110 protein-coding genes, 10 pseudogenes and 1 riboswitch (1 of these 121 running past the window's edge) are annotated in these 115,343 nt (G+C 41.8%); of the genes and pseudogenes, 64 read left to right on the top strand and 56 right to left on the bottom strand.

Annotation, left to right across the window (positions count from 1 at the left end):
- Positions 1-2,750: the start of a hypothetical protein gene (locus MAS10914_RS0100720; protein WP_017313996.1), read on the bottom strand. The gene continues 3,448 nt to the left of window position 1, outside the view; only the first 2,750 of its 6,198 coding nucleotides appear in the window; the start codon lies at positions 2,748-2,750; the stop codon falls past the left edge of the window.
- A 291-nt stretch (positions 2,751-3,041) separates the two neighbouring features.
- Between MAS10914_RS0100720 and MAS10914_RS0100715 the strand changes: the two genes are divergently transcribed.
- Positions 3,042-3,851, top strand: coding sequence for a baseplate J/gp47 family protein (locus MAS10914_RS0100715; RefSeq protein WP_084786291.1), 810 nt, complete (start codon positions 3,042-3,044; stop codon positions 3,849-3,851).
- Between the two features lie 106 nt (positions 3,852-3,957).
- Positions 3,958-4,668: a hypothetical protein gene (locus MAS10914_RS0100710; protein ID WP_017313994.1), complete on the top strand. Its 711-nt coding sequence runs from the start codon at positions 3,958-3,960 to the stop codon at positions 4,666-4,668.
- Between the two features lie 32 nt (positions 4,669-4,700).
- Here MAS10914_RS0100710 and MAS10914_RS0100705 read toward each other — a convergent pair whose 3' ends face one another.
- Positions 4,701-6,359 (bottom strand): Hsp70 family protein, encoded by a 1,659-nt coding sequence (locus tag MAS10914_RS0100705; RefSeq protein WP_017313993.1) that lies wholly within the window; start codon positions 6,357-6,359, stop codon positions 4,701-4,703.
- Positions 6,360-6,912: 553 nt separating this feature from the next.
- Between MAS10914_RS0100705 and MAS10914_RS0100695 the strand changes: the two genes are divergently transcribed.
- The 3 genes from MAS10914_RS0100695 to MAS10914_RS29170 are packed head-to-tail and all read left to right on the top strand — an operon-like array spanning position 6,913 to position 9,570.
- On the top strand, positions 6,913-7,839 hold the full coding sequence (locus MAS10914_RS0100695) for a hypothetical protein (protein WP_156818051.1): 927 nt from the start codon (positions 6,913-6,915) through the stop codon (positions 7,837-7,839).
- 52 nt (positions 7,840-7,891) lie between these two features.
- Positions 7,892-8,872 (top strand): hypothetical protein, encoded by a 981-nt coding sequence (locus MAS10914_RS33780; protein WP_156818050.1) that lies wholly within the window; start codon positions 7,892-7,894, stop codon positions 8,870-8,872.
- Between the two features lie 8 nt (positions 8,873-8,880).
- Positions 8,881-9,570 carry a patatin-like phospholipase family protein gene (locus MAS10914_RS29170; protein WP_017313989.1) on the top strand — a complete coding sequence of 230 codons (690 nt, stop codon included), beginning with the start codon at positions 8,881-8,883 and terminating at the stop codon, positions 9,568-9,570.
- 42 nt (positions 9,571-9,612) lie between these two features.
- On the opposite strand, the gene MAS10914_RS0100680 is transcribed toward MAS10914_RS29170, so the two are convergent.
- The 3 genes and pseudogenes from MAS10914_RS0100680 to MAS10914_RS0100670 form a co-directional block, all read right to left on the bottom strand.
- Positions 9,613-10,329 carry a tyrosine-type recombinase/integrase gene (locus MAS10914_RS0100680; RefSeq protein WP_017313963.1) on the bottom strand — a complete coding sequence of 239 codons (717 nt, stop codon included), beginning with the start codon at positions 10,327-10,329 and terminating at the stop codon, positions 9,613-9,615.
- Positions 10,326-10,715, bottom strand: a pseudogene (locus tag MAS10914_RS32400) (Tn3 family transposase); the annotation flags it as partial. The gene MAS10914_RS0100680 and the pseudogene MAS10914_RS32400, both read right to left, overlap by 4 nt.
- A complete protein-coding gene (locus MAS10914_RS0100670) occupies positions 10,640-11,380 on the bottom strand; it encodes a DUF4158 domain-containing protein (protein ID WP_017313965.1) in 741 nt (246 codons plus the stop codon). The pseudogene MAS10914_RS32400 and the gene MAS10914_RS0100670, both read right to left, overlap by 76 nt.
- A gap of 1,088 nt (positions 11,381-12,468) precedes the next feature.
- On the opposite strand from MAS10914_RS0100670, the gene MAS10914_RS0100665 reads away from it, so the two are divergent.
- Positions 12,469-13,785, top strand: a complete 1,317-nt coding sequence (locus tag MAS10914_RS0100665; RefSeq protein WP_017313988.1) for a hypothetical protein — start codon at positions 12,469-12,471, stop codon at positions 13,783-13,785.
- A gap of 170 nt (positions 13,786-13,955) precedes the next feature.
- Here the strand turns inward: MAS10914_RS0100665 and MAS10914_RS0100660 are convergent, their stop codons facing one another.
- Positions 13,956-15,110 carry a hypothetical protein gene (locus MAS10914_RS0100660; protein WP_017313987.1) on the bottom strand — a complete coding sequence of 385 codons (1,155 nt, stop codon included), beginning with the start codon at positions 15,108-15,110 and terminating at the stop codon, positions 13,956-13,958.
- Positions 15,111-15,385: 275 nt separating this feature from the next.
- A riboswitch (cyclic di-AMP (ydaO/yuaA leader) is annotated at positions 15,386-15,537 on the bottom strand.
- A 168-nt stretch (positions 15,538-15,705) separates the two neighbouring features.
- Here MAS10914_RS0100660 and MAS10914_RS0100655 point away from each other — a divergent pair.
- Positions 15,706-16,959, top strand: a complete 1,254-nt coding sequence (locus tag MAS10914_RS0100655) for a hypothetical protein (RefSeq protein ID WP_017313986.1) — start codon at positions 15,706-15,708, stop codon at positions 16,957-16,959.
- Between the two features lie 439 nt (positions 16,960-17,398).
- The gene (locus tag MAS10914_RS29165) at positions 17,399-20,602 is read left to right on the top strand and encodes a plasmid replication protein, CyRepA1 family (RefSeq protein WP_017313985.1); all 3,204 of its coding nucleotides are present in this window, start codon (positions 17,399-17,401) and stop codon (positions 20,600-20,602) included.
- Here the strand turns inward: MAS10914_RS29165 and MAS10914_RS34805 are convergent.
- Positions 20,520-20,864 carry a hypothetical protein gene (locus tag MAS10914_RS34805; protein ID WP_198014943.1) on the bottom strand — a complete coding sequence of 115 codons (345 nt, stop codon included), beginning with the start codon at positions 20,862-20,864 and terminating at the stop codon, positions 20,520-20,522. The genes MAS10914_RS29165 and MAS10914_RS34805 overlap by 83 nt on opposite strands.
- A gap of 38 nt (positions 20,865-20,902) precedes the next feature.
- Between MAS10914_RS34805 and tnpC the strand changes: the two genes are divergently transcribed.
- A complete protein-coding gene (gene tnpC / locus MAS10914_RS0100645; protein ID WP_017313984.1) occupies positions 20,903-23,638 on the top strand; it encodes an IS66 family transposase in 2,736 nt (911 codons plus the stop codon).
- 243 nt (positions 23,639-23,881) lie between these two features.
- On the opposite strand, the gene MAS10914_RS0100640 is transcribed toward tnpC, so the two are convergent.
- From MAS10914_RS0100640 to MAS10914_RS0100630, 3 genes are all read right to left on the bottom strand, one after another.
- Positions 23,882-24,925 carry a hypothetical protein gene (locus MAS10914_RS0100640; RefSeq protein ID WP_017313983.1) on the bottom strand — a complete coding sequence of 348 codons (1,044 nt, stop codon included), beginning with the start codon at positions 24,923-24,925 and terminating at the stop codon, positions 23,882-23,884.
- A 78-nt stretch (positions 24,926-25,003) separates the two neighbouring features.
- Positions 25,004-26,494, bottom strand: a complete 1,491-nt coding sequence (locus tag MAS10914_RS0100635; protein WP_017313982.1) for a DEAD/DEAH box helicase — start codon at positions 26,492-26,494, stop codon at positions 25,004-25,006.
- A gap of 132 nt (positions 26,495-26,626) precedes the next feature.
- Positions 26,627-26,995 (bottom strand): winged helix-turn-helix transcriptional regulator, encoded by a 369-nt coding sequence (locus MAS10914_RS0100630; protein ID WP_017313981.1) that lies wholly within the window; start codon positions 26,993-26,995, stop codon positions 26,627-26,629.
- 124 nt (positions 26,996-27,119) lie between these two features.
- On the opposite strand from MAS10914_RS0100630, the gene MAS10914_RS0100625 reads away from it, so the two are divergent.
- The 5 genes and pseudogenes from MAS10914_RS0100625 (at position 27,120) to MAS10914_RS0100610 (ending at position 30,895) form a co-directional block, all read left to right on the top strand.
- On the top strand, positions 27,120-28,088 hold the full coding sequence (locus MAS10914_RS0100625; RefSeq protein ID WP_017313980.1) for a zinc-dependent alcohol dehydrogenase family protein: 969 nt from the start codon (positions 27,120-27,122) through the stop codon (positions 28,086-28,088).
- Positions 28,045-28,344: a hypothetical protein gene (locus MAS10914_RS0100620; protein WP_156818049.1), complete on the top strand. Its 300-nt coding sequence runs from the start codon at positions 28,045-28,047 to the stop codon at positions 28,342-28,344. The genes MAS10914_RS0100625 and MAS10914_RS0100620 overlap by 44 nt, the downstream gene beginning before the upstream one ends.
- Before the next feature lie 296 nt (positions 28,345-28,640).
- The gene (locus MAS10914_RS0100615; protein ID WP_017313978.1) at positions 28,641-29,519 is read left to right on the top strand and encodes a DUF4351 domain-containing protein; all 879 of its coding nucleotides are present in this window, start codon (positions 28,641-28,643) and stop codon (positions 29,517-29,519) included.
- Between the two features lie 118 nt (positions 29,520-29,637).
- A pseudogene (locus MAS10914_RS32390) lies at positions 29,638-29,865 on the top strand (DUF4351 domain-containing protein); the annotation flags it as partial.
- Between the two features lie 55 nt (positions 29,866-29,920).
- On the top strand, positions 29,921-30,895 hold the full coding sequence (locus MAS10914_RS0100610; protein ID WP_026082246.1) for a tyrosine-type recombinase/integrase: 975 nt from the start codon (positions 29,921-29,923) through the stop codon (positions 30,893-30,895).
- A 16-nt stretch (positions 30,896-30,911) separates the two neighbouring features.
- On the opposite strand, the gene MAS10914_RS35205 is transcribed toward MAS10914_RS0100610, so the two are convergent.
- On the bottom strand, positions 30,912-31,103 hold the full coding sequence (locus MAS10914_RS35205) for a hypothetical protein (RefSeq protein ID WP_232224070.1): 192 nt from the start codon (positions 31,101-31,103) through the stop codon (positions 30,912-30,914).
- Between the two features lie 54 nt (positions 31,104-31,157).
- A complete protein-coding gene (locus MAS10914_RS36070; protein WP_269635037.1) occupies positions 31,158-31,286 on the bottom strand; it encodes a hypothetical protein in 129 nt (42 codons plus the stop codon).
- A gap of 132 nt (positions 31,287-31,418) precedes the next feature.
- Between MAS10914_RS36070 and MAS10914_RS0100600 the strand changes: the two genes are divergently transcribed.
- Together MAS10914_RS0100600 and MAS10914_RS0100595 are read left to right on the top strand one after the other, a co-directional pair.
- Positions 31,419-33,071, top strand: a complete 1,653-nt coding sequence (locus tag MAS10914_RS0100600; protein ID WP_017313974.1) for an IS1182 family transposase — start codon at positions 31,419-31,421, stop codon at positions 33,069-33,071.
- 96 nt (positions 33,072-33,167) lie between these two features.
- On the top strand, positions 33,168-33,608 hold the full coding sequence (locus MAS10914_RS0100595) for a hypothetical protein (RefSeq protein WP_017313973.1): 441 nt from the start codon (positions 33,168-33,170) through the stop codon (positions 33,606-33,608).
- A 97-nt stretch (positions 33,609-33,705) separates the two neighbouring features.
- Here the strand turns inward: MAS10914_RS0100595 and MAS10914_RS31895 are convergent, their stop codons facing one another.
- The 3 genes from MAS10914_RS31895 to MAS10914_RS36065 all read right to left on the bottom strand — a co-directional run bounded on the left by MAS10914_RS31895 (position 33,706) and on the right by MAS10914_RS36065 (position 35,785).
- Positions 33,706-34,170, bottom strand: coding sequence for a hypothetical protein (locus tag MAS10914_RS31895; RefSeq protein WP_017313972.1), 465 nt, complete (start codon positions 34,168-34,170; stop codon positions 33,706-33,708).
- Complete coding sequence (locus MAS10914_RS0100585; protein ID WP_017313971.1) at positions 34,157-35,443, bottom strand: ParM/StbA family protein; 1,287 nt, start codon at positions 35,441-35,443, stop codon at positions 34,157-34,159. The genes MAS10914_RS31895 and MAS10914_RS0100585 overlap by 14 nt, the downstream gene beginning before the upstream one ends.
- A gap of 207 nt (positions 35,444-35,650) precedes the next feature.
- Positions 35,651-35,785 carry a hypothetical protein gene (locus MAS10914_RS36065; protein ID WP_269635036.1) on the bottom strand — a complete coding sequence of 45 codons (135 nt, stop codon included), beginning with the start codon at positions 35,783-35,785 and terminating at the stop codon, positions 35,651-35,653.
- 120 nt (positions 35,786-35,905) lie between these two features.
- On the opposite strand from MAS10914_RS36065, the gene mobV reads away from it, so the two are divergent.
- Positions 35,906-37,855 carry a MobV family relaxase gene (gene mobV, locus MAS10914_RS0100580; protein WP_017313970.1) on the top strand — a complete coding sequence of 650 codons (1,950 nt, stop codon included), beginning with the start codon at positions 35,906-35,908 and terminating at the stop codon, positions 37,853-37,855.
- A 135-nt stretch (positions 37,856-37,990) separates the two neighbouring features.
- Here mobV and MAS10914_RS33770 read toward each other — a convergent pair whose 3' ends face one another.
- From MAS10914_RS33770 to MAS10914_RS29150, 4 genes are all read right to left on the bottom strand, one after another.
- Positions 37,991-38,350: a hypothetical protein gene (locus MAS10914_RS33770; protein ID WP_017313969.1), complete on the bottom strand. Its 360-nt coding sequence runs from the start codon at positions 38,348-38,350 to the stop codon at positions 37,991-37,993.
- Between the two features lie 11 nt (positions 38,351-38,361).
- Entirely contained in the window at positions 38,362-39,852 is a 1,491-nt protein-coding gene (locus MAS10914_RS29155; RefSeq protein WP_017313968.1) for a caspase family protein, read from the bottom strand.
- Between the two features lie 17 nt (positions 39,853-39,869).
- Complete coding sequence (locus MAS10914_RS0100565) at positions 39,870-40,247, bottom strand: hypothetical protein (RefSeq protein WP_017313967.1); 378 nt, start codon at positions 40,245-40,247, stop codon at positions 39,870-39,872.
- A gap of 157 nt (positions 40,248-40,404) precedes the next feature.
- Complete coding sequence (locus MAS10914_RS29150) at positions 40,405-41,769, bottom strand: DEAD/DEAH box helicase (protein ID WP_017313966.1); 1,365 nt, start codon at positions 41,767-41,769, stop codon at positions 40,405-40,407.
- Positions 41,770-42,105: 336 nt separating this feature from the next.
- Here MAS10914_RS29150 and MAS10914_RS0100555 point away from each other — a divergent pair, with 336 nt between their 5' ends.
- The 5 genes and pseudogenes from MAS10914_RS0100555 (at position 42,106) to MAS10914_RS0100535 (ending at position 45,494) form a co-directional block, all read left to right on the top strand.
- A complete protein-coding gene (locus MAS10914_RS0100555; protein WP_017313965.1) occupies positions 42,106-42,846 on the top strand; it encodes a DUF4158 domain-containing protein in 741 nt (246 codons plus the stop codon).
- Positions 42,771-43,160 (top strand): annotated as a pseudogene (locus tag MAS10914_RS32385) (Tn3 family transposase); the annotation flags it as partial. The gene MAS10914_RS0100555 and the pseudogene MAS10914_RS32385, both read left to right, overlap by 76 nt.
- The gene (locus MAS10914_RS0100545) at positions 43,157-43,873 is read left to right on the top strand and encodes a tyrosine-type recombinase/integrase (RefSeq protein WP_017313963.1); all 717 of its coding nucleotides are present in this window, start codon (positions 43,157-43,159) and stop codon (positions 43,871-43,873) included. The pseudogene MAS10914_RS32385 and the gene MAS10914_RS0100545, both read left to right, overlap by 4 nt.
- A gap of 86 nt (positions 43,874-43,959) precedes the next feature.
- Positions 43,960-44,826, top strand: coding sequence for a hypothetical protein (locus MAS10914_RS34800; RefSeq protein WP_017313962.1), 867 nt, complete (start codon positions 43,960-43,962; stop codon positions 44,824-44,826).
- Between the two features lie 38 nt (positions 44,827-44,864).
- The gene (locus MAS10914_RS0100535) at positions 44,865-45,494 is read left to right on the top strand and encodes a hypothetical protein (protein WP_017313961.1); all 630 of its coding nucleotides are present in this window, start codon (positions 44,865-44,867) and stop codon (positions 45,492-45,494) included.
- Here the strand turns inward: MAS10914_RS0100535 and MAS10914_RS29145 are convergent.
- Positions 45,422-46,063: a response regulator gene (locus MAS10914_RS29145; protein WP_017313960.1), complete on the bottom strand. Its 642-nt coding sequence runs from the start codon at positions 46,061-46,063 to the stop codon at positions 45,422-45,424. The two genes, MAS10914_RS0100535 and MAS10914_RS29145, sit on opposite strands and share 73 nt — an antisense overlap.
- Before the next feature lie 429 nt (positions 46,064-46,492).
- On the opposite strand from MAS10914_RS29145, the gene MAS10914_RS29140 reads away from it, so the two are divergent.
- Positions 46,493-47,230 (top strand): response regulator, encoded by a 738-nt coding sequence (locus MAS10914_RS29140; RefSeq protein WP_017313959.1) that lies wholly within the window; start codon positions 46,493-46,495, stop codon positions 47,228-47,230.
- On the opposite strand, the gene MAS10914_RS0100520 is transcribed toward MAS10914_RS29140, so the two are convergent.
- From MAS10914_RS0100520 to MAS10914_RS0100505, 4 genes are all read right to left on the bottom strand, one after another.
- The gene (locus MAS10914_RS0100520; protein WP_017313958.1) at positions 47,216-47,860 is read right to left on the bottom strand and encodes a DUF6753 family protein; all 645 of its coding nucleotides are present in this window, start codon (positions 47,858-47,860) and stop codon (positions 47,216-47,218) included. The genes MAS10914_RS29140 and MAS10914_RS0100520 overlap by 15 nt on opposite strands.
- Before the next feature lie 23 nt (positions 47,861-47,883).
- A complete protein-coding gene (locus MAS10914_RS0100515; RefSeq protein WP_017313957.1) occupies positions 47,884-48,687 on the bottom strand; it encodes a P-loop NTPase family protein in 804 nt (267 codons plus the stop codon).
- Complete coding sequence (locus MAS10914_RS0100510; RefSeq protein ID WP_017313956.1) at positions 48,662-49,423, bottom strand: nucleotide-binding protein; 762 nt, start codon at positions 49,421-49,423, stop codon at positions 48,662-48,664. The genes MAS10914_RS0100515 and MAS10914_RS0100510 overlap by 26 nt, the downstream gene beginning before the upstream one ends.
- Positions 49,424-50,550: 1,127 nt before the next feature.
- Positions 50,551-50,925, bottom strand: coding sequence for a transcriptional regulator (locus tag MAS10914_RS0100505; RefSeq protein WP_017313955.1), 375 nt, complete (start codon positions 50,923-50,925; stop codon positions 50,551-50,553).
- A gap of 202 nt (positions 50,926-51,127) precedes the next feature.
- On the opposite strand from MAS10914_RS0100505, the gene MAS10914_RS0100500 reads away from it, so the two are divergent.
- The 4 genes from MAS10914_RS0100500 to MAS10914_RS35200 all read left to right on the top strand — a co-directional run bounded on the left by MAS10914_RS0100500 (position 51,128) and on the right by MAS10914_RS35200 (position 55,159).
- Positions 51,128-52,039, top strand: coding sequence for a hypothetical protein (locus MAS10914_RS0100500; protein WP_017313954.1), 912 nt, complete (start codon positions 51,128-51,130; stop codon positions 52,037-52,039).
- A complete protein-coding gene (gene dnaB / locus MAS10914_RS0100495; protein WP_017313953.1) occupies positions 52,036-53,379 on the top strand; it encodes a replicative DNA helicase in 1,344 nt (447 codons plus the stop codon). Before MAS10914_RS0100500 ends, dnaB begins: the two co-directional genes overlap by 4 nt.
- Positions 53,376-54,449 (top strand): hypothetical protein, encoded by a 1,074-nt coding sequence (locus MAS10914_RS29135; protein WP_232224068.1) that lies wholly within the window; start codon positions 53,376-53,378, stop codon positions 54,447-54,449. The genes dnaB and MAS10914_RS29135 overlap by 4 nt, the downstream gene beginning before the upstream one ends.
- 512 nt (positions 54,450-54,961) lie before the next feature.
- Positions 54,962-55,159, top strand: coding sequence for a hypothetical protein (locus tag MAS10914_RS35200; protein WP_026082241.1), 198 nt, complete (start codon positions 54,962-54,964; stop codon positions 55,157-55,159).
- Here MAS10914_RS35200 and MAS10914_RS0100480 read toward each other — a convergent pair.
- Positions 55,145-55,669: an IS630 family transposase gene (locus MAS10914_RS0100480; RefSeq protein ID WP_026082240.1), complete on the bottom strand. Its 525-nt coding sequence runs from the start codon at positions 55,667-55,669 to the stop codon at positions 55,145-55,147. The two genes, MAS10914_RS35200 and MAS10914_RS0100480, sit on opposite strands and share 15 nt — an antisense overlap.
- Before the next feature lie 47 nt (positions 55,670-55,716).
- Entirely contained in the window at positions 55,717-56,217 is a 501-nt protein-coding gene (locus tag MAS10914_RS0100475) for a helix-turn-helix domain-containing protein (protein WP_017313950.1), read from the bottom strand.
- A 47-nt stretch (positions 56,218-56,264) separates the two neighbouring features.
- On the opposite strand from MAS10914_RS0100475, the gene MAS10914_RS35195 reads away from it, so the two are divergent.
- Positions 56,265-57,119 (top strand): hypothetical protein, encoded by an 855-nt coding sequence (locus MAS10914_RS35195; RefSeq protein WP_026082239.1) that lies wholly within the window; start codon positions 56,265-56,267, stop codon positions 57,117-57,119.
- Between the two features lie 48 nt (positions 57,120-57,167).
- Complete coding sequence (locus MAS10914_RS35190; protein WP_026082238.1) at positions 57,168-57,956, top strand: hypothetical protein; 789 nt, start codon at positions 57,168-57,170, stop codon at positions 57,954-57,956.
- Between the two features lie 63 nt (positions 57,957-58,019).
- On the opposite strand, the gene MAS10914_RS33325 is transcribed toward MAS10914_RS35190, so the two are convergent.
- A protein-coding gene (locus tag MAS10914_RS33325; protein WP_198014941.1) for an IS630 family transposase occupies positions 58,020-58,897 on the bottom strand; the annotation gives its coding sequence in 2 pieces (ribosomal slippage) (positions 58,020-58,565 and positions 58,568-58,897; 876 coding nt in all).
- Positions 58,898-58,976: 79 nt separating this feature from the next.
- On the opposite strand from MAS10914_RS33325, the gene MAS10914_RS0100450 reads away from it, so the two are divergent.
- Entirely contained in the window at positions 58,977-59,408 is a 432-nt protein-coding gene (locus MAS10914_RS0100450; protein ID WP_017313948.1) for a DUF7680 family protein, read from the top strand.
- 25 nt (positions 59,409-59,433) lie between these two features.
- On the opposite strand, the gene MAS10914_RS0100445 is transcribed toward MAS10914_RS0100450, so the two are convergent.
- From MAS10914_RS0100445 to MAS10914_RS0100425, 5 genes are all read right to left on the bottom strand, one after another.
- Positions 59,434-59,694 (bottom strand): hypothetical protein, encoded by a 261-nt coding sequence (locus MAS10914_RS0100445; RefSeq protein ID WP_017313947.1) that lies wholly within the window; start codon positions 59,692-59,694, stop codon positions 59,434-59,436.
- A 2-nt stretch (positions 59,695-59,696) separates the two neighbouring features.
- On the bottom strand, positions 59,697-61,151 hold the full coding sequence (locus MAS10914_RS0100440; protein WP_017313946.1) for a ThiF family adenylyltransferase: 1,455 nt from the start codon (positions 61,149-61,151) through the stop codon (positions 59,697-59,699).
- Complete coding sequence (locus MAS10914_RS0100435; RefSeq protein WP_017313945.1) at positions 61,148-61,531, bottom strand: E2/UBC family protein; 384 nt, start codon at positions 61,529-61,531, stop codon at positions 61,148-61,150. Before MAS10914_RS0100435 ends, MAS10914_RS0100440 begins: the two co-directional genes overlap by 4 nt.
- A 9-nt stretch (positions 61,532-61,540) precedes the next feature.
- Positions 61,541-61,819 carry a multiubiquitin domain-containing protein gene (locus MAS10914_RS0100430; protein ID WP_017313944.1) on the bottom strand — a complete coding sequence of 93 codons (279 nt, stop codon included), beginning with the start codon at positions 61,817-61,819 and terminating at the stop codon, positions 61,541-61,543.
- Between the two features lie 99 nt (positions 61,820-61,918).
- Entirely contained in the window at positions 61,919-62,107 is a 189-nt protein-coding gene (locus MAS10914_RS0100425; RefSeq protein ID WP_017313943.1) for a hypothetical protein, read from the bottom strand.
- A gap of 155 nt (positions 62,108-62,262) precedes the next feature.
- Here MAS10914_RS0100425 and MAS10914_RS0100420 point away from each other — a divergent pair, with 155 nt between their 5' ends.
- The 3 genes from MAS10914_RS0100420 (at position 62,263) to MAS10914_RS0100410 (ending at position 64,936) form a co-directional block, all read left to right on the top strand.
- Positions 62,263-63,474 (top strand): ImmA/IrrE family metallo-endopeptidase, encoded by a 1,212-nt coding sequence (locus MAS10914_RS0100420; protein WP_017313942.1) that lies wholly within the window; start codon positions 62,263-62,265, stop codon positions 63,472-63,474.
- Positions 63,475-63,507: 33 nt separating this feature from the next.
- The gene (locus MAS10914_RS31360; protein WP_017313941.1) at positions 63,508-64,047 is read left to right on the top strand and encodes a hypothetical protein; all 540 of its coding nucleotides are present in this window, start codon (positions 63,508-63,510) and stop codon (positions 64,045-64,047) included.
- A 73-nt stretch (positions 64,048-64,120) separates the two neighbouring features.
- Positions 64,121-64,936 carry a DUF1156 domain-containing protein gene (locus tag MAS10914_RS0100410; RefSeq protein ID WP_017313940.1) on the top strand — a complete coding sequence of 272 codons (816 nt, stop codon included), beginning with the start codon at positions 64,121-64,123 and terminating at the stop codon, positions 64,934-64,936.
- A gap of 232 nt (positions 64,937-65,168) precedes the next feature.
- On the opposite strand, the gene MAS10914_RS0100405 is transcribed toward MAS10914_RS0100410, so the two are convergent.
- Complete coding sequence (locus tag MAS10914_RS0100405; RefSeq protein ID WP_017313939.1) at positions 65,169-66,074, bottom strand: tyrosine-type recombinase/integrase; 906 nt, start codon at positions 66,072-66,074, stop codon at positions 65,169-65,171.
- An 86-nt stretch (positions 66,075-66,160) separates the two neighbouring features.
- Here MAS10914_RS0100405 and MAS10914_RS0100400 point away from each other — a divergent pair, with 86 nt between their 5' ends.
- The 6 genes and pseudogenes from MAS10914_RS0100400 to MAS10914_RS36500 all read left to right on the top strand — a co-directional run bounded on the left by MAS10914_RS0100400 (position 66,161) and on the right by MAS10914_RS36500 (position 72,193).
- Positions 66,161-66,628 carry a double zinc ribbon domain-containing protein gene (locus tag MAS10914_RS0100400; RefSeq protein WP_017313938.1) on the top strand — a complete coding sequence of 156 codons (468 nt, stop codon included), beginning with the start codon at positions 66,161-66,163 and terminating at the stop codon, positions 66,626-66,628.
- Between the two features lie 22 nt (positions 66,629-66,650).
- Positions 66,651-69,227, top strand: a complete 2,577-nt coding sequence (locus MAS10914_RS31355) for a Tn3 family transposase (protein ID WP_232224067.1) — start codon at positions 66,651-66,653, stop codon at positions 69,225-69,227.
- Entirely contained in the window at positions 69,205-69,432 is a 228-nt protein-coding gene (locus tag MAS10914_RS35185) for a Tn3 family transposase (RefSeq protein ID WP_332248782.1), read from the top strand. Before MAS10914_RS31355 ends, MAS10914_RS35185 begins: the two co-directional genes overlap by 23 nt.
- Complete coding sequence (locus MAS10914_RS35180) at positions 69,363-69,659, top strand: Tn3 family transposase (RefSeq protein WP_017313937.1); 297 nt, start codon at positions 69,363-69,365, stop codon at positions 69,657-69,659. Before MAS10914_RS35185 ends, MAS10914_RS35180 begins: the two co-directional genes overlap by 70 nt.
- A 76-nt stretch (positions 69,660-69,735) precedes the next feature.
- A complete protein-coding gene (locus MAS10914_RS29115) occupies positions 69,736-70,986 on the top strand; it encodes an IS701 family transposase (protein WP_017313936.1) in 1,251 nt (416 codons plus the stop codon).
- Between the two features lie 91 nt (positions 70,987-71,077).
- Positions 71,078-72,193: pseudogene (locus MAS10914_RS36500) on the top strand (clostripain-related cysteine peptidase).
- A gap of 97 nt (positions 72,194-72,290) precedes the next feature.
- Here MAS10914_RS36500 and MAS10914_RS31890 read toward each other — a convergent pair.
- From MAS10914_RS31890 to MAS10914_RS29095, 9 genes are all read right to left on the bottom strand, one after another.
- Positions 72,291-74,174: a CHAT domain-containing protein gene (locus tag MAS10914_RS31890; RefSeq protein ID WP_017313933.1), complete on the bottom strand. Its 1,884-nt coding sequence runs from the start codon at positions 74,172-74,174 to the stop codon at positions 72,291-72,293.
- A 42-nt stretch (positions 74,175-74,216) separates the two neighbouring features.
- Positions 74,217-74,855 (bottom strand): Uma2 family endonuclease, encoded by a 639-nt coding sequence (locus MAS10914_RS0100375; RefSeq protein ID WP_017313932.1) that lies wholly within the window; start codon positions 74,853-74,855, stop codon positions 74,217-74,219.
- Positions 74,846-75,997 carry a hypothetical protein gene (locus tag MAS10914_RS0100370; RefSeq protein ID WP_232224065.1) on the bottom strand — a complete coding sequence of 384 codons (1,152 nt, stop codon included), beginning with the start codon at positions 75,995-75,997 and terminating at the stop codon, positions 74,846-74,848. Before MAS10914_RS0100370 ends, MAS10914_RS0100375 begins: the two co-directional genes overlap by 10 nt.
- The gene (locus MAS10914_RS0100365; RefSeq protein WP_017313930.1) at positions 75,961-76,872 is read right to left on the bottom strand and encodes an AAA family ATPase; all 912 of its coding nucleotides are present in this window, start codon (positions 76,870-76,872) and stop codon (positions 75,961-75,963) included. Before MAS10914_RS0100365 ends, MAS10914_RS0100370 begins: the two co-directional genes overlap by 37 nt.
- Positions 76,860-77,942 (bottom strand): hypothetical protein, encoded by a 1,083-nt coding sequence (locus MAS10914_RS0100360; protein WP_017313929.1) that lies wholly within the window; start codon positions 77,940-77,942, stop codon positions 76,860-76,862. Before MAS10914_RS0100360 ends, MAS10914_RS0100365 begins: the two co-directional genes overlap by 13 nt.
- An 80-nt stretch (positions 77,943-78,022) precedes the next feature.
- Positions 78,023-79,279, bottom strand: coding sequence for a hypothetical protein (locus tag MAS10914_RS0100355; RefSeq protein WP_017313928.1), 1,257 nt, complete (start codon positions 79,277-79,279; stop codon positions 78,023-78,025).
- Positions 79,280-79,362: 83 nt separating this feature from the next.
- Positions 79,363-79,989 (bottom strand): WD40 repeat domain-containing protein, encoded by a 627-nt coding sequence (locus tag MAS10914_RS0100350; RefSeq protein WP_017313927.1) that lies wholly within the window; start codon positions 79,987-79,989, stop codon positions 79,363-79,365.
- Positions 79,986-80,651 (bottom strand): hypothetical protein, encoded by a 666-nt coding sequence (locus MAS10914_RS29100; protein WP_017313926.1) that lies wholly within the window; start codon positions 80,649-80,651, stop codon positions 79,986-79,988. The genes MAS10914_RS0100350 and MAS10914_RS29100 overlap by 4 nt, the downstream gene beginning before the upstream one ends.
- An 89-nt stretch (positions 80,652-80,740) precedes the next feature.
- Positions 80,741-83,161 (bottom strand): NACHT C-terminal helical domain 2-containing protein, encoded by a 2,421-nt coding sequence (locus MAS10914_RS29095; protein ID WP_017313925.1) that lies wholly within the window; start codon positions 83,159-83,161, stop codon positions 80,741-80,743.
- Positions 83,162-83,209: 48 nt separating this feature from the next.
- Here MAS10914_RS29095 and MAS10914_RS0100335 point away from each other — a divergent pair, with 48 nt between their 5' ends.
- Positions 83,210-83,503 carry a hypothetical protein gene (locus MAS10914_RS0100335; RefSeq protein ID WP_026082235.1) on the top strand — a complete coding sequence of 98 codons (294 nt, stop codon included), beginning with the start codon at positions 83,210-83,212 and terminating at the stop codon, positions 83,501-83,503.
- Positions 83,504-83,524: 21 nt separating this feature from the next.
- Here MAS10914_RS0100335 and MAS10914_RS33760 read toward each other — a convergent pair whose 3' ends face one another.
- Positions 83,525-83,671 carry a hypothetical protein gene (locus tag MAS10914_RS33760; RefSeq protein WP_156818045.1) on the bottom strand — a complete coding sequence of 49 codons (147 nt, stop codon included), beginning with the start codon at positions 83,669-83,671 and terminating at the stop codon, positions 83,525-83,527.
- A gap of 18 nt (positions 83,672-83,689) precedes the next feature.
- Positions 83,690-84,823 carry a tyrosine-type recombinase/integrase gene (locus MAS10914_RS0100330; RefSeq protein ID WP_017313923.1) on the bottom strand — a complete coding sequence of 378 codons (1,134 nt, stop codon included), beginning with the start codon at positions 84,821-84,823 and terminating at the stop codon, positions 83,690-83,692.
- Positions 84,824-85,331: 508 nt separating this feature from the next.
- Here MAS10914_RS0100330 and MAS10914_RS0100325 point away from each other — a divergent pair.
- Positions 85,332-86,330: a ParB/RepB/Spo0J family partition protein gene (locus tag MAS10914_RS0100325; protein WP_017313922.1), complete on the top strand. Its 999-nt coding sequence runs from the start codon at positions 85,332-85,334 to the stop codon at positions 86,328-86,330.
- A 316-nt stretch (positions 86,331-86,646) separates the two neighbouring features.
- Here the strand turns inward: MAS10914_RS0100325 and MAS10914_RS0100320 are convergent, their stop codons facing one another.
- On the bottom strand, positions 86,647-87,096 hold the full coding sequence (locus MAS10914_RS0100320) for a hypothetical protein (protein WP_017313921.1): 450 nt from the start codon (positions 87,094-87,096) through the stop codon (positions 86,647-86,649).
- 137 nt (positions 87,097-87,233) lie between these two features.
- Here MAS10914_RS0100320 and MAS10914_RS0100315 point away from each other — a divergent pair, with 137 nt between their 5' ends.
- The 14 genes and pseudogenes from MAS10914_RS0100315 to MAS10914_RS0100250 all read left to right on the top strand — a co-directional run bounded on the left by MAS10914_RS0100315 (position 87,234) and on the right by MAS10914_RS0100250 (position 97,594).
- Positions 87,234-88,214 carry an SDR family NAD(P)-dependent oxidoreductase gene (locus MAS10914_RS0100315; protein WP_017313920.1) on the top strand — a complete coding sequence of 327 codons (981 nt, stop codon included), beginning with the start codon at positions 87,234-87,236 and terminating at the stop codon, positions 88,212-88,214.
- A 170-nt stretch (positions 88,215-88,384) separates the two neighbouring features.
- A complete protein-coding gene (locus tag MAS10914_RS0100310) occupies positions 88,385-88,570 on the top strand; it encodes a hypothetical protein (RefSeq protein ID WP_017313919.1) in 186 nt (61 codons plus the stop codon).
- Positions 88,571-88,623: 53 nt separating this feature from the next.
- A complete protein-coding gene (locus MAS10914_RS0100305; protein ID WP_017313918.1) occupies positions 88,624-89,220 on the top strand; it encodes a siphovirus Gp157 family protein in 597 nt (198 codons plus the stop codon).
- Positions 89,221-89,547: 327 nt separating this feature from the next.
- Positions 89,548-89,778 carry an antitoxin AF2212-like protein gene (locus MAS10914_RS0100300; RefSeq protein WP_017313917.1) on the top strand — a complete coding sequence of 77 codons (231 nt, stop codon included), beginning with the start codon at positions 89,548-89,550 and terminating at the stop codon, positions 89,776-89,778.
- Positions 89,768-90,193 (top strand): type II toxin-antitoxin system VapC family toxin, encoded by a 426-nt coding sequence (locus MAS10914_RS0100295; RefSeq protein ID WP_017313916.1) that lies wholly within the window; start codon positions 89,768-89,770, stop codon positions 90,191-90,193. The genes MAS10914_RS0100300 and MAS10914_RS0100295 overlap by 11 nt, the downstream gene beginning before the upstream one ends.
- Positions 90,194-90,315: 122 nt before the next feature.
- The gene (locus MAS10914_RS33755) at positions 90,316-90,456 is read left to right on the top strand and encodes a hypothetical protein (RefSeq protein ID WP_156818044.1); all 141 of its coding nucleotides are present in this window, start codon (positions 90,316-90,318) and stop codon (positions 90,454-90,456) included.
- 418 nt (positions 90,457-90,874) lie between these two features.
- A pseudogene (locus tag MAS10914_RS31345) lies at positions 90,875-91,810 on the top strand (ATP-binding protein); the annotation flags it as partial.
- 2 nt (positions 91,811-91,812) lie between these two features.
- Positions 91,813-92,379 carry a DUF192 domain-containing protein gene (locus MAS10914_RS0100285; protein ID WP_017313914.1) on the top strand — a complete coding sequence of 189 codons (567 nt, stop codon included), beginning with the start codon at positions 91,813-91,815 and terminating at the stop codon, positions 92,377-92,379.
- Positions 92,380-92,631: 252 nt separating this feature from the next.
- A complete protein-coding gene (locus MAS10914_RS0100280) occupies positions 92,632-93,249 on the top strand; it encodes a hypothetical protein (protein WP_017313913.1) in 618 nt (205 codons plus the stop codon).
- A 69-nt stretch (positions 93,250-93,318) separates the two neighbouring features.
- On the top strand, positions 93,319-93,660 hold the full coding sequence (locus tag MAS10914_RS0100275) for a hypothetical protein (protein WP_017313912.1): 342 nt from the start codon (positions 93,319-93,321) through the stop codon (positions 93,658-93,660).
- A gap of 44 nt (positions 93,661-93,704) precedes the next feature.
- Positions 93,705-94,412 (top strand): hypothetical protein, encoded by a 708-nt coding sequence (locus MAS10914_RS36335; protein WP_017313911.1) that lies wholly within the window; start codon positions 93,705-93,707, stop codon positions 94,410-94,412.
- Positions 94,413-94,426: 14 nt separating this feature from the next.
- A complete protein-coding gene (locus MAS10914_RS29080; RefSeq protein ID WP_017313910.1) occupies positions 94,427-95,716 on the top strand; it encodes a hypothetical protein in 1,290 nt (429 codons plus the stop codon).
- Between the two features lie 19 nt (positions 95,717-95,735).
- Positions 95,736-96,194, top strand: coding sequence for a hypothetical protein (locus MAS10914_RS29075; RefSeq protein ID WP_017313909.1), 459 nt, complete (start codon positions 95,736-95,738; stop codon positions 96,192-96,194).
- 209 nt (positions 96,195-96,403) lie between these two features.
- Positions 96,404-97,594 carry a tyrosine-type recombinase/integrase gene (locus MAS10914_RS0100250; RefSeq protein ID WP_017313907.1) on the top strand — a complete coding sequence of 397 codons (1,191 nt, stop codon included), beginning with the start codon at positions 96,404-96,406 and terminating at the stop codon, positions 97,592-97,594.
- 72 nt (positions 97,595-97,666) lie between these two features.
- Here MAS10914_RS0100250 and MAS10914_RS35165 read toward each other — a convergent pair whose 3' ends face one another.
- The gene (locus MAS10914_RS35165) at positions 97,667-97,828 is read right to left on the bottom strand and encodes a hypothetical protein (RefSeq protein WP_017313906.1); all 162 of its coding nucleotides are present in this window, start codon (positions 97,826-97,828) and stop codon (positions 97,667-97,669) included.
- A 254-nt stretch (positions 97,829-98,082) separates the two neighbouring features.
- Between MAS10914_RS35165 and MAS10914_RS0100240 the strand changes: the two genes are divergently transcribed.
- Entirely contained in the window at positions 98,083-98,700 is a 618-nt protein-coding gene (locus MAS10914_RS0100240) for a protelomerase family protein (RefSeq protein WP_084786284.1), read from the top strand.
- 461 nt (positions 98,701-99,161) lie between these two features.
- Here MAS10914_RS0100240 and MAS10914_RS0100235 read toward each other — a convergent pair whose 3' ends face one another.
- From MAS10914_RS0100235 to MAS10914_RS29070, 4 genes and pseudogenes are all read right to left on the bottom strand, one after another.
- Positions 99,162-100,757 (bottom strand): alkaline phosphatase D family protein, encoded by a 1,596-nt coding sequence (locus MAS10914_RS0100235; protein ID WP_017313904.1) that lies wholly within the window; start codon positions 100,755-100,757, stop codon positions 99,162-99,164.
- Between the two features lie 1,925 nt (positions 100,758-102,682).
- Positions 102,683-103,993: a type III glutamate--ammonia ligase gene (glnT, locus tag MAS10914_RS0100225; RefSeq protein ID WP_017313902.1), complete on the bottom strand. Its 1,311-nt coding sequence runs from the start codon at positions 103,991-103,993 to the stop codon at positions 102,683-102,685.
- 298 nt (positions 103,994-104,291) lie between these two features.
- Complete coding sequence (locus MAS10914_RS0100220) at positions 104,292-105,257, bottom strand: fatty acid desaturase family protein (protein WP_017313901.1); 966 nt, start codon at positions 105,255-105,257, stop codon at positions 104,292-104,294.
- A gap of 215 nt (positions 105,258-105,472) precedes the next feature.
- Positions 105,473-105,751: pseudogene (locus MAS10914_RS29070) on the bottom strand (transposase); the annotation flags it as partial.
- Here MAS10914_RS29070 and MAS10914_RS0100210 point away from each other — a divergent pair.
- The 6 genes and pseudogenes from MAS10914_RS0100210 to MAS10914_RS0100185 all read left to right on the top strand — a co-directional run.
- Positions 105,743-106,096 (top strand): annotated as a pseudogene (locus MAS10914_RS0100210) (IS4 family transposase); the annotation flags it as partial. The pseudogenes MAS10914_RS29070 and MAS10914_RS0100210 overlap by 9 nt on opposite strands.
- Positions 106,097-106,235: 139 nt before the next feature.
- Positions 106,236-106,421 (top strand): ribbon-helix-helix protein, CopG family, encoded by a 186-nt coding sequence (locus MAS10914_RS0100205; protein ID WP_017313898.1) that lies wholly within the window; start codon positions 106,236-106,238, stop codon positions 106,419-106,421.
- On the top strand, positions 106,421-106,609 hold the full coding sequence (locus MAS10914_RS0100200) for a DUF6888 family protein (protein WP_017313897.1): 189 nt from the start codon (positions 106,421-106,423) through the stop codon (positions 106,607-106,609). Before MAS10914_RS0100205 ends, MAS10914_RS0100200 begins: the two co-directional genes overlap by 1 nt.
- The gene (locus MAS10914_RS0100195) at positions 106,606-106,806 is read left to right on the top strand and encodes a DUF6887 family protein (protein ID WP_017313896.1); all 201 of its coding nucleotides are present in this window, start codon (positions 106,606-106,608) and stop codon (positions 106,804-106,806) included. The genes MAS10914_RS0100200 and MAS10914_RS0100195 overlap by 4 nt, the downstream gene beginning before the upstream one ends.
- Complete coding sequence (locus MAS10914_RS29065; RefSeq protein ID WP_017313895.1) at positions 106,803-107,093, top strand: site-specific integrase; 291 nt, start codon at positions 106,803-106,805, stop codon at positions 107,091-107,093. Before MAS10914_RS0100195 ends, MAS10914_RS29065 begins: the two co-directional genes overlap by 4 nt.
- 109 nt (positions 107,094-107,202) lie before the next feature.
- Entirely contained in the window at positions 107,203-107,550 is a 348-nt protein-coding gene (locus MAS10914_RS0100185; RefSeq protein WP_017313894.1) for a hypothetical protein, read from the top strand.
- A 40-nt stretch (positions 107,551-107,590) separates the two neighbouring features.
- Here MAS10914_RS0100185 and MAS10914_RS0100180 read toward each other — a convergent pair whose 3' ends face one another.
- On the bottom strand, positions 107,591-109,426 hold the full coding sequence (locus tag MAS10914_RS0100180) for a Tn3 family transposase (protein WP_156818043.1): 1,836 nt from the start codon (positions 109,424-109,426) through the stop codon (positions 107,591-107,593).
- Between the two features lie 134 nt (positions 109,427-109,560).
- On the opposite strand from MAS10914_RS0100180, the gene MAS10914_RS0100175 reads away from it, so the two are divergent.
- A complete protein-coding gene (locus MAS10914_RS0100175) occupies positions 109,561-110,187 on the top strand; it encodes a recombinase family protein (protein ID WP_017313892.1) in 627 nt (208 codons plus the stop codon).
- Positions 110,188-110,198: 11 nt separating this feature from the next.
- On the opposite strand, the gene MAS10914_RS34785 is transcribed toward MAS10914_RS0100175, so the two are convergent.
- From MAS10914_RS34785 to MAS10914_RS36055, 4 genes and pseudogenes are all read right to left on the bottom strand, one after another.
- Positions 110,199-110,339 carry a hypothetical protein gene (locus MAS10914_RS34785; protein ID WP_017313891.1) on the bottom strand — a complete coding sequence of 47 codons (141 nt, stop codon included), beginning with the start codon at positions 110,337-110,339 and terminating at the stop codon, positions 110,199-110,201.
- A 151-nt stretch (positions 110,340-110,490) separates the two neighbouring features.
- Positions 110,491-111,603 (bottom strand): annotated as a pseudogene (locus MAS10914_RS33320) (ISKra4 family transposase).
- Positions 111,600-111,926, bottom strand: a pseudogene (locus tag MAS10914_RS36060) (IS1096 element passenger TnpR family protein); the annotation flags it as partial. The pseudogenes MAS10914_RS33320 and MAS10914_RS36060, both read right to left, overlap by 4 nt.
- A 98-nt stretch (positions 111,927-112,024) precedes the next feature.
- Positions 112,025-112,351: a plasmid pRiA4b ORF-3 family protein gene (locus MAS10914_RS36055; protein ID WP_017313886.1), complete on the bottom strand. Its 327-nt coding sequence runs from the start codon at positions 112,349-112,351 to the stop codon at positions 112,025-112,027.
- 117 nt (positions 112,352-112,468) lie between these two features.
- Here MAS10914_RS36055 and MAS10914_RS0100145 point away from each other — a divergent pair.
- A pseudogene (locus MAS10914_RS0100145) lies at positions 112,469-113,606 on the top strand (ISNCY family transposase); the annotation flags it as partial.
- A 147-nt stretch (positions 113,607-113,753) separates the two neighbouring features.
- Here MAS10914_RS0100145 and MAS10914_RS0100140 read toward each other — a convergent pair.
- Positions 113,754-114,632 (bottom strand): IS982 family transposase, encoded by an 879-nt coding sequence (locus MAS10914_RS0100140; protein ID WP_026082230.1) that lies wholly within the window; start codon positions 114,630-114,632, stop codon positions 113,754-113,756.
- Positions 114,633-115,343: the final 711 nt, after the last annotated feature.

Here is a 115,343-nt window from a genome sequence, read left to right as displayed (position 1 = left end):
CCTAACTCTTGCAGCGAGTTTTCTTGTTCCTTAGATACAGTTCCTAGTGCCCTAAACTTAGGTTTACCGTTTTCATTTTCATCATTAATTTGGGCGTAAACTCGATACCGATGAGGCTTATCTATCGAGCGTTTTTCAGATGGAACTTCTGAGATTTTGAGGCTAATTTTCTGTGCGTTCCAAACAAGGGGATGTTCATATTTAAGGAGGTTGGTAACATCTATTTTTTTACCATTTCCAATATCAATACTTGCTGATAGTCCCTTTTCTGTCTTCTTGCGTTGGGTATAACGTGTGGCGTTATTAAACTCTTTATCAAATTCTCTCTTGACCAAACTGGCTTGCAAGCGTTGTTCGTGGGTAAATTCTACTCCCTTGAAAAGGTTTGAAAACTGAGCTAGTTCGCGTGATTCTAATTGGGCTTTCTCAAAATATTGGTTAGTTTTACTAATGAGAATTTCAACAGGTGAGTTACCTGTCGGTTCGATAGTACTGTCGAAGTAAACATCTTTTTTCTTATCACGAATGTAGTTAATTTCTCGATGCAGAATTCGACTGTTGTTGCGGATAACATCCATTTCTGGTTTTTTAGCACTTTTAAATAAGTCAACTGCAATTTGGTTTTGGAACGCGGCTTCGGCAACCATTTCCCGATATATCCGGGCGTTGATGTCCATTGCAAAGAGTGCATTTTCTTGGGTGAGGGGTTCTTGCCGTAACGTTTGGACAAATTCTTCCATATAGCCGCGATACTTGTCGGGAATGTCGCGGCTGGTGTCACCGTGCGCTTGTGCGCTATTTTCTTGGTCAAATAACTTTTCGTAGTGTTTGGCTACCTGAATAACGTACTCTATTTGGTCTTTCTCGCTACCAAAGGTTTTGAGGATAGTAATTTCCGACTCCAGCGCCTCAATTGAGGTAAGGTGGTTGTTGATTACACCAACACTAATACCATCACTCATATGGATGGCGATTTCCTCAAATTCGGGTTGAGTGCCATTTTCCCGATAAAACGATTGTTTTTTGAGTTTGACAGTTGGGTCGTAGGCGTTTTCAGGTACGTTACGCCAGATAGCTTCAGCCGTCAGGTTTGGGTATTTGCTGGCGTGGTCGAAGCCGATACAGTCGCCATCGTAGTCGCGGGCTTGTCTTTCCTGTTCGGACTCTTGGGGTAATATTTCTAGTTGATATCCCTTATTATTTAGGTTTTTAATATACTCATTAAACCTGTGAGTAAATTCAATTTTTTCTCTTGTTTCCAGCTGACCAATATTTTGGTCAACGTAGTTTTTAATACCCTCTAGTTGAATATTTTTTTCTTGGAGTTCGGGAAGGATGGATTTGATTTGACTGTTGAGGCGGTTGTAAATGCGCTCGGAGGTTTCATCCGAAACGGCGATAACACCTGCTAAAGGCTTGCCGTCGGGTCCAATGATGTCATTAACTATTTTGTTGGTTGAGGTACACAGACCATTGGAGTTGAGGAAGGGGGAGCGGAAGTTAAGTACTTCTTCGCCGTCTTGATAATGGGGAATGCAGACTTCACCATCTCGGAGGTCTTTGGATGGGATGACCATTGCCCGCGAGAAGGTGAGGCTTTTCCCAATCGAGATATCTTGCCATTCGCCTTGGACAAATCGGGCGAGTTCTCTTTGAATTTTTTCAGTTTCTAGGAGTTGTCCCCACCTTTCGAGATCAGTTTTAATGAGTTTGTAAATACTTGTATCAGTAGCAATCCGTTCTTGTAGTTTTTCAAATTCCTTAGCGACTTCTGAATCAACGGCTGCTTCTTCTTCTAATTCAGCGGCTTGTTGTTCGAGGAAGGCTTTGCGTTTTTCGTATTTCTCGCAATAGAGCTGGGCTATCTTGCGGGGGTCATCCAGCGCTTCTTTGAGTTTTGCTGCTTCGAGTTCTACTGTTTCGGCAAAATCCTTTAACCCATTGGGAAAGGAAGCAATCATTTGAGAGATAGCAGTTTTACCTAACTCAGATTGAGATTTTTCCCCTAACCAAATGTTTTGGTGATACAGCCCTGGTTTAATTTGGGGTTTGGTCGGACCATAGGGGTTATCCTTATCTGTTCCCTTAAAAGCAGACAGGGGGATGATTAAATCAACTTTTGGTTGGTTAGGGTCTTGATAATTAAGGATTTGGTCGAGGTTAGCTGGACGTAAAGTACCCTTTCCAAACCTGAACTTATCATCATCTCCATCTTTATCTGTCCACCCAAAGCGGTGTTGGATAACACAGTATTGGTCACCTTCTTGGTGTCCGGTTAACTGTCGGTATAATTCTGTGGATATTTGTCCGTAACAGTCCCCGGTGAGGCGATAAGCTTGTTCATTGTTGATGATTCCGCCATTTTCTCCTGTGGCGTCATCTACAATGAGAACATTTAATTCTGCGTTGATAGCATTTTTGCACGAGCCAAGGAATATTGACCCATATGCACCTCTATCCTTGTTGTCAGGGCATAACTTGCTTATGATTTCCAGGTATTCTTCTGGTCCATATAGCAGTCGGCTTTTTGATGATAGTAATAGCTTATGTCCTTCGGGATGATTTTTTAATTGGTCGGCGGTAGCTTTCTCGTCCATATGTCCGAACGAGAAATTCACTCCTGGGAGAAAGTGTTCTAGCAGACTGTTTTTCAGTTCCTCTTTAAGCAAGGAATCTGGATTGTCAGGATTGTTATCTGTATGAATCCACTGATTTAAGCGAGTGTCAAAATGTCTTGCCTCTATAACCATTTGTCTACTGGAGCTAGCTTTCCCACTCGATTTTATTTTTTCTAAACTGAATTTACATCCAACTATGAATTGTAAGTTATCATAAATGATTTATTTAGCATGATATCTTTTGTTGGAAAACCTATAATAATTCAACTAAATATAGCAATCCTAAATCATTCGTGAAAATGAATCATACATAAACATTTTCGGAAAATCGAAGATTTGATGGTGAGTGCATAAAATGGACACCTACTTTGTGAAGTATATCTTGAGCTAAAAGCTCATTTTTTCATTTAAGTCACAGTTGTCATTAATGGCATTCAGTTTGAGACAACTGCTGATTTGGGGATTCCCACCTATACTGACTATGGAACTGTAGCAATAATATCTCTTACTCCAGGAGCACGCGGGAATGTTTCACAGCTTACTCCAGTGTCATTTCCTAGTGTGAGGAGGTTGGGTGCGATCGCTCTTACCGAACCAACCAGAAACGGACAAGACGCGGAAACAGAAGCTGAGTTTCAGCAACGTATTTATGGATTGCTTCGTCGCCGCGAAACCCTTATTAGCGAGGATGATTTTGAAGCAGCAGTAGTTGATTTTTTAGGAGTTGGTTCTACAGCGCTGGCAATTGGAAGATTAAAACCAGATAAAACTACTTATCAAAATGGGTATGTAGGAGTATTTGGACTCAATGCAGACGGTAGCGCTTTAAGTACTGGACAACTCTCTGCACTGAGTGATGAGCTTAACCGTAAAGCTGCAATGGCAACTATCACTGTCTGGACAATTGAAACTTTTAGGGTAAATGTTGATGTGGTTGTTGGCATTCAATCAGGTGTGTTGCCTGATGCTATCGCTTTATCTATTCAACAAAATGTTAGAGACTTTCTTTTTCCTGGCAAGTTACCAGCAGGTGAGAGTGTTTATCCTAAAGCTCTAGAAGCACGAATACAAGCGATTCCTGGGGTTGTTTTAGGGGTTATTGATGTTAAGCTGAATGGTTTTGCTATGCCTCAACCTATGCCGCATCTTTGGACGGTAGGCACTTTAGGAACGTTGAAAGTTACAGTTAATCTTAATGGTGGAAAGGGGCTATCTGTCAGCTTTGACTATTAAGACTGCTGCAATTACATCAGTCTTTTAGAGGAATTGAAAAAGGAAGAGCGATCACTTGCTAACTGACAGAAATTAGAGTCATGGTCTAATAATAATAGGCGAAAATATGAAAACAGAAATTTCACAAATAAAACCAACCTGGCAAAGCTTGAGAAAAGCTATTTTAGATTTAACAAAATTAAATGAATTAGGTGAAAAGATTTCAGAAAATACCATTCTGGAGAAGTTTCAAGTTTTAAAGCAGTATCTTGATTATCTACTAGAGCCACTTTTTGAAGAACTAGACATATTAGATTATTGTTTGTTGTATCAGATATATAATGTAACTTCAAAGTCTGAAACAATAGCCGAAAATGGACAAAGAACTTACTGGGCTTCACTTTGGTATAGCTTCTTGCAATATCAAAGTTGTCATTTCTGTCCTTTTTATCCAGAAGAAACTTTCAAGCAAGTTCCTTCTGGCGTCCCTTATCCAAGCAAAGAAGTATTAGACAAAAGAACAACGAAGCTGAAGAAAACTTTTTCAAGTCGATTAAGAAAACTCAATGCACACAGTCTTATAGACATAAGAGTTAGGTGGTTGAAGCTTCAAGAAGAGTTAGAATATTCTCTGCAAGGGAAAGCGGTATACCTTGATGAACATTGGCTCATATCAATTAGAGCTACAAAAAAAGGGCATGAAAAATTAAAATATTTAGGATACAATCTCAATCTTGCTTACTCTTACGAAGTTGGCAAGCGAGTTGAGTTTGTTCCACCAGAAAAATATGTAGAAGGGTTAAGAGATGCTGAAGTTTCTGTTAGGGGAACTAACTAGCAACTTACATTATTATCCCAAATATTGAACAGCTACCTTATGAAAAAAGTTGCTATCTTTGCTCTCTTAATCAAAGCCTCCTCCAAAATATCTCCAACCATTTGAACTATCTGTTTAAAGAAATCACCTTCCTCTTCTGTCATTTTTGTTGTAATATCGTTAGTCAAATCTTCTTTCTTGCTGCGACATTGTTGAATAATCACTTCATCAGATAAAATCAAAGACCGCACCCTAAGAGGCACATCTTCTTTGAGCAACCAGTTAATACCTCTTTGTCTAAAATCTTCAAGCAATTTGTTTAAAATCACTTCAAGTCCATCTGCTAAGTTTTGAATAACGTTGCGAATATTCCGATTGAATATTGCACCAAGGAGAAAGAGCCACCAGTGAGTAAATGCAATAGTGATTGTAGCTATCCATCCACTAACAAGAAATATATTTCCAATCAATTTGGTTACTGATGATACCAAAGTACTAAACCTCTGTCCTCCAATCACATCCTCTAAAGAAATAGCTGGAGTTTGGAAATTGGGACCACTATTTACACTCAAGATCAAACGATCTTCCTCTATTTTGTATTCTCTACAAATAGGCTGTGTTTTACTTCTTAACTCTTCTAAAATCTCATTCCTATTAAGCCAATCTGTACATTTTTTTCGGATCTCGCTCTTCACCTCTTCATCTTTAAGACGTTGTTCTATGTAGTAAGTTGCATTGAGTTCGGCATCCTCAAAAGTCCTAATTTCTCCCTTTTGCCAAAATTTCAAAACTTTAACAGTTTCTTTTATAATTTCATTTGATAAAGTCTCTGCTATCGAGTTAATTAATTGAGGAATGTGATTTAGAACAATAATTTTGACTTCTCCCTGCTCAATAAAAGCTTTAACCTCTTTTATAAACTCTTGAGAACGCAAATCCCATCTGCCAATTCTTGCTAAACCGTCGGCAATACAATGTTCTGGCTCAGAATCAAAGTATAGGATTGGTTTCTCATTAATACTTGATTCGGCATCAATTTCAGATATATCTATAGCATCAAATACTTTTTTGCAAGTTTGACGAGTAAACTCCATCCTTGATGCGCCACCAGTCATCAACAAAACACTAACTTTAGTTCCTTTTTCTTCAAGTTCTGTTTTTACTTCTCTAAGTTTATCTTCAAAATATTTTTGCCAACCTTTATCGTCTAAGGTACTTTGACGTTTCTGCAATATTTCTTGATGAAGAGAGTCATAAGACACAAGAGGATGAAAGTAAAGATTTTCACCAATCTCTTCAATACAACGATCTACTTTTTGTTGCTGATTTTCTTTAAAGTACTCTTCTGAAAAACATCTCTCTTTAGCCCGACGACAAGCAAGCTTACATTTTTGTTCCAGAGATGGATCTCGCTTGAATGCTTCTTGTATATCTTGCTTATTGTTAGCTTGATCAACTGATAAAGCAAATATAGCTTCGTCAATTAAAGATCCTCCTAACTGATTTGCACCAAAATCATGAAGGTTCTTGAAATCTGTAACGAGTGTAAAATCTGTTGTTGATGAACCAATATCAATAATTAATACTGGTGATGATAAAGCTGTACCTACATATTTATTATCTCTAAATTTTGCAGACTCTTTAGCATTTATCAAAGCAGCACGTGATTCCGGTATAACTTTAAGAATAGGTATATCATCTATTTGAAGCATGTTTTGATACAAGTCACGCTCTTTCTGAACCTCTAGCGGATTTTCTGCTCCTTCCCAACCTGATGGGCATCCAACAACAAAAAGGCTATATTCTCCGCCTCGAACATCAGGTTTTTCTAGTAGTAATCGATAAATTTCTTTTATGTAAGGTTTGAATATCTTCTCTAGCTCTGGATAGTTTAAACTTGTTGGCTTTTTCTTAAAGTTAAGATGTAATTCCCTAATATTTCTGGAAAGAATAGCTCTCTCCCCAATTGCAACTTCACCGTCTGGTTCAAAACCAATCGCTGTAATTTGCTTCTTCTTGCCGTGAACTTTGGGATGCGTCTGGTTTTGAATTATTTATGACAAATGTAACTCAAGAACTGATAAAACGTGCTGTACCAAAAATTATTGATCCGGCAATTGATTGCATCAAAAATTTTCTTCAAACATTCTTGGATGATGTCTTAATTCGCTATATTTCTAGTACTGACAATGATATAAAAAAATAAATGATAGCATTCAAACGCTGGTAAACAATTCATCAGAACTTGAGAAGTGTCGGGAAGAATTGCAGAAGGCAGTTGACACAATAAAACAAAAACTTCAACAGCAGATAAAGAAAAATTTGAATTCTATGGGTTCTGAAGCTAAGAAAAAGGTTAAAGAATCTTTTGATAGCTTTTTAAAAAATGAAATAATATCCCAACCTCCAGAATTACTTATGCATCTCTTCAAAACTGGCTATGTTGAAAGTACTGGGGAACTCAAGTACAAGACTCCTCGTGAGGCAGAGGACGTTTTCAATGAGGTATATGAATTTGTAAAAGATGACATGCAAAAAAGACTACATAAGCTTAGTCGCGAGATTCAGTTGAAGTTTCAAAAAGAAAATGATAATTTGTGGAAATTGTTAAACAAGAAGACTCAACCTATTCTTAAGAATGCCCAAGAAAAATTAAAGGAAACTTTTGGAGAAGAACTACAATTACCACTACCAGAAATCAAAAATCCAATTGATAATTTGGTGAAACCTTTTCCTTCTGAATACATAAAACAGGAAAAGAGAATAAAACTTGAAGAACAATCAGTCAAACAGCGGACTTGGTGGCATTGGCTTTTTCTAGTTCCAGTTGAAGTCAAGAAAATAATAGAAATTAAAGAGGAGCACTGGAGTATCAATAAAGAAGACTTATTAGCTCAGATTAGCGAGGAAATCAAGGCTAACCTGACCAAGATTGAGCAGGACATGAATGGATTTATTGATGAGGATTTTCAGGAAAAAGTGAATGATTACTTTAAAGAACTTAATACTTTTTTGGAGAGATACAAAAGAAGTTTAGAACAGGCTCGCCGAGATCAACAATTAGAAGAAGGGCAAAAGAATGATTTACTAGGAAAACTGAAGTCTTTGCAAACAGAGGCAAAAAAACATATAGACTCTGCTGAAACATATCAGAGATATACAAATGATTTACTAAAGCTAAGTGATAGCTGATTCTTTTGATGTCACAAATCTTAGTACGAAAAAGCATAAGGTTAGTAAGTTTATGCAGTTAACAAAAGAGCTAGAGCAGCTACAGCGTCGAATTCCTGTGGTTGGAGATAGAGCCTTAATCGACCTAGTTAAAGGAATTCAAGTTAACAAAGGTCTAATTAGTTATAGAAAGAATCAAGGGTTTTTCGGTAAGCTGTTAGATAAACTGGGTGGTAACAACGAAAAGCGACAGGAATTACTTAATGATAACTTGGTAGCTGGTCAAGACACCTTCCGTCAGTGGGTACTGGAATTGAGCGATTCCCTTCGCATTAGTCAAGTCGCACTGAGAGTGACTCGGCAGGAATTACTGGAGACGGGAAATACTATTCGTATCTCTAGAGGAGAACATGGGGAATTAATCGAAACCCTTAAACATTTAGAGCAACGCATCAACCAACATGAGGGGCGAATTGACGACCATGAAAAACGGTTGTTCTATCTGGAAGTGAAGGGCAAGCTCACAGAGATTGTCAAGGCTTGGACAAATAGAAGTACCTATACTCAGCTACCTTGGGCAGTGCAAGTTCCCCTGTTAGTATGGGAAGTGTTCAGCAATTCAGTGACAATGTATGAACTGAAATCTGACGCTAGAGACTTCAGAAAGGAACTGGTTGAGGAAATTCTGACGTCAGAGCAAAGTAAACAACTGCCGGAAAATTTCTTTGCTCTTTCCAAGCTGCTAGAGCTATCACTTTCACCAGCAGAAATAACCAATGATAACCGTGAACTCGCCGTTTGGTTATTGGAGGTAAGTTCTGTTCCAGAACCGTTTTGGGAGAAAACCCCTTACTTATTTGTTATTGGTAAAACGCTAGAACTGTCTATGCTACCAGATAAACCGGAGAACCCGGCTGAAAAGGCGATCGCAACTTACCGCAGAGACATTGGTTTGATATCTCCCGCAACTGATAAACGGAAATTTGTGGAAGCAGTTGTCGAAGAAACAGCTGATTACTGTTTAGAAATCATTAAAAAAACGGAGATTTCGTAGAAGGGATTATGACAATTGAGTTTTCTAAATTTGGACTTGTACTAGCTGGTGGTGGTGCTAAGGGAGCCTATCAAGCTGGTGCAATTGAGTATCTCTCTAAAGAACTTCAGTTTGTACCTCATATCATTGCTGGTACAAGTATCGGTGCCCTCAACGGTGCTGTTTTAACATCTCATCAACCATTCGAGCAGGGAGTTCAACGTCTTTTAAAACTTTGGGAGCAACTTGGTCAAGAGGAGATCCTGATCTGGAATCGTCAAACAATTTTACAGACTGCGATTTCTGTAGCGCAAACGTTTGCTCCCAACTTAGGAGACTTACCGAGTAATTTTCTGTCAGCAATAGAACTACTTTCAGACAACTCTGCCATCTTCGATCCAGTTCCTATTGAGAAGTTTTTGAAACAAGCGGTAGACCTAGCTGGAATCCGATGTGGTATTGAGTTATGGGTGACTATTTTTCCTTCCCTGACAATACCAGGTTTGAAATACGATTGGCGGATAGCGTTAATTGACTTTGTTCGTGGTCGTCTCGGTACAAAAGCAGAATGGCGTTGCGTACAGGAGATTACGGATAACGATGCCCTCTACAATTTACTTTTAGCCAGTGCAGCTATTCCTGTGGCATTTCCTCGCCGAATAGTCGATGGACAATCTTGGGTAGATGGAGGACTCGGCGATAATGTCCCTTTGGGGTAGTGTTACGGAAGCTGTCACCAGGGGCAAAGTAGTACAGCAGTATTAAACTGGAAACTTCCCCATCACCTCGTCATATTCTTTTTGAGCTTCCCCTATTGACAACCGTGAGTACACTTCCAGCGACTGACGAGAAGAATGTCCTGAGTAAGGTTGGATCAGTGCATCATCAATTCCTTGTTTTTTCAGCCATGTCAGCAGAAAATGGCGCAGCCTGTGAGGTGAGATAGCCCTATTTAGTCCTGCCGCCAGCACATACTTTTCTAGGATTTTTCTCACCCCTCGGTCACTATACTTGCGCTTCCACGACGACTCAAACAGGTAAGTCGCCTGTTTGCGCTGCATCGAATCTACGTGCATCGCCAAAACTTCCTTAAAACCTACAGGAAACGGAACAATTCGGTCTTTTCCCCCTTTCCCCTGGTTAATGCGAATCTGGCAGCGGACAAAATCTATATCTTCAAGGTGAATATTGATTAATTCACTAACTCTTACTCCTGTATAAAGTAGAGTTTTTATCATTACCATATCTTGCATATTACGAGTGTGCCAAACGGCTTCATAGTACCGCTGAATTTCTTCTTCAGTTGGCACATCAGGTAATAAGTCCGTTGATGTTTTAGGGGATTGAATCTCTAACTCAGTTCGCAAGTAGCGAAAAACGCTTTTTAAATAGGTGTAATCGGGATGTTCGCCACGCAGATATTTAGCTAACTCATGTGCTTTCTTTTTAGCTGGAGTCCGTTTAACATTCACATTCACGCAATTACCTCCACGGGAAACTCAATCAGTAATCGTTCATCTAGGTCTAACCTCCAAGTGCCATAGGGATTAACATGGTTATAAATGAGAGGTGTTAACGCCCGAAAGTCTTCTGTTTTCATTCGGGACATCCAAGTAGGTTCAGATAAAACCTGTTGAATCATCAAAGTATTGATATAAACCAAGCATATTTGTAATAAGTGAAGACACAATACCGACAATTCCTGTTCTTCAAGGCGGTTAGTGGCAACCTCTCCACCCTTGCCATAGAAAATAAAACTGTTAGCACTGTTCCAGTTTTCAACAACATTTAACCCCTCATTGATTTCACGGCGTAATGCCTCTGATTGCAGATATTGGCATAGAAAGATAGTTTTGATGGCTTTGATAATAAACTTTCTAAACCTACTCGACCAGGGTCTGCTTTGAGGTCACTAAAGGCAATACCAGTGTTGTCCCGTTGCAAAGTTGGAGCTTCCTTATATTCACTGCTATCAACAGCGTCTAAGAGAACATCTATTTGAGTCTTAGTTTCCCTTGAGAACTTTTGGAGCGTGCTAGAAAAGAAGTTCTTCTCGTATGTATGCAAAGCCGACCGGATGAGGCGATTAATTCGTAGGTTTGTGGGAGGTTCAATACGTTGAGAGCGAAACCGTTGAATAACTACGGCTTCTAGATGTTCAACATCCTGCTCGTGTCCTAATACCAGCTCCACCAGCCAGTTAGCCATTTCCTTCGCATCACAGACAGTGGCTTTACGGAAGCCCAAGAAGGAGCGGATTTCAGCACGGTGATATTTAATGCTGCGTCCCTGCCAATCATAGGCATGATATTCTTCACTCGGTACACCGACTTGTTTAGATAGATGGACAACAACAGGTTTTGGGATGTCACGAATGTGTTGAGGGAACCTGACTTCTAAGTGAAAGAATTTCAACAAAATTGCGAAACCCAGTCGGTTCGCACCAGTTTTGTTACCTAACAAGGCTTCTTCATCGGGAAGCAGTGTCCAATACTCAATTAACTCGTTTACTTCCCAATGTCGTTTCATTGTTTATTTTAAGATGTATCCTGATTACATTACCACTTCTTCAGCGCAAAAAGTTCCGGTTTTGACTATAGTCGGAACTTTACTACGGACAATGGTACAGTTTCAGGATTTTTTCCGTGGTAATCCAGACTGTAAACAGGTAAAGTGCCAACTCCCATAGAAAATTCGGTACTTTTTGGGCAAGTACAGAAGAAGAGTGAAAGCTGGATTTTTCACGCGCTGGCACGCTTCGCGTGCCCCAGAAACTTGAAAAGTTTAAAACCTAGTCCTGGAAAGACTTTAGAGCTACTTTGCCCCTGGTGACAGCTTCCGTAACACTACCCCATTTTCCGTCACCTCTATTTAGTTTATCTCCTAATATTACATATACATAGTTTGTGAACACTTATTGGGGCGGTCACAACCGCTATCGCTGAACAGCAAAAATAACTAATAAACGAATACGGGCGGGGATTTTTTTCTTGACAAGTGCCTAATGCGTTAGGTCAAAGGTTTCCCTGCGAGGGTGTGGGTAGAGACTGTGAGGGCGTGTAGGCGTAAATAGAAGGTTCGTGCAACCAGGGGCAACCTGTGGCTATAAACCTTATACAGCAACAGTTACAGAGATTGATACGAGATTTAACCGCGCTGATGAATAGATTTGTTGCACAAATATTTTTTCTAACGCATAGACAGTAAAATAACTTTGCCTAAAACGGAGCTTGGAGTACCTAAAAGTGTATGTTTTAAAGTATTATCGCTCCGTCTCGAAACTGAAAAACATTGCCTAAAAGAAAGCAAACTAGGCAAAGTAGTGATTGGTAATTATTATCAATAAACCCTTCAAAAGGGGTTGACAAATGTGACGTCATACTAAAATGCCCCTAGTTGCACGAACCTTCTATTTACGCCGTGTAGCGGTTTCCTGCTGCTTCCTCCAGCAGCGGTAGGGGTAGCGATCACCTGTAACGTCCATTCTTGACATATGTGCTACAATTATAACTTGCTACGTATGTATTTATCACATTTGTGAGCTTTCCTAGCATTGAGCAAAGTCATCACCATCAAATATTTATCTTTCAATCTTAGAGAAAATTTTTCTAATTATTATGTATAAATTTATATCAAATATCAGCAAGCAAGATTTCCAACTTCTTTACTCTAGAGGTTTCATTAGTGAGAAACGTAATATTTTGGCAAAACTTGGCTCTCTAGAGCTAGTTTTTGAAAAGTTTATTGAAAGCGAAAGCAAAACAGAAGCTATTAAAAATGCAGAGTTGATAGAACTTTTTGATAGCTGTAGTGATAAAAATAAAAATATTGAAGAATTGACGGAAACGCTTAAAAAAATTGCTCCTGGAAACGGAAGAATTGGGTTTCATCAAGTAAATTTTCTTATAGATTACTTAAGAAAAAAAGTTTGGAAATATCTCCAAGACAAAGAGTATAGTCTCGACTTAATTTCTCATGACCATGCATTTGGTAGTGGAGGAGATTTTATTAAAACAATGCACGCTACTACTAGCGCATCTATTATTGTTACTCCTCTGGTAACTATCTGTAAGACTGGAACAACAAATGTGACTTCTCAGCATGGAAGTTCTCAAGCAATAACAGAACTTGGATATAACCACATTCAAGTTAACCCCTTTTATTTGAAAGAATTGCTTGTTAGGTATAATTTCGCCTTTGTTTCACTTGCCGATTTGGGATTTCCATATTCAGATAAGCTCATAGAAGCAAGAAAACAGCTATGGTATCAAAATTTAATAGAGATTAATCGTAAATACAAACCTACAAAAGAAAATTGGCAAGAAATTTTAAAAAGAACAGATATATCTCTAGATATAGATATTTTTAAAATAGTTGCTCCAAACGCACAGGTATTAAATCCAGTTCATCACTCTACAGGAGTGTGTCACTTAGGAATGATACCTTATGTCCTTGGCATATATCTACACTTGGGAAGTAAAGGTATAATTTATCATTGTTATGACGGAATTGATGAAATATCTAATGCATCTGTCAATCAAGAAAAAGACATCCCTAACAATCTCATAATCAAAATTGACTCAAAAAGTATCACAATTGCTGAGTTTTCACCAGAGGATATTGGTCTTGAAAGAGTCAACATAGAAGAGATTAAAGCAGAACAAGAAATCAAAGAAGAAATGAATATTTTTTGGGAAATTCTCTCTGGAGATAAACAATACTTTAAATCAAAAAGAGATTTTTTGGTAGCAAACGCGGGTTTGTTACTAGTAGCTGGGGAGAAAGTACCAAATCTTCATGAAGATATTGTGAGTCAACTCAAAACAGGAGTCAAGATAGCTGAATATTTAATTGATTCAGGCAAGTCATATGAAAATTTTCATCAGATATTGTTGGCTTTGCACAACAACCTTGATTGGTCATTAAGTAAATAATAAGGGCAACCTTAAGAAGGATTTTAAGGACTTGAAGAACAATATTAAGGAAACACTCTTCATTCTCCATCAATAAATTTGGGTACTTGTATTCAAGTTGTCATTAAAGTGATAAGTTTACAATGCAAACTAATAACTATTTCTTTTTTAGCTGACTCAGTTTCACTGTTTCACTTTAGTAACTCTATAAAAATAAATAACTCACCATAACTCATATATTTGCTACGGAAAAGTTTTTTCACATTATCTGGTAAATCATCCATAGCTACATCATTTTGTCTAAATACTCTACCATTAATTCGGATATTTATATCTGCTTTATTGGCAATATCTTGGAACAATTTGGCATTTTGGAGGTAATAGCCTTGGTCGCATAGAACATACTTGACTTTATCATAAGTACGTTGAACTCTACCGTATTGAATAACGTCTACTGTTACGTACAGACAATTTTCTAGAGATATAGTTTTGGCATCTTGCCATATCTCCTCAAACCTTTCATTAATAAATGCACCTACAGGAGAATCTATATGTAGTTTTAACTGCTTACTCATTGTCGTCAGTTTCCCAGAGCGAAAGAAGGTAACGAACAAATTTGGAGCACACATATAAATAGCTAGGGATGGGCTAGTATTGTACAATCTAACCTTTAATTTATCTTGATTTCCGTTCACTTCTAATTTTTGAATTATTTTCTGTATTTCTCGTAAATTTATATAAATTTTTTCTGCAATATTAATATCATTAAATTCCTCTGATAAACCTTGTAATTCTATGGAACGAGCTTCTACCAAATCTCTGTTTTCTGGATTAAGAAATAAAATTTCAATCTCATGATTATTGTTTTCAATATATTTGACAATGGCTTGAGTAAATTTTTCTTTGTAACTATTATCTCTCAATAATTCTGTCCAGGTTTCCAATATTCTAATAGAAGCTATAGGATGAGGAGAACATTTTGTGAAAGATTTTGTTTCCATGATTGTAGTAATAAAGTCAGACTTGTCAAATAAATCTAGCTCCACTCCTTGCTGTTCATCTAATTCTTTTAGACGACGAAAAACAATATCAAAAGCCACAAAAGCACAGACAGCACCTAGCAAGTTAAAACCCATATTTTGCCAAACATTAAACCAATCAATTCCCTGCTTAGATAATAATGGTGATATGATTAATATTATGGATGCTCCAGAAAGAGCAGAACCAACTTTTACAGATGGAGTGCGAAGTAAATTTTGAAATTTACGTATCCTTAAATAAAGCCTTTGCTGCCCTAGCTTTCTTTTTTGGACTTGTGATATACCTGTGAACGGATTCACTTTCATTTAGCTTCTCCTTTATTGACAAGTGAATCCCTACGCCAAAATTATTCTTATTGTTTAGCCTACAGTTACTCAGTTAACCCGAAAACAGTTGACTTCTAGATTTCGTGATAACCGATTGATTGGAATAATATATTCGGCTCAAACTCTAAGAGTAATAATTTGGGGTTCGGGATTTTTCGATTACTAAGTTACTAAGTCAGTACCACTAGAAATTTAGAACAAGCAAAAAACCAAAAACACTGAATAGAACACCATTCGATAAAAATGATATTCGTTCAGCCTCCTCTCAATGCCGACGAAGTTAGCTGACGGGCTAGGACTGAAAGGTGTCCATCCTGGAAAAATCACAGTATTAGCCCCACAATCATTTGGTTCCTCCGCTCCGTATTACCATATACGCCTAAAGGCAATAAGGCAAAACAGTATTAGGCAGATATGCTTTTTTGCTTTTTGAAAGTATTTATACTTTATTTAGATTATTTGAATATAGCAAACAACTTTTATTTTTACAAGTTTCACAATAAAATATTAATTTAGTAATCTATTTAATTATATAAATTATATAGATTTTAATAAGGAGCATCCCTCTAAAACCATGAAAAGAAACACCAAGACAGAGGAGACAGGCAACCAACAGAAAAAAACAGTCAGAAGTCTTTCCATTACCCAAAACGCTTGGGATGCCATCAAAGACAAAGCAGCAAGAGAAAAAATATCCGCTTCTGAGTTCCTTGAACGGATTGGACGTGATGCATCGGTGCTGGAAACTCCAATTCATTCCCGTCTCAAAGCATTCTTGGAAGCGCCTATTTCTATCTGGTGGTGTTGGTCAGAAGCTACAAGGCGCTATGCAGTTCAATTGGGGCTTGTGGAGAATCATAGGGAAGAAGGACTCAAGGACTACATAGTTGAGGAGCGACTCAAGCGACAAAAAGAAATTGTTGGAGATTGTCTTTGGCGTGCCATGCTCACGCTCGCTGTTATCAACTATGGTATTCCTGAACTTAGTATTAATAGCATGACACCTCTTCTGCGCTGGATGAGCTTCAAAATGCTGCTACACAGGGCAGAACAAGCAGAGAGCCATGCTCTACAAAAAACCGATAAGCCTACGTTTACTATTGCACAGGAGCAAATCGAAACTGATTTGGCTGAAATTCAAGCTGCGCTCGACCTCTTGCAACAATTCTCACCCTCGTATTACGAAGTCCTAGATATGGTGATGAAGGGCAGGATGAGTTTTGCCCAAATCGCGAAGTACAAACGCCTTAATACTCAAAGAAACGTAACCGAAGCAGAAGCACGACGGGAAGCAAAAGAGGCGGTCTACCAACTTCGGGCATACCTCCACAACAAAGTAACGAATATTGCTAAAGAACAGTACAAAAAAAGTTTCTGCAAATCTGAAAACGCTTTAGAAGCCAAAAAAAAGGAATATTATCAGTTATGTTCCCTGTCTTTTTTAAAAGAGAAAGACACGAAAGACCTTGAAGAGCGTTTTCTCCGTTCCTCGTTGGAAGAGCCGGAACTGGAATTCTGGATAAAGGAAATTGACCACTTAGCAGGACATTACTTAGGTAAATTTGAGTCTATCCACACCGATTCCAAACATAAAGACCTTCATTACGAGTTGAGGGAAGAAATTGAAAAGAAGCTGAAAGATGAGAACACAGAGGAGAAAGATAGTCTTCGTACTTTACTGACTCAAATGGACAAAAAATTGATGTTCTGTAAGTCGTTCAAGGATATACGGGAAACAGTAGAACAGTTTGTTTCTGATGTGTCACAAGGGAGCTTGCAACTTGACACTATCCCCCTTCCCAAAAGTTTCCTAGAGCGAAAGGAATAGCAACCTAAGTCGGCTGGTTTTTTTGTTTTAGCCTTGTTCTAAAACAAATTACCCTCAAAATTGGCTTTAAAGTCTTGTCATGTAAAGGTTTGAGCTTTAGAACAAAAGCATCCACATCCCCCGAGAAAAACACCCGTATCCCCGGACAATCCATTTTTGAAATCCTTACTACATAAGGGTTTTAGCGCCTTAAAACAGCCCTGATCATATAGATTATATAGATCAGGTCGCCAAACCCGTTTTTGCGGAGCTGGCATGATTTGGCAATGTTATATACATTTCGCCAATTCAAGATGAATTGCTGCATTTGCTCCGGCACAAACCAGAAAAACACTCTAAGACTTGATGTCAGAAGCTGCGAGAACACAAAACGGGTGGAAAAACCGAAGTATAACCAACACCCGCCTTTTGGGCTACCCCAGCATCAAGGAGGAAGGCAATGAACATCCTTCCTCCAACACACATCTCGACTCAGCACTGGGAAGAGTGGGTAACTCTTAGCGGCGTCCATCCTGAAATCACCGCATTGAACGTCATTTCCCTATCAGGCGCTAGAATTTACGATTACCTGCTCTACTCGCCATTCATTGAGCGCCGCAACAGCGGGAGAATCACCGACTCCTATTTAAAGCGCTATCGACCATTGGAGAATGGCGGCTGGTGGTGCGGTGGCGGAATTGACCCGATGACATGGGAAGAAATGCTCTGGGGTCAGTTCAAGCCGGACACCCCTCGCCCGTCATCGGAGAAAGGTAAAGAATTTAAGGGATTTGGTCAACCGCCGAAGCTAGTCAAATATGAACCCCCGCCAAAAACTGACCTGAGAGCATATTTCCTGCGTGTCCCTGATGAAATTTGGGATCATGTTGCCAAGCGCTACAAAATCAAGCGATATAATTCTCCCCTGGCGCTACGGCTTTTGGATAGACGTAAGCTTCGGAACTTTTGGGAATGGGTGTACTTGCACCCGGAAATTCCCATTATTATCACCGAGGGGGCGAAAAAAGCAGGGGCGTTGTTGAGTGCTGGCTATGTGGCGATCGCACTCCCTGGTATTTCTTCCGGTATCAGAAGCTCACAAGACCCAATAACAGGTCATACCCTCAATCGCCATCTTATCCCCGAATTAGAGAAATTCGCCGCCCCTGGGCGCGAAATTTACTTCTGTTTTGACAATGACCCAAAACCCACCACAAAGGCGAATGTAGATTTATCAATCCAGTGCACAGGCGGATTATTAGCACAAGCAGGATGCAATGTCAAGGTCATCACCTTAATCGGCGACCACAAGGGAGTTGATGATTTTATCGTCGCCAACGGCGAAAAAGCGTTTGAAAGCCTCTACAAGGCTGCTGTCAGCTTGGAGGTGTATACAGCCTCTCTGCTGTGGCAACTGACCTACAAGGCGACGCTGAGGCTAAATCAGCGCTATTTAGGAGATATCCCCTTCCCCTTGTCCGGTTTTGCTTGTATCAAGTCTCCCAAAGGAACGGGCAAAACTCAAGCGCTGGACAAGTTAATTACCGAAGCCCAGAGAGAAGGTAGAAAAATCCTGGTAATTACGCACCGCATCCAGCTGGGACGGGCGATTTGCGATCGCCTGGGGCTGGATTGGATTGAGGATGTCCACTCAAGCCAGACTAAGGGCTTATTAGGCTTTGGAGTTTGCATTGACTCGGTACATCCCGTATCTCAAGCTCATTTTAACCCCAAAAATTGGGCAGGAGCGATTGTAGTACTCGATGAAGTCGAGCAAGTTATATGGCACTTGCTCAACAGATCCACTTGCTACGAGAAGCGTGTATCAATTCTTGAGACCTTCCAGCAGCTAATGGGCTTTGTTGCATCTACCGGGGGATTGATTATTGCTCAAGATGCAGACTTAAGTGACCTAAGTATTGATTTTATCAGGGGGGTGATTAAGCGGGAATCTGAAATTGATTTACAGCCGTGGGTAGTTGTCAACGACTGGCAACCAGAAGAAGAGATTCGTTGGAACGTAACCATCTACAAATCAACAAATGCTGCACCTGTGCTCACTCAGATCAAGCGATCGCTCTCCACTTCACCCAAAGCGATTATGATTCACTGCGATGGTCAAAAGGCGAGAAGCAAATGGGGAACTAAGAATCTGGAATCCTGGGCAAGAGAAAACTTTCCCGACGAGACGATTCTCAGGATTGACTCAGAAAGTGTTGCTGACCCCACTCACCCAGCCTATGGTTGCGTTGAGAAAATTAATGAAATTGTCAAGCAGTATAGGATTATAATAGCTTCACCCAGTATTGGGACTGGAGTGTCAATTGATGTCAAAGAGCATTTCCAAAAGGTGTTTCTCATTTCTCAAGGGGTTTGCCCGGAATCGGAAACACGGCAAGCTTTGGCGCGCTTAAGAGAGCCAGTTCCTCGCTTCATTTGGGCGCGGGGATATGGCTTAGGTAAAATTGGCAACGGTAGCTCTAATTATAAGGCGTTGCTGACCTCAACTTTCAAAGTCGTCAAAGCTAACATCCGGCTACTCAAGGATTTTGATTTTGACATCGACGCCGCCACTGAACCTGTAGCAACCGCGACTTGGGCAAAGATGGCTTCCCGGATTAATGCTTCCAGCTTCAGATTCCGCGATAGTTTGCATCAGGGATTAGTTGCTGAGGGACACCGGGTGACTGTAGTTGATTCCGACGACGAAAAGGAGGACAAAGATAACTCAGACCAACTCAAAACTTGCTGCGACACCAATCAATCGGCAGAAAACCAAGCAGTAGAGATGGTAGAGCTTCCCACAGAACGCAAGTATTTGGAACTCAAGGAGAAACGAAACAAAACTCCGTCTGAGGTGTTGCAAGTACGAAAATACGAACTCAAGCAACGCTATGGGGTAGAGGTGACAGCAGACTTAAAACAAAAAGACGATTCTGAGTGGTATCCCAAAATCCGGCTGCATTACCTTTTGACCCATGATCCCGAGTTTGTTCAGCTGCGAGACCGCCGGCATTTCGAGGGACATATTAAGCGGGGGAATGGACGGGTGTGCCTCTGGGATATTAAAGGCTACTTGCCCAAAGTGGAAGCCCTCAAGGTGCTAAATATTGGTCAATGGTTTGACCCAAAACGGGAACTCACCAGCCATGATCCAGACCTCATCGCCTGGGCAGATTTGGTAAAACGATACGCCCGCGAACTCAACGATTTGGGGCTAGGAAGCTTTGACGAAACACTTTATCCTATCCAAGTGCTACAGATTGTGCTGTCTAACCTTGGCATGGAATTAGAGAAGTTGGAGCGGCGGCGGGTAGCAGGCGAGAAAAATCCTGTGCGTTTTTACCGCTACAAAGAACCGTGCGACGGCAGGGCGGAGATTTTTGCAGCTTGGGAACAACGAGATATTTTAGCGGTTTCCTCCAAGCTACAGCATTCTGCTAGTCCACACGATGTGACTGTGCCACCCCCCCAAATTTGTGACACCCCCGAATATATAGAGATAAATACAATTGGGGGTGTCACAGAAAATGAGCCTCCTGCGGAAAGTTCGGGGGATGATTTTTCAAGGGATACTAGTGTTACAGATTTAGACAACGATTCATCCCGAACAGTATCACCGCCTCCACAACCTCCTCAAGACAAGAATGAGAGCACTGCTTGAAGAAAGCGATTGCCCTTTGGGCAGTGCGCTCCGCGCAATCGCGCCCTCGTTCTGGACGGTCTAAAAACAGGTAATGCGTTCCACCTGGAATCGTCACGGTTTCAACACGCGGCGCATTCACACCATACAAGCTATTGAGCATCACTAAATGACTCACTTTCTCGTTGTTGCTCCCCGTGTACATACCCGCCCAATGTCCGCCCGTTGCCCAACCGACCAGCGCAACTTTCTGTCCCTGTTCGCGTTGCCGAATCCAGTCCACAACATTAAATCTTAACACTCTAACCAAGTGGTAAAAATATGACTCAATTTATCACTTCTCAAATTTTGGTTGCCTACGCTCATTGTCCTTACAAAGCATTTCTAATAATGTCTGCGAAGCAGTCGGGAGAATTACATGAGTATGAGCAAATTATTGAGCAAAAGAAGTATAAAATAAAAACTAAGTATATTGATATGCTTCAGAAAGAAATTCAAAATATACAACCATATGACCAAAAACACATTAATAATGGTATCGATTGTTTGATTAACGCTCAGTTAAAGGCTGGTATATTAATTGCTAACTGTAGCATTCTCAAAAAAGTATCGTATGAATCAGCCTTGGGTAAATTCAGTTATGAACCAATAATTTTTCTAGGAACACACCAGATTAATGAAATAGCTAAACTAGAACTATTCTTCATTGGATATGTGCTTGCACAAGTTCAAGGATGCCTACCGAAGACAGGTAAAATCATAACTGTAGATGGGAAGTCCCATAGTGTCAATTTGAGGAATTGCGATTTCAATCTCAATCCTATACTTGAGCCATTGCAAGAATGGACTACGGGCTTGTCGTCAGAACCACCACCCATGAATTTGAACAAGCATTGTTCAATATGCCAATTTAAGGTGCAATGTCGAACTAAAGCGGAACAAGATGAGCACCTCAGCCTGCTTGATGGTGTTACCCCCAAAGTTATTCAAAGATATGAGAAAAAGGGGATTTTTACTGTCAAGCAACTTTCCTATCTATTCAAACCACAGAAACGTAAAAAGCGAAACAAAAATCAATTTGATAACACTTATAAATTAGAGTTAAAAGCGTTAGCTATCAGAACAGGAAAAATATATCTTCAGGACTTACCAGCAATATGTCGGCAAACAACAGAATTATTTTTGGATATTGAAGGTGTTCCTGACCAAAACTTTTACTACTTGATTGGGTTATTAGTTTGTCAATCAAATACAACAAATTTCTACTCTTTTTGGGCTAATACTGTTGAGGAAGAAAAGCAGATATGGCAACAGATGTTAACAATAGCTAATCAATACTCTGATGCTCCCATTTATCATTATGGTAGTTATGAACCCCGTGCCTTGTCCAAACTAACAAAACGATATGGAGCCGATAGTTGCACTCTCATTCAACGGTTGGTCAATGTTAACGGTTATATTCACGGCAAGATCTATTTTCCAGTTTACTCAAATACGTTGAAGGAGATTGGTCATTTTATTGGAGCAACATGGACATCGTCTGTTGCATCTGGTCTTCAGAGCCTTGTATGGCGATATTCTTGGGAAGAAACGGGTGAAGTTCGATACAAAAATTGCTTACTCACCTACAATGCTGAAGACTGTCATGCTTTAAAGTTGCTAGTGGATGAACTTTCTAAAATAAAAACTTCGGCTGATACTTTATCTGAAGTAGAGTTTGCTGAGGAACATAAAAAACAAAAAACTCAAATATCTATTGAAGTTTCTAGCCAATTTGAGACCATGTTGAAATTTGCTCATATGAACTATGATAAAAATAAAATAAATTTTAGACAGGATACAAAGGAAATTAGTAATGAAGAAGAAAAGAAAAAGCGTGGTATAAAAAAGGGGTATGAAGGTCAGAGGAGAATTAATCCTAGAGCAACTAAAATACTCCAAGTTACTGCCGCAGAGAATTGTCCAATTTGCAACAATATTCCCCTGAAAATTACAGCAAAACTGTCTACAAGGCTTATCATTGATTTAGTCTTAACCAAGAATGGTGTTAGAAAAACAATTATAAAATATTTAGGTAACAAAGGTTATTGCCCGAAATGCTGCAAGTTTTATAATCCACCAACTATTGCTAGATATGGACATTCACAGCTTTACGGACATGGATTTAAGTCTTGGCTGATTTATCATCGAGTAGCTATGCGCTTACCATATGAAAGCATTAGCGAAATGATGCAAGAGCAGTTTGGTGAAAAAATACTTGCGGGCTCGATAGTAACCTTTATTAAGGATTTTGCACAGTATTATTCTGTAACAGAAAAATTTCTAATTCAGTCTTTATTAAAAAGTCCTATAATTCATGTAGATGAAACAACAATTAATATCAAGGGATTTAACTGGTATGGATGGGTTTTCACAAATGAAAAATATGTAGTCTTCAAACTTAGTGAGACTAGGGAAGCAACAATTGTACATGAGCTATTATCTGGATATACAGGTATCCTTGTGTCAGATTTTTATGCTGGCTATGATTCAGTGCAATGCAGACAACAAAAGTGTTGGGTTCATCTCATCCGGGATCTTAATGATGACCTTAGAGAAACACCATTTGACACTGAATATGAAACATTTGTGTTAGAGGTAAAAAACTTAATCATTCCAATTATGGAAACCATACAAAAATGTGGTTTAAAAAAGATAATGTTAAATAACTTTCAAAAAGAAGTTGAGCATTTTTACAAAAGAGTTATTACTGACAAGTATTATAGATCTCATCTAGTGATCAAATATCAAAAGCGATTTAACAGATATCGAGATAGTCTATTTAGATTTCTAGAAGAAGATGAAATTCCCTGGCATAACAATGTAGCTGAAAGAGCTATTAGACATCTTGCAATACAACGAGATATATCATCATCTCCTTTTCACGAGTCAGCTACTCGGAATTACTTAGTACTGCTCAGTATTCAGCAAACCTGCCGTTTTCAGGGACAATCATTTTTTAAGTTTCTATTTTCTGGAGAGACAGATATTGAAAAGTTCAAAACTCATAAGCGTTAGCTCTGATGTTTGCAAAAAAAAATCAACATTCTACAAATAGCAAAGCATTTTTAGTTTCAGAGAATGTCTATGCTGTAGAAAGTTTACACGACATAATAATGCTTATTAAATAAGCGTTGTAGATGTTATGTAATACATAAATGTTAACGGCAGCGCGAACATACTCAAAAAAGTAGAGGCACAGCTAGGACTCTACCTCTCGGCGATCACCCTATAATCCCCGTCATTCATGGCGGGGAGAGGTCAATTCCAACTTGCACTTCCAATAATTTTCGCATCTTTATCATCTAAATAAAACTCATAAACTGGCTGTCCCGATACTTCACAGCGCAACGGTTCAATGATTTTAGTAAAAGGATTCCATACCAGCGTGACCTCTCTTTTCGCTTTCTTCCTTTGCAACGTACAATTAATATGTACTGTGGGTAAATGTAGAATCATTGCACTGTAAAGATTCGCTTGAACTTTAAGAGCATAACGTTCTCTGATATCTGCAAGTTTCCTCTCCAACTCGCGGTTGGTTGCTTCTATCCGTGCTAACTCTTTTTCTTTGTCATCACCGCTCAAACCTTTGTATTCAATCTTGGCAGCAATCTCTGCGCTAATAGTGCCATAATAATTCTTCAGTCTTTCTTCATCCCTGGCTAAAGCTCGATATAACTTTGCTTGCCAATTTTCTAATTCTGCTTGTATTAACGACCCAGATGTTTTCTCAATAATGGCAGATAATTCGTCTGATGACATTTTCTGAGGTAGGGAATTATCATCCACAGGAATTTTATCTGATTCCCAAAATAAAGCATCGCCAATGTCTACAGGCGTCACTCCTGTTAATTCATTAATAATAAATGACACCATCCCAATTCTTTTCTCATCCGCCTCTGCTGTGTAAGCGACATTACACAAGATATAACGGGTCATTTCTGGTTTGGCATCAACAAAGCGAATCAAACCATTATGAGGCACAATGTTTTGTGTGATGAGTTTTTCAAATCCTGTCGTTTTGAGATAACCATCATATTTCACCCCCAAAGCAGTCACGCTTCCTAAATCAGCCAGAATTTCTGAGAATCTATTGAGGAGTTCTGAATTGTAGCTGACAAATTGACTGTTGGGAGTATCGATTGCCGTACTAAAAGTTGTTTCTTCTTCTATTTTTAAAGCTGTTGCTATTTCTTCTGGTAACAGCACATTTAGAGTTTTTTCATCTACTAATTCTGCTACTCCATCATAGGTAGAAATGATTGTTTCTAGAGTTCTGATAATTGGATCTTCGACCGTTTGCATACACTGCACGAATTGTCAAATATGAGTTATTATCCAGGAAATAGGGATTTGTCGGCTGACTAATAAAGACTTGATTTCTTAAGCTTCAAAATCTTCTCCAAATATCTGCTCATCCAGTTCTTGAGTTTCTCGATATTTATCTTTAGCTTTGAGCAAATCATCCGCCAGTTTCTCAAAAGCCGTATTTATCTCATCATTAGATTGATGCTTCAGCCAAATATCCATCACGACCTCGCTGAAATCAAATTCATCATCCACGTTCCCCAATATTGTTTCTATTTCCCCCACCACCAGTTCAAACATATTGATTTTATCGTGTAATATCCGCAGGATATATTCTTCAATACTGTCTTTCAGACAAAAGTTGAAAATAAAGACATCCTGTGTCTGTCCTATCCGGTGAATCCTCCCAATACGTTGTTCAATCTTCATCGGGTTCCAGGGTAAGTCATAGTTGACTATAGCGTTCGCAAATTGAATATTACGTCCTTCTCCCCCCGTCTCGGATGCCAGTAAAACTGGAACGCTATCCCGAAAAGCTTCAATTGATGCATCTTTCTGCTTTAATGACATATCCCCTAAAAATTCAGCAAATTCTATACCTGCTTCGGTAAACGTTTTAGCTAAATATGCAGATGTGGCTTTGTGGGTGGTAAATACTATGGTTTTTTGAGATGATTTTTTTAGTAACTCTACTAAAGAACGTGCTTTTTCTACTTGTTTAATTTGCGCCGCACGTCGAGTTAATGTTTTCAGTTCGTCACTAGGTAATCTTTTGGAGAGATTTTTTAGAGATTCAACCAAAGCATTAACGCTGGAACCTGCACGCATTAACAAACTAGTACGGGAAAACTTGTCGAGGTGTTCTGAGTTATCCCGTAAAAAGTTGCTTAAATCTCGATAGAGTTTCCGTTCGCTTTCAGTTGGAGTGACAGTGATGGTGGTGGCGAAGCGTTTGGGTAATTGCACATCAACTAAAGAACGAGTGTTGCGGATCATCACTTCCCGCATCAGACTTCGCAGTTTTTCTGGGTTTTTGGGAATTCGTCCGTTTTTACTGGAAACGTACTCTCGCTTGAAGTCTGCTTCGGTTTTGAGTAAACCCGGTTTTAACAGAGTCAGAAGATTAAATAGTTCCACCAAAGAGTTTTGCACTGGTGTGGCGGTGAGCATTAACATAAATCTTTTATTTAAGGCATTGACAAGTTTCCAGTTGAGTGTATTGCGGTTTTTCAGGTGATGCGCTTCGTCAACAATGACTAAATCCCAGTTGCGTGAAGTGACTAGGGGATAGTGTTTGGCTGATTTAGCGGTGTTGAGAGATGCTACGATTCTCTGATTAGCTGTCCAAAATTCTTCGGGGTTTTGTTGTCTGCTGTCATCATCAGTGGTGATAGAGGAAATGCCAAATTTTGAAGCTAATTCTCCTTGCCATTGGGAGACGAGGGAAGCTGGGGTAAGCACCAGTATCGATTGAACCATCCCTCTTGCTAAATATTCGCTGAGAATGAGTCCTGCTTCGATGGTTTTACCCAGTCCAACTTCATCTTTTTTAATAAAAGTTGGCATTTCGCCGAGCTCCTGTATTGTCGGCAATAAAGGGTAAAAACCCTTAATATATATAGGTTGTAGCAATTTTATACCAGAGCGCCAACTAGCACTTACCTCCACTGATACCAAAAACGAGGAAGAGGACGGTATTCAGTTGCTTTTGCGGAACTGCTCTAGCTCATCAAGTATGTCTAAGATTTTGACGAAGCGCTGACCAAAATCAGTCAGCATATATTCGACACGAGGCGGAATTTCTGGATAAGCAATTTTTTCAACAATTCCAAAATTAAGCAAATCAGATAACCGCTCATTAAGTACTTTCGTCGTTAATCCATCTACTGAACGAGTCATTGCGCCTGGACGATTAACGCCTGTGCGAATCAAGCGAAGAACTTCCAGCATCCACTTACAGCCTAGGGTGTGTTCGACAATATAGGCAACTGTCGGCTGAGATTCAACGTTGACTTTCTCAGGAGGAGCAAAATTTTTTTCTCGGCTATGAGCTTGCTGTTGAGTCATTTGTTACCAAACGGTTCCTACCCTACCAAATGGTGCTTACTTGTGGGTTACTAAAATACATCCCTATGCTGGATAGCAAAGCAAGAACACTTTAAGTTAATTCTAAAGGATAGGGAAATCAATTATGCAGTTGATGAAAGCTCTTGTGCTGACGAGATTTGGTGATGTTGATGGGTTTGAACTTCAAGAAGTCCCCAAACAAGAGCCAAAGCCGCATCAAGTGTTAGTTCAAATTCATGCAACGTCGGTCAATCCGGTTGATTATCAAACTCGTCGCGGTGATTACAAGCATTTGGTGAAACTACCTGCCATCCTCGGTGTAGATATCTCTGGTGTGGTTGAAGCTGTAGGAGAATCCGTCAAACAATTCAAAGTTGGAGACGCAGTGTACTACTCCCCGCAGCTTTTCGGCGACTTTGGCAGTTATGCAGAATATCACGTTGCAGATGAACAGATTGTCGCGAAAAAACCCACAAACCTATCGCATACTGAAGCTGCCTGTTTTCCGTTGGCTGCGGGAACAGCTTGGGACTGCTTAGTCACCAGAGGTCAGTTGCAAGTGGGTGAGTCGGTTTTGATTCATGCCGGGGCTGGTGGTGTGGGTTCATTTGCCATTCAGCTAGCAAAAGCAATGGGCGCTTATGTTTTCACAACCTGTAGTGCCAAGAACCACAATTTGGTCAAAAAGCTTGGTGCTGATTATGTGATTGATTACATTGGTGAAGATTATGTTGAGGTCATTCAACGCTTTACTAACGGCAAAGGTGTCGATTTGGTGCTAGATACAGTTGGTGGAGATACGATTGGGCGGAGTCTAAACGTTATCCGTCCGTATGGTCGGCTCGTCTCCATTGTAGATATTGCAACCCCTCAGTCATTACTCGAAGCCTGGGGTAAGAACCTCACTGTGCATTTTGTTTTTACACCCCAGTATCGTGCGAAATTAGATGCCCTCAAATATCTAATTGAGCGCAATCAGTTACGTCCTGTCATTGATTCTGTCATGCCTTTAAATCAAGTAGCACAAGCCCATCAGCGCTTAGAGCAAGGTGGCACGGCAGGTAAAGTTGTTCTTCAAGTTGTGGAAGGGTAAAGCTGCTTATCGGGTTGATGAAAATGCTAGTGATGACAATCAAGCAAGTCCAGACATCAAACTAACCGAGATTCAAACCAAACTGGTTGATTATCTCAAGGGGAAAGGTGCAAAGACTCCACGTCAAATTAAACAGAATGCAGGTAGTAAATTCAAGGGCGTATCGGAAGTACAAATACGCGAATCACTCAAGCTACTTGTGCAAAAAGAAAAAGCCATTTCTATAGGCGAAGATAGTTACAGATTAGTCGATTAGGTTGGACTGTTGGTTGGGTTGGAGAAATTGCACTTTTTGGGGAATATATGCACTCTTACCCAACACATCCAAAACCAACCTACATATCCAAAAGCATTGATATATAGAGACTACAGTATCCAACTTCTAATTAGTAGATAATCCAACAACAAATATTCGTTCTATCTCTCCACCATCAAGTTACTTGGAATTATCATCAATGGCTCAATAAATTGATAAATTAGTTATTTACTTATCATTTCCAATAGATTAATATTATTAACTATATTCAAGAACATTCCCAATATTCAATTTGAATGACGCGCTTTATACATGACAAATTCGCCAAGGACTATCTGGAAGAATTACTAAAAGATTACGGAGAAGTCAAGTCATCAGAAAAAGTTTCAGGAGAGATTAAAGAAATAGATGTTTTCTTCACTCCTTCTAAACAGCAAAGCTCCAATTTACAAGTACTGGGTTTGCTAGGAAGATTTGCTGAACATCCTGCGATAATAGAACCATTCCGTAATCCAGCTTCTACCGATGAAATATGCGACTGTATTCTAAAATTATTAGAAGTAAAGGCTCTCGTGCGACGAGAGGCTAAGGCAAATAAAACCAAACTTCAGGAGTCAGAAATTCCCAAATTGTGGGTTCTTACACCTACCGTATCTGAAACTAGATTGTCTAGCTTTGGAACTATTCAAAAAGAAGGTTGGTTGTCGGGAGTACATTTTCTGCCAGATGCCTTGCGGACAGCAATTGTGGCGATACACCAACTACCGCAAACACCGGAGACGTTATGGGTGAGGCTTTTGGGAAGGGGAAGTGTGCAGTCACAAGCGATTGTCGAGTTGCAAGCGTTACCATTAAATCATCCATACCAGAAAGCAACACTCGAATTAGTTTACAACTTGCGCGAAAACTTGAGAGTCAATCAAGAATTAGAAGAAGATGATAGGGAGTTAATTATGCGACTAGAACCACTTTATCAAAGAGACAGGGAACAAGCTGTACAGTCAGGAGAACAACGTTTAGTTCTACGCTTACTCAAGCGCCGTATTGGTGAGATTGATGCATCATTAATCGAGCGAATTAAAGGATTATCGATTGAACAATTAGAGAATTTAGGAGAAGCATTACTAGACTTTTCTAGTGTTGCTGATTTAGAAACTTGGTTAAACCAACAATAAGGATAAATCATCATCATTAAATTAATTTATAACCAAGTTGGGGATAACCTCTCCGACTTGGATCAACAGAATTTGATAATATTTAAAACTCCAATTTATGATTAGAGAAAGTTAATGGGTGCGACTACAACCACTTTATCAACAAGACCGGGAAAGAGCTAAACAAGAGGGAAGGAAAGAAGGAGAACAACGTCTAGTTCTACGTCAACTCAATCGCCGTATTGGTGAGATTGATGCATCATTAATTGAGCGAATTAAAGGATTATCGATTGAACAATTAGAGAATTTAGGAGAAGCATTACTAGACTTTTCTGGGATTGCTGATTTATCAGCTTGGTTAAATCAACATTTTAACAAGCACTTAACGCGCACAAGCCGCCTAAATCAACGGACACACGTCTATGTCTGGTATCATCACGCTCCGCTCTCTCACCTATGCCAGTGCAATTACACAGAGCGATAGTAAACAAATTCTCGAAGTGTTACTGACGCAAAAACGCTCCGAACACACCCGCAGGGCTTATTCTCATGACTTGCGAAATTTCTTTAGCCTCATTGCTCCCGGTCGTGAATTAACATCGGACCTCGCCCGCGAATTTTTATCACTGTCCAAAACGCAGGCGATCGCGGTGGTGGTCGCCTACCGCAACCATCTTTTCGAGCAAGGTTTAGCGCCAGCGACGATTAACCGCCGCCTGGCAGCGATTAAGTCTTTGGTGGAAATGGGGCAGATTTTTGGTATTTGCGATTACGACCTGGAAGTTATTAAAAATGAGAAAGTTAAACCCTATCGGGATACTAAGGGGATAGAGGTTCCGGAGGTTATTAAGTTATTTGAGGCAATCGATACTTCGACTCTTGCAGGGAAGCGCGATTATTCCATCATGCGGTTGCTTTGGAGTAATGCCCTGCGGCGCGGCGAGATTCCCAGTTTGGATGTGAAGCATTTTAAATATGCCAGATGTCAAATCTCGGTTAGCGGTAAGGGGCGCAATGGGGAACGGGAGTTGGTGACAATTTCTCAAAAAACTGCTTCTTCAATTTCTGATTGGTTGCAAGCATCTAATGCCTCTGATAAGCCCAACGAACCAATTTTTATTTCCCTTGACCCAGTAAGGTTTGGTAATAGGTTAACTGGGGAAGCAATACGTCTAATTGTTGTCAAATATTGCAAGTTGGCGGGGATTTCTAAGCAGATGAGTCCCCACCGGGTAAGGCATAGCGCTATTACCGAAGCGCTGAACCAAAATAATGGTAATATTCGAGCTACTCAAAAATTAAGCCGCCATTCCGACCCCCGAACTGTGATTATATATGACGATAACCGCGTCGATTTGCAAGGCGCTTTAACCAGGCAGCTTGATGATTTGATTTAACAATTTACTCTTATAGTCAAACAATGTGGCTGCCGATAGCACAAACAGCTAGCTCATCATTATAATGCCGCCTTGTACCACCTGGTATCTTCACCATCATCCATAGAGGTTCTTTTGGATAGGGAGATATACAACTCATATCTTCTGCCCAATCATCCATCCCGGTGTTTCCTCCGACCCAAACATATATTCGCCATCGGTTAAACATCGATTGCGTACTTTTTCTCTATCGGATGAATCCAAAAAGCCAAGTTCTGTTGCTCTATAAGCGTGCTTTCTCAATACAAAGCGGTTCAAAACTACCCGCCCCTCGATGATGCTGGTCGCTATCTGGCTCATCCCACCCTTTGTTCCAATATCCGGATACCGTTGGCGAAATATTACTTAACATAAAAACGGAGAGTTTACGGTGTATTACATGATAAAGAGAGCTACACTCCACCATGTAATACACGGTAACAAAAAATGAACTTAGCTGCCTCAATTATCAATAAACTAGAAGAAATACCTTTGGAGGCAGTATATGTGCTTACATCCGGAAAAAATTCCTCCTGTTCCCAATGAAACGGTACGTGTAGCCAAAGCCGCGTTTCCCAAAGGTAATTTATATATGCGATTGCGTGATGAACTTGGGGTATTTTATCAGGATGAAGATTTCGCATCGCTTTATCCACAACGCGGTCAACCTGCACTTGCACCTTGGCGTTTGGCAATGGTACTGGTGATGCAATATTTAGAAAATCTTTCAGACAGGCAAGCAGCCCAAGCAGTGCAAGGACGGATTGATTGGAAATATGCTTTGTCGTTGGAGTTAACAGATCCAGGTTTTGACTTTAGTATTTTAAGCGAATTCCGTGATCGATTGATCTCAGGTGGTATTGAGCAGCAAATACTAGACAAGATGCTGTTGAGATTTCAGGAACTCAAACTGCTGTCAGCAAGAGGAAAACAGCGCACTGACTCAACTCATATACTAGCGGTGGTCAGAGAGTTAACAAGACTGGAACATCTGGGAGAAACCCTGCGGTATACTTTAAATGCTGTGGCAGAAATAGCACCCACCTGGCTGAAGTCATTGGCTCCCCCCGAATGGTATGACCGCTATAGCAAACGCTTTGAAGATTCCCGACTACCCAGAACGGCTCCAGAACGAGAAGCTTTGGCTGTGACAATTGGGGCTGATGGCTTTGATTTACTTGATGCTATCTATTCTCAAACAGCACCCGTTGAATTGCGACAACTGCCAGCCGTAGAAGTTTTGCGTCAGGTCTGGTTACAGCAATACTATGCACCAACAGAGAAAATTCAGTTACGCAATGAAAAAGATGGCCCGCCTTCGGCACTACGAATTCGCTCACCCTACGACTTAGAAGCGCGTAATAGTACTAAGCGCACTACCAACTGGACAGGGTACAAAGTGCATCTAACAGAAAGTTGTGATGAAAATTTACCTCATATCATTACTCATGTAGAATCTACTCCTGCTACAAGTCAAGACCAAACGGTTGTTCCCTCAATTCATCAAGCTCTGGAGCAGAAAGACCTTTTACCTCAACAGCATTTGGTTGATCAAGGGTATACTTCTTCCCAATTGCTTTCTAGCTCACAGCGAGACTATAACATTGATTTGTTCGGGCCAGTAGCCCTCAACGTTGGATGGCAAGCAAAAGCAGGTCTTGGATTTGATTTATCTCATTTTAAAATAGATTGGGAGCATAAAGCCGTATATTGTCCTCAAGGTAAGCGTAGTTACCTTTGGAAAAAGAATAAAGACGTTTATGGAAAACCCGTAATTTACGTCGAGTTTCGGCAGCGTGATTGTTTAGCGTGTCCGGTTCGGTCTCAATGCACTCGTGCAAAAACAAACCCTCGTGGGTTAACCATACAGGTGCAATCCGATTACGAAGCTCTTCAAAAAGCCAGGGAACGACAAAAAACTGAACAGTTTCAAAAACAGTATGGGCTGCGCTCAGGTATTGAAGGAACTATCTCTCAAGGAATCCGAGCATTTGAAATGCGCGACTGCCGTTATATTGGGCTAGCTAAAACTCACTTACAGCATATCCTGACGGCAGCCGCTATCAATCTAGGTCGAGTTTTCGCTTGGTTGGAGGAGATACCACGGGCTAAAACTCGCTCCTCACACTTTGCGCTTCTGGCAGAACCAAACATTTAAATCCTACGAAATAATCTGTTGCTTTTTCCGTGTATTACTCGGTGAGAGACCTGGTTTTCAGGTTAAACTAAGACGGTGTCATACACGGAAGTTGGGATGCTAAAACGAGATATTCAGGGGAAATTTGCTCTCAAGAATGAAGATTATCGTCTAGTTCGTTCATTGAGATTAACTGATGAAACCTGGAAGGCTATTGGTATTGCTTCTGAATGCTTAGGCTTAACCAGGGCTGATTATTTAGAACACATTACTAGGCATAAGAATCTACCGAGTATTACACGGTTAGACTCAGAAAATTTCACTCAGACTCGACCAGAAAACGAACCTCCTCCGTGTAATACACGACAAGAGGATTTTCATCAAACATCTAATCCCGTTATTACAGAACAGTCTATTGCTCTGCCAATGGTTGCAGAACTTGAAATTTTACGTGACCGTGTTTTGTCTGAACTGAAGTTAGGTAAACAAGCACCTGGGTATAAAACTGCTCAAAAAGCTCTCAATCGTTTCATTGTTGAACTGACCCGTTCAGTTTAGATGTTTTGGGAATTCGCCAACGGTATCATATCCGCGCCTCCCAAACGGTCAACATTGGATCAAACTTAAATTCAGTGTTATTCATATCAATGCACCTCTACCCAAAAAGGCTGCCCATAAAGCCAGAGTCCACCTGCCCCGAAATCAGGCTAGAATCATATAATGTTGATTCCTCTTCTGACACTTCAACTGCAGGCGACGGCGTACTGCCATTACCCCCATTGCCATCAACAACGGTAGGATTCGACAATGGTTGAGGCACATACGCATACACGCTAGCATCCAAACCTAGCTCAATAGCCATAATGCCAAAATGGTTCTCCGCCATCCGCCGTGCTATTAAGTAGGCATCACGCACCTGCTTTTGAGTAAACTGCCCACAGTGGTGTTTGGCAAGTGGCAACAAACACATCACCAGCATTTCGCGCACTAGCTTTGGCATCTCTTCTTTTTCTAGCCCGTTGAGGTAATCCGCAACGAGAGCCAGTGGAGTGCCCTCATCAGGAGTAAAGCGAGGTAGGGACAAGCTTTTACGTACTCTGTTGGCTTTAGCTTTGGGCATTCTGCACCGCCTCTTTCACAGTATCCTTAAGCTGGTCCATCATTCCAAAAGCATCAAGCAGCCGAAATGACAGCAGTTGGTTGAAACGTTCGTCAAATCCAAAGCGAAATGTGCCTTCTATCTGGGTTTGAATATCACCCAACCACACCAAATCAGCGTGCTTAACCATACTATCTCGGTAAGTGTATCGTTGCGGGCGTTTCTCTACATCTCGCTTATCATCATAGATTTCACAATTAAAGTATTCCTCCAACTCTGGTTCCAGGAATACCGCCGTACCTCCACCCACAATCACCTCCGAGGGAAACTTTGGCATTTTAGAATCAAGCCACTTACGGAGAGTCAACCAATAGTTCGGTATAACATTATCAATTGCGGACGCAATATCCTTGACTTCCCTTGCTCGTAATTCGGGGTCACGCGCTGTTGCCAACGCTTTAATGACTTCTAATGCCTTCCATTCTGGATGTATCGTTTGTTTCTCTTTATAGATTTTGTATCGGGACTGGTACAACCCTTCAAAGATTGCTGCTGCCAGTTTGTCGCGCTCAATTCCAGATACTCTTGAACAAACATCATCCAAAAAGGTGCTAAATCCCAGTAGCGGACTATCAGAAATTTTGCGTATACCTTTTTCAAAATACAACAATGTGCAATTGCGGTGTCCAAGCATCAACAACGCCACAGAGTTTTCAGTAAACCAAGGCTTACCTTTCTGCTTGATCCGAATCGCCAACAATCCCGCACCTTCCGGTTGGCACAAAAAAGTACATAGGGCAATATCCCACGCCACTCCTCGGAATTTGAAGTTTTTGAGCATCAAAGAAAATTGCTCACGAAACCGCTGGTGGTCGTTGTATTCGTTCCAGGGCAGAAGCATCGCCAAGTGCAAGATAATCTTGGGGGATTCTGCCTTGCGTTTCTTGCCACCTACTTGATGCTTCTCCAGAATTATGCCAACAATTGCCAGTGCTTTGTATAGCGCATTCTCGTACTTTTTCTCCCTAATCCTATCTTGGGCTGCAAACTCAAGGGCGAAATTACCCACTACATAGATACTGCCCTTCCATTCCAACCAAGCGTCATCCTCTGGCTTTGGGTCACCCCTCCAAAGTTGCAGGTCTTTGTAGCGCTTGAAATCTTCCTTCGATACTTCCTCCAGCCCTGGTGGCAGCATCATGTATTGAAGCTTACCTCCCCCAAATTGATAAATGACTTTACTGCCTGACCCACCAAAATCAATTGATAAATTGAGAGTATAGGACGCTGCCATAGGCTGATTGACAAAAAATAATTGCTTCACAGCACCAATCTAACCGCGTATCCTATTAATCCGTCATCGCTGAAAACACCAGTATTTTCATCTAATCAAACCGACCCCTTTTAGGGCACGGCAAACACGCCTTATCTGTGACAGATCTGTGCCATACCATGGAGTCAGGCTTGAATACTTGAGTATCCGAATTGTGCCTTAACTGTGTCACTGCACAACCCAAAGAAACAGTCGCCCTTGCGACCCAAAGTCAATCCACGCAGGCGATTTCGCCACACATAACCCCTGGTTTGGCGCTCCCGGCATGACTACCGCAAAGGGGTTTTCGGGTAGGGCTACCATATTGGTGGTGTACTACACTTCTGTGCCCCTACGGGGTGGGCTACGCCCATCCCGTAGGGGCACAGAAGTTTCGTTCGCCCTGCGGGGCATTGTTGGGAGTTGTCGCGGAGCAGCTGCTATGTGTTACTTCCGCAAGCGATTTGGGAATACTTGATTCATCAGAGACAGTGGTGGAGCAACAGCTGGTGGGGAACAATGACAGCATTAGCAATCTTGCGCGTTGAAAAGCTCAAGACTTTTGGTAGCGTTGGTGGCAGTGAGGCACACACTGCCCGCCTGAAGGATACCCCAAATGCCAACCGCAATAAAGAAAATATTCGGCTTCTGGGAAACAGTAATGGCTCATCTTTGGAAGAAATAGTAAAAGCCAAAATAGCTTCATCCACTTTACACAAACCGCGTAAAGATGCAGTGCTGTGCAGCGAAATTTTTTTGAGTGCATCTCCGGAATATTTTCGTCCTCATTCACCATCACTCGCTGGTGAGTGGGATGAGCAGAGAATGTGGGACTTTGCCAATGCATCTCGCCAGTGGCTGCAAGAGAATTATGGCGATAAATGCGTTCGCGCCGAGTTGCACTTAGATGAAGCGACCCCCCACATCCATGCTTACATTGTCCCCATCAACGACAAAACCAAACAATTAAGCCATAAAGCGATGTTTGGGGGTGATGGGCGACAAGCCAGCATTAAATTGTCCAAGCTTCAAGATTCTTATGCAACTGCGCTGGCACCTTTGGGCATTGAACGCGGGGTAAAGGGCAGCAAAGCCACCCACACCAAAGTTAAGGAATATTACTCAGCTGTCAACCAGGAACCTTTGACGCTGGAATTAGACAGATTGGCACCAAAACAGGGGGAGACTGCACAGCAATTGTTTGAGCGCATAAAGGCAGACCCTACCATTCAAGCCATCAACCACCAGCTGGCAGACCGCCGTCGGATTATAGAGCAAGAAAAACGGGCATCTCAAAAGGCTCTAGCTTCTGAGAAATTGCGGCAACAGTTGGAACAAAGGGTCGCACAACTGGAAGCTCTTAATTACCAGTGGAAACAAGAAGCTGACCAATTAAGGGAGTTACCCCTAGAAGATGTGGCGTGGCATCTTGGCTTAAACCCAGACAAAAAAGACGGGAGGAAGTGGACTGGACTTGGACACATTATTGATATAGATGGGTCGAAATTCTACGACTTCTTCCCCAATGATCAGCGGGGCGGTGGTGGGGCTATTGATTTGGTGATGCACGTTTCGGGGTGTAATTTTCGGTCTTCTATTGCCTGGTTGCACGATCGCTTTGATGAAGAGGGGATGCTGCGAGCTACCAGAGCTTACGCACAAAACCAAGCTGCCAAAATAGTCCAAGAAGAACCCGTACCACAGTTTGTGCCACCAACCCCGGATGAGTCAAAGTGGCTAGTAGTACAGAATTATTTGACTAAAGCTAGGGGACTGCCTGAAAACTTTATCATTGCCCTTCACCAACGGGGATGGCTTTATGCTGATGACCAGCAAAACGCTGTTTTTACCATGCGAACGCTTGAGGAAACGGGTACTGAGTATCGGGGTCATGGGACTGGGGATACCCAATCCTCAATCATTACAGGCGCGTTTTTGCGAGGGACGCGAGGAGAAAACAATTCGTTTATGGGATACGCGCTTGGCACAAAACGAACGGAGGGATGGTTTTACTTCCGCTTGGGCGGTCAATCAACAGATGAAATACATTCATGTGTCCTCTCTCCATCTCCGATCGATGCGCTATCTGTTGCCGCACTATCTGTTGCCCTGCGGTCTGGAATGCCCCAGAAGCGGACAATGTTTTTGTCGGCAGATAGCCCCAGAAGCCTGCCGTTGGAATTTCTCTCTAAAGTTCCCAAAGTTATTGCTGCCTACGATAACGATGTCGCAGGACAGAAGACGGCAGAAGCCATAAAAGAATTGCTGCCACAAACAACCATAGTGCGACCACAAGCACTTGATTGGAATGCGGAACTATTGGAGTATTTACGTACTGAGAGGCTGGAACTTCTAGAAGAAGAAAAGAAAAAGAATCGAGGACTGCAACGCTAGTGAACTACTTACACCAAATAAATTGTGGTGCAAGCTTCTCTAATCACTGGAAACTGCCTCATATTTTGCTTTACGTCCCGTTTTTGGACTTACATTTCCTCATAGGTTGTTATGTCGCTAACAACACGAACAGACTTAACTACCTGGTTGGAACCAGCCTTTTACAGCCGCTTTCGCAACTTTGAGATACTTGTTTTCCAAGATAAACTCGTCAATCGCTGTTTCACCACTCGCCTGCAATGCACCAGTAACACGACGCTTGAAACTGGGGGTGGTTTTATCATTGACATAGGCAATTTTTTCAGCCTCAGTAGCAGCAGGATTAGTCTGTTCTAACTGTTTGAGAAGTTGTTGGATTTGGGCAGCAGCTTCAGCAAGAGTCTGTTTTTGCTCTGGTGCATATATATGCTGAATGGACTTCTGATCACCCTGAACAGTTTCTGCAAAATTTCCAACACTTGCACCACGGAAATCGAACTTAGGAACCTCCGACATAGCATTTCCTCCTATTGAATTTGATTATTACGTTGGTTCGATTGAACAATATGGGCTAAATTCCCAACACTTGCACCACGGAAATCATACGTTATACTCTTAGTAATTGATTGCTCAGTGTTACTTTCCTCTGCAATCTGAGCAGTAAGTTCAGCTTCAATAGAAGTTACGTCTTCGTTTCTTAAACCTAAAACTCTTTGAAAACCATTTAGTCTATTGCGAGTCATCTCACTTAAAGGCTGTTCTAGTTTTACTACCTCTATATACATTTGCTTATACTGCTCTATTTTCTCTTGATATTGCTGATCAAATTCTTCGTTAATTCTTGCCTCAATTCGAGAAACATCTTCATCTCTAAGCTTCCAAACTTGTCGTATAAAAAGCAGCCCATTCTTATCCTCATCAGTATGTGGATAGTTTCGCTGAGTAGTTTCAATAAAAATCTGCTCGTATTGTCTCAGCTTTTCTTCATACTGTTCTTTTATATGCAATTTGACTTGCTCTTTAATTGGCTCTACATCATCGTCTCTCAATCCCCAAGCTTGCTGAAAGTCATCTAACTCTTTAATCAATTTTTCATCAAGATGATAACTTGATTGAGCTTTTTCAAATAACTTTCTTTTATATTGGTGAAGTTTTTCTATATAATTTTGATAAGGCTTTAAAACCTCAGCTTCAATCTCAGCAGCTTCTTCTGGTAATATTTCTAAACTATCTCTTAGAACCTCCAACAGACGACGACTAACTGAGGAGATATTGCCACTACTTGCATAATACTCAACCTCCTTACGATACCTAATCCTTAAATCATCTATTGAAGCTCTGGCAAGCAGTATTTTGTAACCCTCTTCTCCAGCAAATATTTGTGGTTTCATTATAGGAGAATTTTGCTGAACCTTCTTTCTTGCATACTCATGAAGTTCATCAATTGAAATTTCGCTATTATTATCTCTATCTGCTGCACCTGTTTCTAATCCTTCAACCAAATAGTTCGTATAAATAGAAAGCTTCAATTCTGGTTTTTCGAGGGAATTCTGGCTTGAAGTACAGGATGTAAGAACAACCCATCCTGACTTGGACACATCAAGCCCTTTAGCAAAAGCACCACTATATGAGCAGTCTAAGATTATAACTTGCTTCTTAGAAAGGCTATCAACCATTAAGTCTTGTACAAAACTTGCTGGTACTGATGTAGATTTAAGCATCTCTTGTGAGGTCACGCGAGTGGCTAAGAAAAGCTTGTCATTTCTATCTTTAACTGCACGACCAGAAAAATATAGCAACACTAAGTCATCTCTTCGACGCTTTGAGAAAAGTGCTTCGATAGCTTTTTGCATTTCCAGTAAATCAGGATTCAGCAGTTGCTCTACTTCTGTAAAACCGCCTATATAAGGATTTTCTAAAACCTGCTTCATTACCTCAATATCTTTTAAGGCACTAGGTAATGGGTTAGACTCATACTCATATTCACTAACCCCAACTAAAAGCGCAAACTTTGACATATATATCTGTCAACCTACTATGATGAGATAAACTTCTGTGCTGCCTGAATAGCCGATTCTAGTTCTTCTCGGCTGCTAGCAGTAACTTTGAGTTTTTTACCGTTTGCCTCAACTTCTAGTTCAATTGGCTTGCCAACCAAGCGATCACTTAGGAATCTGAGTAGAGCCATAAAGTTAATCGGGTTAACCTGGGCAGTTAACATCCCAACTAGAAATCCACCTAAGGATTTGCTTCCTTCTGGAGTACTGGGATCAGGAACGCGCTCAAGCGCTTCAACCGCATCTATTTCTCTCATTTGACTTAAGAGTTTTTGGACTTCTTCGTCCCGTTCTTCTGGATCTGCTTCTGGATCGTTAAAGTTAATAGTTAATCCAATGTTGGAACCACCCGCCATGCCAGTTCTCCAAGACTAATAGCAATGAAAATTTGACACCAATGTTATTTCCTTAGTTATATCAGTCTAGAAATCCAGCCACAAACAGAATGTAAAGTTTGTTAAGTGAGCGACTATTGCCGACCAGAAATGTTGAAACGAGGTCATTCAAGCCGCTCTAAGTGCGAATTTCTCCATGTTGCCGAATGTGTTCAACTAACCGCTTGGTTTCACCGCCTGCTAATTCTAGTTCCCTGAGATTACCCACCAAAACAAACAATTCCCTAGCGCGGCTGACGGCTGTATTCAACAAATTGGGTTTACGGTTGAGGAACCAAAAACTATGTTCTTGGTGGCACTGATAAGGAGAAAAGATAATGGCTGCTTTTTCTCCTCCCTGGAAGGTGTGAACCGTGCCAATGTCATCCCAAGAAAAGCCTTTCCAACGGTTTTGCAGTCGATACCTCAACGCGTTCGCTTGCTGCAAAAATGGCGACATCACCCCAATTGTCTTTGAGTTGTCGGGAGAGCCAATAGAGTAGCCATCAGCGATTAGAGACACAATCACTGCTTCTACAGCAGCAATTTCTTCTGGATTGGTGTTATTGGAGTGAGTTCCCTCGACGTGGTAAGCCAGCAGGTGCGACTGTTGTGCAGAACTGTCAGAATTTGAAAGGATTTGCAGACCACCGGGATAATTGGGACTACAGAACTGGATAATGGGTGCGGCACAACGATAGTGATTCCTTAAGACAATGCCAGTGCCATAATCCCCTTCTGTGCCACTAGCACCAGCAGCACGATGATAAGCGGTAGCTGTGTATTTAGCAGTGGGGGCATACCGATAATAGTCTTCATTCCCCATGCCCTGTTCCAGAAAAGCGGTTTGAAGATACTGTTTGATGGTATCGTCGCACAGATTAATCACTGGTTCAATTTGTTTTGGATCGCCTGCTACGACTGCTTGTTTTGAGCGCACCAGTAAGGGAAATAATTGATGTACGAGAGTCGTTCCCGCCTCATCCACCAGCGCTAGCTTAACGCTATTGGGGTGGATGTTTGGCAGCATATTGCGTACAGATTGCAAACTAGAGCTAATGACGGGAAAGATTAAACTCAAGTCACGGTAGATGGTTTCAGAGTCAGTTTCTAGTTTGAGCAAAGCATCCCCAACTCCCGTCAAAGCGCTTCCATAAGTTTCTAGCGCCCTAATGACATCATCTTTGCGTCGGAGAGTTTCTTGCTGCAGAAACTCCCAAGCGTGTTGGAATAGTTGCACCTGTAGTGAGTGGTAGTCGCGGTAGAAGCAACTGTAGAAATCTCCGTCTGGATAGGTATTAACTTGCTTTTGGAGTTGCTGTTGATGAGCTTGTAGGGACTCTAGTTGCTGGTTTAAAGCTGTTAGTCGGTTTTGAGTTTCGGCTAATTTCTGCTTGAGAGTGCGCGCTCGCTGTACGGCTTCCAGATGTTGGGCAACATTTCTTCGGGATTCGGCTAAACTTGAGCGGTCAAGTGGAACTTGAAAGGGAAAATCTGTTGCCAAGGTGTTTAATACGGGGTAGTGTTACGGAAGCTGTCACCAGGGGCAAAGTAGCTCTAAAGTCTTTCCAGGACTAGGTTTTAAACTTTTCAAGTTTCTGGGGCACGCGAAGCGTGCCAGCGCGTGAAAAATCCAGCTTTCACTCTTCTTCTGTACTTGCCCAAAAAGTACCGAATTTTCTATGGGAGTTGGCACTTTACCTGTTTACAGTCTGGATTACCACGGAAAAAATCCTGAAACTGTACCATTGTCCGTAGTAAAGTTCCGACTATAGTCAAAACCGGAACTTTTTGCGCTGAAGAAGTGGTAATGTAATCAGGATACATCTTAAAATAAACAATGAAACGACATTGGGAAGTAAACGAGTTAATTGAGTATTGGACACTGCTTCCCGATGAAGAAGCCTTGTTAGGTAACAAAACTGGTGCGAACCGACTGGGTTTCGCAATTTTGTTGAAATTCTTTCACTTAGAAGTCAGGTTCCCTCAACACATTCGTGACATCCCAAAACCTGTTGTTGTCCATCTATCTAAACAAGTCGGTGTACCGAGTGAAGAATATCATGCCTATGATTGGCAGGGACGCAGCATTAAATATCACCGTGCTGAAATCCGCTCCTTCTTGGGCTTCCGTAAAGCCACTGTCTGTGATGCGAAGGAAATGGCTAACTGGCTGGTGGAGCTGGTATTAGGACACGAGCAGGATGTTGAACATCTAGAAGCCGTAGTTATTCAACGGTTTCGCTCTCAACGTATTGAACCTCCCACAAACCTACGAATTAATCGCCTCATCCGGTCGGCTTTGCATACATACGAGAAGAACTTCTTTTCTAGCACGCTCCAAAAGTTCTCAAGGGAAACTAAGACTCAAATAGATGTTCTCTTAGACGCTGTTGATAGCAGTGAATATAAGGAAGCTCCAACTTTGCAACGGGACAACACTGGTATTGCCTTTAGTGACCTCAAAGCAGACCCTGGTCGAGTAGGTTTAGAAAGTTTATTATCAAAGCCATCAAAACTATCTTTCTATGCCAATATCTGCAATCAGAGGCATTACGCCGTGAAATCAATGAGGGGTTAAATGTTGTTGAAAACTGGAACAGTGCTAACAGTTTTATTTTCTATGGCAAGGGTGGAGAGGTTGCCACTAACCGCCTTGAAGAACAGGAATTGTCGGTATTGTGTCTTCACTTATTACAAATATGCTTGGTTTATATCAATACTTTGATGATTCAACAGGTTTTATCTGAACCTACTTGGATGTCCCGAATGAAAACAGAAGACTTTCGGGCGTTAACACCTCTCATTTATAACCATGTTAATCCCTATGGCACTTGGAGGTTAGACCTAGATGAACGATTACTGATTGAGTTTCCCGTGGAGGTAATTGCGTGAATGTGAATGTTAAACGGACTCCAGCTAAAAAGAAAGCACATGAGTTAGCTAAATATCTGCGTGGCGAACATCCCGATTACACCTATTTAAAAAGCGTTTTTCGCTACTTGCGAACTGAGTTAGAGATTCAATCCCCTAAAACATCAACGGACTTATTACCTGATGTGCCAACTGAAGAAGAAATTCAGCGGTACTATGAAGCCGTTTGGCACACTCGTAATATGCAAGATATGGTAATGATAAAAACTCTACTTTATACAGGAGTAAGAGTTAGTGAATTAATCAATATTCACCTTGAAGATATAGATTTTGTCCGCTGCCAGATTCGCATTAACCAGGGGAAAGGGGGAAAAGACCGAATTGTTCCGTTTCCTGTAGGTTTTAAGGAAGTTTTGGCGATGCACGTAGATTCGATGCAGCGCAAACAGGCGACTTACCTGTTTGAGTCGTCGTGGAAGCGCAAGTATAGTGACCGAGGGGTGAGAAAAATCCTAGAAAAGTATGTGCTGGCGGCAGGACTAAATAGGGCTATCTCACCTCACAGGCTGCGCCATTTTCTGCTGACATGGCTGAAAAAACAAGGAATTGATGATGCACTGATCCAACCTTACTCAGGACATTCTTCTCGTCAGTCGCTGGAAGTGTACTCACGGTTGTCAATAGGGGAAGCTCAAAAAGAATATGACGAGGTGATGGGGAAGTTTCCAGTTTAATACTGCTGTACTACTTTGCCCCTGGTGACAGCTTCCGTAACACTACCCCAAATACTGGAGTATATTCTATCAATGACACCATAATTGTGTCAGGCTCTGGTCCTTGGCGCGGTGTTACCCAGCAACAAATTCTCGAAACCTTCAAAAACCATTATGTGCCCTTGCTAGATAAAGCGATCGCAGCTGGCAGTTCTTTTGTAGTAGGCAATGCTGCTGGTACTGACCAGTTAGTACAGCAATACCTGCAAGAGCATGGATATAAGCTGGAAGCTCAGGGTGACGGATACATACGCGCTTCATCGCTGGAACTAGTTACTTCTGTTGATAGCAGTAAAACCCAAGACGTTGCACCATCCCCAAGATTTCCAGCACAACCGACTTCCGTACCTCTAACCGCAGTACCCGCAGCCCTCACAACAACTCAAAATCCTTTTGTCGCATCTTCCCAAAATATTCCCCAAACAGGAGTGATGGCTGACACTGTGGGGAGTTATGAGCAAGCCACTATTGATAGTTTGAGAAATTGGTACAGTGCTGCAGACAAACTGGGCAAGTCAGAAGAGTATAAAAACCGGATTGCAGTAGTTGCCACTCAGTTTAAGTCTGGTCAGGGATTGTCAGAGAAAGCGTTGATTGCGATGAACAAAGATATGGAGGAATTACGCTCTATAAATCGGCTGACTCAAATTGCTCAAAGAATTAGTGATGTTCTGGGACAACCTGGGGAAGGTGGTTCTACCCAAGTCAAGGGCAAAACCTACGACATCTCTGTCAATCCCTCCCAAAAAGACTTAACAATTTCCCCTAAAAATGGAGATGTGCTTCTTGATATTAAATCAGGAAAAGTACAAAGTTACCAAATTTCTTATAAGATAATCAAAACTTTTGAAGACATTAATGCCAAAATCGATACAGCTTTATCTCAAGTCAAATTTGAATACATAGAAATCTAATTATATCAATATTATATCCTATCTAAAAATCAGAAATTATGGCTACAAATCCTTTAGTGACACTTACAGAAACTACCTCAAAAATCTCAGAAGATATATCTCCTGCCAAAGCTGCTTATATCCTCAGCCAAATTTTAGAGAAAGTTGGGTATGATGAGCAATCTTTTGAGAAGATTGCTGAGGAAGTTAGTCCTTCTGAACAAGAGGATGCTATCAGAACTTTATCAGAGATAATTGGTGGAGTGAATTCAGGAAAGTCTTATGAAGAGTCTATAGTAACAGCATTGTCTTTGGCAGAGGAGCGTGCAGAAGAAATTGATGATAAGGCTGCACCCTTACCATTGGTGGAGGATAAGGAAACATCGCCTTCAACGCATTCTTCTTCTATGGATGAAGTAGATAGTAATTCAGCATTTGCACGAGATGTGATTGAGGAAGTATCAACTCTTACTGAACAAGAAGAAACTTTAGTAAGCCTTCATCAGCAAAATACAGAGGATATACACCGATATGTAATTCCGCTAGTCTTAACTAGACTGATGAAAGAGGGGTCAGCATTAGAGAGTGGGGATAATGAAGATTTAAGGACTAGAGTCTATGAGTCAGAAAAGTTTACTGCCACACTAAAAGTTACTCCTGGGGAAATCTCTTCAAGATCATCTCCATAAACTCCGTCCACAAGAGAATCCAAAAGATGAATTGCAGCCGCAAGTGGAACTCGCAAATCGTGGACTAAGAGTCGTACAAAATTCTCCTGAGCTTTAAGGCGAGCATCTCGTTCAGCAATCCTACGATTCACTCTTAGCAATGCCCGAATCCTCGCTCCTAATTCGTTTGCTACAGGAGGCTTTGTCACCAAATCGTCCGCACCAGCTTCCAATCCCAACTCCAAGTTGGGGTGATCGTTATTGGCAACTAGCAAAATCGGAAAGTAAGGCGTCACAGTTGAACGGATGATACTAATCAAATCATGCCACTTTAACAGTGAATTGCTCACATCCAAAACCATTAAATCTGGGGGTGACTCCCTTACTATTTCCAACGCCTCTCGAACCAAAGCACTTTTAATCCAATATGATGCCTCCTTTTGAATGCAGTTAAGCAACTGAGATTCATCATCCCTGTCACTATCACTCACTAATAAAATTCTGTATTTATAATCTGATTCACCTAAAATTCCGTTGGATGCCTCCGCTATATAGCGGTTAGCGGTGGAAGGAAAATGACTAATATACATTAACTGTATCCATCACTTAATAGTAAAGGAAATCTTCGGTAGACAGATGCACATTATTTTTATTACAAGGCTTGAAGCTAGTAGCGCACCCCAAGGTACGAATTTAAACTCTTATAATAACGGCAGCTAGAAAATTTTTTTATAGCAATCTGGTCAAATAGGGCTATCTTTAAAGCCCTCACTATAATGCTGAAAGCATTCGCTAATGGGTGTTAAATCACTCCACTCTATCTCTCTCATTAATCAAAATTTATAATAAGCAGCGCTTATAAACATCAGTAATAACGCTGAATATAAATAAACTTAATAATTTTTATTACCTTATAATTGCTATGTCACAGTTCAAAACGCAAATACTAAAATATCTATAAATCAAGCACTTATTTTCTAAGTATACTTACGCAATAAAAAAGATAAAAAGGAGCAAAGATGAGTAGGATTAGGGTAGTAATTATTGAGGACCATGAGCTAATGAGGTTTGGGGTAGTTACAGCGCTTTCTGCAAACGAACACATTGAGGTGTGCGGGGAAGCAGACAATGGCTCTTTAGGTCTAAGTTTGATAAAAAAGCATAATCCTGATATAGCCTTAGTAGATATTAATCTTCCAGATATAGATGGTGCAGAACTTTGCAAAAGAATTAAGGACAATTTTCATACAAAAGTCATAATATTAACTGCTGATAACACACAGGATACAGTCACAAAAGCGTTTAGGTATGGAGCGGATTCGTACTGCGTCAAAAATTTACCAAGAAAAAAGTTAGCAGAAGCAGTATATGTCACTTATAGAGGGGAATCTTGGATTGACTCAACAATTGGCAAAATCGTGATTGAGAACATGAAAGATTCAACAAAATCTATTCGGAAAATCCAAAAAATTCATAATAAAAGAGAGTCCGCTTATGGAGCAAGTATACTCAGTCAGAGAGAGATAGATGTTTTGCGATTAATAGCTCAAGGAATGAGCAATGAAAAAATTTCTGGAAACCTATATATATCTATTGGAACAGTAAGAAGTCATGTGCATCGAATACTACAAAAACTAAACTGTGAAAGTCGTTCCCAAGCAGCAATCAAAGCAATCTCTGAAGGGCTAGTCGAAACACCTGTGTGGCAAGAAAATGATTACAACAACTACCAAGTTCAAAACTTATCTATCGCTTAACTGCTGCTGATATACAGAACGCTGGTTGTAAGGCACAACCCAAAGAACGCATCTACCCTTAAGGTGTTCTGTTTCCTTACGACATACATTTAATTCAAAATCCTTCCACTTCACAAGCTGACGGGCAAACTGTCCGTCTTTTGATTTTGCCCAAGTCAAAGCTTCTTTCTCTTCAAAGGTCAGGCGAACTGGCTCAACCAGACCACCTCCTTTCCAAGCTGGAATCATATTACCAACTAGGATACCCACACCAAAAACACCAGATAGAACTAAGGCAGCAGGTAGCATGGAACTAAGGACTGTCTTTGATTTTTGTTGTTCCACCTTCTTCAACAAAGCTGAAGCAGCTTTAGCAATAGCACTCTTCTGTTGAACAATAGCTACACTCGATGCCTTATCGAGCTTCTCATCTATTTCAATTGTCCATCCCTCCACTACAGTATCAAGTTTACCTGGAATATCCTCCATCAATACCTCGAACTTACCAAGGGAACTTAAAACCAAAAACAACGGGTCTTTGGGATTGATGCCAGAACGCCGAACTACATCAAGAACTTTCTGTTTAAAATGGTCAGAACGTCCTTTTAAAGCTGCATCTAAAGAACCTTCTATAGAAGTATTCCCACTCATAAAAGCCTTTAACTAACCAAAAACTAAAAATCAAAATCTAACTTTTGTTGAAGATTAACTGATGATACTTGTTGTGAAAAAGCTAATAATTCAGAAAGAATTTTATTACCCTTGATTTGCTGGTTAAACTCTTCCATCCAGTTAAAAATACGAGAGCGGTTCATTAAATCTATCTCTGGGTTCTGCAAGGCTTGACTATAGGGCAAATTCATAGATTCTACCAATTCATAAGCACCTCTCCATAACGCTCCTAAATACAATTCATCACCACCTCTATCTTGAATATACTTTTGGATATCAGAGCCATCATAGTAGGGGTACTCATCACCAAAGTGCAGGTTTTTGATTACTACATAATCTGCCCTATTGCCACAGTAGTTAAGAAGCTCTTGTAAGTATTCAACACAATCACGTCGATAAGAAACTGGATGCACAAAGGTGATGCGATAACCCAAACTAGCAATTGCATCCCACAGCAGCACTTCTTCTGCAAATTGTTTGAACTGCTTAAAATTCTGCCCTGGCAAGTCACTAAGAGCTACTATCACATCAGAAAAGCACTCTAGGTCGATAAGCAATTGGTCAGCACCACCCCGCGTTAATGGCAATTCCCCAACAGGTAACACTAGCTCATAGGCATACAACTTATTGCGGTTACCAGTGTAGTAAGCTCGCAACTTTAGTCTGGACTCTAGGTAAAGCTCTACTAACAAGCGTGCTGTTGTGGACTTGCCTACCCTAGCATCGCCAGTTGTCATCACTAGTCTCTTAGGAATGGGGAGAATCGCAGGAGCATTTTGGTTAAGCGGCTTGACTTGCTGCTGCATGATTTTCTAACCCCAGCAACTGACTAGCAACCAACACATTTTGCTCAAATTCCTTAAGCCAAGCTGCAACACGAGATTTGATGACAATGTTGGCTTCTTTGCTCTCTAAAACTGCGCTAAAAGGCAAGTTCTTCTCATCAATATAGTCATAGGGTTTGAAAAACAAGTCGGGCATCAAAATTTCCATAGCCCCAGCTTCTAAAAGTTTAGTTCGAGTTTCAGAGTCTTGATAACGCTCAAACTTATCGGCATCTCCATGAAACAGATTCTTCACCACCACATAATCCACGCGATCGCCACAGTACTCATAGAGGACACGCAAAATATTCACTGAGTCCTTCACCCTGGACAGCACACTCACCATAGTGACTCTGTAGCCCAACTCTTTAACTGCATCAAAAACGCCTAAGTCCTTCTCGAACTCCTCAAAAAACGCACCAGACTGAGCTGGCAAGTCAACCAATGCAAGTGGAGGACGTTCGCTATCCAGGTCTATTAGCAGGTCATCGGCACCGCCCCTCGTAAAAATATCAAGCAGCTTCACTCCAGGTTCTACTGAGTTGTAATGTCTGTACAATTGAGCATTGCGATGGTCCGAGTCGTAAGCCAAATACTTAAGCTTTTTGTTGATATACAGATGAAGCAATCCCCTAGCCAATGTAGATTTGCCCACACCTCCCTTGTCTCCAGTGACAATCACTACCCGTCCTGTCTCCTGATTCGGATTCTCTACCATTTGTTTGTTATTCCTTTTTTTAGTCATAAATAATGAAATCAGTTAATAAAAAGGCGGAGGTACAAAGCTAATTTGGATAACCTACGTTTATCCAAGTTGGCTATACATCAACTCCATACTTTTTGCAAGAATATCTACTGCTTATTTCCCAGTTTCACAGTTGGTAGTTTTATGGATAAATATCCTCAAGCACATTCTGCCCGGTGTGAACCTGAATGGGATAATAGCTTTTTAACTTCATCAAAATCTATATCTCTGATTTAAGTTTGATTTGACAGAGCCGGAGCCGATAAATTTACATATATGGTGGTATTAGGTATACATTCTTTGAATATTTATAACACCTCATCCACCAACCAAAAAATTACCATTTGATGTAAATTAATACGCATTTTGATAAAATTCAACCCCTACAGCAAGTCGCGTCTTCCCGGTATCCTCTACATTGCGTTTTTTTTCAATCCCACCTTACAGCATAAGTTGCTTTTATAATATGCACGAGCAATCCAGTAGAAGTACAACACACCACTACCGCAAAAATATAAACAAATTAGCCAAACAAATCTACCAATATTAAGGGAGCTGTTGATGTCAGCAATATAAATATTCAACAGCCACAACAAAGAGGATTTTGGGGTAAAAAGGGCAATCGCGTAGGTTACAGCAACCCCACCCAGCTATAGCTAAGTATTTTTACAATTTTACTATATATAAATTTTACAAAAATAACAGTAAAAACCTAGAGGATTGCTCTTTGTGGAGTGGGGTAGATTTAGGATATAGGAGGTTCGCCTGAAGCTAAGCATTACCCAAACCGTACTTTCAACTAGGCACCTCTGAAATTTTTCCAAAGTTATCAGGGATACAGCAGTTACCAAGCTCGCTCAAGTTAATAGTGTTAATTATTCGATAATGAATTTCTACCTTGAAGGACTTAACCATTGCCGCACAAAATCCCTACGATGCAAGTATTTTAAGTTGACAAACACGGAAACTATCCGACCATGTCACTTAAGGGTGGATCTGGGCTACAGCTTTGACTCCTCCCAGTCGTGGATGTGGGCACGTAACACGTTCACATCCACCAACATCCCCTATGTTCACTCATAAAGTGGGATTGCTCACTATCATACTGCTTGTGACATCAATTCACTTGGCTCAATAGTTTTACGGTCTTCTAGGAAAGAATGGCCAATTAAGTTAAGGATTTCCACTCTTTCTACAGGAGAAGCAGCAGATACAAGCACTCGTAGGCTCACCCCAGGCTTCGCCCCTAGCAACTGAGACAAATACCACTCCCGCGCTTCCGTAGGAACAGCCCCTAGCAATGCTAGAAACTTTCCAGTTCCCAAATCAGCCTTTCCCTTACGAAATCTGGAAATTAGCACCTCTGAAACTCCAGCTTGCTTGGCTACAACTTTTGCCGAAAGGTTAAACCTATCGAACATCTCGTCAAATAGTTGCTGGTAAAGAGGAGTTTCCTCTGTTACAAAATTTTGCATTGCCAAGCTAATTATAGGATTAGTTAGTTGTTATAGTATGCGATATTTAAAGAGAACTGTATTAGGATTTTTAAAGACATGGATAACTCAATGGTAGCAAAGGATTTCCTCTCGCTAAACTGAGCCAACGACTTACTCTTACTGAAAGATATAACATCATCTTGAAGGAAGTAGGGCAGAACTTCAGCTACTACTAGCTTACATGGCGATACCTTTGAGGCGCAAGTTAAGCAATTTTCGGCAGCCATCAAGGAATAGCTTCAAGCCAATAGATTTGAAAACTAGCCCCAATCAGGCAGGACAGGGGCTGAAAACTATAGTTACTGAAATTATGACGCAGAACAATTCCAAAATTCAAGGGAAGTTTTACCCTCTTCAGCATGAGGAATGGCTCAAAGCCTGCCGGGAGCTAACGCCAGCACAGAAGGATGTGCTGTACTACATTCGTACGCTCGATCCTTATGGCGATGGGGTTGAACTGTCTGTTTCCGGGATAGCTAGGCAATTGTCAACAGAGGATAAAGAAGTACATCGCTCGACGGTTAGCCGTGCTCTGAAAGCCTTAGATGAAAAGGGATTCGTTGACCTAGAACTGCTGAAAGTCAAAGTTAAAATTTTGGCTGGTGGTCTTCATTGTTGCGGTTGCGATGAGACAACAGTGTTGCCTACAGACAACAGTGTTGCCTACAGACAACAAGCGCGATCGCCACGCAACAAGCGTGATCATGACGCAACAAGCGTGATCATGACGCAACAAGTGAGTCCCGAAACCCTCGTCCAGAGCCAATCCTCAGAGCCTAAGACTTATAAGACTTATTCAGACTTTATAAAGACTCTCTCGGAAACCGAGCGAGCGAATTTTTTGAATTTCTGTGAGGAACTTACAAAAAACCTCAGCCAACCTGTCAACGACATAGAGGCTTGGTTAGCTTACAAGAACAAAACCGGAAAAAACCGTTGGGAGGTTTATTACCAAAAATTCTTGGCGAAGCAAAAAACACAAATCAACAAATCTAAAAACAACCAAAGCAGCCGACATATTGCCAAAAAGTTTCAACAAGAAATTGAGGAACAGCGTCAGCAAGCTATGCTTGCCTTGCAGGGCGAAGTATGACTGACCGATTGCCACCACAAAACATTGAGGCGGAAGAGGCGATTTTGGGCGGGATAATGCTAGATCCAGAAGCGGTTAGCAGGGTGAGCGATCATCTGGTTCCAGAAGCTTTTTACATTACTGCTCACAAAGATATCTATCAAGCAGCACTGCGCCTTCACCGACTCGGCAAACCTACGGACTTGCTGTCTGTCATAAATTGGTTAATTGACCATGACTTACTCGCTCGCATTGGCGGTAGAAATAAACTAGTCTCCCTCGTAGACCGTACAGTCAGTGCTGTCAACATCGACGCCCTAGCCGCATTGGTAATGGAGAAATATCTACGGCGGCAGTTAATTAAAGCTGGTAATGAAATTGTCCATCTGGGTTACGAGACAGAAACTGAGTTACCAATTGTCCTCGACCAATCAGAGCAGAAAGTTTTCCAAGTTTCTCACCAAAAATTTTGTTCAAATACCGAACATAACAGCACGATTAATATTGCTGCTTACGAGCAATTAGAGTCATCTAGCCCCATTTACCCTACAGGGCTTTATGAACTCGATAACTTGATGGTGGGATTTGAAAGCGGCATATTGACTATAGTTGCAGGCAGACCATCAATGGGAAAGAGCCAGATTGCACTTTTTTTGGCTCTTCAGATGATACTGCTTCACAAGCTACCTGTCATTATCTTTTCCCTAGAGATGACTAAGAAGCAGCTGGAGTACAGACTGTGGAGTTTAATTAGCGTCGTAGGTGCCTACAAGCATTTAGGTTTGATACCCTTAAGAACCGATCGCATCCGCAGACACCGGGCAGGATTTGAACCTTTAAAGGAATGGGAATTTAGCAGCATTGCCAAAATCGTTGGTATTGCAAGAGAACTGCCGCTGTACATTAATGACTCAAGAGGCATTACCGTTTCTGGAATTGCTTCCGAATGCCGTCAGGTAAAGGCAAAAGAAGGCAAGCTGGGGTTGGTTGTAGTTGATTACCTGCAAATGATGGCAGAGGACTCTCTTGGCAACCGGAGCTACGAACTAGGAGATGTGGCGAGGGGACTTTACAAAATGGCAGGTGATTTGGATGTTCCTGTGTTGGCGCTGTCTCAAATCTCTAGAGCAGTTGAGGGAAGGCAAAACAAGCGCCCAATGATGAGCGATCTCAGCCAGTCGGGAATCTTAGAGATGGTAGCAGACAATATAATACTCGCTTACCGGGACGAGTACTACAACCCGGACACTCTAGACCAAGGAATCCTAGAACTAATCATGGCTAAGGCACGGCATGGGGACACTGGCACGGCAACGGTGTTCTTCGACAAATCCTATGGAATTATCAAGAATTTGGAATGATGAAAGAGCCGATTCCTCAAACTACCGTCGAAACCTTTCGCCCTAATGGCTGGATACTGGGTTTTGACGGCGAGAGCAGCAACCTACAGTTCGGACTGCACAAGAGCGGCAGTCCGGTGCTTGCGACTCAGCCCGTCTATTTCTGTTCGGGCAGAACCAAGTTTTTGGATACCAACTACAAGCTAAAGTTACCAGCACGACAATCTCACTGCTTAATTTACTGGGGTGATAATGTCCAGCTGTTTAGAGAAGTCTTTGAGTTGTATGGTGTCATTCACCTACCAACTCAACTTCTATATAAAGAAGAAGCCCAACAAAGAACAGATGATGAGTGGAGAGTCTCTGAATTTTTACTGGGGGGTATCGAAAATAGCCCTAGTAAAGACAGCCCTAGTACAAACTCCTCTAAATCCCATATATCCCCCAGTAATGGCAGCCCTAGTAAAAAGCGCAGAAATTGGGGTGAGGGTAACGGCACTATTTATTGGCGCACCATTATCAAGAATGGAAAGGAATACCCCCAGGCTTATTATCACTGGAAGGAAAACGGTCTGAAGAGAACCAAGTACATTCCTAAGCAATTACTAGGGGTTATTCAAGAAGCAGAGGAACAGAAACGACCAGTGATAGAGATTTTGGGATTACTGGGTGTTGTGCCAAGCCCTAGTAAAAACACATTACTGGGGGATATTAGAAACAGCCCTAGTAATGATGAAATAACCACTAGTAAAAAAAGCCCTAGTACTCACGAAGAGCCTTCATGTGTATCCCTTAAAGATAGCCCTAGTAACGATGGGGGACAGGTGGAAGCAACCACCAGTAAAGACAGCCCTAGTAAAACAAGACGAGACAAGGGGTTAGGCAGTGGCTCAATTCAGTGGAAAACCATTACCCTTCACGGCAAAGATTATCCTCAAGCTTGGTATCACTACGAGTTTTGGAAAGATGGCGATCGCCTGGTCAAAAAGAGTAGGTACATTCCAAAACGGCTATTAAAGAGGATTGAAGAGCTAGAAGCTCAGAAAGCGCCAGTTAAAGAGATTTTGGCTATTTTAAGCGTAAAATTGTAAAAACCCCAGGCGTGGGGCTGTTAGCGTAACTCTTTTGTCTTATGGGTCTTACTGCGGAAAATAACTTATTTGAAACTTGAAACCAGTTGGAACTGGTACCATTTGAGCTACAGTGGACGCTTTGCCAGAGACATAGGCTGTAATTTTATTACCACTCTAAATAAAATAGACATCAGAATGGCTCTGTACCAGCTACAGCAGGGGCATGATCATTAATCAGGTCATTAACGGATAGCACTGACTAAAATGTGTTTAAAGAAACAATGAAAATATGATGCTGCCTTCTGTATTTAAAACCTGCATCCCTAGAGAAGAAATATTAGCTGGAGACATTTCCCCCGACTTATTCGCCGCCAAGCTGCGACTGTGGGAGAGAAGCACACGCTTAATTACAAGACGCAGCATGGACAGCTGCAGGTAAACCTCCCTTTTCTACCTGGGTAGCGCGTACAATTTTCTTACATTCCATCAACCAAGGAATAGCAGCAGGTATTCGTCGCGCTGAATTAAATTTGTCACTGCTGACACCTGGGTTAGAAATTGGCTTTGTTGATACAGCCTTGGAAAGGTTGAGTGAAGTTGCTTGGTACTTGGAAAACGATGCGATAACTTCTATCGCTCGTTTTAAAGAAGAACCATCAATTAATAAAATTATTGCGGAAGAAAAGGCACAAATCGGAATCACTGATACCATTTCACGAAAAATCTGATGCAAATAGAGCATCAAGAATAAAATCCCAACCAGTAATAGAAGCAACGATAGATGTGTTTAATTTCTCCAAACGCTTCCAGATAAATTGCCTTAATTCATCTAACGTCCCAAAGCTAACACACGCCAGATGTCGTTTAACTTCCTCCCATAATCTCTCAATTGGATTAACTTGCGGTGTATGTGGAGGTTGAAATAACAAAATTATATTCTCTGGTATCTGAAGATACTGGCTAAAATGAAAAGCGCCATTATCTAATTGAATAATATGTATATCTTGAGCATAACTGGCGGAAAACTTTTCTAAAAAAATATTAAAACAAGCTGCATTTAAATGAGAGAATTCCCAAATAAAATACTCACCAGTTAATGGTTCTACTAATCCATATAAATAAAAATTCTCTCGTTTCCATTGCATGATGCCAATCGGCTTGGTACCTTTTGCGGTAATTAATCTCCCTACTTCAGTTTTCAGTCCTACGCGACTTTCATCCTCACACCAATACCTAATTCTTCTATTTTTATCTTTCGGTGGTATGATGTGTTTTTTAATTACCTCTAAATATTGTGGGAGTTTTTTTTAAACTCTGATTCTGCTTCGGGCTGGTGTTTGACCCCTACTGCACGCGGCACTTTTAGTTTCGCCTTCATTTGATAACGCACTGTATCATGTACTACTTTATATGAAGCTTCTACCCCCTCTACCGCTTTTAACCATGTTCTTATTTCTTCATAACTTTTGAATCCCTGTTGATCTTCCAGTTCTTTCAATAATTGCTCTCGAATCTGTGTGTTGATGATTGGCGGTCGCCCTGAACCCTTTTTTCTTGATACCAGATTGGTGATTCCCGACTCTGTATAAGCTTTTAACCATCTTTGTACTGTCGCTGTGCCTCTTCCCAACATCACAGCCAAACCCTGTATTGTTTTTACCTGCCCTATCTTCAGTAAATACAACGCTTGAATTCGTTCTTTACCTAATGCTGTTTTTTGTTTTCTCAGCAGTTCATGCAATTGGTCTGCTGACTCTTTTATTTCTACTTTGGTGATTCCAGCCATTTTCACTCATTCATATTTATTCCTGAATTATTTCTATCATTTTTTTAGTGAAATGGTATGAGGCGAAGGATGACTTACGAAGCCGTCGCGATACAATTTTTGCTGAGAAATTCTTTAAGCTAGTTTCTGCACCGGAGTCACCAGCAGATGTGGATGATGCACCGGATAGCATCGCCCTGTGTTTAATTGATTTCAATGAAGCGACGATTTCCGCCACTACTGAAGGTCCTCCGCCAATTGTGGAGAAAATTTTTAATGAAACAGGCGAGTCAGGAAAGTTTCGCACTTTTATAAATCGCTTATTATTCTTAGTAGCAAACAAGCAAGAATTAGAACGAGCGATTGACAATGCTAGGGAGCATCGGGCAATTCAAAATATTCTTAATTCTCCCAACCGCTTGCAAGATTTATCAGAAAGTCAGCAACGGCAAATAAAAGATAAAAAAGGTACCCTTGATTTAGCAGTACGAGTATCTTTAACGAATGCTTACCGTCACTTATTTTATCCAGCTAATGACCCCGTAAAAGCGCCCAAAGGCTTGATGCATTATACTCTATCGGCGCAGGATGCTAGCGAGGTCAAGAACAAAAATAATCAACAGGAAGTCATTTTAAAAGCTTTGCGAGATTGCCAAAAAATTCGCGGCGAAGATGCACCAGCCTATGCACCTGCTTACATTTTGCAGAAAGTATGGCTTTCTGGGTTAGACCATTGGACAACTAAAGCACTGAAAGAAGCTTTTGCCAAAGACCGGAGTTTAAATATACTTCTAGATGCTGAGGTGTCCAAGCTGCGAGATACCATTAGGCAAGGTTTGCAGACAGGACACTGGGATCTGAAAGTCGGAGAACGGGTATATATTAAAACTGATGACAGTTCACCGCTGACAGTTCACCGCTGACAGTTAACAGTCAACAGTCAACACTTAACCATTGAATTTTCCGACAGGATGGTACTTTATCGCCGGGGAATTCTGGAACCACCAAAACCACGAGAAATTGAACTAAGCGCCCAAGTAATGCCTAGTACTGATTCTCAAAAACCAGTGCGAGTCAGGTGGAAAGCTTCAGGGGCGTTGGCGATTCAACTTTATCAAGATGGGGATTTTGTGGCGGGTGAGTTTCGCCCTAGTGATGAGTACGAGACTACCATCGCCAAAACCACTGCTTTCAAAATTGTGGCTGACTATGGCAATGGCGAAGCCATTGAGAAGGAAACCCAAGCAACGATACTAACTTATGGTACAGGTACAACTCGTACGCCTAACGCAGGAGAACAACCAGGCTTATTCCAGGTAAAACCAGAAGAATTTGACTTGGATGGAACGCTCGATAGGGTGTTTAATGAATTAGGCGATCGCATTCAGGGCAATAAAGTCCAGGGGATAAAATCTCTGGCAATTTCTGTGGATCAAGTCATGGACTACCGCAAGCTAATGACGGCTTTCCCGCTGTTGGCGAAATTTCCCTTGCAAATCGACCAAACGGCAACGATTACCATTGGGGAACAATTTATAAGATTAGAATATCAAGGTCCCGTCAAAGGATTTCAGAGTTTCCAAGGTCCTGTCAACACCTTGCTAGGTAGTCCCGATGTCAAAGCCGATGTATCGCTGCGGCTAATCTTTGAATTTTCGGCAACAGTGCAACCAGATGGCACAGAAATCAGTAATATCAAACAAGCCCTGAATCGTAACCCGGTTGAGAGGCTGTCTTTGACGGCTAAAGTGACGTATTAGTTGGCTGTTGACTGTTAACTGTTAACTGTTGACAGTTAACAGTTATAGCCGTAGCCATATTAGTTAGGACGCTGCTTGCTTGAGAACGGTTTCTATTGCATCACGTAAATTATCCGATTTGGGTAACAGCTTGCGAACCCTACTTTTTAACCATGCCCAACACTTTTCAATCCGATTAAGATCTGGCGAATAGGGCGGCAGATAGACTAGCTGACACCCTGCAGCTTGAATTAATTGGGCAATCCGACCACCATGATGAAACGTTGCATTATCTACAATCACCCACTCACCCGGACGCAACACCGGAATCAAACACGTTTCTAGCCAGGTCTCAAACACGGTTCGGTTACACGCCCCCTCGACAGTAAATGGCGCAATCAATTGCCCCTCTCGATACCCAGCAATCATATTAATGCGACCTTGCCGTCGACCCGATTTGAGGTCGTAGAAGCGTTCCCCAACAAGGGAGTATCCGTAGCCGTAGTTGTCGCGTTCATCCATACCAGACTCATCAACATATACCAGATGAGACGCTTTCGGGTTATCCAGTTGCGCTAACAACGCTGCCCGTTTAGCTTCATCTCGTTGACTATACCCGTATGTTTTTTTTTACGTGTATGTCCTATCTTTCGTAATGCCCTTGAAATCGTGCGTTGGCTAATTTCCCCATCCCATAGCTGTGCCATTTCGCTCTGGGTTTTATCCCCATGCTCTTTGACAAAAGTGCGAAACTTCTCCCAATCGCTGATTTTGCCGCTCTGCTGCGATGCTTTCCTCGGTTTGGGTTTGACATCACCCGTTTGGGCTTTGCGCTGCAACCACAAGTTAATCGTATTACGACTGATATTGAACACTTGGCTGGCTTCAGACTTCTTGAGACCGTCCAACTCAATCGCTTGCATAACTTTTTGCCGGAAATCATCACTATAAGCTTTAGCCATTGAAATGGGGTAGACGCTCTGGGAACTCTTTTAGTTTACGTCCTAATCTTGTTGGCTATAGCTATAACAGTCAATAAATATGCAAGAGTTTCAATTGCGAGTGGTTCCCATAGACAACAATAACTTTGCCCTGGAGTTGTATCAGTGTGCTTATAAAAAAGCTGGAGAAAAAAAGCGTCCCTCTGCCAAGCGTATTGGGCGCTTGAAGGGTAGTGCATTGGTGCAAGCAAAACAAGCAATTTATGATTGTTTAAAGGCGAATAATTACGACCCTAAAACCTTAACTCATAATCGTCAAACGCCTTATGTTTTGAATGAGGAATCAGGAACAAATTTGGCGTTGTTATTTCAGACTTTGCAACCGCTTTCTAAACCAGAACGAATTGCTAATATTACCAAAGGGATTACTGCAATGAGTAATGAAGAGTCACACTACTGGTTTGCCAAGATAAGTAATGGTAAAAGGAGTGTAGCATTGAAGGCGATGCGGATACTTTTAGAAGATAGTTAACTCTGAAAAATCATTTCTACTGCTGTTAACTTAGTGTGTACTCCTTCCAAGACACGCATTGAATTGGAATACTTGCCATAAATTGGGAGATATCCCTACGACCGTAATAAGTAGGGACTCCTCTGAAGTCTTGAGCCATCAACACAATAGGTATTCCTGGGAATATAGGTTGAAACATCCGTATAGTTTTGTCAGCTTCAGTTTTGTTATCTAGAATATGCTTCTTGACGACAACCACAGCAAAAGTCACTCCCTGTTCCTTGATGACTGCTCCTTGAAATTTCATGTTTAACTTCTGGAAAATGGAATTCGACAAGGCAGACGATGGCGATTGCCCTTAGCGCGACGACTGCGAGAATTATTGCTACAGTCTAAGCAATCATCATTTGCACGCGGCTCAATATTGATGATGCTGCGTTCTCGCGCAAACCTTAACTGATGGCACAACTTGACTTCTGGTTTATACAACCCTGTGAACATTATCATAAAATCATTCACGGCTTGTTCGGCAGACTTAACGTTAAGGGCAATGACGCTGGGTTCAGCGATATCTTCATCCTCAACATACCGCTGATTTCGGCGCTCCTCTTCGCTCAATGCTTCCTGTTGCAACCGCCCAGCCGGAATCAATTCATGACAGTGCAGACAACCACCATAAGGAAAAGGAAGTACGGGTCGGGTAGCAGTGAAAATATCGCCAACTTGCTTTGTCTGTTTATCCACAGGAACCTTGGCACCAATCTGAATCCCTGGAATTAGGTACTGATGCACCAGCGCGTTGAAGACTAGACGGCTTTGCATGGAGTCCGCTGCCAAGAACAAGAAATCGATGTCTACCAGCAATTTTGCGGTTGACTCATCGACGATGTTCCCCACAATTGCGTCGTAGCGGATGGAGGGATTTGCTTGCTTGGCAACTCGACGGGCAACGTGGACTTTATAAGGAGACAACCGCTTGCCAAGTTTTTTTAACCAGGGAACGCGTGACTTGGTTAACCAAGTCATTGCATCCCAAGGCGTTGTACCGACAATGCGGGGGCGGTTGGTTAATTCAACTCGGTCAAAGTCGATGGCGACGATATGTCCGACTCCCAAGCGGGATAACCATTCATTGATCAGCGAACCTCCCCCACCAAGTCCGATGATTCCCACCTTCAAGTTGGAGAAAATTTCTTGCCCCACATCGCCGAACATCCGAACATGGCGGTCGTACATGGGGTCAGCAGCTCGCGGTCGGGGTTGGGGAGAGGGATAAAGTCGGCGGATATGCGAACCAACGATAGTCATGTGGTCGAGTTGAAAGCGACCAGAGGGAGTCCAGATATCCCCTGCTACGGCGTTTTTGGCAAACACCAGCGCCCCTACTGAACCGCCACGAGTAATATCGAGCAGCGCCGGATAACCGCGTTCGTGAGATGCTATGTCATCAGCGGAGAAACAAACTTCGTCCCTCCCACCATGACAATGTACAGCGAGGTAACAGAGATTTTGTTCCGCACAGTAGCCTGATTTTTCAGCCACAAATTTTGCAGTTAAAGCACGGTAGCCGCGAGTACCTGGTACATAGTCAAACCCGTCTTGCGCTAGAAAAACTTCACGCGCAAGTAGCCGAATGCCGCGAGATGTTTCTACAATGCCTGCTGTTATTACAGCTCCATGTTCATCCCCATCACCGGGGAAAAGATGCTGATGAAGCTTTTGAAAAAGTGGCTCATCAATTTTAAGCGAGATTGGTTTGTTCATTGGCTCCTCAACCATGAAAGAACCTTATTTAACTTGGTTGCGGCTGTGTCAATGGCAGGATTCCATCGGTTTGAGCGCCGCGACACCTGAATGACTTGTCGGTCACGCCAATTGACAGGATATTGGAATCCAGCGCCTTGTACTGAACCATCAATCCGGCGTAACCCCGCGTCAAGATAGTGCGGATAGACATCTGTATAGGGATACTGAAAAGAAATTACAAACCCTACCCAAGTCGTAGAGGGAACATACTGTTCGCCAATCAGCAAATCATTGACGATGACGTATGCTCCCCCTTGCGCCTCGGCTTCTACATCAAGAGCATGCTCGGGAAAGGCTTGCTTAATTTCTGCGATCGCCTGTTCAACTTCTGGAGTCATCGGTATTTCCTACGAGTTGTCATCGGGTGCAGTGGCACGGAATTGTTGCCCCTCATGCAGGGTAACGGTTTCGCAATCCCCAATTTGTTTGAGGGAAGAATTGCCTTTGACCTCAAACAGCACGAAATCTTCCTGAATTGCTACGCTCTGCTTAATGGCAGTCTGCTTAATTTCCAAGCCTGTAGCCTTATGCTCTAAGAAAGTTACAAGGCGTTCGTTGATGTTGACAGTAATTGTTTTTGGTTTTTTCGCCAATAATTCTGCGTCTTGCTTGGATTCAATCTGCATATCAGACTCCTTGTAAATTTAATGTTGTAGTTTTGGAATGAGAGCATTGGGGAGTAGCAGATTTTGCACTCCCCAAGAACAAGCGGTTTGGACAACAGACTATTTAGAGCCTTTGTGTTTGGTAGGGTCAACTAGTTTGTAACGCTGACCTGCTTGTGGAGTTGGAGGTAGAGGTTCACCTTTTGTTACGGTTCGTTCCTCTCCCGTCCCGCCGCCACGCGGTCCAGTAATCTCATATTGGCCAGACCGTTGTGCAATTTCACCTGGTTTTTTCAGTTCGTCAGACATAAGCACTCCTTCTTGTTTGAATATCGAATGTTGACTGACCACATACTAGCATAACGTTCTAAAATCTAACAATAATATGAGTGATTTTGTTGTCAAATCGTTCTAAAATTGAATTAAATGTTCGATATTCAAATAAAGCTTAGGTTACAAGGAGAATGAATTACGCAGAACTAGGTCGCCGAATTCGCCTTGCTAGGGAAGAGGCTTCACTGTCTCAAGATGCTGTGGCACAGCATCTTGAACTGCCGCGTTCTGCTGTGTCTTTAATTGAGAGTGGCAAACGTAAGGTAGACAGTCTGGAACTCGAACGGTTCTCCCGTTTGGTGGGCAAGAGTATTCTGTTTTTCTTTGATGAAGGGTCTGGAACAGTAGAAGCTAGTAATTTTGAGGAGGACGACCCAACCCAAATCCTTTTCAGCGCCAATCAAGCCGTAGATATATCAAAAGACCGCGACCAAATTGAGCGTTTCCGTCAGTTTTATCGCAATTTTAGTGAGTTAGCACGTTCGCTTAACCGTATTCCTGATCCCTACTCAACCGAGCCACAGTACAACATTTTCAAGCCTACCCCAGCTGCTGCTAGGTGGATGGCGGCAAAAGAACGTGCCCGACTGGGACTTCCTGATTCAAGTCCTATTAGAGATATGTGGGATATTTTGGAGAGTCAGGGAGTTAGGGTGATGGCATGGCATCTTAAGACTCCTAAATTAGGAGGATGTTTTATGTTTTCACCCTCCCTTGGTTCTTTCGTTCTAGTGAAAGGTAACATCGCGAAAAATTCAGCGAATAAGCTCAATTTCGTATTGGCGCATGAATATTGCCATCACTTGATTCATCGCCAAAATAAAGGGATCACCTGCGATCCAAGTGGCAATTACCGCCAACCAGAAGAATACTTTGCTCAATGGTTTGCGGCTAATTTTTTGATGCCGGAAGAAGCCCTTGTCCCACGATTGATAACTTACTTGGAGAAGTCTGATGGCGTAATAACTCCTGAAATTGTCATGCACTTAGCGCTAGATTTTGGTGTGAGTTATGAAGCTATGCTCAACCGCATGGCTAGCAAAGGAGTGGAATTAATTGATAAAAGCACTCGCGAGGAATTTTCTCAAGAGATAGTAGCTAATTTATTAGCTACTATCGGTCGTTTAACACCTCGCTTTGAAGACTTAAAGCAATTCCCTGATGAGTATGTGGAAATGGTGTTTGATGCATACCGTAAAGGTCTAATCAGCTTAGGCAAGTTAGCTGAATTGTTAGAATGTTCGTTAGAGGAAGCAAAATCTCAATTAATGGCTAGAGATATTCCCATTGATTTGGGAGTTGATTCGGATTCAGAATTGTTAAGCGACATTGAGAATGCTTAAAAATTTGGTGTGAGTTTGAACGGAAACAATTAAGTGAAAAAGGAAAATACTGAACCAGAGGCATCGCCAATAATCTTTGATCACACTGTTCTGAGTAATTTTACTTTAGCACAGATATTGCACGTTCTTAGAAGGCTCTACGCGGGTAGAGCCTTTGTTAGTAAGGCGGTTCGACGAGAGATTCAAGCTGGAACAGCAAGCACCTGTAATTCTGCTAGCTTGCGTAACCGTGCAAAACAACGGGCGATTAATCAGGCTTTGCAGGAAGGCTGGATGCGATCGCCGGATGATGAGGTTAACCCAGATCATGAAATTGTAGAGTTACGCCTGTCTATGGAATATAGGAAACGTTTTAGTACGGGACAGTCAGAAGCAATGGCTATTGCCCGTACCCGCAACTGGGTTTTTGCTTCTGATGATGGTACAGCTAAACGTTTTGCTAGAGAACGAGGTATTCGAGTTACTGGAACTTTAGGTATTTTAACCAAAGCCGTTAAAAGCAATGTTATTTGCTCGTCTGTCGCTAATAAAATATACGCTCAGTTGATTGAAGAAGGTTATAGCCTGAAGTGACCATATCAAAATGGCATTTCCAGTTTCCCCAATCCATAATACTTAAAGGAAGCTGTAGTATCACGAACAATCTATGCCCAATCCCACCTCCAAACGCCCCGCCCTCTTCATCGAAAGAATGATGCCCGTGCAACTGCTTAACGAGCAGGTATACTACGAACACGGCGGAAACCCATTCAAAGGATTACATCGCTGGTACTCGCGTAAACCATTGTCATTTAGTCGCGCCAGTGTATTGGCTTCATTATTACCAGCAGATGTGACGATGCAAGAATTTGAATATTTGCTGGGGTTGGAACCGGGGAAGGAGGTAAAACTCTACAAAACGCCTCCTAGTTCGGTGCGAATTAAGAAAGTGCAAGATTATTGTGAGAAGGTTTGGGGAACTCGCACACCCACAGTTTTGGATGCGTTTGCAGGCGGTGGAAGTATTCCTTTTGAAGCGGCGAGATATGGGTTAAATGTGCTGGCTTCTGATTTGAATCCTGTGGCGGTGGTGACGATGAAGGCGGCGATGGAATATCCGCTGAAATTTGGTCCCGATTTGCAGCAGGATATTGATAAATGGGTGAAGTGGGTTGGGGATGAAGCGGAGAAAAGATTGGCTGAGTTTTTCCCATCTAACCCTGGAGAAACTGTGTTGTATTACCTCTGGGCGCATACGGTTGTTTGTCCAAACTGTAAGTCAGTAGTGCCATTATGTCCAACTTGGTGGATTTACAATCGCCCTGAAAAACAAAATTGGCATAGATGGTGTGCTATCAAGCCAATTTCTGATCCAGAAGGGAAACAAATCAAACTTGAGATGATTAGAGGTAATAAAGGAAAAGTCAGAACTATTTTGACGCCAAGGGCGTCACCGTGCCAAAACGGGAAAATTGTACGCTAAGGCTGGAAGTGCCTCATACTAAGCATTTCAGACGATGAATGTACACTCATATCAGGAGATAGACCTCAAAGCTTTGAAAATACATTGTTTTGAGCAATTTTGACATCCCCATCTACCACACCGAAGTTTGAGGGTGCATTAAGACTCAGTTTGATGGTGCAGAGTAGTATGTATTCCCTGCACCTAGATAGTATTTGGGGAAAAAAGTATTTTTTCTGTCCACATAATCAAGCTATATACTGAAATTGTCCGAAAAATTTGGTAAGTTTTTTAACGCCAACTGTGCTACTTCTTCGGCACGTTGAGACGTTACTTTCTGATACCGTAATGTGGTCTGAATGCTTTCATGTCCCATGAGCGCCCTGAGTTCTTCAATCCCCATTAGCCCCACTCGCTCTGTAGCAAAAGTATGCCGTAGGTCGTGAAGACGAACTTCTTGGAGTTCTGGAGTTGCTGCAATGAGATTAGTCCAAGATTTATGCGCCATCCGGTACGAAAGACGGGAGACAACCAAAGTTTTTGGTTGTTGAGCAGTAAACAGTGCCGGATGATTGGGGTGTCTATAATATTTAATGTAGTGATTTAGACTGTGAGAAGCAACTTCACTGTAAAAACACCACCGTTGCTTGTTGCCTTTCCCAACAACCTGAAATTTCCGGGCTTTGAGGTCTATATCATCTAAATTTAGAGCCAAAACCTCAGCAATCCTAGCACCACTGGTATGCAACAAACGCACCAACGCAGACATTCGCACATCTGGTTTGATAATTTGATATAGGACACTTAACTGAGTAGGGGTAAGATAACGCACCAGTTCATCCGTAGCGTGTTCTCCTTGCTCTCGAATGGGTTTGCGTCTTGCGAGTCCCGCAACCGGATTAGATTTGAGATATCCCATATCAACAGCAAAGTTGAACAAAGCCTTGATTACAGCTTGATGACGGTGGTGTGTAGTATAGGAAACATCAGTTAAATGATTAAGATATTCCACCAAAACTTGTCTGTCAATGATTTCTATTGACCATCGACCGTACTCCTTGAGCAAGGGGAGAATCGTAGACTCATAAGAACGCAGAGTACTTTGAGCTAGCCCCGGACGTTCTAAAAATTTAGTGGCTAAAGCAGCTAAAGATATCATTACTTTAGAGGGCTTTTGGCAATTTATTTGAATAAAAGTTTAGATATTAAATTATCATTATCAAATATATTTTCAGATATATTTTGATGCTTGTAACAGAACATTCGACGCGGCCCTTGGGGGAAGAAGGACTGGCTAATTACGTCCAGAGATTGCGAGGTCAGCTTTCTTTAACCCAAAAAGAGTTGAGTTTAAAAGCGGGGATACACATCCAAACCATCCGCAAAATTGAAGGTGGGCAAACTTCAAGGCTCAATCAAAAGGCTAAAGGTGGTCTGGCTTCGGCGTTGGGAATACCACCGGAATACTTGGATGCAGCAGCTAAGAAAGTCTCTCCAGAAACAATAACTTCGCTCAAGTTTTGCCCCAAATGTTGGACTCCAGGAACTACCCCTGACCAAATGTGGACTGACTTACGGTCGAAGTATTGCTTTGCTTGCGGTACAGCCTTACGGAATCGTTGTGTTAGTTGCAATGAACCAATTATGTCGCTGAAATTCAAATTTTGTCCTTACTGCGGTACAAATTACAAACAAAATCAAACCAGTCCTTAAAACCAAATATACAGGTATCTAATTGGCAACGCGCGAACTTTTATCTCCAGTACAGCGACTACAATTTACTGAAATTCCCGATTCTATCACCACAAGAGATATAGCTCGCTACTATACCTTGAGTAATGACGAACTCAAAATTATTAAAGAGCGTCGTAGACCGCACAATCGTCTGGGTTTTGCTGTGCAGTTGTGTTACCTACGCTTTCCCGGTCGTGTTTGGATTCTAGGAGAAATAGTACCGATATCTGTACTGTTTTATATTGCATCTCAATTAAAACTTGACCCGATAATTATTACAGAATATTCCCAAAGGGATACAACTCGACGCGAACATTTGGCTGAAATTCAGAATAATTTTGGATTTCGGACTTTTAATACATCTACATACAAGCAACTCTCAAAATGGTTATTACCATTTGCCATATCCTCAGATAAAGGGATGGCACTTGTGGGAGCATTAATTGATGAGATGCGCTTGCGCCAAATTATTATTCCAGCTATTTCTACAGTAGAACGTCTAGCCTGGGAAGTCAGACATCGCGCTCAAAAATTAGTATGTCTTGAGTTAACTAAAAGTTTAACAACATTACAAAAGACAGCACTGGATAAGTTATTAGTTCTAGAGCCTGATAAAAAGCTGACTAATTTAATTTGGCTGCGTCAACCGCCAGGTCAAGCTAATCCGAGAAACTTTTTAAAATTGGTGGAACGACTGGAGTTTATTCGTCATCTCCATCTCGATTCTGGATGCTTGAAACGAATACACCAAAATCGTCTGCTGCAATTTACCAGAACTGGTGCCAAGTCTACACCTGCTCACCTATCTAGGTTAGATGAACTCAGACGCTATGCCATTTTAGTTGCTTTTCTCATTGAATGGAGTGCTTCCTTGGTCGATTATGCCATACGGATGCACGATAAAATGATGGGTAAATTATTTAATAAAAGTGAGCATCAGCATGGCGATAGGTTTCAACGTGATGGCAAAGCAATTAATGAGAAAGTTCGATTGTATGCTCAAGTGGGTAAGGCATTAATTGCAGCTAGAGATGAATCAAATGATGCCTATCAAGCAATTGAATCTGTATTGGATTGGGAAAAATTTATTAGTAGTGTTGCCGAAGCTGAAAAGCTAGCAAGACCCGTGGATTTTGATTATCTTGAATTGATTGATAACCGTTATTCACAGATGCGGCGGTATACACCTAAGTTGTTAGAGGCGTTTGAATTTAAAGCTACATCTGCAAGTTTACCAGTTCTGAAAGCTTTGGAGGTCATTAAAGAGTTAAATATATCTGGTCGCAGAAATGTGCCGGAATCTACAGATACTAGTTTCGTTAAACCGCGTTGGTCAAAACACGTATTTAAGGGCGATACTATTGACCGTCACTACTATGAGATGTGTGCTTTAACTGAGTTACGCAATGGTTTGCGTTCTGGTGATATTTGGGTAGCAGGGTCGAAGCAGTTCCAAGATTTTGAGGATTATCTGTTAGCAGATAACGTATGGCAGTCAATGCGTTCTTCTCATACGATACCTGTGGCAGTCACGACGGATTTTACTACCTATATTCAGCAACGCTCACTCGAATTATCTGAACAATTATCGGTTGTTTCTTCAATGATTACAGAGAATAAACTGGTAGATGTCAGGTTAGAAAATGAGCAGTTAATTATCACTCCTCTTACCAATACTGTCCCAAAGGAGGTTGATGGATTTAGTAAAAAAGTTCATAGTTTACTGCCAAGAATTAAGTTGACTGATTTGTTAGTAGAAGTCGATTCCTGGACACAATTTACTAAACATTTTACGCATTTACATTCAGGAGAACAAGTATCCGATAAAGTGGTTTTGTTAAGTGCCTTGCTTGCTGATGGTATTAATTTAGGTTTAACGCGGATGGCTGACGCAACTCAAGGAATGTCCTTTGAGCGTTTAGCATGGGTGGCGGATTGGTATATTCGGGATGAAACTTATTCCAAGGCTTTAGCCGAGGTAGTGAATTTTCACGCACAGATACCGTTTGCTGCTTATTGGGGTGATGGGACAACATCTTCTTCTGATGGTCAAAGGTTTAAAGCAGGCGGACATCGCAGTTTTAATGAAGAGATCAATGCCAAGTATGGTAAAGATAGAAGCGTGATTTTTTACACGCATATTTCTGACCAGTATGCCCCATTTCACGTTAAGGTAATTAACGCCACGATTAGGGATGCAACTTACGTTTTGGATGGTTTGTTGTATCACGAAAGTGATTTACAGATTCAGGAGCATTATACGGATACAAGCGGCTATACTGAGCATGTGTTTGCGATGTGCCATCTGTTGGGATTTAGATTTGCACCCCGAATGCGAGATTTACCTGATAATAAGTTGTATACTTTTGAACCTAGTTCTCCTGATTCGGTTTTAGCACCCCTGCTCGGTGACAAGATTAATGTGAAAGTGATTCAGGAATCTTGGGATGAGATTCTACGCCTTGCTAGTTCAATTCGGACGGGGACGGTGACAGCTTCTTTGATGTTGAGGAAATTGGCGCGTCATACCTCGGCAGAATCGTTTAGCTTTAGCTTTGCGGGAGTTGGGGAAAATTGAGCGGACCTTGTTTACTCTTTCCTGGTTGCAGAGTCCAGAACTGCGGCGACGGGCGACGGCGGGACTAAATAAGGGTGAGGCGAAACATACTCTTAAAAGAGCGGTGTTTTTTAATCGTTTGGGGGAGGTGCGTGATTGCGCGAAGCGCACTGCCCTTCGGGCAATCGCTCTTATGAAGACCAGTTTTATCGGGCTAGTGGGCTGAATTTGGTCATTGCTGCGATTGTTCTGTGGAATACGGTGTACTTAGAAAAAGCTGTGGATTATTTGAGACAACTATGTATGGATATTCCTGAAGAACACTTACAACATTTGTCGCCGTTGGGATGGGAGCATATCAATCTCACTGGCGATTATGTGTGGAACTTGAAACAAGCGACCAGTTTTGATAAGTTGCGTCCTTTGCGGATCAAGGAAAATAAGTATCGCTGAAACGCTTACTGGATATGAGTTTCAGCCTTAGCGTACAATTTTCCCGTTTTGGCACGGTGATGCCAAGTACGTACACATGGGTATGGTATCAGATATAAAACGTAAAACTCTGCCGACGATAGCAAAAGTTGTAGGGCTAGATAATCATCAACCATTACACCATTTTTTAACAGAATCACCTTGGAATGTAAAAGAATTAAGGAGACAAAGATTAGAATTCATATTATATATACTTCAGGGTCGCCCAATAGTACTAATTATTGATGAAACAGGAGACAAGAAAAAAGGAAATACAACGGATTACGTCAAACGGCAGTACATTGGAAATTTAGGGAAAACAGATAATGGTATTGTTGCAGTTACAGCATATGCAGTTTTATCAGGAATGACGTTTCCTCTAATATTTGAAGTTTCTAAACCGAGAGAAAGACTACAACCAGGAGATAAATATTTAACCAAGCCTGAAATAGCTGCGATGATGATAAAAGAATTGCGGTCTATGGGGTTTAGATTTAATCTTGTCTTGGCAGATAGTTTATACGGTGAGCAGCGCGTTGGGCGGCTTTGCCGACTTGAAGCGACTGCGAACCCGGAGGGAGAAAGTGGTAAAAATTTTATTCAAATCTTAAATGATTTTCATCTTAATTTTATAGTTGCAATTCGTTCAAACCACAAAGCATGGGGAGTTACAGGCTCTGAAGTTAAATATTCAGAGTGGCAAAGATTTAAAAGAGTTTTCTCGAATTTAAGTTCAGAAAACAGATATATTAGAGAGATAATCTGTGGCGATAATCCGGAAATTAGGTATTGGAAAATCACAACGGATAAAGAAGAAGTTCCAAAAAACACCACTTGGTACGTAATGAGTAAATTTCCAGAAATTACGCCAAGAGAAGTTGGGAATTTTTACGGTTTAAGAACTTGGGTCGAATATGGTTTAAAGCAGAGTAAAAATGAATTAGGGTGGGCAGATTTTCGCCTAACTAATTATCCCCAAATACAAAAATGGTGGGAAATTGTTTTTAGTGCCTATCTGTTGGTTAGTCTCCATTCTGAACAACTGCTAAAATTCCCACCACAATCTGAATCTAATTTTTCATCACATCCTTGGTGGGATCAAGGAAATGGTTGGAATAATATTCTTAATAACCTCCGTTTGATACTTCAACCATTTGTATTATTTAACCTAATTAAACCTTGGCTACAAGTTTTTACAGTTCCTAAGTTATCTGAAGGATTTTTTAAACTTCAAATGCTTGTCAATAATCTAACTCGTTCAATTTTTCAAAACTTCAACATTCCTTATTTATACTTTTCCTCTGCCTAGAGTGACAAAAGAGGGTTAATTTATCGGACTTTGGTCCTGAACTGAACCGTATTGACAAGTAATCTAATCTACCGACAAGGTAAGCGTAGTAGTGCAGTTTAACACTCTTTCTGACCGCGAACATACTTATCGCATTTACATCCGTCCTTTTGGGGAACCCAGGCAAATTGAGAACATCCCTGAGCAGAACATGGGCGATTCCCGCGCATTACGGGACTTTATTGTTTGGGGAATCGAGAATTACCCAGCCCAAAACTATGCAGTTATACTTTGGAATCACGGAACTGGGTGGAAAGAAGATGATATTTACGCCTTTGCGCGAAATCGTGGCGTTCAAATCCAAGCAAGTGAGGATGAAGTGCGTTCCCTTACCCGTAGTCATCGACGACTGTCTCATGCTTTTTTTCTCTCTTCAGTGCTAGAAGTACTGCAAGTAGAAGACGAGGAATCACGGGCAATATGTTTTGATGACTCATCCCTGGACTTTTTAGATAACGCTAAACTTCACTCTGCGTTTCGGGAAGCACAAGAGCAAACAGGTAAAAAAGTTAGCTTAATTGGCATGGATGCGTGTTTAATGAGTATGGTTGAAGTTGCATAGCAACTGCGGGCAAATGCTAATTACATGGTTGCATCCCAAGAGGTAGAACCCCTGTCAGGTTATCCATATACAGCGATTTTGCAGAACTTAACTGTCAATGCAGAGATGACAGCGGAAGCGCTGGCAAGGTTAATTGTGCAGGAGTACGGGCGCTACTACGAAGGAGAATCGCGGGGTAGTGTAGCTCAGATTACTCAATCAGCAACTAATTTGAGGGTAGTTAAGAAACTGGCTGAGGCGTTGGGAAGATTAGCGGCTGTTTTGCGTCAATTGCTGGCAGGAGAAGATATTTATACTGAGAATGCCCTGTATCATGCTCAACGTAAAGTGGTGCGTTTTAAAGATAATGATTTTGTCGATTTGTATGATTTTTTGAAGGTTTTGCGGGATAAATATGCTGGCGATAGTGATGAATTGAGCAAGGTGATTGATGAAGTTATAGATTTAATGATTCTTGAAATTGAGCCGCAGTTAATTTTAGCAAATGTGAGTTCAGGGGTGAGATTTGAGCGTGTGAAAGGGCTGTCGATTTATTTGCCAGTGAGGGGTTATTCTCAGTTTTATGAGAAGTCAGATTTTGCTTGTTGTGGGTGGGGGAGTTTGTGAAGGTTTTGAATGATGTGGGTTAAGGGTTGAGTTGGTGATTACACCTCATGCAAAGATAGGATTGATTGTGGGGGGGCTGCCTTATTTTTGAATTATATTAATTAAGAAACCCTTGCCAAGTCGGTGCCAATACTGCTGGATTCTGAAAAATTACAGGTAACCAAGAAGCTGCTGGGAATTCATCTTCTAGCCCTTGTAACTTTTCGCGTGCGTTCCGCACTGCAAGATATAAAGATTTTTGCTCAATTGCGAAAGTATTTAGGAAATGCTTGAAAAATTCCTTGGCTACAACATGAGGAATTGGCTCCCGCATGACAAGAATCGTGGGAAGAAATAATTTTCCCAAAGCAAGAGCAATTCCTAGCCCATCACAAGAATTAAAAATTGCTAGTTTTAAACCTTTTTTGATAGCTGCTCTGAAAGATTCTTCTAATTCTTCAATAGTTATACTATTATTTATAATATTCGTATTAATATAAATTATGCTTCTGTTTGTGTCAGCTTCGTTTTGAGTATGACCAGCAAAAAAGAAAATGTCCCAACCGATGGAGTTCCGAAGGTAAGTGCTAAGTTCGTTGCGAGAGGGATTGACAAGAAAAACGACTTCTGAATCCTGTAATTTTTTTAAGGCTTCTGCCTCTAAATCCATGCCTTGACTATTACCGATAATCGCCAAGATTCTAACTTTTTTTCTTTGGGATCTTGCCTCTCCTGATATTTGGGAAATCTTATAGTATTCCGAGTGATATAAAGCTATCTCTGCAAAAGGATAATCTTCAAGAAAATCCCAAAGATGCCAAGGTAATCGCATTAGTACTTCATCGTCGGTTACAATTATCACCCTAATTTCTTTTGTTAGGTCTAATTGCGCTCGCAGTTGCCGCTCAATGTTGATGAAATTCTGAGTGTCGAGCCATTGGTTAATACTTTGGCGTAACTTTCGGCACAAGTCCTTAAAATCGTGGTAATCAGAGACATTTGTTATAGCTTCGTCGTCGATTTCAAATATATCATCATCTTCTATGGGTGAAGAACGCAAACGCATACGCCCGCACAAATTCATGTAGAGTAATCGCCATCGCTTATACAGTGTCAGTAGTTCTGGCGCTGAGGGTAAGGAAATCGTAAATTGCATTAATACGCTTTGACTTGCATCTCTAAGTTGAATCGTACCCCTTGGAAATCCATTGTTTAAGTCACCTATTCCTGGATGAATTATAACTGAATAAATATCTGTAAATTGTCTTTCTAAAGAAGCCTGGTCTGTTGGTTGGGTTATTTTTTTAATTATTTGTTTGGGAACTAGCAAATTTATATCGTCAACATTGAATTGCGTGTCCCACCCAGCTATTTTGCTGAATTCAGTTGCAGCACCTACAAAGTTATCACGAACAAAATATTTTATTCCACAACTATAAACCAACAAAGGCTCAAACCCCGCCTCTATCAAAGGCTGCGCTAAAGTCTCCACTAACGAAGCAAGACGCAACACCTCCCCCATATCCTCCTGCTGCACCTTCTGACTCAACGCCAGCGCCAACTCCCGCGCCGCCTCATCCGGCTTGGTATACGCCAACGCCGTCCACTCCTGAGCCTCCCGCAAATCCTGCGTATCTGCGTCATCATCAGTCAGTCGTTGCGCCACATAATCCAGCAAAAACTCCCCCAACTCATCAAATCGTTCTTGTCCAAATTCCCCTTTCAATTCCCGCAACAACAAATTGCGATCGCCAATATCCATCTCATACATCTCATAGCCCACCTGACGACACAAACGCGACAGCAACACATGAGCAACCGCTGTCCAAGGTGCTTCAGGAACAAAATTTGCCCAAATTTGGTAAAGTAAGTCAGGTGTCAGCACCAAAGGAAACGCCGCATGACGAGCCAAGTTGCGGTGTGCTTCCCCAAACTGCTGGGCAAACCCTTCAACCCGTCGCTGGGCAATTCGCATTTCCCGATCTTTGTTTGTGGTAGGCATCAAATAACCTCAACTGACTCCCATTACATATAAAAGCCAAAATTAAATATTATCCCGCACCCAATTTCTAAAAGCTTGAATTGCTTGGCTGCTACCAACAACTTGACTCTGCTGGACGTATTGATTTACTAGCTCAATTATCGGAATATCTGGAAATGTAGGACTAAAATCGGACTCTACATATTTTCCAGCTTGCAAGACATTAATCTGTAGTCCTTGTTTTCCGTATCGCCAAAGTTCTGGCACTCCCAAAATTTGGTAATTCTCCAACTGCGTGCGGGAAGTTAAATCAATTTCTATGGCTAAATCTGGGGGTGGGTCTACACTTAAATTTATGCGATTTTTACCAATAATTGCTGCTTGATTTTTAATGTAAAAACAGGCATCCGGTTCTACTCCCTGAGTCATTTTTTCACTTTTTAGGGTTGTTGAACCTAAAGCATCGTAATTGATACTTCGTTCATTCAATAAAATTTTTACCAGATCGCCAATAATTTCTTTGGCTTTTTCATGTTCGGGCAAGGGAACCATAATTTCTAAAAAACCATGACTATAGGAAAGTCTGGCTGCACGATGTTCTCCCAATTCCGCCAAAATATTTTCAAATTGCTGCCAGCTAACGTCCTCAAGTAGCAGTTGCTGTCCCGGTTGAATCCTCAATTGTCTTAACTCTAGTAGCATAAAGATTCATCCAACTCTTTTACTACAATATATCGACCCCGCAACACACTAATTGCCGCATTCATCCCCTGCGAACTCATCTCAAACATCGGCATAAAACGGGCAATTTCTCCAGCAGTAGTTTGCCGCCAGCATTCACTCGGCATTGGGTTGAGCCAAGCTAAATAACGTATCGATTGCTGTAACTCCTCAATCCACGTTTTAGTATTCTCAACCCGTTCCTGGTCAAAATTTCCCCGTGCTGCCCCGGCATCGCTAACAATTAATACCGCCGCCCGTTCTCCAATTTCCTCCAACACTTCAGAAATATGCTTGGCATCAAGCATTGCAGGATGACAATACAAGTATTCATCCGGGTAGTCATGAAAATAAAATACATTGGTTGTTCTCAACCGTCCTCCCCGTTGTGCCGTTTCCACCAACTGCCGCGACAAATCATGAAACGGTACCATTGAGCCTTCCTGGTCAATTAGTAACACCAAATCAGTGCGATTGGTACGTGGTGGCATTAGTACAGGTTGCAGTAAAATACCCTCACGCCCAATTTTTGCCACTGTCGCCTCAACATCTAACTCCGTAGGAACTCCTTGGCGCACCGGACGACGCAGATAACGCCAGCATTGCTTCATTTGTCGCTTGGTAACGGGAAAATACTCTGTCAACAGCATATAGCGGGGGCGTTTCATTTCCCTATCCCGGCGACTACTCCGCACAGCTTGGACTGCTTGCACTGGTTCGGGGGTGATAGTGGGAGGTGTCTCTAAATCTGGTAATGGCTCATCAAGTGAAGGTGTTTCAACTGAGGAAACCTGTAAATCTTCCGGTGTAGGTTTGGAAATATTATTTTCTGTGCTTTTATCTTCCTTCCCTGATTCTGCTAAAGAATGTCGCCACATCTGCTCAAACAAGCGTTGAATCAAGCGATTTTCCTCCTCAGACTTTGCCCACAACATACAGCAAAGCTGCTCTAATTCGTGGCGATCGCTAATTCCAAAACCTGCTTCTAAACTACGCACAACCACTAAATATTCTTCAACCCCCAACGGTAAACCATGTCGCTGTCGTAGAGTGTTAAAAATTTCTAGTAGTGGTAGTTCTTCTAATTTCATGATTGTTGCAAATACCGCAGATGGTCTTCCCATTTCTTCAACAAAACTTCTGGGAACGGGATTTCTCCCTCAAGCTGTTTTAACACCTCATCTTGAGGAAATTGACGTAACACTGCAAACCAATCAAGCAACTCACTTGTACTAACTTTTTTACCAGCTTTACCCTTCTCCATTTTCTGCCGCAGTTCGCTAAAACGCTTCACCGCAGCTTCTACTAAATCGGAGGAAGATTCGGTAAAGTGGGACTTGACAATATTAGCTAATTGTGAATATGGAAAGTGAATATAATAAAACAGACAGCGCCGTAGGAAAGCATCAGGTAAATCCTTTTCATCGTTGCTAGTAACGAAGACAATGGGAGGACAATTTGCTTTGACTTCTTCCCCCTTTTCTTCAATCGTAAACTGCTGCTCATCCAACTCTCGCAACAAATCATTGGGAAAGTCAATATCAGCTTTATCAATTTCATCAATTAATACTACAGTGCGTTTTTCATTTTTAAACGCACGTCCCAAAGGTCCCAATTTAATGTAATTATCTAAATTCTCAACTTTGGAATTGCTAGCTTTCCCCACACGAGAGAGTTGAGCATCATGCAAACGACCAACCGCATCGTAGGTGTAAAGCCCATCTTTTGCCCTGCTTGTAGACTTAATATACCAAGCTTCGTAAGGTAAGCCCAATTCGTAAGCCACCGCTTGAGCCAAAGTTGTTTTACCGCATCCCGGTTCACCTTTAAGCAATAAGGGACGTTTTTCTAAGAAAATAGCGAGGTTAATGGCTTTTATGAGTTCTGATGATGGCAAGTAAGGAGAAAGCCCCTTTTTTTGGCACTCTTGGGATGAAATTGACTTGCCAGCATAATATTGCTTGCCATTGGCGGTGAGTACGCTTGCTAAATCAGCCATTTCGCTAAACCTCCTTCCCAAGTATGACCACAATGGCAGCAAATTTCTTCATAAACAAATTCTGGAATACCGTTTTCCGACTTCTCAAACAATATTTTGGATGTTAACCCGATGGGTATTTGTATACTCTCCATCGCCGTCACCATATCAATCCAATCATCCAGCACATCTGGTGGAAATGGGCTGACGGGTGGTAAGTGCAAAGGTATTCGCGGGTACTCTGGTTCATCAAATTGCTTTGCCAGTAGGATGTTTGACTCACAAACGCTGCCGCTATTATCTACCAGAAACATTAATAAGTGTGTACTCCATTGAGTGGGAGGGCAATTTGCTTCCACTTGTGTCACCAGTGGTTTCCAGAACTCTTGCAACCACGCCGCTAGAACCTTTGGTGGCATATAATCCACAGTGTAAAAGATTAAAATTACATCTTGGGTGGAAAGGCGATCGCATATTTTGTGAATAATCTCCTTTGGTTCAATATCCTTCGGTAAACGGAACCAAGATGCTAGCTGTCGCCACAGATGAGGGATGCTTCTACCTGCACCGTTGTGACTCACATCGATTTTAATTGGCGAGATATTTTTCCACTCTGGCTTCAACCGGAACAAGCGATTTACCAAAAGTTGCTGTCCGCAGTAAGGTTCACCATGAACCAAGAAAGCAGCAGTTCGGTGCAACTCCATGACTTTTCTAACTAACCGCGCTTGCTGTTTAAAGTCCATTTGCAACAACAAGTCAAATAGTAAATGCGGCGGTGTTTTAACGCCTGTAAACTCTGTAATAATTTTATCAATATTTATCTGAATATCTACGCCAACATCTTTACGGATTTCTGTTAGCAAAGCACAAAGTGCTGGTTTCCCGGGAGCAATTTCGCTATAGATATCTAGCACCTTAACCATATCAGTTATAAAGATATCTTTTGAAGTATTCCAGGTAATACGTTTTGATATGGTCTCATTAATACCAAAAGCCTTGATTAAATAAGATTGGCAATCTTTCTCATCCTTGAAATGTTGGGTGAGAAGAGGCAATATTTTTTGTATTAAATCACTATTTATTGCCATGTTTTAAGTAACTACAAAAAATTCAAACGTAAGATATCCGATAAATTCAGAGTTAGGTTGACCTACTCACTTAGAATTGCTCAGTAATATGGCTGACCTCTATAAGCTGCGATCGCCCCTCTACAAAAACCATTAACACGACCCCATCCGTCTACATCAAGTCGTGAAGCTGTTGCATCAAAATTTAAGAGTAACTGTTCTAGAGAAGGATATAAATCCAGAAGCCACTGTGAAGAATTGCGTATAAATTCATTTATAATCCGAATTGCTTCGGGGTGATACAGGTAAGCTCCTTTCAATGAAAGGTTTTTCTCATTTGAAAAATACTTAGGTTTTTCAGCTTCAATGTCAGCTAGACCAAGCACAAATTCTCCCTGATAGAAGGCAGTATTTGAATCAAGTACAAAATCATCAATCCAAGGAACTATAACTTGTTTGATTCGTTTGATAACAGGAACAAAATAATTTCCACCTAGAGTAACATTAAATATTGACTCAGAATAATAATAGAGATATGTTAGAGTACAAGTCAGAGGAAGATTAGGAAGAGAATCCGATTGCCTGTTGAGTTGAATGTTTAAAATGTTTCTAAGTAAATGATTTCGATGCTCTTGAACTCCCAAGATAAACACTACATATGTTGCAATTGCTAAAGGATAGAGCCGAATAAATCTGCTTTTTTCATCTAGAAATTTATTTTTCAAGGGTAAAGCTTGATTTGCAATAATTTTGAATGCTCTAACTAGTGATGGTACATATTTGGAATTATGGTCATGATAAATCATTCTTGCAATAATTTGTATAAATGGTTCACTTATTGCTTCTAAATACTGAATACATTGCAGACATTGAAACTGATTATCCGTTGATATTACTATAGGACAAGCATCAAGTTTACCCTGCATGACCTTAACTAAATCTCTCGCCTCTTGCAGCAATAACTTTTCCAGAGTGAGCAAAGCATTATTAGATAAATATTGGTCAACTTGTTCAATAAGAGAATCGGAAATACCGCGTGAATTACTAATAGTTTTTGCTCTAATATTTTGTAACAATTGATCTATACGTAACTTTACATCTTCTCCTACATCCTCACGAATTACCTCCAACAATACACAAAGCGCAGTTTTCCCAGGAGAAATTTCCCCGAAAGCAACTAATTCATTCACTAAATTGGGAATAAAATCATTGGTAGGTGTATTCAAAACTAGGCGGTGCTGCACTGAGTTATCTGTTCCCAATGCCCTGATTAAATACCCCCGACGCTGGCTTTCATTCTCCATCAGTGGTCTAAGCAAAGGTAATAATTTTTGCATTAATTCGCTACTAAGTGCCATACAGCTAGCTATTGCTGTTCAGAGAGTCTTTATATATAGTAAATTACGCTTATTTTACCTGTATTGCTTTTAGCATCATAAAATCAATTAGATACACCCCAAACCTTGATTATCCTGGCATTGTCTGCACTGACTAAAGTTTTACCATCTGGACTAAGGGCAACACAATTAACTTCGCCCAAATGCTCAAAAGTATAAAGCAAATCCCCGGTATGAATATTCCAAATCCTGATAGTCTTGTCTTGACTGCCACTAGCGAAAATTTGACCATTTGGACTAAAGGCAACACAATGAACATCGCTTAAGTGTTGCGTGAGGGTACGTATAACTTCGCCAGTATGAAAATTCCACAACGCGATCGCTCGATTGGAACCACCGCTGGCAATTATCTGTGCATCAGGGCTAATTGCTACTGACCACAGCATACCATTCGGGTTAAACAGGGATACTATCGAGCCAAGCAGGTTTCCCGCCGGATTGATTGTACGTAGTGGGCTGCGATTCTGCCAATCCCAAATCTTAATCTCGCCTTGAGAACATCCAGCCACGAGAAATTGTCCGTCAGGAGTGAAAGCAAGAGAATTTACATCTATCGCATGTCCCCACAGGGTATCTAGCTCTTTTCCTGTTTTTAAATCCCACAGCTTAATTATGTTAACTTGACCAGTGGCAATGATATTACCTTCCGGGTTGAAAGCAAGGCTGTTCACCCGAAAACTTGATAATCCACTTCCCAGAGTTTGTTTAAGTTTGCCTGTGTATACATCCCACAACTTAATGTTGCCGTTAGTCGTGTCGATGTTGCTGCTACTTCCTGGCTTTTAATGACGTGATTGTTCGTCATAAGTAAATCAGGTGCAACCATAAACCCCGTACCTAAACCTTTGGGAGTAGCGATACGAACCACAGCTTTTGATGCTTCCAGAGCCAAGTTTAAAATGTAGATATCGCGTAAGGTATTTTCCCCAATAATCTTTTCTTTGATATCAGCCGTACTATCCATTCCTCTCCAATTGTTAATTCCACGGCTAGGACTGGCTGGAACATCAAGCGGGTAATTCTGAAATAGTTCTACTATAAAATCTTTATCCTCATCCCCAGTAAAGGGCTGAATATAGTTGAGGAAGACAGCAAGGGCTTCTTTATCGTAAGCAACTCGTCCAAATTGGCAGAAAAACCGCACCGCTTCCACAGAAACGCCCATCGGCGATCCATCCAAATCTAACCGCGCCATGATAGTATCTGCTTGGGCTACACCTTGCAATGCACCTGCAACTAAACGACAGCGATCGCGCACGTTGGCAAAGTCAGGTAAGTTTTGTACAATGCGGGTGAGGCGTTGAAAGTCAGGTTGAGATAGCTGAACGGTCAAGGTTACTGCTCCTGTACTATCAGGCGTTTATATTTTAGTTGAAGACAAGACAAATTTGTGACTGCCACCACTGACATGTAGTTTAGCGCTTATTGTTCCAAGTAGCTTTGTGTACTTTTGTACTTTTCAATCTCGACTATGGGTAAAAATAAAGTATCTTCTATTTCTTGTCGAACTGTGCCACTCACTGCACAAGCACTATTTAAGCAATCTACTAATAGTTTATTGGCATCGTAGTATTGTTTTAGTAATTCCCATTGTTCATTTTTAAGATGGTGTAGGTTATGTCTAATATTTCGATATTTCACTATCAATCTTCTAAGCCTATCAGCCCAGATTCGACCTTCTGTTAACCCCCAGTTTTTATAGCTCTCCCAGTCTTCCCACGAGAAGCTAGGTAATGCGTTTTTTATCTTTTCAAGTTCCGCTCTAAATTCAGCTTCAACTTGATATGCAGTTAGCTTTTCATATCCTTGAAGAAACTGTTGATTGGTATGGAAATAGCTAAAAGCATCTATCACGGGTGGATCAACAGCTATACAATAAGCGTTGTATAGGAATAAAGCAAGTTCAAAGTCAAGGACACAATCGGGAGCATATTCAGGATTAATTACAGAATTAATATCAATGTCAAAGGTGTGCGTAGAGCAAAAATTTGAAGTATCTTGAAAGTCAAGAAGAATGTCATTACGATTTATTGAGAAATAAAAGGCTCTAATTTTTGCCGGATGATAGGTAGCAGTAACAGACTTGGATTTTGCATAAACACGAGTAAGAAAATTTTGAAGCTCTTTATCTGCACCTAGTACGTAGTCAATTTCGTTCTTTATAATTTTTAGTAGTTGTTCGCTATTAGAGGATAGCTCAGTAGTAATTAAAAATATTTCTCGGTAACGTGTTTCAGAAATATGCTTGGCTAGTATTTCCCAATCAGCCTGTTCGCAAAACCATTTAGCTGCAAAATACTCCTGGAAAGTAAGGTGAGAGAAAGAGTAAATGCGCTGTGCCCTTTCTACTAATAACCCATGCTGTGCTTCTATCGACTCTAGTATTGTTTGACTATCTTCTGGCGAAATATTAAGATACTCGGCGATGTATGCCTGAATTTCATCTTGTTCAAACAACATATATTGCTCTTGTTCAAACTTACGAACAGCCAAATAAGTTAAGAGTTTCCGCTTCTGCTTGATAGATAAACCATAGTCAACTGAATTACGACGGTCAATTCTCCTAGATTCGTCCCACTTTGCAAGTAGGATTTCCAATCCTTGCTCGTAAAGTTCAGAGAGTTTCGAGTAAAACTTACCTTTATCATCAAATACTCTACAGGTTAAACTTAGCAAAATAGGGGTAACTGCTAACTCGCAAATTTGCTTATTTTCTGGCAAGTTAAACTTATTTAGTAAATTCCATGCTTTCATTTCTCCTTCGTGTGGTTTATTCCGGGCAGTTTCTAAAAACCATTTCTGAACAAACATCGTGATTTGCTCTGAGTTAAAATCAGCAATTTCAAGATAATAAAAATGATTGATTCTGTACTTTTGTGCTTGTACCCTACAGGTGATAATTAACTGATTTTGGTCATAGTTATCTAGAAAACACTCAATTTCATCAACCACTGTATCACTATCTGCTCCTGGAACTTCATCAAGTCCATCGATTAGTAGCAAAATCTTGCCAGCTTCAAGTAAGTCTGTAACTTCCTGTTGAGAGCAAACTCCTCGTAAATAAAAAGTGATGTGAGACTCTAAACTAAAATTACCTAACCTTTTAGCTTGTCTAACGAAATCTCTCAGCTTAATTAAAATTGGTATATGGTCAACTAGCAAATTGCCGTTATTACATTCAATAACAACGTGCTGCAAAAAGGTTGTTTTCCCCGATCCAGGTTTCCCCAGTACCATTAATTTCGAGTAGTCTTTTACTGCTTGAATTCCTGATACTCGCTCCCGTACTTTGGATAAACCAAAACGGTTAAAATCACCTCTTTGGTTACGACCTCGCAACAACTCATCAATTTCTAAGCGAGAGTAGCTGCAAGGTTCTTCAAGGATGTTGACATCGGTATAAAGGCGTTCTATTTCCACTGGATGGGCAACATCCAACAATTGTATTGTTCCGTGCTGTCGCTGATTCTTATCATGTAAGCATTTCCGCACTCTCCGCACCAGGACATCAATATTGTTTATCTCACTTGTTGTAGAAGCAGATTCATCAAGCTGGCAAATAAGTTGATCGATACGCTGCTGTACATCTTCATGGACACTCATTTGCGATCGCCCGTATTCCAAAACCGCGCAAAGAGCTTGTCTCCCACCAAAATCTGCTAACTTATGCATCATATGGGGTATGAAAGTTGCTACAGAACCACCCCAGCTGATGTGTTGCAACACGGGTGCGTCGTTACCCAACGCAGCAATTAAGAAAGATTGACGTTCTCTCTCAGATTCTACAAATGGTCTGAGGATTTCTGTCAACTCATTGATAGTGTTGGGGTCTAATTTCACCATTTGAACGCCAAGACTTTTTCGGGCTTGGTTTGATTGTAGCTTCCTAATGTGAAAAAACCTGTGGATCAATGGGTGCTGTGGTTGCAGAAATCCCTAATTTTCTTACCTGGAAGTCAGTTTCGTACTCAAGCAACTTATTGGTTTGCAAGACCATTATTTTCCCTAGCACTGTTAGTCGGTTTATCGGTAGTCGGATTGCGATCGCTTTACGTGCAAAAAGGCTCAACTTTTGGTGCTGATCCATTTTCTGATTATTTAGGATTGTTGGTTTGGGGTATGAGTGCGGATGTTGCAAGTCGGAGTTTGAGTAATTTGACGGGGGGAGAGGAGAAAAAAGAGTAAATTTGTGTACATCAATTATCATTACCAATGCCATTGCAGAGACGGCGGGCGATGCTTCCAACTGACAGCTTCTGGAACCTCTTGCAACCGGGAAGAAGCCAAAGAATTTTCCAATAAATCTAAAACATTGAAACTGCAAGCAACGGGAGCGCTACTTGTGTGATACATGAGGTGACCACAGGAGCGTCAATTCCGCAAAACGTGACTAGTCCCTTGTTTGCCAGATAGTTTGACATAGCGGCTGGTCATTGTTGATGAGGTATGCCCTAATTGCGCCATTATGTCGAAGTCGCTAGCGCCTTTCTTTTTGGCGTGGGTAGCATGAGTGTGACGCAGCCAGTGGGGGGAGAATTTGATTTCCGCACCCTTAGCAATCTCTTGCATCATTAACCTAATGCCGCGATCGCTTAGCGGTTGTCCCTTATCCCGATGACTCTTAGATGGGAAGACGGGGTCATCGTCGCTGGCATCGCCTCGTATTGCAAGTAATGCCTCGCTAGTTTCCGCATCAAGGACGATGGTCCTGGTTTTATTGCGCTTACCAGTGATCGTTAAAACTAGTTCGGTGTCACCCGAGGAGTTGGTCTCTTCCCGCAACTGACGCCAGTACAGACCTGGGTTGAGAATTTCGGTTTTACCCGTCCTGGGGTTTTTGGTGGTCACTCTACCTATTTCCCCAACACGACAACCTGAGTAATAAAGCAGAGTAAAAAGCACCCAATGGCGCTGGCTTAGTTCTTTAGCAGTATCATCCAGCTTGTAAACTTTGCGTTCCGAGAGCACCCGTTCGGCGGTTTTGTCATCCCAATTAACGGCTAATTCTTCAGCAATATTCAAGGGGAAGTAACCAATAGATTGCTTGCACCCGAACTTCCACAAGGAACGAATAGCACAAACATATTTAGCGATCGCATTCTTACCCAGTCCGATTTTAGGGTTGTTATTTTTATCGAGTTTGGGGTGATACTGTCCGTCTTTGCCTTTATATAAATGGGGTTTAGAGTCTTTGAGGTAGAAGAGGAAAAATTGCAGGTGACCTAGGGTACACAAGCGTAAATCTGGAAGGTTGTATCGTTCCTCCAACCACTGTAACAATTCATAGGCAACCTGGCGGTATGAGCGCTCGGTTTGCTCAGATTTGATGCGCTGCGATTCCAGCCACATATCAATAAGTTGGTGCGCGGACGTTATTCTCTGCCGGTTGGGGAAGTAGTAATCTTTGAAAGTATCTGCGCCATACCTGCCACCCTCGCTCTTTGTGTCGATGACTTCAGCATGAACTATATTTGGCTCGGAGTAAGGGATGGGTAGTAATTCCATTATTTTTTTGCCTCCAATTCGTGATAACTACTTATTATTGTGTCATACCTATAATGTTTATTCCCGGTATCAAAATTTTTCTGGAAAAACTACTTAAATCAAAAGGGTAGTAAAACGATATTTCTTCACCAATTAGCTAAAAGCTTACAAGAATTGTTGAGGGTGTTTTGCCACACAGACAGCACTTTTACGCCTTATTTAGAGCAAGAGCGAAACTCACTTCATTGTGAAAGCAGTGGCTTGTATTTATTGCAATAATAAGAATGCGATGCGTGACACTATCTATATATTATGAAATTAGAGCGATATAACGTATCATTCTCAGTAGTGAGTGCAATTCTTATCCAATGCATGTGTTATTGCTTGTGTAATTCATTTAATTTAGATAGAACTTTGAGCGAATAGAACAGCAATCATAAGCTATGCAAGCCCATTGGCATTATGCATTAAGAATAATCAAAACTATTGCACCTAGTACCAGATAGTACCCAAAAGAGAGATTTTCAACGTGAGTCCCAGACCAACTACCCAACGAACGACTACAAAAACAAGCAACCCTAAAAATGTTACTAGAACGAAAAACGTTGCTAAAGCGAAAAAAGAAGATTCACAGGATGTAGCTACTACTACCAGTGTCTCTTTGGACGAGAAAGAAGATTCTGCTGACTTAAAGGTTTCTTCCACGTTGTCATTAGATAAGATTATCATACCTGAAACTCAACCGCGTCGCTATTTTGACTTAAAGGCAATGCAATCTCTGGTGGAGTCGGTCAAGCGCGACGGCATCCTAATGCCCCTTTTGGTACGACCAGTGGGAGATAAGTATGAATTGGTGGCAGGTGAGAGGAGATACAGGGCGGCAAAAGAAGCATCTTTTACCGAAGTGCCCGTAACGATTCGGGAGATGTCAGATTCTCAAGCAGTACAGTATGCACTTACTGAGAATTTACAGCGTGAAGACCTAAACCCAGTGGAGGAGACAGAAGGAATTTTAGATTTATTGGCTTTGAGATTGGAAACTGATAGGGAAGGGGCCATCTCGCTATTGAACAAAATAGCGAAAGTCAAACGAGGTTTGGCGGACAACGATGTCCGCCCAGAAGAGCAACAGATAGTTGAAGAAGTGTTTAAAAGCATTGGCAAAATGACCCCAGAGGCGTTTAGGGTACATAGGCTACCTCTACTCAACCTTCATAGTGACATCTTGGATGCTCTGGGTTCTGGACAAATTGAATATACCAAAGCTAGAGAGATAGATAAGGTTTCGTCAGATTCTGACAGGATAGAACTTTTGGAAGTTGCTATAGAGCATTCTTTATCATTAAACCAAATCCGAGAGCAGGTCAAATCTTTACAGCCACCATCCCAGAGCGGGGAACTGCAAAAGCTTCTGGAAAAGACATACAAAAAAGTTAAACAATCCAAGGTGTGGGATAACCCTGACAAACAGGAGAAGTTAAAATCTTTGTTGGCAGAGTTACAAGCGCTTCTTGCTGAGGAAGAGTGATTACATTAACTATAGCAATCCGTGCAGGAGTTGTAAAAAAAGCGGGTCATACATAAACATAAGCGGGAAAATCAAATATTTGATGGTGAGTAACCAATTCAAAGAATCGTTTGATATGAGAAAAAGATTTGCAATCAGGAGAAAACTCTCTCACAAAATTTTTAGCATACAACCAAATGTCTTCTACAGGGTTTTGCGTTGGATCATTAGGAGCACTCTCGTATACAAGTCACTTTCCATTCATCTTCATTGAAGCCCTGATTAATAGTATCTAAGTAAGCTTTAATGTAAACCCACCTAACAACATCCCTGCTTGTTATTTCTCTTTGGCAGGATACCACCCTGCTGGAATGACTTCAAAATTCCATACATCTTTAAAAACATATATGCGCTCTATTATTTCTGATGGAGAAAGTGAATCTTGGCTACCTTCTTTCCAATCTTTTCTATCAACCGTTCCCATTACCAAATAGTTATTACCGATGATTTCGGGATTTGATTGGTTCATTCCAAAAGCCATAAATGATTCGAGCTCCTGCTTTTTGGCAATAATCAAGTCACAATTGGGACAATATTTACACTGCTTATTTAATAAAAAAAGCTGTTTTGGCTCGATATGAATTACCAAGGGAAATTTGCGAATTTTTGTTTTTGTTTCACATTTGGGACATTTGGTGAACGCACAATCAGAGTAGGGGTTTAGAAAAAACCTATGTCGTTCTTTGAAATTTTCCCCTTTAGATTTCTTTGAACTATTTCTAGACATCTGACTAATTCTTATTTCACAGTAAACAACGCCGAATGTAAGTGCAGCTATTAATTTAATCTTTTATACTGATTATTTTAATGTTAAGTTGAAAAATATAGTCCTGATGACAGAACAATAATTACAAACAAGTCATAATGAAACAACTTGAAGGTAAAGTAACATTAGTCACAGGTGCTACACGGGGTATTGGTAAGGGAATTGCTATTGGACTCGGTGAAGCAGGTGCGACTGTGTATGTTACAGGACGCAGCCTCAACCATTCTGATTCCAGTAATGAAGTTTCAGGTAGTCTTGCTGAAACCCAATCAGCAGTTGAGGAAGTCGGTGGTGTATGCATTCCTGTTCAGGTAGACCACAGCGACTCGGAACAAGTGCGTTTGCTCTTTGAGCGCATCCAAGACGAGCAGAATGGACGGCTTGACTTACTGGTAAATAATGCTTATTCAGGAGTCCAGGCTTTAAGAGATGCTTATGGCAAACCTTTTTGGGATTGTGAACCGAGTCTCTGGGACGCTTGCAACAACGTTGGTCTGGGTAGTCACTATGTTGCAAGTGTTTTTGCAGCTGGGATGATGACCAAGCGTCGCTCTGGACTAATTTGTACTATTTCCTCATGGGGTGGTATGTCCTACATTTTTGGTACAGCATACGGTGCTGGCAAAGCAGCCTGTGATAGATTAGCAGCTGATATGGCTGTTGAGTTAAAACCGCATAACGTTGCTTCTGTTTCAATTTGGCCAGGTATTGTTGGTACCGAACACATTACTAGTATGGCTGCCCAAATGGACGAAAAAAATGCAACGCCAAAGAATTATTCGTTGTTCAGCGATCGCTACAACTGGGAAACTCCCTTATTAACAGGACGGGTTATTGCTCAACTTGCTGGCTCACCTAATGTAATGCGTCGTACAGGACGTGTGCAGATTGTTGCGGAACTGGCCCTTGCATATGGCATTGTAGATAAGGATGGAGAACGTCCTGTATCACTACGTTCTCTGCGCTTTTTAGTACCGTTTGCATTACCTGGATTGAGAAAGCACTCGTGGCTTATACCCGATATTAAAGTGCCGTGGTCACTGTTACTACTGAGTGCGCTCAGTTCGCCTAAAATTTAGTAAGTCTGATGAATCAAAAATTACAACTAAACGATGAGAGTTGATATTAGATGATTAAACGACTCTTTTATCAATTTTCGTGCCCGTCAAAATCGCTTTTTTTAGAAAAATATTTATAAAAAAATGCGCTACGCGCCCTTTGAGGGGAGAGTTACTAAAATACAAAATCTATGAAAAAAATCTCCCCCAATCCAAGCACAACACTCACAAAAAATCCACAACTTCAAAATTCAACACATAATCCAAACGCTCACACTCTCACGCATAATCCTGCGGAAGACTGTGAATTGGAACTGCTTGCTCATGAAGCCTTCGAGCGTTCCTACTACTTACATCTGGCATACAGCGTTTACTAAATAAATGCCTGCCAAACCACAGGCAGGCAATCAGTTGTTTGAACCTGAAAAATATGACAACAAATATCGAACAAAACATCAATTACCTCACCCTACAAGAACTTTCTTTGGAAGCTGCCAAACTTTGGGAACAACTAGAAGAAGCTGAAGATGAGCAAAGTTTCGTGGAGCAGCTTCTAGAGCAACTTTTCCAAGTGCAAGGTGCAACAGAGCGCAAAATTGATGCGATCGCCTACGTTGCTGACCAGTTGAAACTGGACATAGATGTATGGCAGAGCCGTCTGGAGGCGATCACCGAGTTGCACACCACAGTCATTCAGCGCAAACAAAATCAGCTTGAATCAATAAAATCCTATCTGCTGCATCTTTATGAGAAAGGTATTCTTAGTGAGCGCAACTCAGGAATAGAGAGGGAAATCAGTTTTCAGAACAATCCACCCAAGGTTGTGCTGAAGCTCGACCCACTAGACCCATGCTTCCCAGAGGAATTCCGGGAGGTACGCATCGAGTATCGCCCCTTTACCAAACAAATTCTTATGGCACATAAAGAAGGTCGTGATGTGAGCACGATTGCAGAAATTGAAACGGGCAAGCATGTCCGCTTCAAATTCCTTTCCTCTAAGTCAAGGAAAGAAAAAGCTAAGGCGTAAACTACGTAAGGATGTAGGAATTGGCGGGTGGGTTAAAAAAAGTAGAAGTAATCAGGAATTGACCATCGCGACATCCTTCCATATCAAATCTATGATTATGGCGAGTCCAGTCCTGATAGCGTATCCCGAGGGCGGGACGCTTTGCGACGGAGTGCGTGTCCCGTTCAAAGCAGCGTCTTTGCAGGAGATACGTGTTGGCATAAGCCTCCACAGGGCTTACAAAGCAGCGTATCCGTAAGGACTCAGGGACTCAGGAGATACCCGAAGGGCGGGGGACTTCCCGCCCGTTTAGTTAAAATTAGGGAGAAAGCGCTACTTTGAAAAACTATGAAAGAAATAGCAGCTGTATTTGATGGCAAAGTTTTCCATCCCGCTGAACCAATTACCCTACCAGCAAATACTCGCGTCAAAATTATTATTGAAACCTTAGAGACTGATGAACCAGAAACGAATTCATTTTTGCAAACAGCGCGAGCGCTGAACCTAGAGGGACCATCTGACTGGTCAGTCAAACTAGATCACTATTTATACGGTGAAGAAACGACTGATGAGGACTGAAGTTTTTCTGGACACTTCTTACGCAATCGCTTTGTCTGTGAAAAATGATGATTTCCATGAGCAAGCCGTTCGACTGGCTGATTTGCTACAAGCAGCAGGAACACGCTTAGTAACCACCCAGGCAGTACTTTTAGAAATTGGCAACGCATTATCGAGACAACGCTATCGTCGAGCAGCAGTCGTATTGTTGAATGCTCTGGAAACAGACTCCAAGGTAGAAATTGTTTCCTTATCGGGGCAACTCTATACACAAGCGTTCCAGTTATATTGCCAAAGACTTGATAAAGAATGGGGGCTAGTAGACTGTATTTCTTTTATAGTTATGCAAGAGCGTGGGATTACTGAGGCACTAACCGCTGATGAGCATTTTCAACAAGCAGGCTTTCGCGTATTACTGCGAGAAAGCTTGCCCTAATAGGGGCATACAGAAAGAAAAATCGATGCAATCGCCTTACATCCCCACCGCTCCCATTCGATGGGGTATTACGGCGAACGGATAAACCAACGCAGACTGCTTAAACTGCGGGAGGAACTACTTTGAAAACACTCTTTCTAGCAAGGCTTGATCCAGTTACATTAGCATCGCGATTTCAACGCAGTTTTGAACATCAAACAACGAGCAATTCTCCCAACGACGGTGGAGCAATACCTCCGCAAGGCTCAGATGGTTTCAATTAGATGAGAAGCCCATGTCGTGTCGTCCGCCGAATGGCGGCGCTGGGAAGAGAGCTTACGCTCTCATCATGTGGTGAATACAAATGTTCCTATATCCAACCAGACAAATGTCTGGTTGTTTCTTCATAAAAAATATATTAGTGATAGATAATTGACCAAAGTAAGCTACGCTTGAATGAGAAAAATTGATTGATACTGGCGACATCGCTACACCTATAAGCCAGCAACAGAGATAACGGAGATATCAAATAGACACGTCCGGAATATTAACAAGGTGTCAAAAAAATGGTAGAACGGAATTTTGACCGCCCTACCATGATGAAAAATCCACTTCATTATATTTAAGAATATCCGCACCGAACAAAACAAATACTGGGAATAACACTTGCTCAGTTTCGAGACTTGTTAGTACAAGCCGAACAAAATAAATCTGCTCAACAGACTGTATGAAATAGATTTCATCCCACCTCCAAAAGTGCCTTTAGGAGGATTGGAGTTGATGCAGAAAGCTTTTAAGAAATTCAAAAGACTTTTCAGTCCCCTTGCCAAAGCCTACAAACTAAGAGTTCCCAAAGGCATAATGTTGGTGGGTTCCCCAGGCACAGGCAAATCACATTCTGCTAAAATCTGCTCCCAAATCCTGGGCGTTCCTCTCATCCTAGTAGATTGGGGCAACTTTAGAAGCTATGGCAACCAAGCAGAAAGAAGACTGAAAAAACTACTGAAATTAGCAGATCGTCTCAACGAAGTTGTCATTTATTTTGACGACTTTGACAAAGGATTTGCTGGAGATGATGATGTAGCCAGAAGGCTTGCAGGACAGTTATTAACCTGGATGCAAGAGCGCACCAGCAATGTGATTGTGATTGCCAGTGTCAACCGCATGGAATGGTTGCCCCCAGAACTTACTAGGGCAGGAAGATTTGATTACATCTACAAAGTAGACCTGCCCAACTATGGAGAAAGGCACACAATTTTCAAACTGCACGGTGGCAGATTTGATGAAAGATTCCTTAGTGGCGACTTATATACGGAGGAGGAGTGGCGGCGGTTGCTCAAAGAAACCAACCGTTGTGTGGGGGCAGAGATACAGACAATTGTAGAGAGAGCAGCAGCAACCACCTTCTGCCAATTGTTTCCAGAAGACGTACCTTTACCAACAGATGGGGGACTGCCACCACTGTCCATATCTGTTGCCACTCTTTTGGAAGAACGTCGGCAAATCAATCCATTGGCTATCAGGGAAGCAGACAGGGTGGAAAGTATAAGGAACAAGGCTGACCTTCAGGGATTACCTTCGTCTCCTGCCGACTCCTCTCAGTACGCTATTGGCAACGTTGATATATTTGGTGAATAAAGATGAACCACACACCGCATACACCCCAAGCAAAAACTCTACGTAAAGGGAAAAATTCCCTTAACACCCCCCAAGTTCTACTGAAATACTTGAACATAATTGGTCCAATAGCAGGTTTCAGTTTAGCAATAGGGTCGATACTGCTTTTGCTGCTAGCTTTAGCAGCACGTTCTCCCCAACAACTACCCATAAGCGCGATCGCAGTAGTGGGAGACAAGAAAATTGAACTCGAAGTAGCCAAGAAACCACAAGAGTTGGCACATGGACTTAAATTCCGTTCATCATTGCCGCAGAACAGAGGAATGCTTTTTGAGATAGCGAAGCCTCAAAAAGTTCGGTTTTGGATGAAGGATGTGAGGATTCCCCTAGACATTATCTTTATCCAGCCAAACGGTGTGGTCAACACAGTAACTGCCAACTCCCCTCCTTGCCCCAAAGAACCTTGCCCTCTCTACTACTCCACCACTCCAGTTAACCGCGTACTTGAGCTTCCAGCAGGAGCTGCACAACAACTAGGGATTGAACCAGGCACCACTATTCAAATCAAAAATTCAATTAATTCTCGCTAACCCCCAAACTGCCAAACACCCCCACCAAAAACTGGTGGGGTCTACTTTTTTATGAAGAATCTTCAAAGAAATCATTATAATTATAAAGTTATAAAGTCTAAAATAAGTATTTTTGAAAAGTGATACATATATATACTTATATCAGTTGATGTAAGGAAAAACAGATATAAGAAAATACGAAATTTGATAGCAGACTGAAGGCGAGGAATTGGTACAAAATAGCAGAAACATAAAGTTGATAGAATTCTGCTCATGAAATACGACATTCCCGAGTACAACAATGACCCATATCTGAGCTACGAAGAAATGGAACGATATCCAATTGTAGGGGCGAAAAAACGGAGCATTCAAGAAAAAAGTTCAATTGCACTGTTGATGGCAGCAGCAGCGGGACTGATGATAGTGGATATTTCCTTACACCAGCTAATCATGTCCTCCCTAATACTTCTCACCGCCATTGTTCTAGCAGTCCCCAAAGAAGCCAACAAGCTGCTAACAAACTTTGAAAAATTGCAGCGAAAAATGGGGATGAACTTATATGGAATCTTGTTGATGATTGTGGCAGTAATCTTTATGCTGGACTTTGCTACCGCCCCAGCTTCTGCACAATTTTTAAATAATGCAGAAACATGGATGACAAGTGCTTTTACAGGCATTTCAGCAGATGCTATCAAACTAGTTTTCAACGTTTTGAGGGGGCTATTCCTAGTCTATCTGGGTATTTCTCTAGTAAGGATTGTGAATGCTGCCAGAAACGATGAAGACTGGCAAAACCTAGCAAGAACACCATTGATTATTGCTATCACAGTAGTAATTGGGGATATTCTTTCAGGATTAGTTACTGGTGGTGGCGGTGGTGGCGCAATATAATCACGCCTTCCGCCCGTAAGTTTCATAGCGTAGTCTCAGGCTGGAACTACCCCCAACATCCGAATAGATATGTCAAAGCGGAGTAGAGAATTTAGAACAGTTAACCGAGTTTTGGGAGAACAGCCCAGGATTGGTCCGTTTCCCGCAGATCAAGTATTTCCCTGGACGGTAATTGCAATGGCTGCATACTTTATCTGCAAGGAAATGTTGCAAGCATCGTGGTTAGTAATTGGGTTAGTAATTGCTTGGGGATGGGCGACCTGGTGGACTCTGACCAGCAACAAAAACTGGTTATCAAAGTTTGTAGGAGTACCCAGAGTCACCAGAGGATACAAAAGCTTCTACTCTTTTGTACAACAGCCAGAAACTCCAACACCAAGTTCTAGAAAAAGAGTGAGACCCCGAAAATAAGTATTCATCTAATACACTAATACAGTCAAAAATGGATCGTCACAATGAGTTCTTCAATTAAGGGAAAACCGCCTAAAGATAAGGTAGGAATCAAAACTATCTCCACCAAAGAAATTGCAGTAGCTAAGCGCCTTACTCCCTTTGAGGACTTAACTCATATAGCAGGTATTGCTAGCATTTCGATTGGGGGAAGAAAGGATATTGGAGCAATTATTCTCAAAAAGAATGATGGATTGCAAATCAAATTCTGCTTTGACTGCCAAGGCATTCACCCCTCTGTGTCAGAAGAACAAATTGTGCCGATTTTCGAGGGGATAGAAGCAGGACTCAAAGAAATCCCCTACGGAGAAACACTTACCCTCCATCTCGGTTCGTTGGAAGCAGCATTTGCGCTTACAGAGAAAGAGGACTTTAGAGCTAGCTTTTTAAAGAAACTTGCGGAAGTCACTCCTCCTGGCGCATTTAATGGAAGCATTCAAACATCGCTAGTTCCCCACTATGTTAGTGAACCTAGAAAAATTGGGTCAGGAAAATGGCAGGTTGATGTAGTTGCTACCCTTGTCACCTTTTCCAAAGAAGATAATGCAGGAAGTGGAATAGCCTTTAACAAAACTGTTACCGTCCAAGCTATCAGCACTCCTCAATCCCCTCCAGATACTACAGAGATTGCTAAAAAAATTTACCAGGCTCGCCGCTCTGGTTTAGAAATTACTGAAATCGTTGATTTGGATTTACAGAAAAACCAGCAATAGCTATCGCTAAATTTATGAGTGATAATCAAACAAATTTTGATAATAATGGACACTTCAATTCTTCAAGTAATACCCAGCAGCTACTAGAGGATGATGAAACCTCAGCATCTTCAACAGAGAATGTTAATAATGGTGATAATGGAAATAAAAAAAGTACAGTAAATAGTCTCCTCCACCTAGAAGAAGATGAAACTTCCCTGTCAGAAGTAGAGGATGATGATAGTGAGGATTCAGCAAATGAAGATCCGGCTCTAGTACAAACCAAACATTCCTTAGTCAACTCTCCCTGGTCCCGGTTTGGGGTGGTTGGTGGTGGAGCGGCAGTAATTTTCTTCTTGATATACCTCTTTTTAGGACCCATTATGAATGGGGACTTAGCTAGTAAGAAAAAGGAATCAAAAGTTGCAGCAATACCAACTACCACTGAGGAGAAAAAAGAATCCAAAAAAGATGGGGATGTATATGCAAAGTTAGCGCTGCAAAGACAGGCAGATGAGCTAGCGAGACTAAATGGTCAAAAAACACCAAAAGAACCAAAAGAGCCAATTAAAGCCCCTTCTGAGAACAAAGACAAGCAAGAATTGCTGCCAAAGACTGCGACTGCTAGACCAGTGCAACAGGTAGTAGCAACTAGTGCGTTACCTCCTAGAAGAGTGGCACCTCCACCGCCGACTACACCTACGCCTCCCCCACGCATAATACGCTCTTCACTCCCACCCTCTACTCCTCTACCACCAATACCTAAACTACAAGCAAAACCACAAGTTGCTCTACTACAGAGTCAAACTGAAGTTGCTGCCAAACCCACAGACCCCCAGGCAGAGTTAGAGAGACTGCGTTCTTTGGGGAGTGCTGGACAAATTTACTACACAGCAAATGCAAGTTATACAGAAAACGGGGGTAGATCGGATAACACAGATGACACAGACTACACACCCAGACGTAGGGTAAGCAATCGCCGCAGTTCTAGAACAGAAGAAGTTGCGGGAGGTACGAACAGTGACACAACTGCTTCCACAAGTGCCGGAATAGAACAACTCAAGCCCAGGTGGACGCCTGTAGTTTCTGTAGCTTCTAGAAATGAAGATGAGCTAAACGATACCAGCGCTAACGGAGATTACTCATCAGAAGAAGCAGGAATTATTGAGGGGAAGCAAGAGCAATACTTGGTGGTAGGAGAATATGCAGCAGCCACCTTGGAAACTCCATTAATTTGGTCGCCTGGTGGTCGTTCAAGCAACTCCCAACCCCAATTTGTTGCTCGACAACCCAGGAGCAGGACTAATCCATCTGAGACAAATTGAACCCCTACGCATTAGAGGAATGCCCGTTGCCACTAACGGCGCTCACCTGACAGTGGTGACAGAAACGCTAGGGGGGGAGAGGAAAACCTATAACTTTAGGGTAGTGATGGGTAAAGGTTCGCCAACCTACAGCACCGTGCAAATTACCCCTGACGCAACCAAAGCAGAAGCGCCACCCCCAGATTCAATAGCGATCGCCCTTTGGGCGGCTCCTTCTGGGAGCATCGCCACCATCAACAAGGGCATACAAGTAGCTACAGAAAGCAGGTGGATTACTCCTACAAATCCACTGTGGGGGAAACTGCAAAAGCTGGTGCAAGAGCTAGAGGCTGGCAAGAACCTTACTACCGCAGCCCAGAGTGCGGGAGTCTCCCAAAGGCTTGTGGAGCGGCTACTAGAATTAGGTTCTCAACCGCAAAAGTCAAGAGTTAGACAATCTCCACCTGAAACTTCTACAGCAATCATAAATAGGATGTGAACATTATTCTCTCTTCTTTCCTTTGCGTTCTGGAGCGGTTCGTTTCAAAATCTATGTTCACAACTACGCAGAGGGTAACTTTACTGCACAAATTACAAATTCTCGCAACCAGAATTTATTTGGATCAGGTGAAAAATACTGTAAAAAAATTGTTGTGAATAGAGCTGCATTTGCCAGAGGATATGTTATAAAGCTTTTACTGACTGCTCGTGAACACTAAAGCGAACGCCAATTTCAATTTCAACCCACAATCGCTGGCGTTAACCGAACCAGTACCGTTGACATTACACCCAGCTGAGGTTTATCTCAATAGTCTTGGTGAGGGTTCAAGGCGGACGATGCGAGAGGCGTTGAATGCGATTGCCAGACAGTTGACGGCGGACACTTGTGATGCTTCTACTCTCGATTGGTCGAAGTTGCGCTACCAACATACTGCTGCGGTACGGTCAGTGTTGATGGAAAAATACAGTCCCGCGATGGCGAACAAGATGCTGTGCGCCCTGCGGCGGACGTTGAAGGAAGCATGGCGATTGGGGTTGATGTCTACGGAGGAGTATGGACGGGCAACTGATATTGAATCTGTGCGGGGTAAGAGTTTACTGAAAGGGCGGGCGCTCAATCCATTAGAAATTTCTGCACTATGGGATGATTGTAGAGAGGATAATTCAAGATTAGGAGCGAGGGATGCGGCGCTGTTGGCGGTTCTGACGGTAGGGTTGCGTCGCAGTGAAGTGACACACCTTGATTTGACTGATTTTAAGCCGCGCAGTCGGTCATTAACTATACGGTTCGCCAAGGGAGGCAAGGAGCGAATTGTCTATTTACCTGAAACCGGAGTACGGGCAGTTCAGGATTGGTTGAAAGTTCGCAAAAAAGAACCAGGACCGTTATTTTATCCCTTAGATAAGGCGCAACAAGTTATACCGAGACGCATGAGCGAACAGGGGATATTTCGAGCATTGCAACGGCGAGGAGAACGCGCAGGGGTAGAAAATTTTACTCCCCATGATTTTAGAAGAACTTTTATTGGTAATTTATTAGATGCAGGGGTGGATATTGTCACGGTATCCAAGCTTGCAGGTCATGCGTCACCAAGTACTACTTCTAAGTATGATCGGCGTGGGGAAGAGGCTCTCAAGCGGGCGATTGATTTATTGAATGTACCATTAAAAAGCACTACCTCTAGCAGTAGCCAAGCTTGCGATCATCGGAAACATAAACAGCGAGTTTCAAGAGGGCGAGAAGTGCCAACCACATCGAATCTAAAATGCCCCAGCTGCAAATCAAAGGAGCTTCAAAAAAACGGTTTTCAGGTATTAGCCGATGGGTTAAAGCACCAACGTTTTCAATGTAAAAGCTGTGGTTATGTGTTTACCCCCCTTTTATCAATTCCGAATTAAAACTAGAAGTCAATAATCCCAAACTTGGGATTATGCCCAAGTTTTCACATGTAAGGGCGCTCGTAATATTGCTCATTCTTCACCCCTACCATTGCCATGACGAGGCTCATAACGGAGATACCGCCAGATTTCACGTATCTCTGCCTTGTCCTCAGCTTGTTGACGAGCCAAGTCAGCGAAGAGTCGTATAGTTTCGGTTGTTGACGTTGTAACTAGCTCGGCTAGCTGATTCATACGTTGCTCCAGCCTGCCTATCGCTTCTACATTTCTGGTGGTTTGCTGTTCCAGGTCGGAGATCGCTCCTGAAATGCGAGTGAGTGTTTCATCGTGGCGATCTAGCCGTTCTTCTTGTTGTTTGCGGCGCTCGGCTTCGCTAATGGAGAACTCGGTTAGTTGCCTGTGGGCTGTCGCTATCTGGTTGAGTATGTCGTTGTGGGATGAGACGATTGCTTCAATGACTTGCCCAACGCAAGAAAGAGAAAGAAGTCATCAATTTTGAGCCACTACACGCTTTTACCCTCTCAACGTTAAGAAATCTAGAAAAACTTAAGTCGCAGGACTGGAAGAGAGTATCAATTGCATTGGCAACAGCCACTGGTAGAAGATTGGCAGAGATTCATCAAATGAGTACCGAGTTTAGGTATGTTGACCCAACAACTGTTGACTTCACTGGTCAGTTGAAAGTCAAGGGAGATGCTGCTGAGTATTTTGAGAAAAATCCAAGTTATAAAATCCCTGTGTTGGTTGATGCCGAGCTAGTTGTCAAAGGTCATGCTTGGCTCAAAGAGAATGGCAAGGTCGTAGATAACCCCAAAGCTGTTAATCGTCGCTACAGTGGTGATATCTCTAATGCCATGAAGATTCTCAAAATGAAATTAGGAATTGAGCACGGCTTTTTTACATATAAAGGGCTTCGGGAAATCTACGCCCTGGTCTGTAACGAAATTTTTAACAATAACGACAGCGATAACACTCTTTACTTAGCTCAAATCCTTGGTCATGGTCGAGGAGAATTACTGCGTGGTGATGATTTGATTGATATGCTGACGCCGCAGTCCTACAATAGCAATTTCAAGGTCGTCGGGACGGCATGTGTTTTGTTTTGACTGATGTTGTGTTACAGCGGTTTTCATATGAATAGACCACACTGAGGGAGACCCAAATAAAAAAATGCCCAACCTTTTCCCCTAAGCGCTGTAGACAATGTCCAGCAGCTTGTATTGTGGAAAAAACAGGACTTCCTTCACCCACTTGTTGAGATTCGTTCGCTCTGGACGTCTCCGGAGGAGAGGATTGATCTTTAAGGGTGGTCAAATTGTCGACGCATTGTCCCTGCATGGTTCGGTCACTTGCACTAAGGGGAGACCGTAAAAATAAAATCCCAGCTGTCAAACTCAGATCTCCCTTCACCAACGCAACCCACCAACATACGGCGTCGCATCCTGCTAGAAAAACTGGCAGCCTTATTACAACGCGTACCCGTCAGGTCTCATAGATCAACAGAACAAAGGCTGCCAGTTTTTTGTCGCTTAGTCCCTCGGCTGGGATTTTATTTCAAGGCAAGTGCCTACCCTTGTTGAACGCCCGGGCGACCATTTTCAACAACAAATGAAGCAAAGGTGTTGATCGGTGCGTCGGAACGGCTGACGGTTGTGACAAAACGCAGATCTGTCTGCCAGCGCTCGTGGTTGAGGTTGACCCGGAAGTAGCCACGGCGATCGCCATCGAAGAACTTAATATGTGGATTCTCTGGGATCATCGGACCGTAGTAAGGACCGTAGACAATTTGGTCGCCGTTGCTAGTAAGTGAGGGGGTCACGAACTCACTAGCGACGGTACGTGAGTTAGGGTCATTGAAATCCAGTTTGAGGTCATTAACGAATGTAGAGTGCCAATCCCCAGTGATCACAACCGGATTAGCAATCTTTCGGTCTGCAATATGGCTGAGGATGCGGTTGCGTGCAAGGGGATACCCGTCCCAAGAGTCGTTCCAAAAGACTTCGCCTGACCCTATCTTATGATCCAACTGGGCCATCAGCACTTGCTGGGCAATGACGTTCCACTGTGTCTGGGAACGGTCCAAACCGTTCAACAGCCAACGTTCTTGCCTGTCGCCAGTCATTGTCTTTGCTTGGTCTAATGCTGCCTCACAGCGGGGTGTCTCACCATCGCCGCATGGTTGGTCGCTACGATACTGTCGCGTGTCAAGCACGCTAAACTCAGCTAAATTTCCAAAAGTCAGTCGCCGATAAAGGAGCATATCTGGCCCTCGTGGCACGGAGAATCGGCGTAGGGGCTGATGCTCGTAGTAAGCTCTATAAGCAGCCGCTCGCCGCTCAAGGAAATCTTCAACTGGGTCGTTTTTTTCTGAAAGCTCGTCAGTGTAATCGTTGTCTACTTCATGGTCGTCCCAAGTGACCACAAACGGAAACAAGGCATGGCATGACTGTAAGTCTGGGTCAGTTTTGTACAGAGCATAGCGCAGGCGATACTGTTCTAGAGTTTTTGTCTGTTGCTGAAACTGCTCTGGTAAGGACACATTACGTACCCCACCTGTAGAATTGATACCATATTCGTAAATGTAGTCACCTAAATGGAAGACCACATCTAGCTCTTCGTTTGCTAAGTTGCGGTAAGCAGAGTAAAAACCATCTTCCCACTTCTGACAGGTGACAAACGCAAAGTTTAGCTGAGAAACAGGAGCGCCAGGAAGTGGAGCAGTACGAGTCCGACCAATCTGGCTGACTTCATTACCGACTCGAAATTGATACCAATACCAGTGCTCAGGCTCTAGTCCTTGCACCTCGACATGAACGGAGTGGGCAAACTCTGGAGTTGACATGGCTGTGCCACTGCGAACAACTTGTTGCATATTTTCATCGCTTGCAACTTGCCACTGCACTCTGAAATTCTCAGAAGGCATTCCACCTCCTGAATTGAGTGGCTCTGGTGCTAGTCTTGTCCACAGAACAACACTGTCTGGTAGTGGATCCCCGGAAGCGACACCCAAACTAAATGGATAAGCAGAGAATGTAGACTGGGCATTGACTTTTCTGGAGCACTGAGTAGCCAGGGCTAACCCACTCATGGCTCCAGCACCAATCATAAAGCGCCGTCGTCGCATCTGGCTTGATAGCAAGCGCTCAACATCGAACCACTGCATACACTTCTTCCTTAAGAACAGTTGTTGACGCAACTTAAAGCCGAGCAAGTGATACCGAGGTTCGTTTCTACCAGTACACTAAGGACTATTGCCAAAACCTTCAAAAAGTTTGATTGGCTTATGAAAATCTGAACAATCAGTGCTAACTATCAGTTCTACTCTTCCCCGTAAAGCCCGACCTCACTGTGCAAGATAAACTTATCAGCTAAATATTAAATATTAGTCAACTAACAGTTAAAGGTTGTTTAAGAGGATGTTTGAAAACTGGACTTTAGACTAGTTCCCGGTGCGAAACTCCAAACTTTTGTGGCGATTGATGTATATCAAATATAAGTGCGCCCACCCAAAACTTGAGCCGGAAATTTGCAGTACATTTGAACTAAGACAGATCGTTGCTTTCACCGTCATCGCTGTGGTCGGAACTCCAGCAGTCAGCACTCCAGCTAAGACAAACTTTATTCAAAACTTAGCGATCACAACCGGCATCAACCACTTTTTTGGCTAGCAAAATTGGACATAAATAACCTATTCATAACTAATCTTTCATCGACATCCTGTAATCTAAATGACTGACTGAAATAGCGTGAGCAAAAATTACTTGTCCAAAATGCACTCACGGGTTGAAAAATAATCGAGGATTATGATGAAAAAGCTTGGGTATTCGGTGTTTCGACGCGTCCCTACTGCACATTTGCTACTTAAAATGAGTTTACTGTCCGTGACTTTACCGTTCCTTGTGTGTGCCACTACCAGTCTGGTGGTTGCCACAGACAAGGAGAACGCGAACGCACCGTACTACTTGCCTGTACGCAGTTTTAGGTATCTTCGCTACTCAATAAGAGTGCGTCTAAGCATCATCTTGTCGATGTACAGTGATTCTGCAATGCCGTGGGCAGTTTCATTCCCACATCCTACCCGTACCTTTGTGTTAAACGGTTAATCATGCCGCTCCACTACCTCTGTTGGGAACCCTCCCATCTCAATCTTCACTCAGGTGGACTGAGTAGGGTAGAAGTTAGATACGTTTTTCCTCGTTCCGATTGATAGATTGTTGTGCCGATTTAGGTTTCTCCAATTCGCCCACTAGCTTCTCAGGACGGCATCTTTTTCCATAAGAAAGAGTGCGAGAATATTGCTAGTGTACAGGGTAGGCTGTAGCTTGTGCTAACATCGGTTTTCCCTGATAGGGAGTAGGACGCTTTTTTAGGAGATTTGCGTAAGCTAACCTCATAGAGGCTCCCTATTAGCGCCAGTGTGACCTCAACCGAGGAAGTCTCTGATTGCGCCCTGTTACCAGCTTCGCTTTGGTGATTAACCTCTACGTGGTCAGATAAGGAGTCACGTTGTCCTTCACGGATGGGATTTTCACCCATATCCATCAATCAGTTATGAGATTTTCAAGGTTCTAACTTGATACTCTCACCTAGAGCTATGTATTTACTCTAGAACGAGTCGCACTATGGATCTCCCTTAGTTCTGGGGAAAATTAGTCAGCATAAATTACGAATACGTAGTTTATGCCAATGCAAAGGCGATCGCCTCCCGCTGGTCTATCTCGGATATCTTGCAGCTCCTCAAAAGCTGTTAACAGGTTTCAGTGCTGGGGGAAAAGTCAGCTAAGAAGCGCTCGCCCTCGCCAATGAGACAGCAGGGGGAACCCACATTCTTAGAAACAAACAGACCCCGTTTTCTGTCAGAATGAATCGGTGGTAAGAAAATATTATCAAGCAAGACTGCTGCACGATTTAATCTTTGGTCTGAACGTGATCGCCTGCCTTTTTGATTATCGTTCTTTTGTAAACTTCTTTCTGTCTTTGGATTTATTGACAAAATACACTTGTTTTTAACTTGTTCCAAATGGATAGTGTATGGATTGAAGTGATTTGCAAAAAAAGAAAATTATTCAGATGTTTAAATCTCTGTAGTTAGCAATCTAAGGTATTTTCCAGTTCCCAAGGAGTGATGCAAGTACTGTATTCATTCCACTGTTGGTGTTTCAATTTTAAATAAGCTGCTGTTAACCGTTCTCCAAGGCTTTGGGTTAGAACTGTGTTTGCTTTTAAGCAGCGTAATGCATCCAATAAGTTTGTCGGCAGCTGTTTTACCCGATCAAGGGGAAGCGGATCTGTATAGCTATTATTGTCATAACGTGGTCCAGGATTGCGCTTTTGCACAATTCCATCGAGTCCGGCGGCGATGAGTGCAGCAGCTAGTAGGTAGGGATTAGCTGCACCGTCAGCCAGACGGAACTCAAAGCGCCCAGCCTCAGGAATGCGGATAGCGTGAGTGCGGTTATTACCGCTGTAGGTAATGGTGCTAGGAGCCCAAGTTGCCCCTGAAGTAGTGACGGGTGCGTTAATTCGCTTGTAGGAATTGATTGTGGGATTTGAAAAAGCACACAACGCTTCGGCAGAATGCAACACGCCTGCAATGAACTGGTAAGCTAAAGCTGAGAGTCCCAGTTCTCCCTGCTCGTCGTGGAAGAGATTTACTTTGCCTGCGGCATCCCAGATAGACAGATGAGTGTGGCAGCCGTTACCAGTCAAATGGGGGAAAGGCTTGGGCATGAAGGTAGCACGCAACCCGTGCTTTTCGGCAATAGTTTTGACCATATATTTAAAGAAGGCATGACGATCTGCGGTGATCAGGGCATCGGCATACATCCAATTCATCTCAAACTGACCATTTGCGTCTTCATGGTCGTTTTGGTAAGCACCCCATCCAAGTGTCAACATGGCATCACAGATTTCGCGAATTACCTCATAGCGGCGCATCAGGGCTTGTTGGTCATAGCAGGGTTTACTCTGGCGATCGCGCAAATCAGATATACTATTACCTTCGCTATTAAGCAAAAAATACTCACACTCGACTCCTGTGCGGACGCTATAGCCTAACTCCTTGGCTTGTTTGAGAACGCGCTTTAGCACCAGTCTGGGGGTTTGTTCTATAGGTTGCCCACTCACAGTGTAGAGATCTGCGCTCATCCAGGCAACTTCAGGTTCCCAAGGTAATTGAAACAGACTAGCTCTGTCGGGGATCGCTAAAATATCTGGATCTGCTGGAGTCATGTCTAGCCAAGCCGCAAATCCCGCGAAGCCTGCACCATTGGCTGCCATGCTATCAATGCTTGCAGCAGGCACAAGTTTTGCCCGTTGCACCCCAAACAAATCGGTGAATGAAATTAGAAAATAACGAATACTCTTTTCGCGGGCAGTTTCAGAAAGTGAGTTAGTCAAGTCGCTTTCCTCCAATTACAAATTCAAAATGGAACCTGTACCAAAGCTATATTTCGTTATTCTTCTAGCAGTTGGTGTATTGCAACAAAGGATGAAGTCTTCATCTGAGAATACCATGGGTACGAATTAACCAATCAATGTCCCAATGTTGCGCTGCGTAAGAAGTTGGGTAGAGAATGGCATGACTGCGCTCGCCTGCAAGGCGAGCCGTAAGTTTGGTACACTAAGCGCGCTTCGGATAGAACTGCACCACACTCAAGCCTAAAGTTTTCTAGCGTCAGAAAACTTGGGGATTTTGTCATATTGCTGATTGTCCCGATTTAGTCACAATATCCCTATTAACTTTTACATAGCCAGGTTCAATGTGAGCAAAGTGCGGACTCAACTGCTTATGAGCATCAGCCAGCGCGTGGAAAGGAATTGATGGGTATAAATGATGCTCTGCATGAAACGGCATATTCCACATCAAAAATCGCACAGGCCAGAGGGTTAGTGTTGTGCGCGTATTCGTCAGCCGATTAACATCAAGAGTGCAACCTGTATGTTCTGCTAGCAGAATAAAACGCAGAATTGGCTGACCAACAATCAATGGCAGCAGCCAATAAAGTAGAAACCAAGGCTGACCTACTGCAATTGAGATAGCGATCATAGCTGCATAAGCTGCTAATTGCAGCCGAGTGGAGCGAATAACTTCAGTACGTGCTGATTGAGGGATAAATGGGTAATTCTCAAATTGACCGAATGCAATCTGAAAATGCCCCCGAATTTTTCCTAACCACCAGGGTAAACCGCTAATTATTAATAAGTATTTGACAAAGTTGCTTGGTTTGGGGTCAGTTAATTCTGGATCTTTATCAGGAACGCGAGTATAAAGGTGATGCCATTTGTGATAATAACGGAAGAATGTGCTGTTATAAAATGAGAGCAAACCTGCACACCAAGCAACAGCGTCATTTAAAGGACGAGCAGCAAATGCAGTTGTGTGAACGCATTCATGCATAGGTGCAAACATAGAAGCAATACTAAAACCATAAATCGCTAGTGCTGGGATTGCTAATGTCCAATTGCCTAAGTTTGTCCCCCACAGATAGCCGCTGCATCCCATGACAGTTAGATGCAAAGCCAGTTGCAGCAGACCTTTTGAGTTGGAGCGAGCGTTTAAAGCACTCAAATCCTGTATAGAAAGAATTTGGCGGGGGTTGTACTGTTGAGTAGCTTTACGATTTAATAATTCTAATTGAGTAACTGCACCATCATTAGACATAATTAATTTGCCTGACCGATAATCTATGTGTAAACGTTGCATGGCAACGTTTACACTCTACAAGCAATCCTTAACTCAACTGTATTGTAGTTTATTCTCTTTTATTCAAGAAGTGATTTAGTGCTCTTTCATCACTCCCATTAGAGGGAAAATAGAATCGTTGCAAGGCTTGACTTTCAGAGGATGTCTGAAAAGTTGTGGAGAAGTGATTTTAATTACACAACGTGCTTTAGCATCAAGCGAATCATGGCAACATAAATAAAAGCTTCGGTGGTTTCAGGCAGTACCTCATAATCCTTGCTCAGTCGCCGACACCAGTTAAACCAACCAAAAGTTCTCTCAACAAGCCAACGTTTAGGCAGTACTACAAATCCTTTGTGCTGTTCGTGGCGGGTGACAACAGTCAAAATCCAGCGATACACGTTAATAACCCAATGCATTAAATCCTGACCACGGTATCCTCCGTCAACCCAAATTTTGACCAAACGATTAATGGTGTTCAATTACAGATTTGGGGAACTTGGTTATTTTATGCTGTGTTGGTTGATTTAGGAGATGCTGTCGCCGACGAACTTGCTTTACCTTTTGACTCCATTTCTTTAGAAATGATTTATCGCGGTCTTTACCATTTTTATGTTGCTCATCAAAAAGGTCTCGCTTCTGACCCTATCAAATATTTTGTTGCGCCAGATAATCAAGATTTAGGCATTGTTAAACGACAACGAAAACCCAACGTTAGGTTAATTATCGCACCCTTAAGCGAAAAGCAACGAGCCATACCTGAATTTTTCTTTCAAGCACCTTCTAAAATCCCCTTGACAACTGGCTTACAACCTTAACTTGTGACCAATAGGGGTAGGGATAATGATTGGTCACGCGCTGCGACCAGATACGCCACAAGCTCAACCAGTAACCGCTACAGAGAAAAAATCTGATGAGATCGTGCTAGCATGGTAGCAAATTAACTTTTAACTCATTATGGCTGAACGAATAAATAAACGGACTCATAGCGATTACACCCAGAGTGCCGCCTATCTCCCCAAAGATTTGGTGAAAAATTTCAAGCAATTAGCCGTGGAATTAGAGATTGGTCACAGTGAAGCAATGGAGGAAGCAATACGGATGTGGTGTGATGTGGCAATCAAAAAGGTAAATCAGAGGTGATGAGTCAACGTTACCCAACGCCCGAACAAAACCTTACCTGTTTCATCCTGAGCCAAAACTTGACAACGTTGTTGTTAGATATCTCAATTGTGAGATTAGACGAGCGAACGGGAAACATTTACATCTTGGCTGGAGAAGAAACAGGTATTCTAATCACCCGTGATGGAAAGTGGAGATATGACGAATGAGTAAACCAAACTTTGCAATGATGACGAAATCGGAACTTAAGCTCTATCTACTAGAACATCGCAACGATACAGAAGCGTTTCACGCACTTATGGACAAGGTAAACGCTGAACCTAACCAAACATTTTACACAGTAGATGAGGCTGATGTGTTGGAAAATTTGATTGAAGCAAAACGACAATCAAAAGACAATCAGTGAAAATTAACAGGCACGGTCGCGCCAAAATTCTGACAACCGAAGAGATACAGTTAGTTTTTGCCCAAGGGTTTGACTCGAAGCGCGATAAAACCTTGTTTGGCGTGTGCCTGTTTACTGCTGCAAGAATTCGTGAAGCGTGTACCCTGTTGACTGAGGACATTTACACACTCAAGGGACAGGTTAGACCACGACTCATCATCAGGAAAGCGAACACTAAAGGTAAGCTGGCTACACGGTCGATACCAGTCATTGAAGACTTGCGTCAAAAGCACTGGGGCGACAGCTAGTCAACCACTGCCTTAACTCCCTGTGGAAGCATTAGAACAACTTGATAACTAGTTATTGACTTTGTATAACGGGTTAATATATATTGTAACTAGTTAAGGAGGGGATGAAGTGAGCAAGGTATTACAAGAAAAAATTGACAAGCTATTTGAGACAACCAAGGATTTGAGAAGCTTTGAAGAAATTAAGCCACATTGCGATCGCTTCAACGAATGGCTTAACGATCAAAGTTACAGTCAAGCAACGCTGGGGACTAAATTGAGTGCATATGGGTTTTACAAGAAGTTCAAAAGCATTCGTCTAGAACAAGGTAAAAACGCAGAAGCTATTGATAAGCATGACGCTGAAGGTAACGTTAAAGGTACTGAATTGAAGCACTACGTAGCTTTGCTGTGTGGGTTGAACAAGGAAGGGGTAAAAGTAGCGAAGCTGTCACCAGCCGCCACGCGGCGGCTGTAACCTTTACCCAGACTTGATTACATCAAAATTTTTTGACTTTTTACGCCACATCAAGCTCCAACCGCTCGCTCATATCCAACCTAAAAGTTCCATAAGGATTAACATGACCCCAAATCAAAGGTGTTAGCCCTCGCAAATCTACGGGTGTCATTCGTTTCATCCATACAGGGTCAGCCAAAACCTTCTGAATCATCAAGGTGTTAATATAGACCAAGCACATCTGCAACAAATGGAGACATAACACCGATAACTCCTGCTCATCTAAGCGGTTAGTCGCAATTTCACTGTTCTTGCCGTAAAAAATAAAACTATTGGCACCATTCCACTGCTCCACAACATTTAACCCTTCATTAATTTCGCGCCGCAGAGCTTCCGAATGCAGGTAACGACACAGAAAAATAGTTTTAACCGCCCTACCCAATTCATTCAATGCCCGTTGTGTCGGATGTTGCAGCGCTTTCGCACTAAACCGTTTCAAAATCGTATCTGCTTCCACCGTACCTAATCGCAGCGCAGTAGCATATTTAATCATTTGGTCATACTGTTGACGAATCAATTCCCAATCAATCGCCTTGGTAAGCACGGGTTGTAAATTAGGGTAATTTTGTTTCTGGTCGGTCCAAGGCAAGTAGAGTTTTTTGTCTCCAATCCGCTTGATCCTCGGCATCAAGTCGAAACCCAACAAGCGACAGAACGCATATGCCATCTCGTTTTGCCCGTGAGTATCAACGTAGTTTTTCTTCACTTTCATATCCGTACAGTGACGCAGCAGTCCCTCAATCATCGCTGCCACCTCACTACTGGAGCAGGTTTTGAGTTGAGAATAAATGCACGCAGACTTTTTCTCGACGTGCCAGTAAATCATCACCCCACGACCACCGTAGCGGATGTGCCATTCGGTCATCAGGTTCTGATCCCACGAACCAAACTTTTTCGAGTCAGAAGCACAGGAAGTAGTACCCTCTCCCCAAATCGCTGTTTTGCGTGCCGATAAAGTGGCATTTACAATCTGGGCAATAGCGTTACGTAGATGTTCACGGTGGATGTAGTGCTTTTTGACGTAACGCAGGTCAGTTTCTTTATTGCCATCAATACCTGCACAGATACGTTTGAGTCCCATATTCGACCCCAGACCATATAAACACAACAATAACCGTCTTTGCAGAATATCTCGCTCTAGGTGAGAACGGACACCAATATTTTTGAAATGATTGGTAAAGCCAATTCGCAAATCGGCTTCTTTCAAGATGTCCAGCAAACTTGTCATGAACCAGCGTTGGTCTATTTCACGTTTCAAGTGCAAAATATTTATTGGTTCGGGTTGAGCTTCAAGTGGCGAAACCTTAATCCAACCGTTGTTTTTCTCTTGAATCTTGACTCTTGTATTTTTGGGCATTCCTTTGTCCAACATAGTCAGAGCATCGGTCATTTCCTGTTGGAGTGTAGTAATAAATTTTTCTGCTAAGAGTGGTTGCCCAATTGCTTGATAGTAAGTTTCTCGGTGTATGTCAAAGTCTTGAGGTAAATCCTCTTCTGGGTTGCAGTAGCGTTTTGCCCCGATGACCCAGATTTCTTTGGAGCGTAACCTGTCCCGCAATGTTTGCAATACGCAAATTTCGTAATTTACTCGGTTAATCCGCTCTCGTCCATCACTCTCGATCTCAACAATCAAATCCTTCCAGTCATTAATGTAAGAGACAACTTGTTTTGGGACTTCTTGCTTGCTGCGTGGATATCTCGCTTCCATCTGAAAGAACTTGAGCAAAACCGCAAATCCTAAACTATTGTCCTCACTTTTATTCTCAAGTAGTACCATTTCTTCGGGCATCAGCGTAAAATGCTCGACCAGCTCAGTCGCGTCCCACTGTCTTTTCAATTCCGTTGCTCCGCCCTATTACTGGATACAAAAGTTAATTAGGCAATTGTATCAGCTAAAGTGTAGGTTATTTGGTACAATAAATCTCAACGGAGCCATAAGGGTTTAAGACCTATAAAATCCAGAGGGTTTAATTGGTACAAAGAATTGCCATTTATTGTCGGGTTTCCACAACTGACCAGTCTTGTGAGCGACAAGAACGGGACTTATTAGAGTATTCTGCCGTTTGTGGTTTTGAGGTAGTTGGTGTTTGGAAGGAAACAGCCTCTGGAATTAAACACAATCGCTCTGAGCGACAAAAGGTTATGGCGTTAGCTCAAAGTCATAGTATTGATGCCATTTTGGTAACGGAGATGACCCGATGGGGCCGTAGCACCATTGATCTGATTGAGACTTTGCAGTCACTCCATAGTTGGCATGTTTCCTTAATTGCTCAAACCGGATTGCAATTTGATTTGAATACACCCCAAGGCAGGCTAATTGCTCATTTAATGGCATCTTTAGCTGAATTTGAACGGGATTTGGTACGAGAAAGGGTGCGTTCGGGGGTGGCGGCGGCTAAAGCCAGAGGTCAAAAGTTTGGCAGGCAGCCAGGACAACGGCTCAAAGCAGATAAGTTGGGCCCGAAAGTTTTGCAGATGGTGCAACAGGGGTACTCTTACCGCAAAATTGCAGAAATTCTCAACCTTAGCAAGACAACTGTCAATGATATTGTCAAACGCCACAGACAGTCAGCCAAGAAACCAGAGTTGGAAAGGTAATTTTAAAAGCCTTATCCAGTAATCGTTTCAGCCTTAGCGTAACTTTCTGTACGGTTGCTCATTTCACCCCAGTACTTGCGAGAGTTAGGCGATTGACGTTCTGGTTTTTCGGTTTTACCAACTTTCGGTGGTTGGAGGGTTTGTGTTGTCATGACTCAACCCCCTGAAAACATTGGGGTGTATGAGCCGATTTTACCAACTTACACTCCAAAGTTGGTAAGCACCAAGACATAAAAAACAGTCCAGGCTTTTACGGTAAATCGTCAATAGCAAGTAATTTAAATTACTTTTTATACTGAGAATTTAAGCGGCATGAGGTATTTCTTGGGTCGGCTGGCTATCTACTCTAAAACCAGGATACCATTGCTGGAATTTGCTTTCTAACTCTTCATTGAGAACCAATATTCTGACCTGGAGCAGAAGATGAACACCTTTAGGAGTCCACCGCATCTGCTGTTTTTTGACAAATCGCTTGCTAATGACTTGATTAACTGTTGATTCTACGAACCCAGTGGCAATAGCTTCACCCGGCACGCCAACGTTCTCCATAGTTTGGGATATAAGCCCCATTGTTGGCAATGTAGCTTTCAAACTCCCGCACCATTTTAAACAGTTTTTTTAGCTCTATTCCGGTCTTACCATCAAAAATTACAATTTCTAGGTCGTCCACAAGGTCTTTTATCAGTTGCAATGCTCTGAACAGGTTTCCATGCCACAGATACCACTTAATTCGTTCCAACTCTTTGGGTATATCCGTATCTAGTTCGGTATCTTTTTTGCTAAGTCCTTTTGCCGTCTGACTCATTACTGTCAGCCTCATGGTGATATGAAACCAATCCAGGATATATTCTGCGTTGGGATTGAGATAAAGCTGTAGTTCGCGTATCTTCTCATCACCGTCTGAGAGGAAAGTTACTTGTTGATTCATCTGCATCCCTTGAGAAGTCAACACCTCAAAGATCCGACGTTGGGGTTTGGTATCGTAAGAATAAACTCCCCCAAATCGCTTGGATGTACCGTCTGCTTTTATACTCTTCCCAACAATGACTTCAAAATTACCTTTGGAAAGCGATTTTTTGTCGTAGGAACGAACATATCCGCCATCCATTCCCAGTACCAACGGTAAATCAGGTCGGGGCAATTCCTCCCAATCTCTGGGACAGCCTTCATTGTACGCTTGTCTTTATGCAACAGTTTCTGGCTACAGTGCAAACATGATTCCTGTTGAAGAGAATACTCTGCTATCTGTTGTTCGGCTAGGGTGCGTTGGAGACTTTGTAGTAATGTTTTGGCTTCTGCTAGTTTTAGTCCCAAGTTTTCTGGTTGTAAAGCACCACGCGAAATCTGCATAATTTCTTGGGTAACTTGGGCATCTCCATTATCTGACTCCACAACAATTTGGATTTTGATTTTCACACTATCCTCTGTTCAAATAACATTTCTTTATCCCCAGCCACATATTGCTGTAAACGTTGGTTTATTTCTTGGTGGTCAAAATGTTCAACCATTAACCATTGACGTAGTTCGTATATTTCTTCAATATTGCCAGGTATATCACCTTCTTCCACAATTTCACTGAAGCGATTTGCTATGTGTCTTACTGAGTATTCCTGTTTTTGTGCCATGAACTCCCACGGGCCACCGCAGTCTTCTGGAGGGCAAGCGCGTTTACCATCAATGCACACTGGATAAAAGCAATTTGATTCTGGAGTGAGAATTGCTTCGACCCGAATTTGATGCTGCCAGTTATCGCATTGTCCCCGAAATAATCAGCCAGCCTTATAAAACCCCTCGATTAATCGTGTGGGATAACTAGTCAACCAGAAAGGCTGGCTGATTATTTTACGTGTAAGACCCCGTTGTCACCGAAGTCATATTCGTATAAAAAACGTTCTCGCATTCTCCAGCTAAAATCTGATAATTTGACAACTTTAGGGTCGTCAGAAAACCACATTCCCCCAATTTGAGCAATCCCGTAATCCTTACCGTGAATTATGAAACGATGTAAGTGGGAATCCGTCCACCCCATTACTATCTGGATCATGTAGTGCAAATCGGCGATTGTACTGTCACTGCGGATTTTTATCCTACGCCAAATCATTGGACTGATGTCCAAGATAAAAATATGAAGCTGATAGATGACAAGTTTCTCAGAATCGGTCATTGGGTCATCTTACCGCATTGCCAGTCCCATCTCCCCCGAAAAAAATCGCTCTCCAATTCCCAACAAATCTGGGGAGTGCTGAAACAGCGAAAACTCGTTTCAAAATGAGAATTGCTGATAGAAGATGCAGTGATGGCTGCCTTCTCAGTCTTTTTTACTCAATCACCCTCTTTTTTAGATCATCAACGTTTGATGAAAAGTAACAAGGGAAAAGATAATGCTGAAAGCTTATTTTCAATTGAGAAAATCCCCTGTGATAATCAAATAAGAAATTTGTTAGATCCGGTTCCATCTGCGACGATATTTAAGTCTTTCCAGAAAGTCTATGAATGGTTAAATAAAAAGGGAATTTTGAAAAAGTTTCTCTATTTAGATGGAGAAATTCTAATTGCATTAGATGGTACAGAATATTTTTCATCTAAGAAAATTAATTGCCCTCATTGTAATTGTCGTAATCATCGAAACGGAACTACAACTTATTTTCATGGCTGTGTCACACCTGTGGTGGTTTCTCCTAATCAAAAACAAGTGATTAATTTAGAACCAGAATTTATTAAAAAACAAGATGGACATCAAAAACAAGACTGTGAAAATGCGGCTGTAAAAAGATGGTTAAATAAAAATCATCAAAATAAGTATGGTTATCCTGTAACCATTTTAAGAGACGACTTATATTCTCACGAACCTGTTTGTAAATTAGCATTAAAACAAGGTTATAATTTTCTTTTTGTTTGCCTGCAAACGTCACACAAGACTTTATATGATTGGCTAAAAATCTTAGAAAGAAGTGGAGAAATTACAACCATTGAAAAGAAACAATGGGATGGGCGAAAAAATCTAATTTATCGCTATCGTTATGCTTCGAGAGTTCCTTTAAAAGATGAGAACTCAAGTCTTGAAGTTAATTGGTGCGAAGTGACTGTTATTAATGAAAAAACACAGAAAATTATCTACCAAAATAATTGGGTAACTAATCATAAAATCACTGAGAATAATGTTGAAGAAATTGTCAAAGCTGGGCGCAGCAGATGGAAAGTTGAAAATGAGGGGAATAATGTTCTTAAAAATCACGGTTATAATTTAGAGCATAATTTTGGTCATGGCGAAAATCATTTATGCGAGTTATTATTGTCTTTAAATTTGCTAGCTTTTTTATTTCATACTGTTTTAGATTTAGTTAATTGTATTTATCAAAAAGTTCGTGAAATACTAGTAACTCGAACTACTTTCTTTAAGGATCTTCGTACCTTATTAAAATATTTATGGTTTAAAGATTGGTCGCATTTATTCTCATTCATCCTCACAGAACATGATCCATTAAAAAGAGTAAATTCTAGTTGATAAATGTCAATATATTAAAAGAGGAGGAGAAAGTTATTTATTAAAAAAACCTGAGTTCGGGTTAAGCTGTATGAGATAAAAGCCACTCCATCTGAAGGCTGGGTTTCTTAGGTTGATGGCAGTAACCAATTAATCCGCAGAGAACGTTAACGCAGAAATTAACAGGGCTTCGGTGTCGAGAATGTTCGATCTGAGAAATATTCTTAAGTTGGTCGTTAATGGTCTCAATGATCGAGCGTTTACGGGATAAAAGTTTGTCATGGAGAAGCATGAGCTTGTTTTTCATGTTACGGCGAGGTTTGGCAAAAAATTGAATGCCGAAGTCTTCTAATAGTTGACAAGCCAGCTTTTGAGAAACATAACCCCTATCGGCAAAAATTTTGCCAAAAAGTTCACTCAGTAAATCGGGAACAGGTTGACGGTCATCAACATTACCAGGAGTAAGAGTCACATTTAAAAGCTGACCAAGTTCATTGACGACAATATGAAGTTTAAAACCAAAAAACCAATCCACAGAAGTCTTTCCACGAGCGGCTAAACCTTCAAAAACCTTATGCCGAGAAATCCGACGATTATGGCAGACCTTCAGACATGTTGAATCGATAAAACCGATACCCGTACACTGTCCAAAACAATGCTTCAGGTAAACGCACAAAGGTATCAAGGTTGATGGTATCCATTCAATGAATCGTTGATAACTCGGCAGCGCCGGAAAAGCACAACTCCATTGTTGTTTGACATGATTCAAATAAAAATGCTTGAAATTCCGGTAGTGATTTTGATGAAATGCAATTAGTATCGTCATTATTTCACTCAAACACAGACTTCTAGCCCGAATCCGTTTTATTCCTCCATGTATCAACAGCTTCTTGTGCCATTGGCTTTCAAACCCCTTACAGAAATCATCTACATGGCAGAACAAAGATTCTAAACTAAACATAGGACAGGTGCTGGATTTGACGTTATTTTCAGCTTACTACCTGTCCCTTTCCTTATCCCGAACTCAGGTTATATACAAAACGGTATTGCAGGGATATCGGGCAATGCGCTAAGTTATGCGACTCGCATAAAGCCGATATCACCGCAATCAAGTAGTTACAATGTTAGCGTCACGGGTTGGGGTCTATCGCGTGGAAGCGCGTTCGTGTACCGCAGGCATACGCAGCGAGAGCAATGAGGGAGCGTCAGCGACCTGCAATCATATGCGAGAGTCGCAGGAAACTCGTTATGACATCTCAAGTAGTTACAAAAGTGGATAACGGGATGCGTATGCCTGCGTCCCGGTAAGGGATACGCAAGTGCTCACTAACTAGTTATGATATAAGAGACGATTTCAAAGCCAAGGAATAACTAGTTACACAAATCTAGCCATGAGTTATAACTAGTTATTGCAGATATCGCGGGATAGTAGTTAAGCTATAATTGCGGTTGGAGGCGCGGAGCTTGAAAGCCTTGCACAGTAAGTATTCTAATATCAACTAGTTACGAAAAGGTAGAGATATAAATAAACTGGTTACGCAAATATGAGAATATAAACTAACTAGTTAACGGAAACATCACGAGATGCTTCAGAAATATGATAACTAGACTGTCCGGTAATCTAGATTACCGGACAGTCTAGTTATCATATTTCTGAAGCATCTCGTGATGT

It is taken from the genome of Mastigocladopsis repens PCC 10914, assembly GCF_000315565.1.
Classification (GTDB): Bacteria; Cyanobacteriota; Cyanobacteriia; order Cyanobacteriales; family Nostocaceae; genus Mastigocladopsis; species Mastigocladopsis repens.
This window is presented reverse-complemented; position numbering and strand designations above follow the sequence as displayed.

Coding starts and splice junctions, on each gene's coding strand:
- MAS10914_RS0100305 (WP_017313918.1), top strand. CDS start 88,624: ATGACAACAAATATCGAACAAAACATCAATTACCTCACCCTACAAGAA.
- MAS10914_RS0100440 (WP_017313946.1), bottom strand. CDS start 61,151: ATGAACAAACCAATCTCGCTTAAAATTGATGAGCCACTTTTTCAAAAG.
- MAS10914_RS29135 (WP_232224068.1), top strand. CDS start 53,376: ATGATGAAAGAGCCGATTCCTCAAACTACCGTCGAAACCTTTCGCCCT.
- MAS10914_RS0100450 (WP_017313948.1), top strand. CDS start 58,977: ATGCAAGAGTTTCAATTGCGAGTGGTTCCCATAGACAACAATAACTTT.
- MAS10914_RS0100640 (WP_017313983.1), bottom strand. CDS start 24,925: ATGCAAACGGTCGAAGATCCAATTATCAGAACTCTAGAAACAATCATT.
- tnpC (WP_017313984.1), top strand. CDS start 20,903: ATGACTCAATTTATCACTTCTCAAATTTTGGTTGCCTACGCTCATTGT.
- MAS10914_RS0100520 (WP_017313958.1), bottom strand. CDS start 47,860: ATGAGTGGGAATACTTCTATAGAAGGTTCTTTAGATGCAGCTTTAAAA.
- MAS10914_RS0100445 (WP_017313947.1), bottom strand. CDS start 59,694: ATGAAATTTCAAGGAGCAGTCATCAAGGAACAGGGAGTGACTTTTGCT.
- MAS10914_RS31890 (WP_017313933.1), bottom strand. CDS start 74,174: ATGCCTACCACAAACAAAGATCGGGAAATGCGAATTGCCCAGCGACGG.
- MAS10914_RS0100505 (WP_017313955.1), bottom strand. CDS start 50,925: ATGCAAAATTTTGTAACAGAGGAAACTCCTCTTTACCAGCAACTATTT.
- MAS10914_RS0100625 (WP_017313980.1), top strand. CDS start 27,120: ATGCAGTTGATGAAAGCTCTTGTGCTGACGAGATTTGGTGATGTTGAT.
- MAS10914_RS0100360 (WP_017313929.1), bottom strand. CDS start 77,942: ATGGCAATAAATAGTGATTTAATACAAAAAATATTGCCTCTTCTCACC.
- MAS10914_RS29155 (WP_017313968.1), bottom strand. CDS start 39,852: ATGTCAAAGTTTGCGCTTTTAGTTGGGGTTAGTGAATATGAGTATGAG.
- MAS10914_RS0100220 (WP_017313901.1), bottom strand. CDS start 105,257: ATGTCTAATGATGGTGCAGTTACTCAATTAGAATTATTAAATCGTAAA.
- MAS10914_RS35205 (WP_232224070.1), bottom strand. CDS start 31,103: ATGTTTAACCGATGGCGAATATATGTTTGGGTCGGAGGAAACACCGGG.
- MAS10914_RS31895 (WP_017313972.1), bottom strand. CDS start 34,170: ATGCCCAAAGCTAAAGCCAACAGAGTACGTAAAAGCTTGTCCCTACCT.
- MAS10914_RS36055 (WP_017313886.1), bottom strand. CDS start 112,351: ATGACCGATTCTGAGAAACTTGTCATCTATCAGCTTCATATTTTTATC.
- MAS10914_RS0100425 (WP_017313943.1), bottom strand. CDS start 62,107: ATGTCTGACGAACTGAAAAAACCAGGTGAAATTGCACAACGGTCTGGC.
- MAS10914_RS0100280 (WP_017313913.1), top strand. CDS start 92,632: ATGAAATACGACATTCCCGAGTACAACAATGACCCATATCTGAGCTAC.
- MAS10914_RS0100275 (WP_017313912.1), top strand. CDS start 93,319: ATGTCAAAGCGGAGTAGAGAATTTAGAACAGTTAACCGAGTTTTGGGA.
- MAS10914_RS0100510 (WP_017313956.1), bottom strand. CDS start 49,423: ATGGTAGAGAATCCGAATCAGGAGACAGGACGGGTAGTGATTGTCACT.
- MAS10914_RS36065 (WP_269635036.1), bottom strand. CDS start 35,785: ATGGTAGCCCTACCCGAAAACCCCTTTGCGGTAGTCATGCCGGGAGCG.
- MAS10914_RS0100295 (WP_017313916.1), top strand. CDS start 89,768: ATGAGGACTGAAGTTTTTCTGGACACTTCTTACGCAATCGCTTTGTCT.
- MAS10914_RS0100285 (WP_017313914.1), top strand. CDS start 91,813: ATGAACCACACACCGCATACACCCCAAGCAAAAACTCTACGTAAAGGG.
- MAS10914_RS0100515 (WP_017313957.1), bottom strand. CDS start 48,687: ATGCAGCAGCAAGTCAAGCCGCTTAACCAAAATGCTCCTGCGATTCTC.
- MAS10914_RS0100355 (WP_017313928.1), bottom strand. CDS start 79,279: ATGGCACTTAGTAGCGAATTAATGCAAAAATTATTACCTTTGCTTAGA.
- MAS10914_RS0100500 (WP_017313954.1), top strand. CDS start 51,128: ATGGCGATACCTTTGAGGCGCAAGTTAAGCAATTTTCGGCAGCCATCA.
- MAS10914_RS0100585 (WP_017313971.1), bottom strand. CDS start 35,443: ATGGCAGCGTCCTATACTCTCAATTTATCAATTGATTTTGGTGGGTCA.
- MAS10914_RS29140 (WP_017313959.1), top strand. CDS start 46,493: ATGAGTAGGATTAGGGTAGTAATTATTGAGGACCATGAGCTAATGAGG.
- MAS10914_RS0100200 (WP_017313897.1), top strand. CDS start 106,421: ATGAGTCAACGTTACCCAACGCCCGAACAAAACCTTACCTGTTTCATC.
- MAS10914_RS0100705 (WP_017313993.1), bottom strand. CDS start 6,359: ATGCTTCAAATAGATGATATACCTATTCTTAAAGTTATACCGGAATCA.
- MAS10914_RS0100660 (WP_017313987.1), bottom strand. CDS start 15,110: ATGAAAGTGAATCCGTTCACAGGTATATCACAAGTCCAAAAAAGAAAG.
- MAS10914_RS0100535 (WP_017313961.1), top strand. CDS start 44,865: ATGGCTACAAATCCTTTAGTGACACTTACAGAAACTACCTCAAAAATC.
- MAS10914_RS29145 (WP_017313960.1), bottom strand. CDS start 46,063: ATGTATATTAGTCATTTTCCTTCCACCGCTAACCGCTATATAGCGGAG.
- MAS10914_RS0100665 (WP_017313988.1), top strand. CDS start 12,469: ATGTATAAATTTATATCAAATATCAGCAAGCAAGATTTCCAACTTCTT.
- MAS10914_RS33780 (WP_156818050.1), top strand. CDS start 7,892: ATGCAGTTAACAAAAGAGCTAGAGCAGCTACAGCGTCGAATTCCTGTG.
- MAS10914_RS0100365 (WP_017313930.1), bottom strand. CDS start 76,872: ATGGCTGATTTAGCAAGCGTACTCACCGCCAATGGCAAGCAATATTAT.
- MAS10914_RS35165 (WP_017313906.1), bottom strand. CDS start 97,828: ATGAATCAGCTAGCCGAGCTAGTTACAACGTCAACAACCGAAACTATA.
- MAS10914_RS33770 (WP_017313969.1), bottom strand. CDS start 38,350: ATGTCGGAGGTTCCTAAGTTCGATTTCCGTGGTGCAAGTGTTGGAAAT.
- dnaB (WP_017313953.1), top strand. CDS start 52,036: ATGACTGACCGATTGCCACCACAAAACATTGAGGCGGAAGAGGCGATT.
- MAS10914_RS29095 (WP_017313925.1), bottom strand. CDS start 83,161: ATGGTGAAATTAGACCCCAACACTATCAATGAGTTGACAGAAATCCTC.
- MAS10914_RS35190 (WP_026082238.1), top strand. CDS start 57,168: ATGGTACTTTATCGCCGGGGAATTCTGGAACCACCAAAACCACGAGAA.
- MAS10914_RS0100420 (WP_017313942.1), top strand. CDS start 62,263: ATGAATTACGCAGAACTAGGTCGCCGAATTCGCCTTGCTAGGGAAGAG.
- MAS10914_RS0100670 (WP_017313965.1), bottom strand. CDS start 11,380: ATGAAACGACATTGGGAAGTAAACGAGTTAATTGAGTATTGGACACTG.
- MAS10914_RS0100565 (WP_017313967.1), bottom strand. CDS start 40,247: ATGGCGGGTGGTTCCAACATTGGATTAACTATTAACTTTAACGATCCA.
- MAS10914_RS0100140 (WP_026082230.1), bottom strand. CDS start 114,632: ATGTTTAGTTTAGAATCTTTGTTCTGCCATGTAGATGATTTCTGTAAG.
- MAS10914_RS0100410 (WP_017313940.1), top strand. CDS start 64,121: ATGCCCAATCCCACCTCCAAACGCCCCGCCCTCTTCATCGAAAGAATG.
- MAS10914_RS29075 (WP_017313909.1), top strand. CDS start 95,736: ATGCCCGTTGCCACTAACGGCGCTCACCTGACAGTGGTGACAGAAACG.
- MAS10914_RS33760 (WP_156818045.1), bottom strand. CDS start 83,671: ATGTATCACACAAGTAGCGCTCCCGTTGCTTGCAGTTTCAATGTTTTA.
- MAS10914_RS0100430 (WP_017313944.1), bottom strand. CDS start 61,819: ATGCAGATTGAATCCAAGCAAGACGCAGAATTATTGGCGAAAAAACCA.
- MAS10914_RS0100375 (WP_017313932.1), bottom strand. CDS start 74,855: ATGCTACTAGAGTTAAGACAATTGAGGATTCAACCGGGACAGCAACTG.
- MAS10914_RS0100300 (WP_017313917.1), top strand. CDS start 89,548: ATGAAAGAAATAGCAGCTGTATTTGATGGCAAAGTTTTCCATCCCGCT.
- MAS10914_RS0100320 (WP_017313921.1), bottom strand. CDS start 87,096: ATGTCTAGAAATAGTTCAAAGAAATCTAAAGGGGAAAATTTCAAAGAA.
- MAS10914_RS0100595 (WP_017313973.1), top strand. CDS start 33,168: ATGCTAAAACGAGATATTCAGGGGAAATTTGCTCTCAAGAATGAAGAT.
- MAS10914_RS0100235 (WP_017313904.1), bottom strand. CDS start 100,757: ATGCAGTGGTTCGATGTTGAGCGCTTGCTATCAAGCCAGATGCGACGA.
- MAS10914_RS29165 (WP_017313985.1), top strand. CDS start 17,399: ATGAACATCCTTCCTCCAACACACATCTCGACTCAGCACTGGGAAGAG.
- MAS10914_RS0100710 (WP_017313994.1), top strand. CDS start 3,958: ATGAAAACAGAAATTTCACAAATAAAACCAACCTGGCAAAGCTTGAGA.
- MAS10914_RS36335 (WP_017313911.1), top strand. CDS start 93,705: ATGAGTTCTTCAATTAAGGGAAAACCGCCTAAAGATAAGGTAGGAATC.
- MAS10914_RS0100330 (WP_017313923.1), bottom strand. CDS start 84,823: ATGGAATTACTACCCATCCCTTACTCCGAGCCAAATATAGTTCATGCT.
- MAS10914_RS0100615 (WP_017313978.1), top strand. CDS start 28,641: ATGACGCGCTTTATACATGACAAATTCGCCAAGGACTATCTGGAAGAA.
- MAS10914_RS0100635 (WP_017313982.1), bottom strand. CDS start 26,494: ATGCCAACTTTTATTAAAAAAGATGAAGTTGGACTGGGTAAAACCATC.
- MAS10914_RS0100195 (WP_017313896.1), top strand. CDS start 106,606: ATGAGTAAACCAAACTTTGCAATGATGACGAAATCGGAACTTAAGCTC.
- MAS10914_RS0100475 (WP_017313950.1), bottom strand. CDS start 56,217: ATGGCTGGAATCACCAAAGTAGAAATAAAAGAGTCAGCAGACCAATTG.
- MAS10914_RS0100405 (WP_017313939.1), bottom strand. CDS start 66,074: ATGATATCTTTAGCTGCTTTAGCCACTAAATTTTTAGAACGTCCGGGG.
- MAS10914_RS0100555 (WP_017313965.1), top strand. CDS start 42,106: ATGAAACGACATTGGGAAGTAAACGAGTTAATTGAGTATTGGACACTG.
- MAS10914_RS29170 (WP_017313989.1), top strand. CDS start 8,881: ATGACAATTGAGTTTTCTAAATTTGGACTTGTACTAGCTGGTGGTGGT.
- MAS10914_RS29080 (WP_017313910.1), top strand. CDS start 94,427: ATGAGTGATAATCAAACAAATTTTGATAATAATGGACACTTCAATTCT.
- MAS10914_RS36070 (WP_269635037.1), bottom strand. CDS start 31,286: ATGTTAAGTAATATTTCGCCAACGGTATCCGGATATTGGAACAAAGGG.
- MAS10914_RS0100435 (WP_017313945.1), bottom strand. CDS start 61,531: ATGACTCCAGAAGTTGAACAGGCGATCGCAGAAATTAAGCAAGCCTTT.
- MAS10914_RS0100630 (WP_017313981.1), bottom strand. CDS start 26,995: ATGACTCAACAGCAAGCTCATAGCCGAGAAAAAAATTTTGCTCCTCCT.
- MAS10914_RS34785 (WP_017313891.1), bottom strand. CDS start 110,339: ATGACAACACAAACCCTCCAACCACCGAAAGTTGGTAAAACCGAAAAA.
- MAS10914_RS0100315 (WP_017313920.1), top strand. CDS start 87,234: ATGAAACAACTTGAAGGTAAAGTAACATTAGTCACAGGTGCTACACGG.
- MAS10914_RS29115 (WP_017313936.1), top strand. CDS start 69,736: ATGGGTATGGTATCAGATATAAAACGTAAAACTCTGCCGACGATAGCA.
- MAS10914_RS0100205 (WP_017313898.1), top strand. CDS start 106,236: ATGGCTGAACGAATAAATAAACGGACTCATAGCGATTACACCCAGAGT.
- MAS10914_RS0100400 (WP_017313938.1), top strand. CDS start 66,161: ATGCTTGTAACAGAACATTCGACGCGGCCCTTGGGGGAAGAAGGACTG.
- MAS10914_RS0100610 (WP_026082246.1), top strand. CDS start 29,921: ATGTCTGGTATCATCACGCTCCGCTCTCTCACCTATGCCAGTGCAATT.
- MAS10914_RS0100370 (WP_232224065.1), bottom strand. CDS start 75,997: ATGGGAAGACCATCTGCGGTATTTGCAACAATCATGAAATTAGAAGAA.
- MAS10914_RS0100310 (WP_017313919.1), top strand. CDS start 88,385: ATGAAAAAAATCTCCCCCAATCCAAGCACAACACTCACAAAAAATCCA.
- MAS10914_RS0100600 (WP_017313974.1), top strand. CDS start 31,419: ATGTGCTTACATCCGGAAAAAATTCCTCCTGTTCCCAATGAAACGGTA.
- MAS10914_RS0100655 (WP_017313986.1), top strand. CDS start 15,706: ATGAAAAGAAACACCAAGACAGAGGAGACAGGCAACCAACAGAAAAAA.